Here is a 115,343-nt window from a genome sequence, read left to right as displayed (position 1 = left end):
AGCATCCCGCAAGGCGGTTGTCATCTGCACAAGGCAGGCATCCATCAACGGCTCAATATACTGAATCACCGCCTTCGCGGATTGATGCAGAACAAACTGGACCTTGTCACTGGGTGCCCGTAGTGACGCACGGTCCTGATGACGGTTGGCACCACATTGCTCCAGCATGGCGCTGACGGCTTCCGGGTTGGAGCGGGTAAAACTCACGCCCATGGCGCCCTCTATCCGCCGCCTGATATTTACATGAAGCTCATGGCGCTTACGGCCATCAGGGCTGCGAAAGCGTACCACCAGTTCCTCGGCACCCCGCGAGAGCACCTGATCCAGTTTTCTGGACGTTTCCCCGGAATAACGTACAAACAGGCCTTCCGCGCAAAAGTCGGCGATCTGGCACGGTAGATTGTCACCACTGCCAACATCCAGCTGAGCAGCGAGTTTAATCGGTTGGCGGGGACTAGAACGACGTTCTTTCGGATCCATGAACTACCTGATATCTGGTAAAGCCGAGTGACCCGATAGGGTAAACTGTTTCTGTCACCGGCCGGTATCCCTGAAAGGCAGCGGTAGCTACCTGCTACTTGGGGGAACATGGCTGTAATATAGCGTCTGGCAGCTATGCCAGCCAGCCACAAAATAACAGCCTGGACTATGAAACAGCTTAGTCAGATCTACTTCGTTATGCTACTGATAACGACACTTTCAGGGTGTACGACTTTAGGTTATTACAGCCAGGCGGTCAGTGGCCACCTGTCACTGATGATGTCCACGCAATCCGTGTCCGGACTGATCGACACACCATCAACACCGCCGGCGTTGAAGCAGAAACTCCTGGTGGCGAACGAAGCCCGTCAGTTTGCCGCGCATCGTCTGGCACTGCCGGTGGGAGACGCCTTTGCAAAGTACGCTGAGCTCGGGCGGCCCTGGGTGGTTGTCAATCTGGTGGCCGTTCCGGAGTTTTCCCTTCAGGCCCATCGGTGGTGCTATCCAGTGGTTGGCTGCCAGGCCTACCGGGGCTACTACGAGCTGGAGAACGCCCGGAACGAGCAGCAATTATTCATGGCGGACAACTACGACACGTTCATTGGTGGTGTCACCGCCTATTCAACCCTGGGCTGGTTCGACGACCCTCTACACACCGGCTTCACGTCGTTGCCAGACAACCGCATGGTAGCGCTGATGTTCCATGAACTGGCGCATCGCGTGGTCTATATAAGCGACGATACGGCCTTTAATGAGAGCTTCGCAACTGCCGTGGAGTTGGAGGGCCTCCGGCTGTGGCTAGAAACAGAGGGCGATGGTTCGGGGTTCCAGAGGGCGCTGGCGCGTCTACGTCAACGCAACCAGACCCTCGCCCTGGTCGAGGACGTATCACGGCAGCTTGAAGCACTCTACGCCCGACAGGGCACCCTGCCCAAGACGGAACTCCGACATCAGAAAGCGCAGCTGTTCCAGGCCCTCCAGGACGATTACCTGGCCCTGTCAGCAACCTGGGAGCAGCCAGGACCGTTTGGAGAAAATCCGACCGGACTGAACAACGCCAACCTCGCCCTGTTCAGCCAGTACAACCAGCATGTGCCCGCCTTCCGACAGTTACTCCGGGACCATGCTGGCGACTTCAGCGACTTCTATAAAGCGGTGGAGACCCTGGCAGATCAGTCCCAAGACATTCGACAGCGCCGGCTATCCGATCTAGGACAACGCTTTCACGAAGACCTTTGAGTTACGCTGGGTGTTGTAGGACGCCAGCTTCGGCCCCGGCAATTCACGCACCGTGGAAGGTTGGAACCCCCGTTCCCGGAACCAGTGTTCGGTCTGGGTGGTCAGCACGAACAACCGTTGGATGCCCTGGCCCCGGGCCAGCTTTTCAACCATCGCCAGGATGTCATCACCGCGACCGGCACGGCGATAGGCCTGGTCCACGGCGAAACATGAAAGCTCGCCCGCACCTTCATCGGGGTAATGGTAAAGCGCAGCGCATCCCACAATCGTGCCGTCCCGCTCAGCCACCACGAACCGACTGATTTCGGTTTCCAGCATTTCCCGGGAACGGCGCACCAGAATGCCCTGCTCTTCCAGCGGCTGGATCAAGCCGAGAATACCGCCAATGTCCTCCACCCGGGCCTGGCGGATCTGCTCGTAGTTGTCACCACTGACCAGCGTGCCCGCACCGTCACGGGTAAACAGCTCTTCCAGCAACGCGCCATCATCGACGTAACTGATAATATGAGCCCGACGCACACCTTTCACGCAGGCGTCACAGGCTGCCCGCAGCAGATCGCCATCATGCCCCTGCACCATACCTGCCGCCAGACGATCAGATGCCTGACGAGCGGACAGTTCACGGATCAGTCCGGCATTTTCATCCAGCAACCCCTGATTCTCGGCAAACATGATGAGCTTCTCAGCCTGTAGCGCAGCGGCCACCTGGCTACCCACATCTTCATAAGACAGGTTAAAGGCATCTCCGGTCGGCGAATACCCAAGCGGCGGCAGCAGTACGATATGGCCCAACTCCAGCAATTTCTCGATTCCGGCCACGTCTACCCGACGAACCTGCCCGGTATAGCCAAAATCGATGCCGTCCAGAACGCCTACCGGCCTCGCGGTGACATAGTTGCCGCTGCTTACCCTGATTCGTGCGTTATGCATGGGTGAGTTCACCAGTCCCATGGACAACTGGCTTTCCAGATACGCCCGCAGCCCACCAATGGCTTCCAGCACCGGCGTCAATTGTTGTTCCGGCGTTACCCGCAAGCCTCGGTGGAAAGTGGATTCTTCGTTTGCCGCGTCCAGACGCGACTGAATCTGGGGCCTTGCACCGAAGGCCACCACGAGCCGGATACCCAAACTGCTTAGCAAAGCAATGTCATGAATGATGTTGATCAGGTTGTCATGGGCAATCGCATCCCCCCCAATCGTCAACACCACAGTGCGACCACGGTGTGCATTGATATAGGGCGATGAGTGGCGGAATCCATGCAACCATTCGTTCGATTTCAAACTCTTCTCCTGCGAGTTTTCAGCTTATGGAGCGTTCCGGGTATTGGCGGGAGACTCTCCCAAAACACGCCCGTGAATACGTCCCTGTAGGGCTCGGTCGCGCCATCCCTGGCGCTCCACGGTTTTGGGAGAGTCTCCCGCCAATACCCTCGTTATACCTCTGAGCTGCCTTCCAAACGATCAAAGGCAGAACCTTGTGATCAATCCTTTGAGGATTTTTACCGCCGGGTCCAACTGCGACAACTCCAGGAATTCATCGGGTTGGTGTGCCTGGTCGATGTAGCCGGGGCCCATAACCAGGGTTTCCATACCCAATTTCTGCAACCACGGTGCTTCCGTGGCAAAGGCTACCGCTTCCGCAGTATGGCCTGTCAGTTTCTCACAGGCGCGGACCAGTTCGGCTTCGGCCGGGGTTTCAAATGGCGGCACACCATCGAACAACGGCTCAAATGTCAGCGACAACTCACGGCTTTTGGCGACCGGCTGCAGGGTGTCGAGTATCTCCTGGCGCAGTGCCTTCATGTCCATGCCGGGCAAGGGGCGCAGATCAAAATGCAACTCGCAGCGGGCGCAAATGCGATTAGGATTATCACCGCCGTGGATGCAACCCAGGTTCATGGTGGGTAACTGAACCTTGAAATTGGGGTTGCTGTATTTCGCCTGCCACCCCGACCGCAGCGCGAGCAGTTCACCCAGCGCTTCGTGCATGCCTTCCATCGCGTTGCGGCCAAGGGACGGGTCAGAGGAATGGCCGGACTGGCCCTCGAACACGAGGCGCTCCATCATGATGCCCTTGTGCATGCGCACAGGCTTCAAGCCGGTAGGCTCACCGATGACCGCATAGCGGGCCTTGGGACGACCGGCCTCGGCCAGCGCCCGGGCACCATCCATGGAGCTTTCCTCGTCGGCGGTGGCGAGAATGATCAGTGGCTGCTTCAGGTCCTGGTCCACAAAGGCTTTGGCCGCTTCAATGGCCAGCGGGAAAAAGCCTTTCATGTCGCAGGTGCCAAGGCCATACCAGCGGTCGTCCCGTTCGGTCAGGGTAAACGGGTCGCTTTGCCAGCGCTTGTCGTCAAACGGGACGGTATCGGTATGGCCCGAGAGCACCAGACCGCCAGGGCCGCTGCCCAGTGTCGCGATCAGGTTGTACTTTCCGGGCAATCCGGGCACTTCCAGTATCTCGACCTTGAACCCCATGGGCTCCAGCCATTCGGCCAGAGTACGCACCACCGGTTCGTTGCTGTGATCCCACTCGGCAGACGCACTGCTGATCGACGGCTGTGAAATCAGCCTGGTGAGCATCTCGCGAATGCCAGGCAGGTGTTGGATGGATCCGGACATAGAACACTCTCCGCCCCGGTGTGGGGCTAGCGGGCCTGGCCTTGGCGCCAGACCTCAAACGTTGCAATCAGTCTGATGGCGATCGGATACGCCACTTCCCCGCCATCGATCAGCCGTGCGACTTCCAGTCGTTCGTCACCCACGCTGACCAGGCGGCCTTCCACAACATTACCATTGTCCAGCGTAACTCTCACCGTGCGCCCGACCCAGGTTTCAGCATTCTCCGTGTCGGCCAGGTTCCAGCCATCGACGACCGGGGCACCCTCTCCCGGCACTACCGGTTCAAGCACTTCCTGAGGCACATCCGGCACCGCGGGTTCGACGCGCTCAAGATAGACATCGGGCACCACCGAACGGTTGTAGTGGACGGCCAGGCTGGCGTCTGCGGATTCATCGCTGCGAACAGGCACGCCCCATACCGGTGCCGAAGGATTCAATTCCAGGGTCAGTTCTCCGCCTTCTGTCAGCCACTGTCGGTAGAGGGCCAGCAACTGGTCACTGGCGCCAAAGCCACGAGCCGCCAGCGAGTCGCGAAACGCTGCCATGACGATACCGGCCCATTCCCCGGTTTCCACACCCGATTCCCTGGCACAGTAGGCCGCAACACGACGCATCAGGCCACCATCCCGCAATGTCACAGTAACCGGCGACTGCGTGGATTCCGGCAGGGCCGGCAATGACAGGGGATTCAGGCGAGCGCCGGGCCAGTCCAATTCCACGCTGCCGGCGTTGGCGGTCGTCAGCTCCGCGTAGAGACCATCGCCACTCTGAATGACCATAGCCTCCCCGGACACACCATCGACACCAAGACGCATCAGATCACCGCTACCCAACTGCTGGCGATGATCAGGACCGCAGACCGGTGAGAACAACGCCGGGGTTGCGTCGCCTGCTGCCGTCACCCAGTTACGGAACATGTTGGTGTCGAGACCCAGGCTCAGGTTCTCCGCCACCAATGACCAATGCGGGGGCAGGTCCGCAGGGTCCAGGAGCGCACGCACGAGGGCGACCGGAGAGCCTGCATTGAACATCAACCGGTCGAACGCCACCGGGCGGGTAAGCCGGAAATCCTGGTAGCTGCCATCACCCAGCACCAGTCGGCCGACGAGGTCCGAGCGAATATTACCCCGATCAATAACGCCCAGTTCCTCAATCGCCTGCTGGGCATCGGCCAGCCGCTGGTCAGCCAGCCACCAGACCGCCCCTTTGAACGACAGGTAGCCTATCAGGGCCAGGATAACCAGAAAGGTCAGCAGGCGCTTCATGATGTGGTCCTCTTGGGGCGTGACGCCAGGATGTTACCTCGCATTGCGAGGCAACAGGCGGCATTGGTCAGTTACGGGAGATCAGGGTGCCGACACCTTCATCCGTGAAGATTTCCAGCAGCGTTGCATGGGCTACGCGGCCATCAATGATGTGGGAGGTTCGAACACCATTCTCCACAGCGCTCAGGGCGCAGCGGATCTTGGGCAGCATACCGCCGTGGATGGTGCCATCGTCTATCAGCTCGTTGACCTGTTTTGCGGTCAATCCGGTCAGCACTTTGTCTTCCTTGCTCTTGAGGCCGGACACATTGGTTAGCAGGATCAGCTTTTCTGCCTTCATGGCTTCCGCCACCTTGCCCGCTACCAGATCGGCGTTGATGTTGTAGGACGCACCATCGGGACCAACACCAATCGGAGCGATCACCGGAATAACATTGCTACGGGTGAGCATGTCGATCACTTCCACGTTCACGCTGGCAACTTCGCCCACGTGACCGATATCAATGATTTCCGGACGCTGCAGCTCCGCGGAACGGTTCATGACTTCCAGCTTGCGGGCGCGGATCAGATTGGCGTCCTTTCCGGTCAGGCCAACTGCTGTACCGCCATGGGAGTTGATCAGCGAGACAATCTGCTTGTTAACCTGGCCGCCCAGCACCATTTCCACCACGTCCATGGTCTGGCTATCGGTAACGCGCATACCGTTCACAAAATTGGATTTGATGTTGAGGCGCTCGAGCAACTCACCGATCTGGGGGCCGCCACCGTGGACCACAATGGGGTTGATACCCACCAGCTTCATCAGAACGACATCACGGGCGAAGCTGCTTTTCAGCTCCTCATTTTCCATGGCGTTGCCGCCGTACTTGATCACTACCGTTTTTCCGGTAAACCGCTGGATATAGGGCAGCCCCTTACTCAGTACGGCCGCCACCTGCATTGCTGTTTCACGATCCAGAGCCATTCATCTTGCCTTGTTAGTCAGAAAAGTCGGTTCATTATTTCAGAGCTGTCAGAAATCCGCGACAAGGTCCGGAGCCGCCTTTTGAAGCTGCTCACGGAACACCGCCTTGATACGCTCGAGCGCCTCTTCGGTTTCAGCCTCGAAGCGGAGTACCAACACCGGTGTGGTGTTGGAAGCACGGCACAGGCCCCAGCCATCGGTAAATTCAACGCGGATACCGTCAATGGTGCTGATGTTTCCGTCACCGAAGTCCCCTTCGCGGCCCAGCTTTTCCATCAATGGGAACTTGGTCTCGTCGGAGACCTCCACGTTCAGCTCCGGGGTGCTGATATCTTCGGGGAAATCCTCAAAGACCTCATCGCAGTGCCGGTCTTCGATGCCAAGGATTTCCAGCAATCTGGCAGCGGAGTACAAGCCGTCATCAAAGCCCATCCAGCGTTCGCCGAAGAAAATATGCCCGCTCATTTCACCCGCCAGCAAGGCACCGGATTCCTTCATCTTGGCCTTCATCAACGAGTGACCGGTTTTCCACATGATTGGCCGGCCACCAGCCTCGGAGATCACACCCGCAAGGCGACGGCTGCACTTTACGTCGTACAGAACATCGGCACCGGGGTTGCGCGACACCACATCCCGGGCAAAAAGCATCAGCAGGCGGTCCGGCCAGATGATCTTCCCGGTGTTGGTCACAACGCCCAGGCGGTCGCCGTCGCCATCGAAAGCCAGGCCGATATCGGCGCCTTCGGCCTTCACGCGCTCGATAAGGTCCGCCAGATTTTCCGGCTTGCCAGGATCGGGGTGATGATTGGGGAAATTACCATCCACCTCACAGTAGAGCAGTATCACTTCGCAGCCCAACTCTTCGATCAGTAGCGGTGCAAGCTCTCCGGCGATGCCATTTCCAGCATCCAGCACCACCTTCAAGGGCGCCGCAACCGCAATGTCACCCACGATACGATCCAGATAAGCGCGGCGCACGTCCTCTGAAGACTGGGCACCATGGCCACTGGCAAAGTCACCCGTACGGATTCGCTGCAGCAGTTTCTGGATTGCCTCGCCGGACAGGGTTTCGCCACCCAGCATGATCTTCAGACCGTTATAGTTGGCCGGGTTGTGGCTGCCGGTCACCATAACACCGGAACCGTTATCCAGCTCGTGGGTCGCAAAGTAGAGTACCGGGGTGGGCACGGCCCCCACATGGATGACATTGCATCCAGTGGCCATGACGCCCCGCGCCAGCGCATCGGCCAGGTCGGGGCTGGAATGCCGGCCATCGTACCCGATGCACAGACTGTCCACTCCCCGCTCAATAGCCTCACTGCCGATGGCACGGCCGATGACGGTGACAATATCCGCCGTCAGGGTATCGCCAACAATGCCACGAATGTCGTAGGCCCGGAATATGGTGTCTGAGACCTCGGCCTCAGGCAGGCTGACCTCTTCGACGTCTGGCGTATCGTCAAGGCCATCGGACCCGCCGAAGCCCAGCACATCGTCATCGCCATCAAGCATATCAATGTCCAGTACATCCTTGTCCTGGAACAACGGCTCATCGGCGGTCGATGGGGATGGCTGCCGACTGCCCGGTTTCGGCCGCGCCGATTCACCGGCCTTGGCAACCCGTTTTTCCACCATCTGGGCGAGCCGGTGCAGCACTTCAGCCGTCGACGCCACCATGTCCCACTTCAACGTCGGTGGCTTCACCCGCTCACCACCAAAGACCTTATGGGCCCACTGGATAACAGCCGTTACGTCCTGTCGCAGCCCTTTCTGGGCATTGCCGAGCAAGACCCAGACAATGATTGCGGCGACCAGGGCCGGAACCAGCGCAAACACAATAGCCATCGTGCCACTGAAAAGCGGCGCGGGGGCAGTGGCAGGTTTGTATCGGAGCTTCCAGTCAGGGTTGACAAGATCCCGCTCGTACGTCGGGCCATTGCCACTACCGCGGCTGACAATGTTGCGGGTTGAACCATTTACCGACTGTACCAGGGAAAACTCTCCGCCCAATGCCGAGTTAACACCGGTCATCAGGGGTTGCAGCCGTGCAGCATCAAACACCACCAGGACACTGCCAGTGACGGCTCGACTCTGGGGGTTGCGAACCGGGGTCGACATCTGCAGATACCACTGGCCGTTGCGCGGAAACGCATCCGGGAAAAGCCTTTGCCCCGTCTCGGCGCGACGAGCAAGGTCCAGGCCGGAAAAACCCAGTGTGGGTTCGGAGGAGGTACGGGGGATGTCTCCGTAGGGGAAAAGGTAGACGGCCTCAATATCCGGCAACACCTTGGCAAGATTTGCTGCGGCGGCACTCAGAGAAGCCTCCCCTCTCAGGGCGGCGCGCACATAATCCTGATCGGCGACACCCTCAACCGTGGACTGCAGCAAGGCAAGCTGCTGATTGACGCGCACGGCCACGGCGTCTGCCTCCAGGGCAGCCTGACTGTCGTAACGACGGGACTCTGCCGGAACCGCCAACAGAAAATACAGCAATGCTGCCGAAGCCACGCCGGCAAGCACCACCACGACAGCCTGGGAAACGGCAACGGACGTCAGCCGTTTATGCCGTGGGCCGGTGGCTGATTTTTTCTCCTTGCTCTGTTTTTTTGTCTGCTTCCCGTCCGGTTTGGCATCGGGTGCAGCGTCCTCAGAGTTCTTCTTTTTACCAAGCTTCATAGTCCATCCTGCAGGTGTTATTCGCCCGAATTCTTCAATTATCAGGGAAGTATAGACCCTGAGCAGCGATCTGCGCCTGACGCCTCATCGCGTTCCCGTGGAACCAAAGCCGCCGTCACCTCGCACGCTGGCGTCAAAGGAAGACACCACTTCGAAGTCTGCCTGTACCACTGGCACCAGCACCAGCTGCGCAATACGCTCACCCACATCGATGGTGAACTCGCTTTGCCCCCGATTCCAGCAGGAAACCATTAACTCGCCCTGATAGTCGGAATCGATCAGGCCCACCAGATTGCCCAACACAATGCCATGTTTGTGGCCGAGACCGCTGCGGGGAAGAATCATCGCTGCCAACGAAGTATCCGCGATGTGAATCGAGAGTCCGGTCTTTATCAGTTCGGTCTGCCCCGGCTTCAGTGTGAGCGGTGCGTCCAGACAGGCGCGCAGGTCCAGCCCTGCAGAGCCATCCGTCGCATACTCGGGAAAAGGGACTGAACGACCGATCCGGTCATCCAGAATGCGTACCTGAAAGGTTTTGCGGGTCATTGAGTTTCCTTGTTACAGAGCGCCGGCTGCGCCAGCCTTTGATTTGAGGTGTTCGCCAATCAGTGCCATCAGTCGCTGAGCGATGGCCACCTTGGTGTCAGGCCCGATCGCCTCCTGGCCCTGGGCCCAGAAAGCAATCACTGCATTATTGTCACTGTTGAAACCCAGCCCTGGCGTAGACACGTCATTGGCCACAATCATATTCAGCTTTTTGCGTGTCAGTTTGTCGAGGGCATAGCGCTCAACGTCCCGGGTTTCTGCCGCGAAACCCACGGTAAAGGGCGCATCGGCACGCGCAGCTATGGCAGCAAGGGTATCGGGATTACGCACCAGCGACAGGCTCATGCCTTCATCCGTTTTCTTGATCTTGTCGCCAGCACAGCTGTCGGGGCGATAATCCGCCACCGCCGCCGTCGCAATAAACAGGTCGCAGCCTTCATCCACAGCGCCACTGGCACACTCCAGCATGTCCTGCGCGGTTGTCACACCGCGAACCTCAACACCCGCCGGCGCTTCGATGGACACCGGACCACTGACAAGGACGACGTCCGCACCGGCCATTCTTGCGGCTGAGGCCAACGCATACCCCATTTTGCCAGAGCTGTAATTGCTGATATAGCGCACCGGGTCAATCGGCTCCCGCGTAGGGCCCGCGGTTATAACCACACGCCGGCCCGCCAGCGGGCCTTTGGTGGCACCGGAAATCAGGTCAAACAACACAGTGGGCTCCAGCATTCGGCCCGGCCCGACATCACCGCAGGCCTGCGCGCCCTGGTCGGGCCCCAGGAGGGTCACCTGGGCATCCGCCGCCAGCAGCTCAATGTTTCTCTGGGTTCGGCGATTACCCCACATGGCTTGATTCATCGCCGGAGCCACTGCAATGGGGGCCTCTGTGGCACAACAAAGCGTGGTCAGAAGATCGTCAGCCATGCCCTGGGCCAGGCGGGCTATGAAATCCGCGGAGGCGGGCGCAATCACTACCTGATCGGCCCATTTTGCCAGTTCGATATGCCCCATTCCGGACTCTGCTTCCGGATCCAGCAAAGAGGTTCTGACCGGCTCACCGCTAAGCGCCTGAAACGTCAGTGGTGTCACGAAGGCCTCGGCACCACGGGTCATCACAACCCGTACCTCGTGACCGGATTTTTTTAGCAGGCGAACCAGTTCTGCGCTCTTGTAGGCAGCGATGCCACCGGTCACGCCCAGCAGAATTCGTTTAGCGGCCATCAACGGCTCCGTATTCATCACGAAATGAAAGGCTTATAAGATAGCATGCCAGAGCGCTGCCGGCAGCCTCACAGCCATGCTAGAATTCCAGCCGTCCACCGGGCGACCACCACCCCGGTATTCAAGGCGCAGGATGCGCGCAATAACGGTAGAAAGGACTCCACCATGTCACATTCAGACTGGCCCACCGACGAACGCCCGAGGGAACGCCTGCTGGCCCACGGCGCCAACAGCCTGTCGGACGCGGAACTGCTGGCCATTTTTTTGCGAACCGGCACTGCCGGCATGCCCGTGATGGCGCTCGCCCGCCATCTCACCGAAGCCTTCGGTGGCCTGCGAGGATTGATGACCGCTTCGCGCAGGCAATTCTGCGACGTCAAAGGGCTCGGTACTGCAAAGTACGCCCAGGTCCAGGCGGCTATGGAAATGGCCCGACGGGTCATGGACGAGCCACTTCGTCAGGGGGACCCATTGCGCTCGCCGGAGGATACCCGTCGTTTCCTGTGCAGCCGCCTTGGCACCTACCCCCACGAGGTTTTCTCAGGCCTGTTCCTGGATAACCGGCATCGGGTGATCCGCTATCAGGAGTTGTTCCGGGGGACCATTGACGGCGCAGCTGTCTACCCGAGGGAGGTGGTCCGGCAAGCCCTGGAGTTTAACGCAGCGGCGGTTATATTCGCCCATAACCACCCGTCAGGGGTCGCAGAGCCCAGCCAGTCGGACATTTCACTGACCCGGAGATTGAAAGAGGCACTGGGGTTGGTGGATATCAGGGTTCTTGACCATATGGTTGTCGGCCATGGTGAGGTAATATCACTTGCAGAACGGGGACTGATGTAAAGGGGCTGATGTAAACCTGTTGGCGCTTCATCGGAAAACTGGCCAAATTCCCAACAAATTTTTGCGTTGGGGAAGCAGTTCTGGTATAAAAGCGTCCCTTTCTGGCGGCGTCTGGCGAGCAGCGTGCATTTTTTGAGGCGCAGGTAGCAACCAGAGACCCGATTAAACGATTTAAATACGCATTTTCAGGACCAAAGCTCAGGTCGGAGGCAAGTATGTCCAGAGTCTGTCAGGTTACCGGTAAGCGACCGGTCACCGGTAACAACGTTTCTCACGCGATGAACCACTCACGTCGTCGTTTTCTGCCCAACCTGCAGAACCATCGCTTCTGGGTTGAATCAGAGAAGCGCTTCGTAAAGCTGCGCGTATCCACCAAGGGTATGCGTGTTATCGACAAAAAAGGCATTGACGCTGTGCTGGCCGATCTTCGTGCCCGCGGCGAGAAATTTTAAGGAGCCGCATCATGCGCGAGAAAATCAAGCTGGTTTCATCAGCAGGTACTGGTCACTTCTACACGACCAAGAAGAACAAGCGTAACACCCCGGAAAAAATCGAGATCAAAAAGTACGATCCGGTTGTCCGCAAGCATGTTGCGTACAAGGAAGCGAAGATCAAGTAAGATTTTCGTTACCCAAGAAACCCGGCCATGGCCGGGTTTTTTTGTGCCTGGCCTTAAAATGTTTCCAGATACCCTTTGGGCAACTTGATGTCCATGGCGATCGGCAAATGATCCGACACCGGATAGCTGACCACCTCTGACCGTCGTATCTCCAGGCTTGGGCTGACCAGTATGTGATCCAGCGCCCTCTCCGGTCGCCAACTCGGAAAACTGTGGGCCGTCTCGGGCAGCGGGACCAGGTTCGAATGCTTCAGCGGCGTATTGCTCAACAACTGCTCTGCGTGGTTATTCAGATCCCCCATGAGAACCACATGCTGATACTCGGAAATCAATTCCTGAATATACGCCAGTTGCCGCTGCTGAGCCGCTTTGCTGAGCGAGAGGTGCATCATCACCAACACAAGGGGGTCTTCCTCTGCCCCGTAACGGGCGATAATGGCACCCCGCCCCGGAATCAGTCCGGGCAACCGGTGCTCCTTCACATCCAGCGGACGATAACGACTCAGCAGGCCATTGCTGTGCTGAGCCAGCTGCCCAAGGTTCCGATTGAGCTGCTGGTACCAGTAAGGAATGCCTGAAGCCTCGGCCAGATACTGAACCTGATTGATGTAACCACTGCGCAGACTGCCACCATCACACTCCTGCAGGGCGACCACATCGTAGTTACTCAGCAGGGTGGCGATACGGTCCAGGTTCTGGATGCGGTTGCGGTGAGGCAGAAAGTGCTGCCAACTCCGGGTGAAGTAGTGGCGGTAGGAGGAGGTGTTGATGCCGACCTGGATATTGAAGGTCAGCAGCCGGATGTGACGATGCGCCTCAAACTCGGGAACGTGCTCATCGCCAGAACAAGCCCCGCGCGGGCCGTTCGTCGACCTGAGGATACCATTCAGCTGCTTGCGAATACGGTTGTACATGATGGCAGCTCAGACTCCTGACAAGGCCCGGTCACGGCCAGCGGACCGGGCCCATGCGTTTACTCGGCCTGACCAGCACGCTCCTGCTCAATCAGGTAATCGACAACCTCCAATGCCGCTTCATGGCTACCCGCCATGGAAGCCGTAACCCTGTACTTGCCATTCACAAGCATAGTCGGTGTGCCGGTAACACGCGCACCCCGAATCTTGGCCTGAGCCTGCTGCATTTTGGCATTAACACCAAAGCTGTTGTAATTCTTGAGGAATTCTTCGCCGTCGACACCGTGCCCGGCCACGAAATCAGCAAGAGCTTCACCCGAATTCAGCGGGCGGCGTTCTCCCGCAAGCGCATCGAACAGGGCGTCATGAACCTTGTCCAGTTCTCCCATGGCTTCCAGCGCGTAAAAGGCCTTGGCATGGGGTTCCCAGGAGCGGCCGAGGGCCGCAGGAATTTTCACGTAGTTGACGTCTTCAGGCAGATCCTCCGCCCAGCTTTCGACCAGCGGCTTGAAGGTGTAGCAGTGGGGGCAGCCATACCAGAAGACCTCAGCCACCTCGATACCACTCTCACTGGCGGTTCTCACCGGGGTATCCAGCACCTGATAGTGCGTCCCTTCTTCCCAGTTGGCGGCGCTGGCCTGCGCAATAAACGACATGGCCAGGATGGATAGTGCGGCGTTCCGGATTAATCGGATCATTCATGGTCTCCGGTTATCTGATTGGATGATGTGAAAGGATTATGACCCAGCAGGCACGAAAAGTTCCACCAGACATGGATTAAACAGAAGCAACCCATAAAAAACCCCGCATCAGCGGGGTTTTTTCAGTCGTAGCGCGTGTCAGAGGTTACTGAAGACCGGACACGTAGCTCGAAACGGCCTTGATCTCAGAGTCGGTCAACTTGGCGGCGACATCCATCATGATGGATGCGTTCTGGCCAGCATCACGCTCACCGTCTCGATACGCCTTGAGCTGCTTTTCGACGTATTCAGCGCTCTGACCACTGAGCCTGGGGTAGCCGGCAGGCCCATTCCCCATGCCTCGAGGGTTGTGGCATCCGGCACACGCCGGCACACCAGAAGCCATGTTGCCACCACGGTAGAGCATCTGACCCTCTTCAACCAGATCGGGGTTGGCCTGGGCCACGGTAATGTCCTGACTGTCGAAATAGGCCGCAAGATCCTGCAGATCCTGGTCAGACATGTCACTCAAAAGGCCCGTCATTTCGGCAATTTCACGCTTGCCTTCCTTGATCGCAACCAATTGCTGGTACAGATACTCTTCGCCAATGCCCGCCAGTTTCGGGTAAACCGCCATGACCGGCTTGGCACCGCCCTGGCCATGACACCCGGCGCACACCGCTGCATTTGCTTCGCCTGCTTCAGGATCTCCCGCCCCGTGAGCCATCGCTGTGAGGCCAACACCGAGAACAACTCCTGCGATCAGTTTTTTCATGCTCGCTCCGCTTCTCTCATCCAAAAGTATTCTTCGTTATGCAGCCGGCAGGCACTGGCCAAGAAGGCACAAACCGGGGCTGTTCAGCAGCAACGCTCAGCGTACTGCCCGGATTTGGTGTAGCATTATACATTAATCCCTGATAACTGAAATCCAATAGGAATACCAACACCCGTGTCATCAGACCTGACTCAAAAAAGCCTCTCGTTCAACAGCGCCCGGTTCCTGATCAGTGCCTCACGCCTGGAGGAATGCCCTCCGGACCACGGTTCCGAGGTGGCCTTCGCCGGCCGCTCGAACGCGGGCAAATCCAGCGCCATCAATTGCATCACCACCAACGGCAAGCTGGCCCGTACCAGTAAGACCCCCGGGCGCACCCGGCTGATCAATTTCTTCTCACTCAACCGGGAAAACTGCCGGATGGTCGATCTGCCCGGGTACGGTTACGCCAAAGTGTCCCGGGATATGAAAGACGACTGGCAGAAACATCTGGGCCACTACCTGAATGATCGCCGCTGCCTGCGGGGGCTGGTACTGGTCATGGATATACGCCACCCATTAACGGACTTCGACCAAATGATGGTGGAATGGTGCGAACATAACAACCTTCCACTGATGATTCTTGCCACCAAGGCCGACAAGCTGAAATTTGGCCAGGCCAAAACGGCCATGATGGGCATTGCCAAAAAGTTGGAAGAGTTCCAGTGCGTGGAGCACCTGATTATGTTCTCGGCAACGTCAAAACGGGGAGTCGAAGAGTGCCGGGAGGCACTGACCGCCTGGCTGGAAACCGAGGACTAACTAGAGCGTGCCTCCACGCTCTATCCGGTAGCCCAGATCGATACGCGGCTCGGTGATGCCGGCACCGCCCAGGCGGGTCAGCAGCTCCTGGGCCGCCCTCTGGCCCACGGCCTCTCGTGGTGTGATCACACTCGCCAGGGGAGGTACCATCACACGGCCAACGTCGTGACCATGGAAACCGGCGATCGCAATCCGCTCTGGCACCGGAATACCCCGGCGCTGACACTCGAAAAACGCACCAATCGCAACGTCATCGTTGGTGCAGAAGATGCCGTCAACGTCCGGATTCTCCTCCAGTATCCGCACCATCAGGGTGGCACCCACACTAAAAGACGAGCGTTGCTCGCTGCGCAGGGTGACTGGCGTCAGCCCCTGCTCTTCCATTGCCCGGCTGTACCCTTCCTGACGTTGCAAGGTACGGGCATCCAGCCGCACGGCGAGATAGACCACGCGCCTGCGTCCAAGCCGGATCATCTCCCGCACCATGTCATAAGCCGCGCTGACGTTATCAAACCCGACAGCCTGCTCGAACGGGGTCGAATGCGTGTCCATGATTTCCACGGTGGGCACCCCAGCGGTCTGAAGCATCCTCAGCGTGCGGCCCGTGTGCTGACTCTCGGAGAGAATCACGCCGTCCACGTTGTAGGACAGCAGCGATGACAGACTGCGCTCCTCAATCTCGGGGCTGTAGCCGTAGTGAGACAGCATCAGGTGGTAACCGGCGGGCTCGGTAACCGCTTCCACACCCTTGATCACATCCGCAAAGACCTGGTTGGTCAGGGACGGAAGCAACACACCAATGGCGTGGCTGGTGGACTTGGACAACAGGTCCGGCGCGCGATTGGGGATATACCCCAGTGCTTCGGCTTCGGCAAAGATCCGCTCCCGCATAGGCTTGGAGACATTGTCTGCACCACGAAGGCAACGGCTGACCGTCATCTTGGTGGCACCAACCCGGTCCGCAATGTCCTGCAATGTGGGACGTTTGTTCTTTACCATTTACGGCTCCAGCCAGAACGTTCAAAGAGGCCTATCATACCCGAGCCCGACAAGGCAGTGACGGATCACTTGCTCCGGCGTACCGGAGACATCGACGGCCACCGCGTTTTCACCCGGCCCCGGCTCCTCCAGCAAATGGAACTGGCTCTCCAGCATCGCGTGACCATTGAAGTAATGATCGGTTCGGCTGGAGTGGCGCGCCCAGATGGTTTCAAAATCCCCCTTGAGATAAACGAACCGGGTTTCCGGGCTGCCCCCCTGCAAACGCTCGCGGTAGACGCGCTTCAAGGCGGAACAGGCCAGCACCAGACCACCCTCCTCCCGCCGGATCAACTCGGCAAGGTCATCCAGCCAACCGAGACGATCCTCATCGGTCAGCGGAATACCGGCTGCCATTTTCTCCACGTTGGCACGGCTGTGGTAATCGTCCGCGTCGAAAAACGGAACGCCGAGTTCCTGTGCAAGCCTGGCCCCGGTGAGGCTTTTGCCACACCCGGACACGCCCATCACCACGATTTTTGGTGTCTTTGGTGTCATCCTTTCACTCATGTCACTGCCACCATAGCGCCAATTGAGGGAACACAATCAGCAGACCAAGGGCGACCACCTGAAGCGCGATAAACGGCAGCAGGGCACGGAAGATCTCCCCCAGGGAGATGTCTTTTGGCGTCACGGTCTTGAGATAGAAGGCCGCCGGGCCAAACGGCGGTGACAGGAAGGACACCTGCATGTTCATGCAGAACACCACCCCGAACCAGATCGGGCTATAGCCCAGTTCCGTCACAATCGGCACAAAGATCGGCATGGTGAGCAAGGCAACGCCGACCCAGTCCAGGAACATACCCAGGATGAGCAGGATCAGCATCATGAACAGGATCGTCGTCAGGCCATGGCCACCGCTGACGGCGAAAACCATGTCGCGGACGAAATCGATACCGCCCATGAGGTTGTAGACGCCCACCAGAGCGGTTGCGCCGATACCAATCCAGATAATCATGCCGCACACCCGCAGCGTGCTGATGGTGGCCTTGCGCACCATGGCAAGGGACAGCTCACCACGAATCCAGGTGCTGATGGCAATACCCATCACGCCCAGGGCCGAGGCTTCCGTGACCGACGCCACACCGCCATAGATGCTGCCCAATACCACAACCACTGTGAGCAGGGGAAACAGCAGCGCCTTGAAGAAGTTCGGCGCCGGCGTTTCGGGCGTGTCCTGGTCCGACGGCAGCGGCGCCATCTCCGGCTTCAGCCAAACCCGGATCAACACATACCCCATATAGAGCAGCGCCAGTATCAATGCGGGCAAGAAAGCCCCTTTGAACAGATCGCCGATGGACACGTTGGCGGTCAGCCCGTAGATAATCAGTACAATACTGGGAGGTAGCATGGTGCCGAGTGCGCCACCGGCACAGGTGGTGCCAATGGCGAGTTTGCGGTCGTACCCCAGGCGCAGCATTTGCGGCAGCGCCAGGATGCCCAGCAACACCGTCTCGCCACCGATCACACCGGACATGGAGGCGAGGATCACCGCCACCACCAGCGTCTGGATGGCCACACCACCTCGGAGTTTGCGACCCAGGCGGGCCATGGCATCGAACAGGTCCCGGGCAATGCCGGAATGATCCAGCAGCGAGGCCATCAACACGAACATCGGCACCGCCAGGAACACATAGTTGCCGATAAAGCTGTACAGACGGCTGCTGACAATGGGCAGGGCATCCGGGCCAAACCAACCGAGCGCGAACACAAGAGCGACCAGACCGGTGGCAAACGCCAACTGCATACCGGTCAGGAGCAATACAATCAGCATGACAAGCATCAACAGGCTGCCATAGCCGATACCAAGGGAGGCCAGTTCAAACATCATTTATCTCCCTTGCCACGAAGGTCACGCATAAGGTGCAACAGGAACTGAAGCGTCATGACCGCCACCGCAACCAGGATGACCACCTTCAGCAGCGCGGGAAACGGCGGGTTCCAGGCGGAGCCGGAGGTTTCCAGTCGCCAGCCACCCCAGGGCGCCAGTACGGCTTCGGTCGCCATCGACCAGCTGGCGAACAGCAGCATGCCGCAGAAGGCAAGTCCCAGCAGGTGGTGGACAACCCGCAACCAACGCTGGGCACGGTGAGAGACGGCGTCGTAGATCAATACAATACGCACGTGTCGATCGGTAGCCAGGGCATAAAGCCCGCCAATAACAAACAGTGTGGCACCGGCAAAGGTCACGGTTTCGTGCACCCAGAGCGTGGGGGAATCAAACACATAACGGCGGACAATCTCGTAGAACGACACCACTACAATGGCGGCAAAGACCAGGCTCAGCCTCTTGCCAAGCCAGACAATGGCCTTGTCCAGCCGGGTAAACCCGACGTCTTCATCCTTCATAATGAACTCCTCGCTCCGGGGCCATAGGGCGCCCGGAGGCTGATATCGAGGGAACCTGTTTTAGAGGAGGCCCTGGGACTCCAGGTACTCAGTCACCGACTGGTAGACCTTCTCGGCATTGGGCGACTGCTCTGCGTAGACCTGCCACTGGTCACGGGCGATGGTGCGGAACTTCCGACGCTCCTCAGCGGACCAGTCGTGGATGGTAATGTCCGGGTTGGCCCGGGCTTCGTTGACAGCTTCACGATCGGCCATCGCCAACTGGGTGCTGATATCCTGGGCAAAGTCGCGGGCGGATACCGTCATGATGGCCTGAATGTCCTCTGGCAGCTCGTTCCACTCCTTGAGGTCCATCGCGATTTCAATCAATGGCAGCGAATGGAAACCAGGGTTGACCGGGTGCGGCGCAATCTCGTTCAGACCGGCCTCATGGTTGGTGGAGAACACGGTGTAGTCCGCGGCATCAATCACACCCTTGCTCAACGCCGTGTAGACTTCAGACCCCGGCAGGTTCACGGGGGATGCGCCCGCGGCGGCAAAGACAGACTGCACCAGCCCTTCCGGTGCGCGCATCTTCAGCCCCTTGAGATCCTCGACGCCATCCAGCGGTTTCTTCGACACAAACGACTCCACGCCGGTACCGCCACCGCCGACAAATTTCACGCCATAGGGCTTGTAGAGCTCGTTCATCAACTCATAGCCGCCACCATGGTTGATGTAATCAATGAGCTGGTCCGGGCTGGACCAAGCGCCAACGGTGTTGCCGATCAGGCCGAATGCAGGATCCTTTCCCGAGAAATACCCCGTCACGGAAATATGGCCATCCAACACGCCCATTTTCATGGCGCCGAGGGTTTCGGTGTGGCTGACAACGCTACCCACCGGCAGCAGGTCAATCTCGATACGACCACCGGTCATCGCTTCTACCCGGTCGGCCCACGCCTGCTGGATCTCGAAGTTCTTGACGCCGGAAGGATCTGAAGACTGGAACTTGAAGTTGAAATCGGCGGCAAGGGCATTGCACGCCAGGGTGGCTGACAGAAGGCCAGCTGCGAGTCTTGTCGGGAACATATTGGTATCTCCTGATTGTTTTTGTGCCGGCATATGTTACCGGTAACATTTGCGAGTCTATTGGATTTAAAACGCTCTGACAAGGATGCAATGGAAGGTCGGTTTGGGGTTATGAGGGGAGGGCTGGCATAAAAAGCCGACCTGCCAGAAGACAGGCCGGTGAAACGTCAGGGTTTGCGACGTGCTAAAACCTGAGAACTCACTCAGGAGACACCGAGAATGTCCGAATCCCCGATGTCGTAACTATTGACACGCCAATTGATCAAAAGTTCCTCAATGATTCCAGATGGGTTCGCCCTGCCCTGAAACCGATGCGTCAGCCGCATCCGGCAAACGCGGACGATACTTCTCCCGCAACGTCATCACCTGCTCCCGGTAATCCGCCGTCAGATAGGGAATTTCCAGGGTCAGCACCTGATAGATGCCCTGCTTCAGCTCGGTCAGAGTCAGGCTCGCAGAGGCCTCAGAGGCGTGGGCGGTTTTCAGGAAAGCCATCCAGTTGGTAATGACCAACCATACGTTCAGGGACATCGCGGAACGCAGCTCTTCAGGCTGAGGCTCGATAATTCCCGCCTCCGCCAGCTTCTCGAATATCCGGCTGATCGCCGCCAGACAGCGGTTGGTGAACTCGCGGTAGTCCTGGCGCAGGCGTTGATCACTGTCGAGCAGGTATTCCAGGTCGCGGTGAAAAAACCGATAGCTCCAAAGGCCATCGAACACCGATTCGAGATAAAAGGTCAGGTCATCCAGAGTAATGGGCCGGTTCTCCGGGATATCCAGGTAAAAATCCACCAGCTTTTCATACTCGAGAAAGATCTCGTAAATGATGTCGGACTTGTTACGGAAGTGGTAATACAGGTTGCCCGGCGATATCGCGAGGTGGGCGGCGATATGGTTGGTGGTTACGTTGCGCTCTCCCCTTTCGTTGAACAGATCAAGGCTCGAAAGAAGAATCTTGTCTCGGGTTTTCATAGGCTCAGCAATGCGTGTTGTTGTGTGGGTGCCTGTGCTTTGGCGCTGCGATCCGTGGATGGCCCGATCAGCCATCAGGGCCAGCTTGACTACCTAGAGTATATACTCTAATAATAGCCCCAAGCGCAAACTGAATACTTTTTCACCACCGCATTCCGGAGCTGTCGCAGGCTCCACGAACAATAAGGGCGGCGACCCGGCAGGCCGGGGCCGCGAGGAGAGAGCGATATGGTAGCCACCGTTGTCCAGCTGACTGAAAGCAAGAAGCACATCCAGCACACCCACCGTGTGTTTGAGGACCAGAAGAAGGCGTTTCGCAACAACCCGATGCCGTCGCTAACCGAGCGTCAGGAGAATCTGAAGCGCCTCAAGCGCGTACTGCTGTCCAATCAGGATCGGTTACTGGACGCCATCGACCGGGACTTCAGCTGTCGTTCGAAGGACGAATCGCTGATTGCGGAAGTGATGCCGTCCATTCAGGGCATCAACTACACCCTGAAAAACCTGGAAGGCTGGATGAAGCCCTCCAAGCGGCATGTGTCCGTGTTGTTCCAGCCCGCCAGCAACCGCGTTCACTACCAGCCTAAGGGTGTTGTGGGCGTCATCGTGCCCTGGAACTACCCTCTGTATCTGGCCGTTGGGCCGCTGGTGGCCTCACTGGCTGCGGGTAACCGTACGATGATCAAGATGTCGGAGTTCACGCCGCACACCTCTGCTTTGTTCAAGGAGATTGTCGAATCTGCGTTTCCGGAGGACCTGGTCTGTGTGATTAACGGTGAAGCGGATGTCGCCGCAGACTTTTCCAGCCGGCCCTTCGATCACCTTCTGTTCACCGGCTCCACGTCGGTGGGCAAGCTGGTGATGCGGGCAGCCGCGGAAAATCTCACGCCGGTGACTCTGGAACTGGGCGGCAAGTCGCCTGCCGTCGTATCGCCGGATGTTCCGATGGAAGACGCCGCCCAGCGTATCGCTTTCGGCAAGGCGCTGAATGCGGGCCAGACCTGTGTGGCACCGGATTATGTGTTGTGCCCGGCAGACCGTGTGCAGGCGTTTGTGGATGAGTATCGCCATCAGTTTGCGGCGATGTATCCGAGCCTGCGGGATAACGAGGATTACACGGCGATTATCAATGAGCGCCAATATGACCGCCTGCAAGGCTATCTTGACGATGCGCGGGAAAAAGGGGCCGAGCTGATTGAGATCAATCCGGCCAATGAGAACCTGAAGGATGGCACCCGCAAGATGCCGATTACGCTGGCGCTGAAGACCACGCCGGATATGAAGATCATGCAGGATGAGATTTTCGGGCCGATTCTGCCGATCATCAGCTATGGCAACCTGGATGAGGCGATCCATTACATCAATGACCGTCCTCGCCCGCTGGCGCTGTATTTCTTCGGTTACGACAAGTCGATGCAGGAGCATGTGGTCAACCAGACCCATTCCGGTGGCATGTGCATCAACGATGCACTGATGCACGTTGCCCAGGATGACCTGCCATTTGGTGGTATCGGTGATTCGGGGATGGGGCATTACCACGGCAAGGAAGGTTTCCTGACGTTCTCTCATCAACGGGCAATTTTCAGTAAGCAGAAGTTCAACAGTGGCAAGTTTGTGTATGCGCCGCACGGAACGACGGCTCACAAGATGGTATACAAGTTGTTTATTCGGTGACTTGGGTGCTGGTAGTCGCCGGCCAACAAAAGACAATAAGAACAAGAGAGTCGTTATGCCTGAAAGCCTTTCTCGATCCGTGCAAACGGACCTTTCCGATACCGCGATGGACCGTCGGAGTTTTCTCCGGACCGGGCTTGGTGGAGCCATGTTCCTCGGCACGGTGAGTGTGACCGCTGGCCTGTCCGGCTGTGCAACCGCGCCCGCCGGGCGGGACTATCCGATGCCGGGGGCGATGGACCAGAGCTACGAGTTCCAGTTCCTGACCCGCGACGACATTGTGCTGTTTCAAGCTCTACTGCCGGCCATGGTGGGCCCCGGGCTGACTGAGGAGCCCGTGGTTCGCCGCCAGCAGATTCAGGCGACGATTGAGCGCATCGATGCCGGGATTCACCAGTTCGGACCCGCCAACCAGAAGGAGTTGCGGGGTCTGTTTGACCTGCTGAACTTCGGGCTGACACGGGTGACGGTTGCCCGGGTCTGGTCGAGTTGGGAGAACGCCAGCACGCAGTCCGTGGATGCCTTCCTTGAGCGCTGGCGCACCAGTGGTGTTGGGCTGTTCAACAACGGCTACATCGCCCTGACCAAGGTCAGTAACGTGGCGTTCTATGGCCACGAAGACCACTGGCACCTCTCCGGCTACCCCGGACCACCCGCCTGGGCCGTGGACGCCCTGCCCCAGTTCAAAGACAACGCCTGAGCCAACCGGAGCATTATTATGTCGTTAACGGATCGTATCGCCCGTGGGCTTGAGGCTGGCTGGAAGGTCACCGACGGCGCCACCCTGACACAGAACCAGACCCACGAAGCCGATGTGGTGATCATCGGCACCGGCGCCGGGGGCGGCACCACGGCGGAGATTCTGGCGAAAGCCGGGCTGTCGGTGATTCTGGTGGAAGAAGGCCGTCTGTATCACCAGAAAGACTTCAAAATGAACGAGCTGGACGCCTATGCCTCCCTCTACCAGGAAGGCATGAGCCGGGTCACCAAAGACGGAGCAATCGCCATTCTTCAGGGCCGGTGTGTGGGCGGCTCTACCACGGTGAACTGGACGTCCAGCTTCCGTACACCGGCACCGACGCTGAATCATTGGGCCAGCCGTTTCGGGCTCGACGACCTGACCCCGGCAGCCATGAAGCCCTGGTTCGACGGCCGCGAGCAACGACATAACATTGAGCCCTGGCTGGCCGAGCCTAATGTGAACAACGACATCCTGCGCCAGGGTTGCGAGGCGCTGGGCTGGTCCTGGGAGGTGATCCCACGCAACGTCAAAGGCTGCTGGAACCTGGGTTACTGCGGCGTGGGCTGCCCCACGAACGCCAAACAGGGGGCTCTGACCACCACTATTCCCGGCGCCCTGGACAACAATGCCCGACTGTTCCACGGCCTGCGGGCCGACAAACTGGTGATGGAGCAGGACAAAATCAGTCACCTTCAGGCCTCGGCCATGGCGGCGGACGGTGTCACCCCGTCTGGCGTCACCGTGGAACTGCGAGCCCGGCATTTCGTGGTGGCCGCCAGCGCCATCGGCTCACCTGGCCTGCTGCTGCGTTCAGACATTCCCGACCCCCACGACCGCATTGGCAAGCGCACCTTCCTGCACCCGGTCAATGCCACCATCGCGGAAATGCCTGACACCGTCGATCCTTATTACGGTGCCCCTCAGTCGATCTATTCCGACGAATTCAACTTCTCACAGGGCGTCGACGGTCCCGCCGGCTTCAAACTGGAAGTACCGCCCCTGCACCCGGCCATGTCCGCCGGCGTGGTTCCCGGCCACGGCGAACAACAGGTCCGCGACCTGTCGAAACTGCCCCGGCTGAACTCCGTCATCGCCCTGCTGAGAGACGGCTTCCACCCCGACAGTACCGGCGGCACCGTCAGCCTCCGCGACGACGGCAGCCCGATCCTGGACTACCCCGTCAGCGACTACCTCTGGAAGGGCCTGAAAGACGCTTTCTACAAAATGGCCGAGATCCAGTTCGCCGCCGGCGCCCAGAAAGTCCGCCTGATGCATCTGGACTCTCCCTGGTACTCTTCCTGGGCCGACGCCAAAGCCGGCATCGACAACCTCGCCATGGAACCCCACCGCGTCCGCCTGTTCACCGCCCACCAAATGGGCGGCTGCGGCATGGGCCGCAACCCGGAAGAATCCGTCGTCAACGGCTTCGGCGAACACCACCACGTGGCCAACCTCAGCGTCCACGACGCCTCGATCTTCCCAACAAGCATTGGCGCGAATCCGCAATTGTCGGTTTATGCACTGGCTGCAAGGAATAGCACCAGACTGGCCCAAAAACTTAGGAGTTGAAGAAAGGAGCACCACAGGAAATTTGAGGTCTTCTTAGACAGGTACGCAGTCCGAAGTGTCGCGTGAGGAGGGCTTCCCAGGATTGTGTAAAGCCAGGGACGGCTTTACTCAAGCGCACATGGATGTGCTCGTAGCGTATCCTGGGAAGCCCTCCTCATGCGGCACATGCACCAAAGCGAGCAATCCAAAGTCAGCAGCCCGCAGAAGTGAGGGATTAGGGAACATTTTGGTTCAAGACGAAGGCTGCTATCCTGTGCGCTTCCGGTGAAAAGGAGCTCCGAATGCCAAAAGTCATCTACCCGGGTACGTTTGACCCGATCACCAACGGCCATACCGACCTCATCGAGCGCGCAGGCCGGCTCTTCGACGAAGTCGTCGTCGCCATCGCCTACAACCCCAAGAAGTCCCCGCTACTGACATTGGAAGAACGCTGCGAGCTGGTGGAAAAAGCCACCTCCCACCTGCCCAACGTCAGCGTCACCGGCTTCAGCAACCTGCTCGCCGATTTCGTCCGGGAACAGAACGCCACCGTTATTATCCGCGGACTGCGAGCCGTCTCCGACTTCGAGTACGAATTCCAGCTAGCCGACATGAACCGCCGCCTGGCGCCGGAAGTGGAAAGCGTGTTCCTGACACCCTCCAACCACCTGTCGTACATCTCCTCCACCCTGATCCGCGAAATCGCCTCACTGGGCGGCGACGTCTCCGAATTTGTCGACCCGGCTGTGGAAGCCGCGCTCAAACAGAAGTTCGTCAAGGACTGACAGACGGGAAAGCGCTGCCCATCCCGGGCAGCACAGAACAACGGATCAGAATATGGGTGGCAGCGGGATCACGTTGCCATTGATGTCCAGGGCCAGATCTTCCAGTGTGCCCTGGATTCGCAGCCGGTCACCCTCCTGCACCACCATGCCCTGCTTAATCAACGGCGCAACCTGCATCCCCAGCTCCGGATGCTGTTCCACCAGAGCCAGCGGCATGCTGACATCCAGATTGCCGGTCAGCTGCTGCATCACCATCATCATCTGGTCTTTCTCGTCGTCAGACAGCGACGGGTGCTGCACCATGATCTCGCCATTGACCGGGCCATAAGGCGTGGCAAAGGACAGCTCCGGAAACCCGAACGAGAAACCGTTGGCCGCAAGGCCCAGCATGGCCTGATTGATGCGATTCATGGATTCCATCTGCTGCTGCATCATGGCACTCGAATCGCCGCCTGCGGTGTTCAGGGCAGCCGCCTGCATGTCCGTCATTGCCGTTGTCAGGTCACTCCAGCTTTGCACGTCCAGGCCACTTAACACCATTTCCATACGGTGAGGGCCGAAGCTCTCGTCGTCCGCCGTTACCTTTTCCAAAGTAACGACAGCCTCGGAATCAATGCTCTTGCCGTCATCGTCGGTGGTAGTCTCACCACTCATCGAAAAGTCATCAAAGCGAAGGGTCGGCTCGCCCCGGGCCGCCACTTCAAGTCGCGCCAGCGACATGTCCCCGTCACCCAGCCAGACGTCGCCTGTCAGGTGTTCCATGGTCTGTTCAAGGCGAAAATCCTCGATACTGATGCGCAGGTCTGGCCCCCGAATCACGGCGCCCGGCCAAAGCATGAGGATATCAGCCTGTGAACCGTTGCCACTGATTTCTGCTCGGCTAAAGCTTTCCGACATATCAAAGGACTCGCCGGTTTCCTCGTCGATCACACTCACAGCCGGCACGGAAAGCTCGGCGATCGCCGTTCCCCACAGGCGGGTTTCCAGGGTCAACCGGGGCTTTTCGTCGGGGAAGATCTTCTCAACTTCAGCGCCAAGCTCAGGAGGCGGGGTAAAATCAATCAGGCTGCCGGTAACCCCATGGCTTACCCGTGCCTGATAGTCGAATGAGTGCTCGTCACCGGTGTCCGGATCCTGGATCGTGATGGTGCCGGCGAACTCGGCTCCCATGTAGCCCCTGTCATAATCGCGGGTTTGCAGCTTGAACAGGGGCTGCGCCTGATTAACGTCCGCAGTGACCCTCTGCCACTGCTGTTCGGTTACATATCCAACGGCCCAGGGCGCAGCCACACCAACCGCCAGTACGGCTGCACCGGCAACCATCCATTGTTTTTTCAACTGCCTTTACTCCATTACAGCGCCCACATCGCCTCCACTGGGGCAGGCGCATGCGGGTTATCGTTATTTCCCGGTCAGGCGTTCAAGCAGGACCAGTTGCGACGCCAGGCGATCCTCGCCCTCGGCTGCCTGATTCTGAATGTAACTACCGTCCGGCTGCAAGACCCAGGACTGGCAATTGTCCGCCAGATAGGTGTCCAGGTCTTCGCGGACGCGGGCAATCAACGCCGGATCCTCAATCGGAAACGCCGTTTCCACGCGGCTCAGCAGGTTCCGTTCCATGCCGTCGGCGCTGGACCCATAGACTTCCGGCCGGCCGTTGTTGCCGAAATAGTAAACCCGGGTGTGCTCGAGGAAACGGCCAATGATGGAGCGCACCCGGATGTTGTCCGACAGCCCCGGCACTTCCGGCCTCAGGCAGCAGATACCGCGGATAATCAGATCGATTTTCACGCCTGCCTGAGACGCACGATACAACGCCTTGATCAACTCGCGCTCAGTGAGGGCGTTAAACTTGAAAATAATCCGGCCTTTGGGCCCCAGTTCCGCTTCACGGTCCACCAGGCCCAGAAGACGGGTATGGAGTGTGAAGGGTGAGTGAAACAGTTTCTTTATTTTCAAGGCCTTGCCCATGCCCGTCAGCTGTTGGAACAGCTTGTTGACGTCGTCACCGATGGATTCGTCGCTGGTCATGTAGCTGTAATCGGTGTAAAGGCGGGCGTTACCGGCATGGTAGTTCCCGGTACCCAGGTGTACGTAACGCCTCAGCTTTCCTTCCTCACGGCGCACGATCAGGATCATCTTGGCGTGGGTCTTGTAACCCACCACGCCGTAGACCACGATCACACCCGCTTCCTGCAGTCGGCTGGCCAGCTCCAGGTTTTCCGCCTCGCTGAACCGGGCCCGCAGTTCGATGATCGCAGTCACCTCCTTGCCACGCCGGGCTGCATCCATCAGCGCTTCGACAATTTCCGAGTCGGCACCGGTGCGATACAGGGTCTGACGGATAGCCAGGACCTGTGGGTCTTTTGCAGCCTGCCGCAGCAGGTCGGTCACGGGACTGAAGTTTTCATAGGGATGCAGCAACAGCAGCGGTCGCTTGCGGATGGCATCGAACATGGATTCCTTGGCACGGATCTGCCTGGGAATCGAGGGCGAAAAACCCGAATAGGTGAGGTCCTGGCGATCCACCAGCCCACCGACGGCCATCAAACGTGTCAGGTTGACCGGGCCGTGAACCTGATAAAGGTCACGATCCGTCAGTCCAAACTCGCGCAGCAGAAAATGCACCAGTTCTTCCGGGCAGTTGTCCGCCACTTCCAGCCGCACGCCGTCACCGAAGCGCCGGCTCAGCAACTCGCCGCGCAGGGCGGAGGCCAGATCTTCAAGGTCGTCTTCCAGTTCAAGGTCGGCGTTGCGGGTCAGGCGGAACTGATAGCAGCCTTTCACCTCCATGCCTGGGAAGAGCTCATCGGCATGGGCGTGAATCATGGAGGACAGGAACACCAGGTTGTCGCCACCGTTACAGACGTCATCCGGAAGCCTGACCAGACGCGGCAACGAACGTGGCGCAGGCACGATGGCCATCCCGGTTTCGCGACCGAAGGCATCCTTACCGTCCAGCTCAACAATGAAGTTCAGGCTTTTGTTGACCAGGCGCGGGAACGGGTGGGAAGGGTCCAGCCCGATGGGGCTGACCACCGGCAGGATTTCCTCTTCGAAGTAACGGCGCACCCAGTCGGCCTGAGCTTCCGTCCATTCACGACGCCGGACGAAGTGAATGTTTTCCTGCTCCATCTCAGGGATCAGCACGTTGTTCAGGATGTCGTACTGTTCCCGGATGTACTCGTGGGCCACCCGGCTGATTTCGCCCAACACCTGCTCCGGCATCATGCCGTCGGAGCCCAGGGTTTCACGGCCATACTTGATCTGCTGGCGCAGGCCCGCCACCCGGATCTCGAAGAACTCATCCATGTTGCTGCTGAAAATGCAGCAGAACATCAGCCGGTTAATCAACGGATGCGTGGTATCCAGAGCCTGTTTGAGCACCCGGTAGTTGAACTGAAGCTGGCTCAGTTCGCGGTTGAAATAGTTTTCCTGGGCGGCGACATCAACTTCCACGCCGGGGGATGGTGCTTCCACGGGAGCCGGCACGTCCGGAACATCGACAGCCTTTAGCTTGTTTGCAGATTCAGTAGTCATTGCTTACTGCTTCCATTTATCAGAGGCCTTAAGGCACCCTGCTGTTGACTGTAACCTGTCAGGTGCGGTTATCACGCATCAGCCGTGCAGCCCTGACGGCAAAATAGGTAAGGATGGCGTCTGCACCGGCACGGCGCATGGCCATCAGGCTCTCCATCATCACGGCGTCGCCATCCAGCCATCCGTTCTCGGCAGCGGCCATGTGCATGGCGTACTCGCCACTGACCTGATAGACGAACGTTGGCACCTGCAGTTCCTGTTTTACCCGGTGAACGATATCCAGATACGGCATGCCGGGTTTGATCATCACCATGTCGGCCCCCTCGGCGATGTCCATCGCCACTTCCTGGAGCGCCTCATCACTATTGGCCGGGTCCATCTGATAGGTGGCCTTGTTGCCCTTGCCCAGGTTGCCCGCTGAGCCGACCGCATCGCGGAACGGCCCGTAATAACTGGAAGCATACTTGGCAGAGTAGGCCAGAATACGCGTGTTCACATAGCCAGCGGACTCCAGGGCGTCGCGGATGGCAGCGACCCGGCCGTCCATCATGTCGGACGGCGCCACAATATCCGCACCCGCGTCGGCATGGGACAACGCCTGATTAACCAGCGCTTCCACGGTCACGTCGTTCAGCACATAGCCGTCGTTGTCGATAATGCCGTCCTGGCCATGGGTGGTGAATGGGTCCAGTGCCACATCGGTAATAACACCCAACTCAGGGTAGGCGTCCTTCAGCGCACGCACCGCACGCTGGGCCAGACCATCGGAATCCCACGCGCCAGATCCGGACAGGTTCTTGTGCTCCGCAGGCACCACGGGAAACAGCGCCACGGCCGGAATCCCAAGCGCCACCAGTTCCGCCGCCTGTTCCACCAGAAGATCAACGCTCAGGCGCTCGACGCCGGGCATGGAGGGTACCGCCTCCCGCTGACCCTCGCCTTCCAGTACGAACACCGGAAAGATCAGGTTGTCGGCACTGAGCTGATTCTCCCGAACCAGACGCCGGGAAAAACCGTCAACCCGGTTACGACGCAGACGAGTGGCTGGGAACATGCGATTGGCCGAAAAGCTCACGGAATACCTCCTGTGGAAAATGGGGCTACCGCCCCATCATACACGCCCATAAGCGGCGGTGGCAGGGCCTACAGCCGAGCCACACCATCAGGCTACTACGTTCAGATGAAAGGACTGTTACCGGATGGAATCCAGGGCCTCGGCACGCAGCTTTTCAGCGCCCTCGAAATAATCATCCCTGAGCGCGTCAATGGCGGCTTTGCGCTCCGGGCCAGCAAGCCCCATGTCGTCAAGCTCCGCCAGGTCCTGGCTATAGGCCTGCCACTTGGCTTCCCATACCTTTTGTTCGGCTTCCACCTTCTCCAGCTCACGGGCAGCCTCGGCACCAAAGCGTTCCTCCCTCCAGGCGCGCAAGGCGTCGGGATCATCTGCGAATTCCGACTGCGCACGCTGGTAGTCGGCGAATTTGCGGGTTTCCCGACGAGCCTGACGAAGCGGTTCCGGGAGTGCCTTCTCGGCTTCCGCCAGCGCCTGCTCCCGCTCTTTTTCAGACAGAGACTGATCGGTTCGGATACGCAGCTGCTCAACCTGGAACTGGTCTACGGCCTCGTCCATTGCAAAAAAGGCGTCGGCGGTTTGCGCATCCATCCAGGTGCGTCGCAGGGCGCGTATTTCTGCCATTCGCCGTTGCATGTCCTCTGCATTCGTCGTGGTGTCATGACCATAGGTGGCTTCCAGGTCGCCCAACGCCAGCTTGTAGTCCAGATAGTCCCCCAAAGTGTCGAGAGCTTCCGATCGGGCCGGCTCTTCAAGCCGGGCCAACGCCTGCTCTATCCGGGCAACCAGTTGGGGTAACGTCTCCTCGCCCAGAGCCGCCAGGTAATATTCAAACAACTGGCGCAACTGCGGCGTGGGGACCAGGGAGCCATTAGCATCGGTTTCGGCCCAGCCACCGGGCACGCTGGTTCCCGCCAACGACGCTGGCATTGTATCCGGCACCGCAACCGCGGTTTCGCCTACAAGTTTTGACGGCGCCCTACGTCCGGTCGTGGAATCCGACTTTGGCACAACGCCGCTTTCTGTGTCGGCGGTTGTATCAACTGTCTCCTGAGAGGGGGTCGGGGTATCACCAAAGAAAATGACCATGCCCGCCGCGATCAGCGCCATGACGACAAGCGCCGTGGTTGCAAAACGAAGGAATCCTCTCATGAACGCGGCCTGTTTAAGGGTCGAATGTGGGGTGAGTAACGGTCATGGTGCACGGAACACGCTATCCTGCAGAACGCAGCATAGAGGAATACGGGGTACTGCGGTGAGACCGGCGTCAAAACAACCGTAAACCACGAACGCAAACAGGCCGCAGCCTCAGAGGCTGCGGCCTCATGAATTCAGAGGGAGCGATTATTGAAACCGACATCCACCTTGCGGGAAGGGTCCGAACGGAATGCCGTATCCACTTCCTGAATTCTGCCGCCCTGGTTCAGAAACGATTCAATATCCTGCTGAAGCTGAGCGCGGATTCGCGCACGGCCGGCAATGGAATGTGTATCGTCGCTGTCATGTGTCCAGCTACCGGATTGCTCCAGATTGCTTTCGTCGAATTCACTCATGATTTTCTCCATCAACGAAAACAGTACAACGAGCGCGCCAAGCCTGTTATGGCACGGCCGCCCCATCTCGGCGGATGCGTCTTACTACCTGCCTTGGCGTCTTTATAATCCGCTTTCAGTTGCAACGCTATTTCCTGACAACGGTTTTTTTGTAAATTTTTGTAAGCAACTCCACGATATTGTTTTTAATGAATAATATGAACCAAGCTATACTGCTCTATTGATTGACACAAAGAATGAATAATGATTCACTACTTATAAGGAACCCGCATGGCATATCGGGAAACGGAAAAGATGCGCAATCGCAAGGCAGAGGCCCGCAAGCGCATTATCGAATGCACATACGGATGCGTTGCCGACGGCGGCTTCCGCAGCGCCCAGATAACGCGCATCGCAGCGTGCGCCGGCGTTGCTACGGGAACCATCTACCGACACTTTGAGTCCAAAGAAGACCTGTTTGCAGAGATCTTCAGGATTGCGACACAACGGGAAGTCGACAAAGTCGCTGAGGCACTGGCCGCCGAAGATAACGCCGTTTCCCGTCTGGAAGTGGCCCTTCGCCAGTTTGCGGAGAGAGCCCTGAGAGGTCCGGTGATGGCCTGGTCGCTGATCGCAGAGCCGGTAGACCCGAAAGTTGAGGAAGAGCGCCTCAAGTTCCGCCGCGCCTACGCTCAACTTTTCGAGCAGGCCATCCGGGACGGCATCAAGGAGGGCTGCCTCCCGGATCAGGATGCCAGGCAAAGCAGTACCTGCCTTGTAGGTGCCATTGCCGAAAGCCTTGTGGGGCCTCTGTCCCCGGCACAGGCTGATACCACGGAGCAGGCAGAGACCAACGACCACGATCCGCTGGTCAACTCCATTATTTGCTTTTGCATGCAGGGGTTGACTGGCACCAGGAGATAAACATGAAGGCCCGCCAGCCCCTGCAGCAGGAAACCGCAACCCCCTCCAGTGACGACCGCTACCTGGCGGTTACCCACGAGGTCTTCAATCAGCCACCTGCTCTGGAGGATTACAACCTCTTCGAACAGGACAAGGCCCTGCAGGAGGCGGTCGCCCGGGAGGGCGCCGCAGCAGCGACCAGCGACCTTAAGCAGTTTGGTGCTTTCGCCGGCGCGGCGGACACCATCGCGCTCGGCTTCCATGCCAACGAGAACAAACCGGCGTTCAATACCCATGATCGCTTTGGCCATCGCACGGATCAGGTGGACTTCCACCCCGCCTACCACCAGCTGATGTCCACAGCGATGGAAAACGGCCTCCACAGCAGCCCGTGGACCAATCCCGGCGCAGGCGCCCATGTCGCGAGAACGGCCAAGTACTACATGCACTCCCAAATTGAGGCCGCCCACTGCTGCCCCATTACCATGACCTTTGCCGCCGTTCCATCAATCCGCAAACAACCGGAACTGGCCGCGGTCTGGGAAAACAAAATCCTCGCCAATAGCTACGACCCCCGAAACCTGCCGGACAGCGAAAAACAATCCGTCACCATCGGCATGGCAATGACGGAAAAACAGGGTGGCAGCGACGTCCGGGCCAACACGACTCGTGCTTACGCCATCGGTGCAGAAGGCCCGGGGCAGGCCTATGAACTGGTCGGCCACAAATGGTTTGTATCTGCCCCCATGTGCGACGCCTTCCTGGTGCTTGCCCAGACCAGAAGCGGCCTGTCCTGCTTCCTGATGCCACGCTGGCGGCCGGACGGCAGCAAGAACCCCTGGCAGATCCAGCGCCTGAAGAACAAGATGGGCAACGTCGCCAACGCCTCCAGCGAAGCCGAACTGCGCGGCGCCCTGGCGTGGATGGTGGGCGAGGAAGGCAGAGGTGTACCGACGATCATTGAAATGGTCGCCATGACCCGCTTCGACTGCATGATCGGCAGCTCCGCCGGCATGCGCCAGGCACTGGCCCAGTCGTCCCACCATTGCCGCCACCGCAGCGCCTTCGGTGGGCGACTCAGCGAACAGCCGCTGATGCAGAACGTCCTCGCCGATCTTGCACTGGAAAGCGAAGCCGCCCTGGCCTACACCATGCGAATCGCAAAATCCCTGGACAGCCAACATCTGGAGCACGAGCGCCTGCTGGCACGACTGGCCACTCCGGTTGGCAAGTACTGGATCTGCAAACGCACCCCCAACCACGCCTACGAAGCCATGGAATGCATCGGCGGCAGCGGCGTGATGGAAGACTGCATCATGCCCCGACTGCTGCGGGAATCCCCGGTCAACGCCATCTGGGAAGGCAGCGGCAACGTCCAGTGCCTGGACACCCTGCGCGCACTGCAGAAAGAACCAGACACCCTCGACGCCTTCTTCAGCGAAGCCGCCGAAGCCCGCGGCGCCGACGCCCGCTTCGACCGCTTCCTGGCCCAGTTGCAGAACGACTTCGCCGACATCAGCGACTTCGAATACCGCGCCCGCAACCTGGTGGATCGCCTGGCCCTGTTGATGCAGTCGTCACTGCTGCTGAGAAACTCCGACCCTGCGGTCGCCGACGCCTTCTGCGCCTCCCGCCTGGAACACAACGGCGGCCTGAACTACGGCAACCTGCCCTCCGGCACCGACCCGGCGGCTATTATCAAACGGGCGACGCCTGTAGTAGGCTAATTTGGACGTTCATCAGTTTGTCGTGATGGTAGACTTAAGGGACTCCACCTGAATAGTTGGCGAACCGGTGGGGAAGGACTCTCCAAAACTGTGCGAAGCCATGGATGGCGGAGCTCAAGCGCCCCAAGGATGGGCCGAAGGAGCGTGTTTTGGAGAGTCCTTTCTCACCGGTTCCAGCACCAAAGCCGGAAGCAACCATGTCCGAAGCCCTGAAAAAGCTCCTGAACCAAAACAACCCCCAGCAACCAGTGATCACGCCCCACGTGGGCATCCTGACCCTGCACTTCCAGCTCTACGGCTGCGAAGACCTCAAAGCCAAACGCAAAGTCTTCACCGCCCTGAAAGCCGTCTGGGGCAAAGAACCCGACCTGGCCGTCGCCGAAACCGCCGACCAGGACGCCCTCGACTGCGCCACCTGGACCATCGCCGCCCTCGGAGGCTCATCGCAACAGATCGCCCAGCGCCTCGACCAGATCGAAAAAGCCATACAGGAACGCATCGACGCTGCCATACTGGACGTACACCGAGAGATACTTTGACCCTCCCGCCATGCAGGGCCCATGCTGTAGCGTATGGTTTCACGACACCGTATACTACGCCCCCTCAGGGAGAACGGAACGCCCGGGACAGGCTTTGCGAATGACCACTGATAGTGTGTGGCACCTATGACCGGAAAGAAAAAATCCGCCCAGGCCTCGGTAGAGGCCATGTATCGTGTATTCACCGTGCCCGAGGCACCTGAATCCACCTTGAGCAGGATTGACCAGAACATATCCCGCAACCTTGCCGGATTCCTCCAGGAACACATCGTTGCGGTCGAGCGGGATCTTTCCGAAGTCGAGAAAGACTTCTCGGACTACGCCATTCCGGAAAAGCCCATCTTCGTCTCCGAACAGGCCCAGTTCCTGCTCGACAAGCTGGTGGCCAACTCGGTACACACGGCGTCTCCCAGCTTTATCGGCCACATGACCTCGGCACTGCCCTATTTCATGCTGCCGCTGTCCAAGATCATGATTGCCCTCAACCAGAACCTGGTTAAAACCGAAACCTCCAAGGCCTTCACGCCCATGGAACGCCAGGTACTGGGCATGATCCACCGGCTGGTGTATGAGCAGGACGGTGCCTTCTACCGCAAGTGGATGCACGATCCCCGCTACGCCCTCGGTGCCATGTGCTCCGGCGGCACCGTGGCCAACCTGACCGCACTCTGGGTGGCACGCAACAACGCGTTCCCCGCCGAAGGCAGCTTCCGCGGTATCCATCAGGAAGGCCTGTTCCGGGCACTACGCTATTACGGCTGCGAGGGTGCCGCCATTCTGGTCTCCCGCCGCGGCCACTACTCACTGCGCAAAGCCGCCGATGTACTGGGTCTGGGCCGGGACTTCCTGGTGCCTGTCGACACCGATGACGACAACCGCATCAACACCGATGCACTGCGGGAGAAATGCCTGGAGTTGCACCGCCAGAAAATCCGGGTCATGGCCATCTGCGGCATTGCCGGCACCACCGAGACCGGCAACGTCGACCCGCTGGACGCCATGGCAGACATCGCCCGGGAGTTCAACGCCCATTTTCATGTGGACGCGGCCTGGGGTGGGCCGACACTGTTTTCCCGCACCCACAGGCACCTGCTCAGGGGCATCGAAAAGGCCGACTCGGTGACCTTCGACGCCCACAAGCAACTCTATGTTCCCATGGGGGCTGGGCTGGTGGTGTTCCGCGACCCGGGCCTGGCAAGCGCTGTCGAGCATCACGCCCAGTACATTATCCGTAAAGGCTCGCGGGATCTGGGTAGTACCACCCTGGAAGGTTCGCGGCCGGGCATGTCAATGCTGATCCAGTCGGGGTTGAGAATCCTGGCGCGGGAAGGCTATGAGATCCTCATCGACCAGGGCATCGACAAGGCACAAACCTTTGCGGAAATGATCAACGCAGAAACGGATTTCGAGCTCATCACCAAACCAGAGCTCAATATCCTGACTTATCGCTATTGCCCGGAGAAAGTGCAGCAGGCACTGGCAATCGCGGACTCGCTACAGGCCGAACGACTCAACACCTGCCTGAACCGCATCACCAAGTTCATTCAGAAAACCCAACGTGAACGGGGTAAAGCCTTCGTTTCCCGTACCCGGCTCGAACCGTCGCGTTATTATCACTTCCCCTGCATCGTGTTCCGGGTGGTATTGGCCAACCCGTTGACCACGAAAGAAATCCTCGCGGACATACTGAAGGAACAGCGGGATTTGTCATCGGACGAGGGCATCCAGGACGAAATCACCATCCTGGACCAGATGGCCGATGCCGTGTTGAAGCAGCATCAGCCCGGCGTTCGGCAGGCCTGACAAAGATCAGTAAAGCGCCTCTTCGTCATCCAGGACTTCGTCCAGGATATCGAGAAACATGTGATCCGCCCGACTCCAGCTCTCCGGAATACGGATCGTTGTGTTGGCGCTGATCTCACGGGCAATCAACTCATTGGCATTGGGCTGATTGCGATATTTGCGGGCAATTTCCACCGATTTCACCGCAATGGTCGGATCACTGAGGACCTTCTTGATAAACACCCTGAGCTCGTCAATGACCTTCGCCTGACGGCTTTCTTCTGCTGAACTCATGAATCAATCCCCGGACAGAGTGGCAACTTATTGGGAGGCAAACGCCTCCCGTATTGAAGAATAGTATGGGCCAAACAGGCACCTGACAACCAGCGCGACAATCCCTTACAGCATCAGCCCGCGCAGGGTGAAGAACAGAACGGCCGCCATGCAGGCCGACGCGGGCACCGTAATGATCCAGGCAGCAACGATACGAGTCAGGTGCGAACGCTTGACCATCTCCTCGCGGTAGATCTTTTTAAGGCGTTTGCGCTCCTTCTTGGAGAGCGGTACCTGTTTCTTTTTCTTGGCCTGTTGGAGCAGGTTTTCCATCTGCTCAACCGAGGCGTTACGGAAATCTTCCAGGAACGGGCGCAGACGCTCACGCTCCTCTTCCTCATGGCTGTCCATGATGTTGTGGAGCTGGGTGGCGTAGTTTGACTTCAGATACTCCCTCAGGAAACCAACACCAAACACACCACCGATGGCAATGTGGGTGGAACTGACCGGGAGCCCCAACTGGGAGGCGATGATGACGGTAAGCGCCGCCGACAGGGCGATACAGAACGCCCGGGTTTTATCCAGTTCAGTGATCTCAGTCCCCACGGTCTTGATCAGGCGTGGGCCGAACAGCATCAGACCAACGGCCAGACCAAGGGCACCAACCAGCATTACCCACAAAGGAATGGACGCTGCGGTGACCACTGCACCAGCCGACAGTGCATCGTTAATGGCCGCCAGCGGGCCGATGGCATTGGCCACATCGTTCGCCCCATGGGCGAAACTGAGTAATGCCGCGGCAAATATAAGCGGCCAGGTAAACAGGGTATTCACTCCGGCAGAGCTGTTTTCCATGGTTGCGGCACGGCGGCCGACCAGAACCCGCATCAGGAAGAAAATGACTGCGGCGAGCCCCAGACCAACCAGAGAGGCCCCCAGGAAGTCTACTTCAACGACCTTCTTGACCCCCTTCACCATCAAATAGGTGCCAAAGGCCCAGGCCATGATCGCCACCAGCCAGGGCACGAAGATTCTTGCCGCCGGCACCACGTTCTTGCGATACAGCACGGTCTTCTTGATGGCATACAGGAACAGCGCCGCCAGCACGCCACCCATTACGGGGGAAATCACCCAACTGGCGACAATTTTGGCCATGACGGCCCAGTCGGCAATGCCCCAGCCGCCGGCGGCAATTCCGGCCCCAAGAACGCCCCCGACAATGGAGTGGGTAGTGGACACCGGAGCACCCATCCAGGTGGCCAGGTTCAGCCACAGGGCGCCGGCAAGAAGTGCGGCTGTCATCAGCCACACGAAGGCGCTGACATCATCGAGCCTTTCAGCGGCAATAATGCCCCCTTTAATGGTCGAAACCACGTCACCACCGGCGATGATGGCACCGCCGGCCTCAAACACGGCGGCGATCAGAACCGCGCCACCCAGCGACAGCGCCCCGGACCCCACCGCCGGGCCGACGTTGTTGGCGACGTCATTCGCGCCGATATTGATGGCCATGTAGCCACCGATGACCGCAGCTGCCATCAGCAGCATGTTGTTGGGCATGCCGTCGCTGATCTGTCCCACGGCTATAAATATGCAGAGCAGGAACAGGAAGCTGAAGCCAACGCGATAACGCTCGGTCGATGGGCTGGTCAGGAGAGTATCGAGGAATCCGTTTTTGCCGGCCATAATACGTCAGGTCTCGCAACAGGGAGGATACGGGAAGCTACAGTTTCACAGTACTTACGGCGGCAACTATAAATTTTTTGCCATGAAATTGAAACATAACGGTCATAATGGTGATTGCTTGACCAAAGTCGCTGTACAGATTTCCCGCTTCGACTAATCTGATTCACTATCCCGGCTCACGCAGTCTGGACAAAGCACCAACAACAAATCGACAACAACAAAAAGTGTCATGACCAGACTCCCCGATACCAGCCAACAAGTAGCCGACGAAGGCGAGGAGGAACGCGTCTCCCGCCTGCTGACCGGTCTGTCAGCCATGGCCATCCTCTTCCTGCTGGGCATTGGCGCCAAGGCGTGGTTTGCAACCCACACTCACCACGCCTTCTCGCTCTGGTTCTTTGCGGGACTGGTGGCAATGAACATGCTGTCCTTTGCCCGTTCCCGCAACCGCCGCCATCAGAAGGCTGGCATGATCTCCATTGTCGGCCTGCTGTTCGGATACCTGATCATCACCGGTGGCGAGAGCAACACCGGCCCACTCTGGTTCTACGTGTTCCCGCCGCTGCTGTTTTACCTGACCGATCTGAAAACCGGCACAGCGGTATTGTTATTCTGCTGCCTGCTGGCGGTTGTGGTTTTCCAGTTCCCTGAACTACCGTTGGTGACCGCCGAATACAGCACAGACTTCAAGATCCGTTTTTTCGCCACGCTGACGTTCGAATCCATCTTCTGTTTCGTGCTGGAAGCCAGTCGCCTGAAGGCACGCAATGAGTTGATGGATATGGCCCGCACCCACCAACATGCGGCCCGTACTGACGAACTGACGGGCCTGTCCAACCGCAGGGACATGCAGCATCGGCTGAACGAGGAGTATTCAAGGTACCGGCGTTCCGGCCACCATTTCTCCATCGTTCTCATCGACCTGGATCTCTTCAAGCGTATCAACGACGACTACGGACACGACGCCGGTGACCACGTACTGCGGGCCTTCTCGGAATTGATGCAAACCGTTATCCGCCAAACGGATGTGGCCGCACGCTGGGGGGGAGAGGAGTTCCTGATCCTGTTGCCGGACACGTCACTGCTACAGGCTCTCACTCTCGCAGAACGACTACGTTCCGAGGTGGCCAGTGCCGAGTTCTCCTTTGCCGGCCAACGCATGCCCGTCACCATCAGCGCCGGCATCTGCTCCATCGCCAAAACCGGCTCAGTGGATGAATTACTGAAACAGGCTGACGTCCACCTATACAGCGCCAAGGAAGACGGGCGCAATCGCGTTGCTCCCAGAGTACGAACATCCCCCAGGGAAACCAGCCCTTCCGGAGCCGGATCTTGAGCGTTACCGCATCACCGGCTATGATCGGGCCCCAACGCAGACAGCCGTCAAGGGACGGTTGTCGTTACGAATCAACAGGACCATTCATGGCTTCAATCCGGATTCTGGTCGGCAGCGTTTATGGTGGCGCCCTGCTGACGGCACGTACCTTGAAGAAAACCCTGGAACCGGAAGGGCATCGGATCACGATCCTTGAGGAACCCGACCTGGAGGACATCACCGGGAACGACGAACCGCTTTTGGTGTGTACATCAACCACCGGCCAGGGAGAGCTACCCCCCAACCTGCTACCGTTTTATTTGCGGCTGCGCGAGCAACTGCCCCAACAACCGGCGCGTCCGTTTGGCGTAATTGTGCTTGGCGACAGCTCCTACGGTGACACCTTTTGTGGTGCCGGTGAGCTGATGGAAGAGGCTTTATACGAAACTTCAGCCCGGAAAGTGGGTGATACCTTGAGGATTGATGCCCTGGAAACCACCGAGCCGGAGATGGAAGCCGTTCCCTGGGTACGGGAGTGGCTTGAACAGCTGTAACACCTGACACAAGTGACGTTCGAAAACCGGCATTATCAGCCTTGAGCCCCCCGGCAGATAACGCCATACTGAGCCAGACAATCACAACAAGATCGGTACTACGTGCGCCATATTGCTCAGTTTTTCGCCCTGGCGGGCGCATTGATCATGATGGCTTTCGGAACCCAGGCAAACGCGGCTTCGCCCGGCTTTGCAGAACCGGATATGGACTATATTCGGGTGGCACCTTCGGAACAGATGGATCTCAGGGAAGCCCTTGCTTCCGACCGATGGCAGTCACTGGAAGGCGAAAGCCCCAACTTCGGCTACATTCGCGACACCGTGTGGCTCCGCGTTCCTGTATCCGCCATACCCAGTGACCGTAAGCTACTGGAGATACGCTACCCCCAGCTCGACGATATCACCTTCTACCTGATAGAGAATGGCGTCGTCAGGCAACGCGTCTCAACGGGCGACCACCTCCCCTTTGCGCAGCGCCAGATTCAACACCGCAACTTTCTGTTTTCCTTCGAAACCGATCCGCTAAGCGATTACCAGGTGTTTTTGCGTGTTCGGACTCAGGGCGCCATGCAGATCCCCATCAGACTGTGGGACCCTCGAACCTACTTCGAAGCCACGTCCATCGAAGACCAGATGCACGCGATCTATTACGGCATCCTGATCATGGTGATCTTTTTCAACCTGTTTATCTTCCTGGCACTGAGAGAGCGCATGTACCTGCTGTACGTGCTCTCCACCCTCAGCTATCTGATGTTTATTGGCAGCCTGAATGGCAGCACCTACCAATTGCTCTGGCCAGAGTCGCCCTGGCTGCACAACCAGACCATGGTTCTCACCGTGCCGGTGGCATTGATATTCACCCTGTTGTTCTCACGTGCCTTCCTCAACCTGCGCGTCACCAGCCCGCGCATGGACAAGCTGGTGTGGTATATGGTGTTGGTGAACGTCGTGGTGGCGGTGGCAACGTTCGTTACCGACTACAGCGTTGCCAGCCGGCTCACGGTTGCCCTGGCAATCCCCAGCTGCCTGCTGTTGACCGTTATGGGGCCGATACAATGGATTCGGGGCAACCCCCAGGCCGGCTACTACACCATAGCCTGGGGCCTGCTCACCCTGGGCAGCGCCATCACCGCAGCCAATAAATACGGCTTCGTGCCCAACAGCTTCGTGACGGCCTACGGCATCGAAATCGGCTCCGCGCTCGAAGCCGTCCTGTTGACCATCGCCCTAGCCGCCCGGCTCTACCAGGAACGAGAAGACAAGGTTCGCGCCCGCGAAGCAGAGATCACCGCCATGGCGGCACGGCGCTCGGCAGAGCTGCGACTGATCGAACAGGCCCTCCACAACCCGCTAACGGGATTGCCCAATCGCGCCTGCCTGGAAATGACCATCAACGAACTGATCAACCGAGAGCCGGAAAAGCGCCTCTCCATTGCGGTGATCCACCTAAGCAACCTTCCAGCTATTACCAAAACCCTGGGGCATCGCAACACCGACCGGCTGCTCGAGCTTGCCGCCCGGCGTTTCAACAGCATCGTCAGCGAACTGCCCGGCATCTGTGCGGTCGAGACCAATGATCGGAAGAGTTTCTACCTGGCCTCACTGGAGTCGGCCACCTTCGGGTTTATCGTGGAAGCAGATGTTATTTCGGAAACACCCCGTGCCATTGTTCGTGCCCTTGAGGAAATCCGTGCACCGCTGGACTATCTGGGCATGCAATTGCCGCTGGCCCCCCACACTGGCTCGGCGATCTACCCGGATCACGCCACCGACACCAATACCCTGATCCGGCGCGCCTTTATTGCGCAGGGCTCGGACGACGCCCGAGACCGTGGGCTGGCCTATTATCAGCCGTCGCGGGACTCCTACAGCGCGGACCGCCTTACCCTGGTGTCCGAGCTGCAACGTGCCCTTCAACACGGTGAACTTGCCCTATACCTGCAGCCAAAGCTGTCACTGAAAACCAGGGAGGTGGTCGGCCTTGAAGCGCTGATTCGCTGGCCCGGCCGGAAAAAGCCAATACCCGCCGACGAGCTGATTGCCCTGGCCGAGCAGTCCGGGCTGATCAAGCCATTGACACGCTGGGTACTGGAAGAGTCACTGGCGCTGAGAGGGCAATTGCTGGAGAACGGCTACCCGCTCAATATCTCGGTGAACATCTCCCCCAACAACCTGCGGGAACCGGACTTCCCGTTATACGTCCAGCGCCTGATGAGCAGCCATCACACGCATCGCGGAGCGATCATCCTGGAAGTTACTGAGACCTCAATGATGCAGGACCCGGTCAACTCACTGCGCGCCCTCAATTCCCTGCACACCACAGGTATCCCGCTGTCCATTGACGACTTCGGTTCCGGCTACTCTTCGCTGTCGTATATCAAGCGATTGCCCGCCAGCGAGATCAAGATCGACCGCTCACTGGTCACCGACCTGGCATCCCAGGCTGGAGACCGTGTCATCGTCCAGACCACGATCGAAATGTGCCACAGCCTGGGTTATGCCGTTGTGGCCGAGGGCGTGGAGAGCGCAGAGGCAATGGAACTGCTGGACAAGATGGGCTGTGACATGATCCAGGGCTACATCCTGACGCCGCCACTGCCGTTCGACGACATCATCGTTTGGCTGGCCGACTACAAACATCATGGGAGAAGCCACAAGCTTGGCTAACTATCTCCGCAAACCTATCCCCGTTGACGGATGAGGGCTTCCTGGGTGGTCGATGCTACCAGCCGGCCCTGGCGATCAAAAAAGTTGCCGCGATTGAAGCCGCGTCCGCCAGAGGCGCTGGGGCTGTCCTTGTCGTAGAGCAACCACTCGTCCATACGGAACTCACGATGAAACCAGATGGAATGATCCAGACTCGCAACCTGCATCTCCTTGTTCATAAATGACACGCCATGGGGGTTCAGCGACGTCCCCAGGAAAGAAAAGTCTGACGCGTAGGTCAGCAGGCAACGGTGCAACACCGGATCGTCTGGCAGGTGCCCCTGGGTACGGAACCAACTTTGCTTGTAGGGCGGCCGCGGTTCCGGCTTCAATGGATTGACCGGGTCTACGGGACGGATTTCGATGGGACGATCCCGGGTCAGGGTGTCGCGGAGATGTTCGGGAACATGGGGGGCCAGCAGTTCGCCGTACTCCTGCTCGGATTTAAGGCCTTCCGGATCCGGTGCCGAGGGCATGTCGAGCTGATGTTCGAAGCCTTCTTCGGCCACCTGGAATGACATGGAGCCGGTCAGGATCTCCTTGCCACCCTGACGTGCAATCACCCGTCGGACGGAGAAACTGCCACCGTCCCGAACCCGCTGGACCTCGTAGTCGATGGGCATGCTGTGATTGCCGGGGCGCAGGAAGTAGGCGTGCAGCGAGTGTGGCAGGCGACCTTCCACCGTACGGCTGGCGGCCATCAGCGCCTGCCCCAGAACCTGGCCGCCAAACACGTTGGGAAAGCCGAGATCTTCACTGTCCCCCTGGAAATGGTCGTCACCGATGGGGGAGAGATCCAGCAGATCCACCAGTTTTCTGGTTACTTCAAGCATGCCAGCTCCTGTCAATATCGTTAGCTCACGAATGAGTTTCTACCGCAAGCTGGGGATTTTCGCAATCCTGATACCACCCTCAGTTATGAATCGGCGGCACCTCCTTCGACAGGGCCTGCTTCTCCATCGCATAACCACCGGTTACCGCAAAGCCCAGAACCTCGCCAGACTCACTCTTGAACAGGGCACGGACATCCTGGCCGTCCGCATCCACTTCCCAGTTGCCCGACGCATTCGCCGGTGGCGGACACACCGCTGTTGGACAACAGGGGGTCTTGACCATGACCGGCATGGTGCCGTACTTCACTTCAGTGCGCTCACTCACCAGTGTTTTTGCCAACGCACGGGCGCACGCCATCAGCGGCAGCACATACAGCAACACATGACCGTCGACTTCAGCGCAGTCACCCAGTGCATAAACATCTGGCATTGAAGTCTCCAGGGCGCGGTTGACCACGATGCCACGCTGGGTCTCCAGGCCCGCTGCTGCAGCCAGCTCCGTGCGTGGTCGCAGCCCGACCGCGGAAATAACCAGGTCGGAGTCCAGTTCCTCGCCATTGGCCAGGGTCAGGCGGACACCTTCCCCGCTATTGGCAATGTGCTCCACAACCGTTTCCAGATGAAAACGGACGCCCAACCCTTCCAGTCCATCGCGCACCGCTGCCGCAGCAGCCGGTGGTAGAAGTCCCGGCATCAGGGCATCAGAAGGAGCAATCACATCCACGTCGACATCGCCGTTGCGAAGGTCGTTGGCAAACTCACAACCGATCAGGCCCGCGCCCATGATGGCCACCCGCTTCTTGCCCTTCAAAGCCTTGCGAAAGGCACGGTAGTCCATCAGGTCGTTGATGGAAAAGACACGCTCATGGCCGTCACCGGCAATAGACAGGCGAATCACATCGGCACCCCAGGCCAACACCAGTTTGCTGTATCCTAGCCGTTCGTCCCCCAGCACAAGTTCGTGGGCATCCGGATCAATGCCGGTCACGGTGGTGTAAGTACGCAGCTGAAGGTTCAGTTGCTCCACCATTGCCTCCGCCGACGCCTGCGCCAGTTCATCAGCCTCTTTGCCCTTGGTAAAGCCAGTGGAAAGCATGGGCTTGGAGTAACTATAGCCATCGTCCGCCGTTACCATGACGATTGGTGTGTCCTTGTCCTGCTTACGGATTTCCTTAGCCAGCGAATAGCCTGACAATCCGGTACCCACAATCACGATAGGGGCGTCTGCGTTCATTACTGCTCTCCAAACCTGTTCAGCGGTACCGGCGTATCAGCCGATTTCAATCATCTCGAAGTCTTCCTTACCCACGCCGCAGTCCGGGCATTCCCAATCTTCCGGTACGTCTTCCCAGGCGGTTCCGGGCTCAATACCGTCTTCCGGCCAGCCTTCCGCCTCATCGTAAATAAATCCACAGACAACGCACTGCCACTTCTTCATGTCATTCCTCCGAAACTCGTTGGGGCGCGATAATAATTGTCAGACAATTGTGCGCGCAAGTCTTTCATGCACCGAGTTGGCACCATTCACACTGGGAAACCATCATACCCACCGCTGCGGCATTGACCAATGCCGTCGCCGACGGCTATTCAACGGGTTTTCTGCCAATCCCCAGAATTTCCATCAGGCGAACCGGGAAACGCCCCTCCCTTCAGCGTGCCACCTCCGGTATAATCGGCCGTTTTACGATAGGACCCCAGTGCTATGACCGACACCGTCGCCGAACTGAATCAGGTAATGGCCGAAGCCGACTGCCTGGTGAGCGAACAGCAGGTACAGGCTGCCATCCAGTCTCTTGCAGAAGAGATCACCGGGCGCCTCAAGGACACCAACCCGCTGTTGTTCTGTGTGATGAATGGCGGCCTTATCCTCACCGGCCACCTACTGCCAAGGCTGACGTTTCCCGTGCAGGCGGAATACCTTCACGCCACTCGCTACCGCCAGGAAACCACCGGTGGCATCCTGGAGTGGAAACTGCAGCCGGAAGCCAATATGAATGGCCGCACGGTACTGATCGTTGACGACATCCTTGACGAGGGTACGACACTCTGCGCCATTGCAGATTACTGCCTCGCCCATGGCGCCAGCGAGGTTCTGACGGCCGTATTGGTCGACAAACAACACGATCGCAAGGCAAAGCCAAACCTGAAGGCAGACTTTACCGGCCTGGAAGTTGAGGACCGTTTCCTGTTTGGCTACGGCATGGATTACAAAGGTTACTGGCGCAACGCCCCGGGAATTTATGCCGTCAAGGGACTTTGACCGGTACGCACCCAGCATGTTTGAGGGTGAAAACGCCATCTCCACCCCCGCTACGGACTGGTACCGCTCTTTTTCAGCAGCCGCGCTGAAGAACCCGGCCATCCACGGGCCGCTCAGCCACTGGCTGACGCTGGAGGGCTCACTGACCCGGGCGCTTCAACTCCGATGTCGCGAGCACTTTCACGTGGATATCCTCCAGGAAGGTTTTGCCCGCCCCACTGTGGAGGAGGCCCATACCCTGGGTATTCCGGTGCGCCAGAATGCGTGGATCCGCGAGGTCTGCCTGAACGGCGACAACACCCCCTGGGTGCTCGCCCGTACGATCATTCCATTGGCAACCCTATCTGGGCGTGGACGCCGCCTGCGCAACCTGGGACGCCGCCCTCTCGGCGCCTATCTGTTCAGCAACCCACAGTGGCAACGGGGGCCGTTCGAGACCGGTCTTTGCCATCGGGCTAACCGCCATCAACCCATGGCGGCCCGCCGCTCCCGTTTTTTCAGCGGTCATCATAGCCTCTTGGTCGGCGAGTATTTCCTGCCCACGCTCTGCCCCTGACGCAGCGGCTCTTTTAACCGAACCTCACCGCTGGCTATAATCCCCGCTCAGCCTCAGCAACATCATCCCGGACGGACCAGACCTATGCTGCCCAATGCTGTGCCAGATCACATCCAGGCCCGCCTTGCAGACTACGCCCGACTGCTGCGAGTCGATCGCCCCATCGGCAGCCTGCTCCTGCTATGGCCAACCTACTGGGCACTTTGGCTGGCTGCAGACGGCTTCCCCAGCGTTGGCAACTTTATCGTCTTTACCCTCGGCGTATTCATGATGCGAGCTGCCGGTTGCGCCATCAACGATTTTGCCGACCGCAAGGTGGATCGACACGTCAAACGCACCAAAGACCGCCCACTGACCTCCGGTCGCATCGAAGCCTGGGAAGCTGTCGCCCTGTTCGCAGGCCTCTGCGTGACAGCCTTCCTGATGGTGGTGCTGTTCACCAACACGCTGACTCTCTATCTGTCGTTCGGGGGTGCAGTACTGGCGTTCATCTACCCGTTCATGAAGCGTTACACCCATCTGCCGCAACTGTTTCTTGGGGCTGCCTTTTCCTGGGCCATTCCCATGGCCTGGGCCGCCGAGGCCGGTGAGGTCACAAAACTGGCCTGGCTGCTGTTTACCGCCAACGTGCTCTGGACCGTTGCCTACGACACCCTGTACGCCATGGTGGATCGTGATGACGACATCCGGATTGGCATCAAATCCACGGCCATTCTGTTCGGAGACGCCGACCGGGCGGTTATCGCAATCCTGCAGGCCCTGGTGGTGCTGATTCTCATCCTCGTGGGACAGCAGGCCGAGCTCGGCGTTTTCTATTACCTCGGGCTCGTCGCCATGGCGTGCCTGTTTGTCTTCCAGCAGCACCTGGCCCGCTTCCGCGAACGCGACGGATGCTTCAAGGCCTTTCTCAACAATAACTGGGCGGGCTTTGCAGTTTTCACCGGTCTGTTGATTGACCGGATCATCAGTTAGTCGAACAAATCCAGTCACAGCCTGCTACTGTCATATACTTGTAACACTACCCGGTTGTAATGAGGCAGCAACAATACTCGGTATGACACAGGTTAATGCTCATGACTGGAAAAACTGTCCTGATCGTCGATGACGAGGCACCCATCCGCGAAATGATCGCTGTGGCCCTCGAAATGGCCGACTACGACTACCTTGAGGCAGCGGATGCCCGCGAAGCGCATGCCCTGATCGTTGACAAACAGCCCGACTTGATACTCCTGGACTGGATGCTGCCAGGCACCAGCGGCGTGGAACTGGCCAGGCGCCTGAAAAAAGAAGAGGCAACGGCGGAAATCCCCATCATCATGCTGACGGCCAAGGTCGAGGAAGACAATAAGATCCAGGGCCTGGAAGTGGGTGCGGATGACTACATCACCAAGCCCTTCTCGCCGAGGGAGCTGGTGGCCAGGCTGAAAGCCGTATTGCGCCGCACCACGCCGCCCGGCGTGGAAACTCCGATCGAAGTGGATGGCCTGACCCTGGACCCGGTCGGCCACCGGGTCACCACGGAAACCGGCGCCCTGAACATCGGCCCCACGGAATATCGGTTACTGCAGTTCTTCATGACACACCAGGAACGGGTTTATACTCGCTCCCAACTGCTTGATCAGGTGTGGGGTGGGAACGTCTATGTTGAAGAGCGAACCGTCGACGTTCACATACGCCGTTTGCGCAAAGCCCTTGGCGACCAATATGATCACCTGATCCAGACAGTGCGTGGCACCGGCTACCGGTTCTCAACCAGAGCAGCATAACCACAACCGGCGCCCTTTACCCCGAAAAGGGCCCGGAACTGATTCAGGGGCAGCTGTAATGCAACACAACTGGTCAAAGTACCTGCGATGGATTATCACGCTCCTGATAGCCTGCACGGCCGTCGGGCTTTTCTTTGGCGAGCCCCTCTACGGGCTGACGGCAGGGCTGCTGGCTTACCTGTGGTGGACTCTGGCCCAGGCCAAACGTCTGTACCATTGGCTCGGCAATCCCAGCGGCAGTGACGAAGCCCCTCAGAGTGTTGGTCTCTGGGGCGACATCTTCGACGGCCTACACAGGCTTCACCAGAACCACCTACGCACCCAGGACAAACTTCGCGCCCAGATCAACCGGGTCCAGGAGTCCACCAATGCCATGCGCGATGGTGTGATCATGACCGACTCGCGGGGCGCCATGGAGTGGTGGAACGGCTCAGCGGAGCATCTTCTGGGCTTTCGTCGCAGTTCGGACCGCGGGCAGTTTATTCACAACCTGATCCGCAACCCCGCGTTCAAGGCCTACTTCGACTCCCGCGACTACCGGGAACCATTGGAACTGAACTCACCCGCAAAACCGCACATTCACCTGCAAATCCAGATCAGCCTGTTTGGCGACGACGACCGCCTGATTGTGGCCAAGGACGTAACCCGCCTGTACCAGCTTGAACAGATGCGACGGGATTTCGTTGGCAACGTCTCCCATGAGATGAGAACACCCCTGACGGTGATCAGCGGCTACCTGGAAACCCTGGTGGACAACGCCGACGACCTGCCGCCCAAATGGCGGCGCGCCATCAACACCATGGCGCAGCAGTCCTCGCGCATGGAAGCGTTGATTACCGACCTGATATTGCTGTCCAGAATTGAAACCGGCGAGCAAACCATCAACGATGCGGTCACGGATTTACAGGCGATGATCCAGCAGATCTGCCACGACGCCAAGGCCCTCAGCGGCGAACAGGGCCACGAATTCAACGTCAGCATTGGCGATCGCCATCTGCTGAGGGGCGACGAAAGCCAACTGCGCAGCGCCTTCTCCAACCTGATTTTCAACGCCGTGAAGTACACACCTGCCGGTGGACTCATCACCATCATCTGGAAAACAGACCGCGACGGCGGGCATCTGTCAGTGAAAGATACCGGTATCGGTATAGACCCGGTTCATATCCCACGGCTTACCGAGCGGTTCTATCGCGCCGACCCCAGCCGACACAAGGAGACCGGTGGCACCGGCCTGGGGCTGGCGATCGTCAAGCATGTATTGCTCAACCATGACGGTAACCTGGAAATTCGAAGCCGGATTGGCGACGGCAGCGAATTCATCTGCCACTTCCCCCGGGAACGATTGGCGGAAAGGCTTCCTGAGACCGCGTCCTGATTGGGATAGCTTTCGTGGCTAACCGCCGCTGCGGAAACGGGCGATAAAACGGGACAGGTCTTCCAGCTTTTTCGGGTCTTCGTCCACAAATCGGATGGTCACGCCCACAAAATCCGTGTCCTGGCGTTTGTCCACCGCCTGCAACTGGTGGACGTAACCATTAAGCCGCGCTACCTGCCCTTCGGCCACTTCGATATCCACCACAGCCTGATCAAGGATGCCCGGAAACTGCTGGTCCCGCTTGGCGATCACCCGCACTTCCGTGAGGGTGATGTCCTTGACGACTGAGCGCAGAGTGCTGTCTGAAAAACGCACCGACGCCACGCTCATTGGCGGCCTGGCTGTCGACCCGGAGGCAGAGGACGTGGACGACTTGCTGGCACGGACTGGTGCCGGAGAAGCAGCTTCCCGCTTCTGGGTCAGCAGGCTGGCGGATTCGCGAAACGCTTCCGCCGGCCCGGCCATGGACTTCCCGCCGCGATCCATGGCGTCCTTGAGGCGGCGCCCCATCACCTTGATGATCTTATTGCTCAGGCCCTCAGGGCTGAAGGGTTTCCCCAGATACTCAGAGACTCCCCCCTTGACGGCTTCAACCACATGATCCTTGTCACCACGGCTGGTGATCATGATGAAGGGCGTTTTTTCATACTGTGGCTGTTGGCGCATCCACTGCAACAGCTCCAGACCCGACATCTCCGGCATTTCCCAGTCACAGAGGATGAGATCAAACGTTGTGCGCGACATCAGTGATTGCGCCCGGCGGCCGTTCTGGGCATCCGTGGTGTCAATCACTGGAAAACGCTGACGCACCGTTCGCTTGACCAGATCCCTCACAAAGCTGGCGTCATCCACCACCAGCGCCTTCAGCGTTGCCATTTTCGGACCTTTTGTCTTTCAGAAAGTTGTCGTATCGTTCTGCAAACTATAGAACAAGCCGATGGTGGGGAATAGCAGGACTACAAAAAGACGACACATCCGATGCGGTGTGGAACACCAGGTTAAAGAATTGTCACCGGAATCCGGTAACAACAGTGTTTCAGGGCCACAAAAACAGGCTACCATGAGCCAGAAACATCCACTCCAGACCGAGGTTTAGCGTGCCGAGCATATTCACAGGGACATCAAAGAGCCAACGGACGATTCGACACCTTTCACTCAGCGGATTGTTCGTCCTGAGCAGTGCGTCCGTGTCCGCGGCCGCTGACGCCGACCTGGAAAACCGTTTCCCCCAGTGCATCGAACACCTGGAAAGCCAGGCCATCGAGGCGGGTGTGTCATCACAAACGGCGGGCGAAGTGCTGGCAGGCGCAGAATACCTGGAGCGAGTGATAGAGCTCGACCGCCGCCAGCCCGAATTCACCACCACCTTTGCGGACTACCTTAACCGCAGGGTCAACTCCGACCGGGTAAGCCGCGGGCGGGAGTTGCTGGACCAACACGAAGCACTGCTTGAACGCGTCACCCGGAAAACCGGCGTGCCCGCCCCCTATCTCGTGGCGTTCTGGGGCCTGGAAACCAACTTCGGTTCCTACTTTGGCAAGATGTCGGTGCCCAGCTCCCTCGCCACCCTGGCGTGCGACGAACGGCGCAGCCAATTCTTTACCGAACAGTTGATTGCAGCCCTGAGAATCATTGACGAGGGCGCGATACCCGCCGAGCAGATGGAGGGCTCCTGGGCAGGCGCCATGGGGCATGTGCAGTTCATGCCAACCGTCTTCCTGCGCCATGCGGTGGATGGCGACGGCGATGGCAAGCGCGACCTGTGGAACAGCTTGCCGGACGCGATGATGTCAGCTGGCCACTTTCTACAGGATCTCGGCTGGGATGGCGACTACCGCTGGGGGCGGGAGGTTCTTCTGCCCCAGGGGTTCGATTACAGCATGGCGGACGGCCGCCGACTACCCCTGGAAAAATGGCGCACCCTGGGCGTAACCGACGCCTTCGGCAATAAACTGGCGAACGAGCCCATCGAAGCCGCGCTGGTGGTCCCGGCCGGGCACCGGGGGCCTGCATTCCTGGCCTACAAGAATTTTAATGTGATCATGGGCTGGAACCGCTCTGAATTCTACGCTATCGCGGTTGGACATCTGGCGGACCGCATCGCCGGTGCCGGTAAACTGCAGAACCCGCCACCGGAGGATATGCCAGCGTTGTCACGGAACAACATCCTTACCCTGCAAAAAGCGTTGAACGAGCAGGGATTTGATACCGGGAAACCGGACGGCATCCTTGGCCCCAACACGCGGTCGGCTATTCGCGGCTACCAGTCAGAAAATGGCCTCGTTGCCGACGGCTATCCCGGCGACACGGTTCTCAATGCCTTGGGGGTAGACCTGACGTCTGAAACGTCCGGGAGTGATACCTGACAGCCATCTGCCGACCATCTGGGGCGTGATCCGACAACCGATTCCGCGCATAATACCTGCCGGACTTAAATGACAAGGTGTTATCCCGATGGATTCGATTACCCAGGCGGCACTGGGCGCCTCGCTGGCCGGTGCCGTTGCCGGAAAAACCCTTGGCCGTTCAGCCCTGCTGGTCGGTGCCGTTCTCGGCACCCTTCCCGATCTGGACGTCATCATTGATTACGGCACGGCGGTCGCCAACTTTACCCAGCACCGCGGATTCAGCCACTCGCTGTTTGTCCTGCTGCCGCTGTCCGTATTGCTGGCTTTTGCACTCCATCGGTGGCGCCCCCGTCTCGGCTACGGGCGTTGGTTTGCGCTCACCGCGCTTGTGCTTATGACGCACCCTCTGCTCGATGCCTTTACCACCTACGGAACCCAGTTGTTCTGGCCTATAGGGCCACCTGTGGCCATCAGCAGCATTTTCATCATCGACCCGCTTTATACCCTGCCGTTACTGATCGGCATCACGGCGTTCCTCATCCGCGGGCCACAAACCAGCGCCATCATGGCCGGCCTGCTCCTTTCAACGCTTTATCTGGGGTGGAGCGCAACGGCGCAACAAATCATCCAGGAACGGGTTGGCCCCACGCTGGCCAAGGAAGGCCTGGAAGAGGCCCCACGGCTGGTTCAGCCGATGCCTTTCAATACCGTGCTGTGGCGAGTGACCGTTGTGGGTGAGGAAAAACGGGTGGAAATCGTGACCGGATTCCTGGATGGCGACGGCCCCGTTACGGTGGAACACTTTCCCCGCGAACCCCGCCTGGCAAAGGCCGCCACGTCATTACCAGAAGGCCAGCGACTGGACTGGTTTACGCGTGGTTTCCTGCACTACGACATGGACGGCGACCAGCTCACGGCCACCGATATCCGCCTGGGTATCCCCGGGGCGCATCCCTTCACCTTCATACTCGCCAAGTACCATGGCGACAGTCTTGAGCCAGAGCCCAGTTCACAGCTGGAGCGTCCGGCGATTGGCGGGGAACTCCTCGGCGTGCTCTGGTCGCGAATGACGGGTTCTGCGGAGGTACTGTGCCTTGCCAGCCTAACGCTGCCGCCGCCAGGAGAAGGGTGTACCTGAGCATGCGCCTGGATTATTTCATTGCCAACGCGACCACGCTGTCGCGCCGCGATGCGAAAAAAACCATCAGTTCAGGCCGAATCCGGGTGGACGGGCAGATCTGTCGCAAATCCGCTTCTCCGGTGGCCGCAGACACCCGGGTTTCCCTCGATGACCAGCCGCTGTCACTGCCAGGAGAGCGGTACCTGATGCTGCACAAGCCTGCCGGGGTCATCAGTGCCACCACCGACAGTCAGCAGCCCACGGCGCTGGACCTGCTGCCCGCAGATGTCCGCCACGGGCTCCACATCGCCGGGCGGCTGGACGCCGACACCACCGGGCTCCTGCTGCTGACCACCGATGGCCAATGGTCACACCGCATCACATCGCCCCGGGTGAAATGCCCCAAGACCTACCGGGTGACGCTCGCCGAACCCATTGATGACCTCGCCATCACGCAACTGCAACAGGGTGTATTACTGCACGGTGAGTCGCGGCCAACCAGACCTGCCGATGTCCATTTACTCAATGCCGGGGAAATTGACCTGACGTTGTCGGAAGGGCGTTACCACCAGGTCAAACGAATGCTGGCGGCGGTGGGTAACCATGTGACGGGATTGCACCGATGGCGTGTCGGCCCCCTCGTACTCGACAACTCACTGGCGCCGGGAGAATACCGGGAACTAACCACGGAGGAAGTGAACAGCCTGGGCTGATCAGGTGCGTTCGAAGCGCTGGGCCTTCAGGTTTTTGCGCACGGAACCTGCCTCGAACACCTCGCCGTTCATGGCGATATAAACCCCGTGAGGCAATAGCTGGACCGCCGCCCATGCATAGCCGATATTGAAAACCGCGTCACTCCGGCGCATACGTGCCGGCTGCATGGCGCCAAACAACACAATGGTTTTCCCTTTCACCGACAGCAGCTCTCTGGCGGTTTCCGGCATGGTATCGGTACCGTGGGTGATCAGTATGCGCTCGGCGTTACACTGACTGACGGCGGTTCTGATGACCTCCCGGTCGCCGTCCGTGATTTCCAGACTGTCCTTGCGCAGTAACCCGTGCAGGGTATAGCCGTCATGGATGTTGGACTCCGCCAACAGCTCCGCAATCAGACTATCGCCAATCTCAAACTCGCTGTTGGCATCGAAATACACCTTGTCGATGGTGCCACCGGTGGTGAATATCTCAATCATACGCTGCGTTCCCGATTCGCCAGAGGTCAGTTCACGCTCACGGATGCGCCATCCGAAGCGGCATAAGCTGCGTTCTTTTTCCGCTCATACGCACGCGCGGCCGCAGCAACACTGCCACCGGCGCCGGTGGTAAGCCATCGTTTGATCCGGCCCGCATCCCCCATCGGTGAACGGGTGCCCAGAGAATCAAGCAGCACCGTTACCAACGGCTTGCCATCCAGTTCAAACAGCATAACGAGGCAACGGCCAGCTTCGGACAGATAGCCCGTTTTACTGATCCCCACGCCCCAACTGTCACGATGAACCAGGACATTGGTATTCCCGAACGCCAGTCGATATCTGGGTTGGCGGAACTGGGCGGTGAAATAGCGGGTGGTGGAATACTCCCGTATCTGTGGGTATTGGCTGGCCGCCCTGACCAGGCGAACCAGATCCGCCGCGGTGGAACGATTGTCAACCGACAACCCAGTGGGATCCACGAAGGTTGTTTTCAGCATTCCCAACTCAACGGCCTTGGCATTCATCGCTTCGATAAAGGCGTCATACCCACCGGGATGGTGTCTTGCCAGGGTATGGGCCGCAAAATTCTCTGACGACATCAGTGCAATACGCAGTACGTCAGAGCGTCTGAGCTCGGAGCTCACACGAATACGGGTATAGGCATTCGCCGGAGCGGGAATATGGCGCTCCCGGAAGTCCAGCCATTCGGTCAGGGGCTCGCCGGACTCCATCACCACCAGCGCAGTCATCAATTTGGTGATGGACGCGATGGGCACCCGTCGATCCGCATTCTTGCCGTAAACCAGCCCCTCATCGTCGGCATAGGCCACAGCTGCGTTAACGGATGCCAATTGCAACTCGGACCTCTCGATCGCCATCGCCCGGGAAACGTTGAGCAAACACAGGACTGTCAGCGCCAGGACAATGGCCGTTCGGATCATTGGTCAAACCTTGTTATGTGTCGTTACGGTGTCAGCCTTTCACTATACCAGCCAAATTGGCGGCTGGCTCCGGGTAGGCCAGGGTAAAAGTATTAACGGGATCGGACACAGAATTCATTCAGGCGTTTAAAACATCAAATGCAAAACCGCATAAAATCGCGTAAAATTACATTGAAATCATATTTTTACACAATATTTCACAAGGTAACCATAGTGTAACAAGCCCTCCGGGAAACGAGCAGGACAACCAAGCGAATGGATTCAACCGGACCCGAAACGACGCAGAAAATCGCCAGTACGCCCCTGCCCTTTGATGCGAGCAATGGCTTCTACCGCTGGCTACCCCTGATCGTGTTGATCTTTGCCATTGCCTACGGATGGCTGCTTGCGTCGCTGACTCCCCAGGCACTGGGCAGCGTCCACTGGTTATCGAGCCTGGAAACGGGTTTGCCTCAGGACCTGATGGCGTTGGTACGGCAAGTATTTATCGGCGGGATTCTGGCGTTTGCACTGCTGTTCAACCTGGCAGTTGTGTTTATGCTACAGCGGCCCGGCCTCGCGTGGCTCAGTGTGTTCATGGCCGGTGTCCTGCACTGCCAATTGGTTCTGGAACAGTTTGGCCTTTGGTTTATCTGGCCCGACCAGCCGCAGTACAACGCATTGCTGCACATCAGTCTGCCGCTGTGCCTGATCGCACTGTGTGAATTCACGCCGCACTTCCTGCCGCTGGGCCGTCGTTCCCGGCGAATCATTCACGTCATCAGTCTGCTGGCTTTCCTGCATCTACTGGCGACGCCGGTGAACATTCCGGGTGTTGGCGAAGCGTCTTTCCTCGGCCTGGCCCTCGCTGGTGGCGCGTTTATCCTGCTGGTGGTTCTGAGCCAGATTCGTCAGCACGTCCTTGCACGCTATTATGGGCTTGCCTTCCTCGCCATACTGGTCGGGGCCGTGATCTCTTTTTTACATACAACGGGTTGGGCGCCGAGCACCAGCTTTGCGGAGTCCGCGTTCTTCCTTGGCGCTGCCGCAGGCTCGGTCATCCTGACAACCGGAGCCGCCAGCCTGCTCTCTTCCGCGGGGGCCGCATCAGCGAACGACAGCCGGGGACTCCCTGGGTACGACCCGGCCCTAACCGAGCGGCAAGACCAGCAACAACGGTTAATGCTGGAGGTGGAAAACGGACTCGCCCGCAACAGTATGTGGCTGGAATACCAGCCCAAAGTGCGCATTCGAGACGCCAAAGTTCGTTCGGTGGAAGCCCTGATACGCTGGCATCACCCGGAGTTCGGGTATGTACCACCAGACCAGTGGATTCCCCAGGCCGAACAGGTGGGGGTGATCTATCCTGTGACGCTTTGGGTCATTGAACGGGCCTGCAGCGAATACCCCCACCTGACAGCCCGCTACGGCGACGAGCTGGCCATCGCCGTCAACATTTCCGCCACGGACCTGACTCATGCTGGCTTCGAGGAGAAGGTAACCAACATCATCACCCGTCACAACATTCAGGCGAAAGACCTGATACTGGAGATTACGGAAACCGCGATGATGACCGATCCAGAGGCTTCCCGCCGTATGATTCACACCCTGAACCGAAAAGGGTTCCGAATTGCCATGGACGATTTCGGGACCGGCCATTCATCACTGGGCACACTGGCAAGCTTTGAACTGGATGAGCTCAAGATAGATCGCAGTTTCCTGAAAGACATTCTCGACCACCCTACGCGCCAGCGAATCTTCCGTGCGACCCTCGAGCTGGGTGAAGCACTGGACCTGGATGTGGTGGTTGAAGGTGTTGAAGATGAGGCCGTGGTGCGCTGGTTACAGCAATTCCCGGACCTCTACGGGCAGGGCTTTTTTTGGGGCAAGCCTGAACCGGCCTGCCCCTGACGCACTCAGGGCTTGTCCGTCACTGCGCCTTCCGAGGCGGAGCTTACGGTACGCGCGTACTTGGCCAGCACCCCGCGGGTAAACCTGGGAGCCGGTGCCGTCCATGCCTGTCGGCGGCGTTCCATTTCCTGCTCCGAAACATCCAGCTCAATACGGTTAGCCACCGCATCAATGGTGATGGTGTCACCATTTTCCACCAGCGCAATCGGGCCCCCTTCGGCGGCTTCCGGTGTAATATGACCAACCACGAAACCGTGGCTGCCACCGGAAAAACGCCCATCGGTAATCAACGCCACATCGCTGCCCAGGCCCTTGCCCATGATGGCCGAGGTAGGCGTCAGCATTTCCCGCATGCCCGGGCCGCCTTTGGGCCCCTCAAACCGGATCACCAACACATCCCCGGCCACAACAGTGCCGTCCATGATCCGCTCCTGGGCCTCTTCCTCAGACTGGAACACCCGTGCACGACCAGTGAAATGAGTGCCCTCCTTGCCGGTGATCTTGGCCACCGCACCAGTGGGCGCCAGGTTGCCGTAAAGGATACGCAGATGACTATCCGCCTTGATGGGATCATCAAAGGCATGAATGATGTCCTGGCTTGCCGGGTACGGAGCCACGTCTTTCAGGTTGTCCGCCAGTGTCTGGCCGGTGACCGTCATGCAGTCGCCATGGAGCATGCCACGGTCGAGCAACATCTTCATCAATGGCTGGATACCGCCAATGGCCACCAGTTCTGACATCATGTAGTGACCGCTGGGGCGCAGGTCCGCCAGCACAGGAACCCGCTTGCCGATTTCCACGAAGTCATCCAGCGACAAGTCAACGCCAACGGTACTGGCCATGGCAATAAGGTGCAGCACCGCGTTGGTGGAGCCACCCAGGGCAATCACCACGGTGATGGCATTCTCGAACGCCTCACGGGTCATGATGTCCGATGGCTTCAGGTCTTTCTCCAGCAGGTTGAGCACCGCCGCGCCCGCCGCCCTGCAGTCTGCCGCCTTGGTCTCGGAAATAGCGTTCTGGGCAGAACTGCCCGGCAGGCTCATGCCCATGGCTTCGATCGCCGAGGCCATGGTGTTGGCGGTGTACATCCCGCCGCAGGAGCCTGGGCCCGGAATCGCGGTTTCCTCGATCTGTTTGACCTCAATCAGGTCCAGATCACCTCGGGCATGGGCACCCACCGCCTCGAACACAGAGATGATGTCGGTGTGATTCTCGCCGGGCATGATGGTGCCGCCATAGACAAATACCGACGGCCGGTTCAGCCGCGCCAGACCCATCATGCAGCCGGGCATGTTCTTGTCGCAGCCGCCGATGGCAACCAGGCCATCAAAACCTTCACAACCAGCCACGGTTTCAATGGAGTCGGCAATGACTTCCCGCGACACCAGAGAGTACTTCATACCCTCGGTGCCGTTGGCGATGCCGTCCGATACCGTGATGGTGTTGAACGTCAGGCTCTTGCCCCCGGCCTCGTCGGCACCAGCAGCGGATTCCTCCGCCAGTTGGTTGATGTGCATATTGCAGGGCGTCAGGTTGCTCCAGGTCGAGGCAATACCGATCTGGGGTTTGCGAAAATCTTCATCGGTAAACCCCACGGCCCGCAACATGGCGCGGCTTGCCGACTTGCCCAGGCCGTCGACCACGGGCGCGGAATAACGGCGGCGTTTGTCTTCTGTCATTACTGTGCTCTCCTGAATGTCCGGTTAGCCCGGCCTTGTTTCTGTCATTAACAAAAGACTGTCAGAAACGCCCGGCGACAGCAATACAACGCCCCAGGCAATACCTTACGCCCTTCTGCTCAGAAGCATCAGTGAACCTTTGCCAGTCGCTCACGGTTATCGGAAATAGCGATTTGCCTTGTGCAGGGTCAGGGCTTACTATCACGCACCTTTTTGGTGCAAATGATTCAGGTTAACGAGAGAGCAATGGGACGCAGAAACGAACGACTGCGCTGGCAGTTAGCCAGTGGTCTGCTAAAGGTGTTTCATCTTGAACAGCTGACGAACCGATACAGCCGCCGAACTGTAATGGCGGGGTTTAGCCTGATCAACGGCACACTGAGTATAGCGCTTGTTTCCTTTATCGCACTGGTTACTCAGGAAGCCTTCATATTCCCGTCGCTGGGCGCCACGGCGTTTATACTGTTCCACGTTCCGCTCGCGGAACCGGCCTCTCCGCGCAATACCTTTTGCGGCCACCTCATCGGTGCTTTGATGGGGCTGTTCAGTCTTCATATTTTTGGTCTACAGGACCAGGCCTCCGCATTTTTACACGGAGTCGATCTGCCAAGGGTCGGCGCTTCGGCTTTATCCCTCGGCCTGACCGGCTGCCTGATGGTACTATTCCGTGTCGTGCATCCGCCGGCCGGAGCCACTGCGCTTATCGTATCACTCGGCCTGATGCCTGATCCGGCACAACTGCCCGTCCTGATGGCTGGCGTTTGCCTGCTTCTGGCACACGCTTATTGCATGAACAGGCTGTCGGGCATTCCCTATCCGGTTTGGTCTGCAACGAAATCCACCCCATCGACTGGAGCAGTATCGAGTCCATGAGAATCATCATCCGCTATTTTTTCCGTACCCTTCGGCTGATCCTGACCCCCTTCATGCTGATCAGCGAGAAGTTGAGCACACCCAAGGGCATCACGCGCACGCCTGACGCACAGGCAAAGGTGGACAGTGCCTGCGAAGACCTCGCGCTTTACCAGTTTACGGCTTGCCCGTTCTGCATCAAGGTCCGTAAGGAAATTGCGCGCCTGGGCCTCAATATCGAAACCCGTGACGCACAGCATGACGGCGAACGCCGCTCAGAGCTGGAAGCCGGCGGCGGTCACGTCAAGGTGCCCTGCCTGCGAATTCGGCAGGATGACGGCAAGGATCAGTGGCTGTACGAATCCGACGACATCAAACTGTGGTTGCAACGGCAGTTCGAACCCGCCGCCTGAATCATTCGGCAGCGGGTTTACAGATGCCGTCAACCGGGCGTTACCAGTGAACGGTTGCCCGGCCCCGGCAAGGTCTGCCGTGCAGCATTGCGACCACTGACAATCTCGTAGTTACGGTCTTTGACGGTGCTGACGAAGCGCCAGTCCGCCCTCGCCTCGTCGGGTGTAAATGTCACCAGCATATAGCCCCGCTGGTTCACGTTCAGGTAGTCGAGATCGTCCACCAGAAGCTCAATAGCCGCCTCGGCATCGGGTATGGTCGCTTCAGGCAACTGGAGATAGTCTTCAAGACCGGGGGAAGAAACCCCCGGCGTGGCGAACTCCACACCCACCTGGTCACCATTGCCGGTTTTCAGGTTGCTGGCCCAGGCGTTGTGGGTATCCCCGGCCAGTACCACGAGGTTCTTTTGTAGTTGCCTCGCCGTTTCCAGGATCACCTCTCGTTCCACGTAGTAGCCGTCCCAGGCGTCCAGGTTGTAGGGCAGCACGGTTTCAATCCGGGCAATTTCCTCGTCGGTCAACGAGGGATCTCCAGCCAGGTAGCGACCCTTGAGGCCAGCCAGCTCCGCGAACAGGGGCAGCAACACAGATGGGTCAGGGTTGATGATGCCGGCCAGCAGCTCCGCGGGCAGCGTCATCCGTCCCATCAACACCTGCTGCCCCAGCACCTGCCAGGTGGCGGTTGAAGTTGCCAGCGCATTCTCAAGCCAAAGCCGCTGCTCCGCACCCAGCATGGTACGGTTCGGGTCGCCTACATCTGCAGCAAACCGGGCCGCGTCAATGCCATCCTGGGTCAGGTAATCAGTGTAAGCCAGTTGCTCGTCGCGGCCGATGATCCGTGTATCCAGCATGTGCAGGTCCACCAGGTCGCCAAAGCGGAAGCTGCGGGAGATGGTTTCCTGGTCTCCGTCCGTGACCGGCCGGATCGGCATCCATTCAAAGTAGGCCCGCAGGGCATCGAGTTTACGGTCACTGAAATCACCCTCATCGGCGTTGTGGTTCTCAGCACCGTTCCTCCAGGTGTCGTTGGCTACTTCGTGGTCATCCCAGACAGTGATGAACGGCACCTTGCGGTGCAACTCCCTCAAATGATCATCGCCCCGGTAAATCGCGTAGCGATGGCGGTAATCCTCCAGGGTGATGAGCTCACGGTTATTCGACGCAGGGAACGTACGGCCCATGGCTTCTGCCTGCGCGGCGCCATAGCTATCCGGGTCGCTGTCGTACTCATAGAGATAATCCCCCAGATGCAGCACGGCATCCAGGTTATCCAGGCCCGCGATTTCCCGATACACGTTGAAGTAGCCGGCGGGGTAATTGGAGCAGGACACCACGGCAAACCTCACCTGGCTCACCGCACCCTCTGGAAGGGTCTGCGTCATGCCGGTCGGGGAGGTGCTTCTGGCGGTGCGGAAACGGTAGTAATAGCGCTGGCCGGGCATCAGACCCCGAACATCCACCTTGAATGTGTAATCGTGCTGAGCCGAGGCGCGCGAGCGGCCGGAATGAGTCATGCTCCGGAAGTCAGCGTCGGTAGAAACTTCCCAGGCGATGTCCACGTCCCGCCCGGAATCGTCGTCCGGTACGGCACGAGTCCAGAGGATCACGCCATCCTGCAGGGGGTCGCCACTGGCAACACCCTGGGAGAAGCGGATATCACGTTTGTCGCTGCTGTCGAGTATGCATCCGGCCAGCCCTGTGGATATGGCAACAGCGCCCATGCCCATAGCGGATGCTTTCAGGAAGTCCCTGCGGCTCAATCGTTTCATACCTTTCCCTGCCCTAGTTTAGTGGTCAGGTAAAAGGTAGCGCCAAAGTGTAACGACAGGATGACGGATGGCGACATCCTGAATAGCAAATCACGACAGGCCGGGCAAAGCCGCTACCCTTCGACGAAGACCGGCCCCAGGCCATAGTTCCAGAGGATGACGGAACCCACGCGGGTTGACACCAGAATGACCAGCGCCACGGTCAACAGGGCACCGGCGTACATCACCGCCTGGTCCTTGGGAATGCCCATGACAATCGGCAGGCCATCGTACATCAGCCAGGCGCCATAACAGGCCGCCGCCAGGAAGACCAGGGCATTGAACCAGGGCACCGGATAGAGCAACGCAAAACCGGCGAGGAACAGCGGCGTACAGGAATAAGCCGCCAACGCAATGCCATTGGAAGGAACGGTTTCTTCATGGGCGCCATATGTCCGAGCCATCCAGTTGATGGCGAACCCCAGGGCAAACACCCCCACCAGCATGGCCAGATAGGTCAGAACGCTTAGCTGTATCGCACTGACTTCCGTGAGCTTTATGACGCGCTCACCGCTCACCGTCCAACCGATGTGAGCCGTGGAAATGTAGGCACAGATCGGCGCTATCGCGCCAAGCAACAGCACATAGGCAACATAGAGCCGCCGGGGAGGTGCGTGTTCCTTGCGGATCTCGGCCCACTCGGCATCGGGATGGGTGAACAGACCAAATGCGTGATTCAGGAGCATGGCTTTACCCCCTTGAGGTAATTTTATTATTGGTTGAATGGATACGCCTCACGGGCCTGGAAAGATCAGGCCACGCTACCCTCAACTATAGCCTAGAAACGCAAGTGTTAAAGCCACCTTGTCTTTTATTGCCAATCACTTCCCGACAAAACCTTACGCTTTTCTCGGGTCAGTAGCGGCGACAAGCGGCTGATCACGATGCTGATCCCTGAACCCGAGCAGACTCTCAATGCCGGCAAAATCCACCAGGTCCCGGAACTCGATCCAGTCCACCAGACAATAGAGGCAGATGGCGGGGTAGTTCCATTGGGCGAATTGGCCATCGTCCACCATGGCCGCCAGGGTTCTGAACGTCATCATGATGCGTTCACGCTGGAGGTTGAAAAACATCAGGTCTTCGTTGGTATCGATGCCCGAACGGGCCGACAGCAGCAGGATCACCGCAGAATCGTTGGCAGCGTCAATCAGCGTCAGCTGGTTTTCCTGGTCCCAGGTCAACGGCACCATGCCCTGCTTTTCGCTGAGGTAGCGGGCAATTACCCGGGAATCGTACACCTCCTGATTGTCGTCGATCAGCATGGGAATCTTCAGCGCCGGGTTGTTGCGCCGGAGCTCATCCCTGCCCTGACCATAGATGTCGAGGTTCACGAATTCATAGTCACTATCATCCAGTAGCAGCCTGATACGGCGAACATAGGGGGAAGTGGTGGAACCGATCAGTTTCATGAAATCTCCTTGTTTGAATGACGTTGCTATCAGAGCAGGTTGTCAGGATCTGCAAATTCATAGCCGGTGGATTCCGCCACCTCGCGGAAAGTGACCTTGCCCTGGAACACGTTGAGGCCGTTGCGCAGATGGGGGTCGTCCTTCATCGCCCTTTCCGGTCCCTTGTTGGCCAGGGCGACGATAAACGGCAGTGTTACATTATTCAGCGCCAGAGTGGAGGTTCTTGCCACCGCGCCCGGCATATTGGCGACACAGTAGTGCACCACCCCATCCACAACGTAGGTAGGCGCATCGTGCGTGGTGGGTTTCGAAGTTTCAGTACAACCGCCCTGATCAATGGCTACATCCACGATAACACTGCCTTCGGGCATACGGCTGACCATATCACGGGTGACCAGCTTGGGTGCGGACGCTCCGGGAATCAGCACGCCGCCAATGACCAGATCCGACTCGATCACCGCTTCCTCCAGGGTCGCGGCGGTTGAGAACAACGTGCTGATGCGGTTGCCATAGAGATGGTCAAGATTTCTCAGTACGTCCATATTGCGGTCGAGGACCGTTACATGGGCCCCCAGGCCAATGGCCATAGCGACAGCGTTCTGACCCACCACACCACCGCCAATCACAGTTACCCGCGCAGGGCTCACACCCGGCACACCGCCCAGCAGCACACCTCGACCGCCGAGGGATTTTTCCAGGCAGTGGGCACCAGCCTGAATCGACATCCGCCCCGCCACTTCCGACATAGGGGCCAGTAGCGGCAGCCGCCCGTGGCTGTCGGTGACTGTTTCATAGGCAATACAGGTTGCCCCTGACGCTACCAGGTCATCGGTCTGGGCCTGATCCGGCGCAAGGTGCAGGTAGGTAAAGAGGGTCTGGCCGGACTTCAACAAGGCTCGCTCTTCCGCCTGGGGTTCCTTGACCTTGACGACCATGTCGGCTGCCTCGAACACCGCCGTTCCGTTTTCCAGAATCTCGGCCCCGGCCTTCACATAATCATCGTCCGTGAAGCCGATGGCAGCACCAGCATTCGTCTCAACGCAAACACTGTGGCCGTGGCCACACAGCTCATGGACCGCCGCCGGTGTCATTCCCACCCGGTACTCGTGATTCTTGATCTCCTTCGGTACGCCTATCTTCATGCCTGACCCCTTGAATCCGTCGGGTAAACGATGTCTCATCGGGTAAAGTGTAGTAAAAAGGTCTGACACCGGCAGTAGCAATTGAATGCATCGGTTTAATGGGCCTCGGCGTAAAACCCGAAGCAATCCACGCAATCGACCCAAACGGAGCAGGAACCAATGAACAGATACAGGCATGCCCTGGCGGCAGCGCCGCTCTCACTCGCAGTAGCCCTTACCCTGGCAAGTGGACAGGTGACAGCCGACATGCAGACAGAAACCGTGGAGTACACCGTAAACGGCAAAACGTTTACCGGCTACATGGCTTACGACGACGAAGCCGAAGGCAAGCGCCCAGGCGTTCTGGTGGTTCACGAATGGTGGGGGCACAATGAGTTTGCCCGTGAGCAGGCGGAAAAGCTGGCAGCCGCCGGCTACACGGCGTTTGCGCTGGATATGTATGGCTCCGGCAAACTCGCCGAACATCCCGAAGATGCGCAGGCCTTTATGAAGGAGGCGACCAAGGATATTGATCAGGTCAAGGCTCGCTTCATGGCCGCCAAGGAGTTGCTCGCGAAGCACGACAGTGTCGACGGCAGCAGGATTGCCGCCCAGGGTTATTGCTTTGGCGGTGCCGTGGTACTGAACATGGCACGCCTGGGTGTGGATCTGGATGCCGTAGTCAGCTATCACGGCGCGCTGGGCAGCCCCATCAAAGCCGAAGCCGGCAAGGTTCAGCCCAGGATTCACGTCTACACCGGTGGTGCGGACAAGATGGTGCCCTCGGATCAGGTGTCCGGTCTGGTGAAAGAAATGCAGGATGCCGGGGCCGATCTAACGCTGGTCAGTTTTCCCGGTGTCATGCACTCGTTCACCAATCCGGGAGCGGATAAGGTCGCCGAGGAATTCAATATGCCCATCGCCTACGACGAGCAGGCTGCAAAACGTTCCTGGGAGGGCACCCTGCGGCTCTACGAAGACGTTTTCGGCGACTGATCGTTGCCCTTCAGAGGGCACCTTCTATGGTGCCCTTCACTTCTTCCTGAACTTCCCTCACCTCACGTCCGGCGGTGGCTACCGGCGGATGAACAATAATCTCGATCAAACCTGGCGAGAATACCGCGGTTCCCTTGGGGAGTCGGTCATGGGAGCCTCGGATCGTCACCGGTAGAACGGGTAGTTCGCCGTCGCGGGCAATGACGAACCCGCCTTTCTTGAAGGGCAGCAGTTTGCCATCCCAGGATCGGGTGCCTTCGGGAAACATCAGGATGCTGGTGCCTTCGGGCAACTGGGCGACGCCGCGCTTGATACTTTCCAGCGCATCACTGCCTTTTGATCGGTCAATGAAAAGGTTACGCGAGGTCTCCAGCGCCAGGCCAAACAGTGGCACCTTACGCAGCTCTTTCTTGATCACCCAGCGGTATTGCAGCCCCAATGCCAACACCAGGGCCGGGGGATCAAAATAGGACGCATGGTTGCTGAGGATAACGTAGCGCTGGGCCGGGTCGATGTGCTCGCGTCCGCTGACTTCAAGGCGGATTCCGGTGAGTCTAAGCATGCACCAGGCGTATACCTGGGTGCCGTGAAAGGCGGCGTTGCCATTGCGGCCGGCAAGTGCGGCGATAACAATAGGCAGGAACAGGACCAGCGTGAGCAGTGCAGCCCAAAACAGGATCCAGACAGCTTTGAGGGTGTTCAACATAGCAGGCCCTGAGCAAACTAAGGTTGGGCGATCGCCCGACGGCAGGGGATAAAAGATGTCACATTCGGGTGGGAATCACAAAATCCACCCACAAAAAAAGGCAGCCGAGGCTGCCTTTCTGGCGGTGCCCTACTATCCGTTAGATAGCAGTAACGTTTTCCGCCTGAGGACCTTTCTGGCCCTGGGTAACGGTGAACTCAACCTGCTGGCCTTCTGCCAGGGTCTTGAAGCCGCTGCCCTGAATTGCGCTGTAGTGAACGAATACGTCCGGGCCGCCTTCACGAGTGATAAAGCCAAAGCCTTTTGCTTCGTTGAAGAACTTAACAGTGCCGGTAGTAGTAGACATACTTAAACTTCCTGAAATCAATCATTTTATCTTGCCGCCAGGCCATCGTCGTGATGCCTGATCAGCGTTTACGGAAATACAGAATTCGCGGAATCAAAAACAGGACGGTCACTACTAACTGCGGAGGTACGTCTTATTCATGAAAGCTTTACTGAATCTTTCCTACGCAAATAACTCTACTCTTTGTTTTTGGGATTGCCAAGCGTATTTTTAATTTATTCCGTACGTAGTGTTACCCATCATCCCCGGACCAGCCCGAAGGTGTAAATTCCCAGTGCTGTCATGAGGATAGAGCCAACAACATGGGCCAGAATTCCAGCCAGGGCCATGCTCCATTTGCCTTCCTGGATAGCGGAAAGCATTTCCAGGGAGAAGGTGGAGAAGGTGGTCAGGGCGCCGCAAAGGCCGGTAATGGCAAACAGGCGCCACTCCGGTGCCAACGAAGTGCCATGAACGAAATAGCCAATAAGCAGGCCAACAAGCCAGCCGCCGGAGAGGTTGGCGGCGAGGGTGCCGTAGGGAATGGCGTGGTAGCTGCTGTTGAGCCAAAGGCCCAGTGCCCATCTCAGGTTAGCACCGATGACGGCTCCGGCGCTTACGGCCAGGATTGATAGCCACATTCCCAAATTACCTCATGATTTGGTGTCTGCCGGATGTTGCCATCCGGCATCCTCAATCCAAACCCCTATACCCTCTGTCAGGCCGGGTTGTGGTCGATCAGCGTGTCCTTGTTACGGGCAAACTCGTCGAACGGGAAGTCGTCGACGGTCAGCATTTCCAGGACCACGGCTTCGTACTCGCGCATGAACTCGGCCTCTTCCTTGGTGAAGATGTCCGCTTCCAGTGCGGCTTCGAAGCGTTCTTCCGGATGCAGCGCGTCCATCGGCAACTGGCCCTTGGCATACGCCTTGGTGACTTTGCGATACAGCTGTTCGGCCTTGTCGTAATCCTTCAGCAAATAGTTGTACTGAGCAATGGGATTCTCAACCGCACCCTTGCCTTCGCCAGCCGTCGTCCAGGCGCCGGCCAACAGCTTCTCCCGCACGGGGCTGTCGGTGGAGATGGCTTTTGCCAGTTTGCGGGCCAGATCATCACGGGGCTGGTCCCAACGACGGCCGAGGGGCATGGTGATGGCACGCAAGGCCATAGCGACCGGGCGGTTAGGAAGGTTCTGGAGGAATTCTTCCATGGCGGTTTCCGCTCGGTTCAGCAACAGCGCCATGCTGTACTCCATCAGGTCGCGCTCACCGTCAACCGGCTGGGTTTCATGCCAGTTCTTGAGCACCATGGAGGCCAGGTAAAGATTGGCCAGCACATCACCAAGGCGGGCGGAAATCAGCTCACGCATTTTCAGTTCCGACCCCAGCGTGGTCATCGCGGCGTCGGCACACAGGCCGAAGGCGGCGCTAAAGCGGGCCACACCCTGAGCGTATTTGCGTGCATTGTGGTCAAACGGCACGTCGGGTTTGCCGATACCCAGAGCCTGGGTGAACGCACGAGCAGCGTTGCCGAAGATCAGGCCAGCGTGGCCGAAAAAGGCATCGTCGAACGCGTCGATGTCATCGTTGTCTTTGGCCGCCAGTTCCTTCAGTACATAGGGATGACAGCGTATTGCACCCTGACCGAAGATCATCAGGCTGCGGGTCATGATGTTGGCGCCTTCCACAGTGATGGAAACCGCCGCACCACTGAAGCCGATACCCAGGTAGTTGCGGGGGCCAAGGGTGACCGTCTTACCACCATGCACATCCATAGCGTCGGTCAGGACACCGCGCTGGAATTCGGTCAGGTGGTACTTGAGAATCGCCGACGGTACCGCCGGTTTTTCGCCTTTGTCGATCATGTTCGCGGTGTGGTTCACTGCCGACTGGGCGATGTAGGTCTTGGCAGCAATGCGGGCCAGAGGCTCCTGCACGCCTTCCATGTCTGCCACCGGGGTATTGAACTGGCGACGGATGCGAGTGAAGCCGCCAGCGGTGCCCACGGAGTAGGCAGCCGCTCCGGCCGCGCCGGATGGCAAGGTGATGCAGCGTCCGACGGACAGACACTCAACCAGCATGCGCCAGCCCTGCCCGGCCATTTCCTGGCCACCGATGATGTAATCCAGCGGAATGAACACGTCGGTGCCCTTGATGGGGCCGTTCATGAATGGCGTGCCGATGGGACAATGCCGGCGGCCGATTTCCATGCCCTTGGTATTGCGGGGAATCAGCGCACAGGTAATCCCATAGTCCTTGGTGTCACCGAGCAGCCCGTCGGGGTCGAACATGCGGAAGGCGAGACCAACCACAGTCGCAACCGGCGCCAGGGTAATCCAGCGCTTCTCGAAGTTGAGACGCAGGCCCAGCACTTCCTTGCCCTCGAACTCGCCCTTGCAGACCACACCAGTGTCCGGCAGCGAGGTGGCGTCGGAACCGGCGCGGGGGCCAGTCAAGCCGAAGCAGGGAATTTCGCGACCATCCGCCAACCGGGGCAGATAGTGGTTCTTCTGTTCGTCGGTGCCGTACTTGACCAGTAGCTCACCAGGGCCGAGGGAGTTGGGCACGCCCACGGTGACCATCAGCATTTCGTTGGCCGCCAGCTTCTGCAACACCGCTGTCTGGGCCTTGGCGGAGAAGTGCAGGCCGCCGTATTCCTCGGGAATGATCATGCCGAAGAATTTCTCTTTCTTGAGGAACTCCCACAAATCCGCCGGCAGATCAGCACGTTCAACGGCCAGGTCCCAGGCGTTACACATGGAAATGGCCTGGGTGCACTGGTTGTCCACAAAGGCCTGCTCTTTCTCAGACAGGCCCGTGTTGCGGTTGATCAGCAGGCTGTGCCAGTCGGGGCGCCCGGTAAACAGCTCGCCATCCCAACTGACGGTCCCCGCTTCCAGGGCCACTTTTTCGGTATCGGACACCTTGGGAGCCACTTTCTTGAACATGGCGAATACCCGCGGGGTCAGCCAGCTCCGGCGAAATCCCGGCAGACCTGCAGCGGCGGTAACGGCGGCGCCGATAAACAGTATGAACGCGAGCAATCCCGACGCCAGGAAAAGCGAAAGCACGCCTGTTACCACCATCACCCCGATAGCGGGTTTGGCACCGGATTCCTTGCGCATCACAACAAGAAGGCCGGTAACAGCAGCAAGAAACAGTATGAAAGTCATCATGGATACTCTCTGTCGTCCGTGGTTTTGAATGTCAAAAACTACATTCTGTTACGTTCAACCTACCTGATCAGATGAATCCTGACCAGCAACTGGTTCACCATCAGGCAGTTACAATCACGCGAATGCCTTCCAGGGACAGGCTGGCCTGCCCCAGTAACGTCTCCGCGGCGTGCAACTGTTTACGGAAGAAATCGATTTCGTCGTCACGAATGGTCGGATTGACCTTCTTCATCGCCTCAAGACGCTGGATTTCCGGGCCGAACACGTCTCTGACCTGGGCCAGGGCCGATGCTCTCAGGGGCTCCAGGTGCGGCTCGGAAAGGCGTTCGGCATGATCGACCATGGTTTCCACCTGCGGGCGAATCTGCGGCACGATGGCCTGAGCGGTGCGCCTGCGGATGTTCGAGCACATGTCGTTGAGCCGGTCATGAGGCAGGGTTGCCGACAAGTCACGCCCGTTCACATCCACCAGCAGCCTCAACGGCGAGACCGGCAGGTACCGGGACAACTGCAGCGATTCAGGCGCCGGGCAATGCACGGTATACAGGGCCTCCAGCAACAGAGTGCCGGGTGGCAGCGCCTTGACCGTCATACTGGCCAAAGCCGCCTTACCCAGCCCGGAACTGGTGACCGATTCCATGATGCCGGTCACCAGCGGATGCTCCCAACTCATGAAGGCCATGTCTTCGCGCTCAAGAGCCTGCTGACGACTCCAGGTAACGGTCAGGCCGTCTTCCGGCAGCTCGGTCACGTGTCCGGCCTGGTATTGCTCGCCCGGCCTCAGCACGTCGGCATGCTCGGAATGATCCTCGACCTCAACGCCGAGGATATCGCAGGCCTCGATCATATAGTCACGAACCTGGGCGGATTCTTCCTCGGATTCGATCTGGCTGATCAACGCCTCCGCCACGTCCGGACGGCAGGAGTTAAGCTCGATGAGCGCGTCGCGACCGTTGCGCAGCAACGTACGCAGGCGCTCGGCCTCGGCCCGCGAAGCATCCACCAGCGCCGGCAGGTCGTCCGTCGCACCATCAATGACGGCCTGCCACTGCACGGCCACATGATCGTGGACAGCGACACCCACAGAGCAACTTTCATTGAACGCGTTCACGCCGTCCTCAAACCAACGGTACTGGACCTCCTGGGCCGTTCCCTGCAGGTAGGGGATATGGATGTCGATGGTGTCGGTCTGGCCAATCCGGTCGAGCCGGCCGATGCGCTGTTCCAGCAAGTCCGGGTTGGCGGGCAGATCAAACAGGATCAGGTGATGGGCGAACTGGAAATTGCGCCCCTCACTGCCGATTTCCGAGCAGATCAGTGCCTGGGCGCCCTGTTCAGTATCAGCGAAGTAAGCTGCGGCGCGATCCCGCTCGATCAGGCTCAGATGTTCATGAAAAGCAGCGCTGCGGATACCGGCACGCAGTTGCAGGTAGTGCTCCAGAGCCATGGCAGTCGAGGCGTGGGCACAGATCACCACCACCTTGGCCGGCTTCAGGCCGGTCAGGGTCTTCTCCAGCCAGGCGACACGGGGATCTTCCGCCAGCCATTGTTCTTCGTCCACGGCCGTTTCGGGCGTTAACCCGGCTACCACCTGACAAACGTCTCCCTGCTGGTAGAGTTCCGGGCAGGGTAACGCAACCGGTAGCGGATGGCGCTCCGGGAACCCCTTGATGGCGGTGCGGGTGTTCCGGAACAGCACGCGACCGGTACCGTGACGGTCCAGCAATGCATCAACCACGGCCTGTGCCGGCTCCTGGGACGCCATCAAACCTTCCAGCTCATCACCCAGCCAGCCCTCGAGAGCTTTCCGATCCGTGTCGGAGACAGCGGTTATGCCTTGCTCTCGGATATGGGAAACCACCCCATTGATCACTTCGTACTGCTTTTCCTCTTCCCGGAAAGTCTCCAGATCGTGAAAGCGTGCCGGGTCCAGTAACCGCAAGCGAGCGAAGTGGCTGGCCACCCCCACCTGCTCCGGGGTTGCGGTCAACAGCAACAAGCCATTGCTGGCTTCTGAAAGCTGCTCAATCAGCCGATATTCAGGGCTCGCCACCTCCGGGCTCCAGGCCAGGTGATGGGCCTCATCCACCACCATCAGGTCCCAACCGGCGGCAATGGCATCCGCCTGGGCCTGTTCGCTGGTCATCAGGAAATCCAGGCTGCACAGTGCAAGCTGTTCACTCTCAAACGGGTTTTCATCGGCATCGGTCAGGTCGTCATCCTCTTCCGACAACCCCTCCAGATCCTCCATGGCCTCATACCGGCTGCGATCAATGATCGAGAATCGCAGGTTGAACCGCCGCAGCATTTCCACCAACCACTGATGCATCAATGAATCCGGCACCACGATAAGCACCCGACGGGCACGACTGGTGTGCAGCTGATAGTGAAGAATCAGGCCGGCCTCAATGGTTTTGCCCAACCCCACTTCGTCCGCCAGCAGAACCCGGGGGGCGTAACGTGTTGCCACTTCGTGGGCAATGTAAATCTGGTGTGGCAAGTGCTGCGTGCGCGCACCGATCAGGCCCTGAGCCGAGGATGCACGTAGCCGGTCAAGGTGTTGCGCGGTGGCCATCCGCAGGCGAAACGCACCATTGCGATCAAACTGGCCGGCAAACAGCCGTTGGTGAGGGGCGGAAAAGTCCACGGAACTGCTGAGTTTCACCTCGGAAACATGGATCAGGTTCTCTCCGCCGTCATCGGCGTGGTACATCAGCACACCGCCGATATCCTCCACGGCCCTCACGATGTAACGTTCGCCATCGAAGGTTTCGATAGCCTCGCCAATCTGGTAGATGATCCTCGACAGCGGAGCATTGTCGATGGCGTAGGTGCGCTCCTCATCGGCCGCAGGGAAACCCAGCGTTACACGGCGGCCTGAGATGTCCGTGACAATACCAAGGCCGAGCGCGGTATCGCTGTGGCTGACCCAGCGCTGACCAATTACAAATTCCGATGTATCCAAGAAACCTCCGACAGATTTAAATCACCGTAACTGCTTTATACGTCTGTGTTCGAGGGACCGTTCTCACGCACCCAATAGGCGGTGGCACCACAAACCGCGGCAGGCACCACCACCAGGTTCAGCACCGGCACCATGGCCGCCAATGCCACCGGCAGGCCAAACCCGAGGGCCGACAGGCGAGTGTCACCCAGTAGCCGCCGCAAGGCCGGGAAACTGACCCGATGGTTGTCCGCCGGGTAGTCCACGTACTGCAGCGACATCATCCAGCAATTGAAGACGAACCACAGCACGGCCGCCACCAGATTGACCACCGGGATAACACCGATGATGAAAAGGCCAATGGCCCTGGGCAGGTAGTAGAGGATTTTCTGCACCTCCCGCCAGAGAGAGCGGGGAATGTCCCGTATGATCTGGCTCCAGCCGTCATCGGTGCTCACCTCCTGACCGGTCAGGTGCTTTTCCGTCAGCTCCGCGAGGTAACCGTAGAAGGGCGAGCCGATGAGGTTCGCCAGGATCACGAACCCGTAAGCCAACATCAACAGGATGACGGCGCCGTAGAGAATCCAGAACAACCAGTCGAGGCTTTGTAGCCACGCCCAATCCGGTAACCAGCTCATGGCGGTGGCAATCATCGCTGCAAAGAGTTCAGCCAGAAAGTAGAACAGCAGGCCGAATAACAGAATGTTAATAACCAGGGGGATAACAACGAACAATCTCAGTCCAGGCTGTCGTATCAGCCGGAACCCTTCTCCAAGGTAACCCAGGCCGCGGAAAAAATTACCTTTCAACATACCTCGCAGCACCTCAGCTTCGATGACAGTGACGGGGCGCAAAGCATATCATGTTGCAAACTCCACCACAGCCCGACGGTGACCATGGCATTCCTGAGGCAACGCATTCTGATGCTGCTCGATCATCAGCCTTTTTGGCGGGCAATGCTGGTTCTTTCGGCCGCCGCCATCATTTACCTTGCAACCACCAGCCAACCCTACCCGATTCCCTCGGCAGCCAGTGACAAGGTCAATCACCTGCTGGCATTCTTGCAGTTGGCGGTGGTTACCCGGCTGGCCTGGCCGAACTTGGGGAAACCGTGGATTGTCATCGGCCTGCTGGCGTTCGGGATTGGCATTGAGCTTGTCCAGGCCCAGTTGCCCTACCGGACCTTTGCCATTGCCGATATTCTCGCCGACGCTGCAGGCATTGCTATCGGGTTACTGCCATGTCCCGGTTTTATAAGGCCACACAAGCAAGACAACCAGTCCATTGCTCACGCCAACAGCCGTCAATAAAACACCACGCACTGAAGTTGAGATATCAACCCGGATCTGTGTGAGATATATCCTACAAACTCGTAGGATCTTGCTGCGACATAGCGTAGGTTTCCCCGACAGGCACACCCGCCGACATTTCAATTAACTGATATTAAAGAACTTATAATAAGATCTCTGCTAGCATGGTGGTATTAGCGTGCACAGTTCACATGTTTGTAAAACTGCGATTGGTATAGTGATCACATCAAGGATGACAGGGAAATGGACGACGCACTGGATGCACCCCGGCAATTGGATGCAGGGAGAAGCAGGGACACAGGGACGGCTCGCTTAAGGGAGACCTATTCGGATCGCCGGCTCGGACGCCGGCACCAGGGACTGGCAAGGGAAACCGGCAACAGGGTAGTTGCCAACAGCGCAGGGACGCGACACCTGTTCCGAAAAAGGGTAACCGAAAGGTTGCCCTTTTTTTCGCCCGCTCTCAGGTCATCGAGCTCTGGCCTGCCAGGTACACCCGCACCCGATTAAACTCCTCAAACTCATTCAGGTCTGGCCAGGTGCGACCTTCGATCACTTCCCGCTGCCGGTAGTGGTCGTCACCCAGGTTCCGCAAGCGAGAATCCGCGAGTATCACCAAAGGCGCGGCTCGCCTGAACTCGGACAGCAGCGGGCGATTTTCCGGGTCATACAACACGTCCGCCGCGGTCACAACGTCCACATCGCTCGGCCGCGTTGCCCAGTCGGCGCTCAGGGTCACTGACACGCCATTTAATCTGGCGTTCGCCGCTGCCGCATCCAGTGCAGCCTGGTCAATATCGCAGGCGATGGCCTCCCTCGCCCCGGCCATTGCGGCAGCGATGGCCACCACCCCGGAACCGGATCCAAAATCCAACACCTTTTTGCCTTTCACCAGATGTGGATGTGCGAGGATATAGGCCGCCAATACCTGTCCACTGGCCCAACAAAACGACCAGTACGCCGGCTCAGCAACCACCGCCTGCGCCTCTTCGTGGCTTAGCGGGCCTTCCAGTACCCCTGGGTCGAACAGGTAGAGGAAGATGTCGGGGCAACCCGCAGGGGCTGTAACGGCAACCTGCCCCCGGCTGAGGGTTTTCCCAAGATGCTGATCTAGAATGTCGGGGGTCATGGTTACTCCGGAACACAGGCATGGCAAGGCACGCATTGTAGCGGCAGCGGCGCGGTGGCACACCCGCAGGCGAGCAAAAAACCAGCATGTTCGTTATACTGCTGCCTCATTTCCCGTACGAACCCAAAACCTGCCATGCCGTCCAGACCTGATACCAGTGACTATCTCTCCCTGTTCCTGAACGACGTTCCGCTCATGGACGTAAGGGCACCGATCGAGTTCAGTAAGGGCAGCTTCCCGAACGCTATCAATGCGCCCCTGATGAACGACGAGGAACGCCACAGGGTCGGTATCTGCTACAAGGAAAAAGGTCAGGACAAGGCCATTGAACTGGGCCACCAACTGGTTTCCGGGGACTTAAAAGCGCAACGCATCGAAGCCTGGAAGCGATTTACCGCCACAAACCCGGACGGCTACCTGTTCTGCTTTCGCGGTGGCCTGCGTTCGCGACTGACCCAGCAGTGGATCAAAGACTCTGGCATCGAGTTTCCACTCATTCAGGGTGGCTACAAAGCCATGCGTCGCTTCCTGATCGACAGCCTGGAAGCCCTCACAGCATCGTCCGAGTTCATTATTCTCAGCGGCCGCACCGGCACCGGCAAAACCCGCGTGCTGAATCAATTGCCCAATCCTGTTGACCTTGAAGGGCTGGCAAACCATCGTGGCTCCAGCTTCGGTCGTCAGGTAACGCCCCAACCGTCACAGATTGATTTCGAAAACCGACTGGCCGTTGCCATGCTCAAAGCCCATCATCACATCGGCGGGCCGGTGTACCTGGAAGATGAAAGCAGACTGGTGGGCCGATGCGCCCTGCCGGAAAGCCTCAGGAACCGAATGGCAGCAGCACCCCTGATGGTGCTGGATCAACCGATCGAGGAGCGAGTAAGAATCATCCGCGAAGACTATGTTGACCAGATGACGGCCGACTACGTGGAACGCGACGGCACAGAAGCAGGCTGGCTCAACTTTCGCGACTACCTTCTCAGCGCCCTCGACAGAATTCGAAAACGCCTCGGCGGTGAGCGCCATAGCCGGCTGCGGCAGATGATGGAGAATGCCCTCGACCACCAGCACCGAACCGGGGAGACCGGTACGCACCATGAATGGATCAAGGCACTGTTGCAGGACTACTACGACCCTATGTATGACTACCAGCTCAGTCAGAAGGAAGGGCGTGTTGTTGTAAAGGGTGGGCCAGAAACCATCATCGGGTGGGCCAGTCGTTGATTTACAACGTATAACGCTTCCACGCAATCCGGACACGCATGTTGTACGTTTGCCACAAACCTCTGCTATAACAAAACGCAGGCAAATTTCTATTGGACAGCCGTTGTCCCTGTCAGATTTCAAGCAATAAGCCACTACTACCGAACAAGGAGTCACTGAATGGAAGATCTTCTGGGAACCAACATCAATGCCTCAGAGCTATGGGACCAGGCACTCTCGTTGATCATGACCTACGCCCCGAAGGTCGTTCTGGCCATCATCACGCTGGTACTCGGCCTCTGGCTGATCAATCGTTTTATCAGCGTTCTCGATAAAAAACTGGGCGCGAAAGACCCGACACTCAACAAATTCCTGTGTGGCCTGATAAGCGCCATATTCAAGGTGATGCTGCTAATTTCCGTCGCGTCGATGATCGGCATCGCGACGACGTCCTTCATCGCTGTTATCGGTGCTGCTGGCCTGGCCATCGGCCTCGCGCTCCAGGGCAGCCTGGCCAACTTTGCCGGTGGCGTACTGATCCTGATCTTCAAGCCATTCAAGGTCGGTGACACCATCGAAGCCCAGGGCTACCTGGGCGCTGTCGCGGAGATTCAGATTCTTTACACAGTGGTGAACACCTTCGATAACCGCCGCATTGTCATCCCCAACGGTAGCCTTTCCAATGCCACCCTGGTGAACGTCAGCATCTATGACAAACGCCGCTGCGACATGACCTTCGGCATTCACTACGACGACGATATCGACAAGGCCAAGGCCATCCTCAAGCGCCTGTTTGACGAAGACGAACGCTCACTTCAGGACCCCGCACCGCGTATTTGCGTGGGCAGCCTTGGTGATAACTCTGTTAACCTGATGTTCCGGCCCTGGGTCGCCACCGACGACCTGTGGCCGTACTACTGGGACATGCACGAAAAAGTGAAGAAGGCCTTCGATGCCGAGGGCATCACCATTCCGTTCCCACAGCGGGATGTGCATGTCTACAAATCAGAGTGATTGGTATCTCATTAACACACACTGTTACTCGCATTCTGTACAGCCTCAACTAAGCTGACCAGTAATGGCGGTGCACTCGCATTAGCGACGTCACCGCCAGTCACCGGAACCGGGCCAGGAATATCACCGGTTCCCGTACCGCTGTCATTGCTGGTAGGAGGTTGTCACTATGCCGGTACAGCAGTTGAAGGAATACCTCGATCAGGCAGGCGTGGAGTACATGTGCCTGTCTCACCCCCCTGCGTTCACCGCCCAGCAACTCGCCCACCACGTCAAAATCGCCGGCGACCGGGTGGTGAAAACCGTCATTATTGAACTGGATGGCAAAATGGCCATGCTGGTCATGCCCGCTACCTGGCGTATCCGTTGGGACCGACTGACCCACATCCTCGATACCGATTTTGTCGATCTTGCGGACGAACAGGAGTTCCAGGACCGCTTCCCCGAGTGCGAAGTGGGCGCCATGCCACCATTCGGCAACCTGTTTGATATGTCCGTGTATTGCGCTGAGGCTCTGACCCGGCAACCGGAACTCGCCTTTGCCGCTGGCAGCCACACCGAATCCATCCACATGAAAACGTCTGATTTCCTGGAGCTGGTGCATCCGATGGTGCTGGAGCAGGGATTTGTGAAACCAGGCGCGCAAAAGCCAGCCTGGCTCAAGGGCCGCGCCCGCAGGGCTGAGTCCCTGACCGGCAGCCCCACCGCCAACCTGGCCGGTTACTGACACCAAAAACCGGCCCAGGCTTGATCCGGACGGCTTGTCTGGATGCGTCCATCGCGTAAACTGGGCGTACCAGACAGGAATCCGTTATGACTCAAGCCTTTGATATTGTGATTGTCGGTGCCGGCATGGTTGGTGCTGCCCTCGCGACCGGACTTGGCCGCAGTGGCTTCCGCGTGGCCCTGGTTGACCGTGGCTCCGCCCCCGAATTCGATCCCTCACTGCCTCCGGACATCCGCGTGTCAGCCCTGAGCGCCGGCAGTGAGCGCTACCTCAACGATCTTGACGTCTGGCCCAGCATGCTCGCCATGCGTGCCACACCCTACGCTCGCCTGGCGGTATGGGACGAGACCCGCCACCCACTCAGCAACCTGCTGCCCCGCAAGGTCGCCGATGTGGTGTTTGACGCCAGCAACCTGTCCGCCCGACACCTGGGGCATATCGTGGAGAATCGCATTACCCAGCAGGCGTTGTGGAACAGCGCCGCGGCTCTGAACTCGGTCTCCCTGTTTCCCGACAACGCCGTCAGCCACCTCGAAAACGGCAACAACCACGCTGCTGTGACCCTGGAGGACGGCACCGAACTCGAGTGCCAATTGGTGGTGGGCGCCGATGGCGCGGCCTCCGGCGTCCGGGAACTGGCGGGCATCGGCGTAACCCGGGACCAGTACCAGCAACAGGCAATGGTCATTTCGGTTCGCTACCAGGGCGCGGTTGAGGACATCACCTGGCAGAGCTTCTACCCTTCCGGCCCACGGGCTTTCCTCCCGCTGCATTCCGCGGGCAATGGCGAAAGCTGGGCGTCTCTGGTGTGGTACGACTCGCCGGAGCAACTAGCGCACCTGAAATCGCTGGACGACCGTGCATTGATGGCGGAAATACAGAACGCCTTCCCGCCGGAACTGCCTCTGCTGACGCACATTGAAGCCAAAGCCAGCTTCCCGATTGCCCGCCAGCACGCCAAAACCTATGTGAACAATCGTGTCGTGCTGGCAGGTGACGCTGCCCACACAATCAACCCGCTGGCTGGCCAGGGCGTCAACCTGGGCTTCCAGGACGCCCTCTGCCTGCAGACCGTCATCCGCGAGGCCAAACGCGCAGGCTGCGACCTGGCCGATCCGGCGTGGCTGACCAAATACGAGCAACAACGCCGCCCGGCCAACCGCCGTATGATGATGGCGATGGACGTGTTCTACCACCTGTTCAGCAACCGCACGCCGCCTCTGCACTTGTTGCGCAATCTGGGCCTGGGCGCCGCGAAAGCAATGCCATTTGCCAGAAACCGGGTGGCCAAATACGCTATGGGCATCGACGACGAACTACCCCCGCTGATCCGCCAACTGGCGGAGCGGCTGCCGGGGATGAAGCAACTGTAAAGCGTTTCACAAGCCTCAACTCATCAACAGGGAATCATCATGGCAGAAACCATTTTCACCAAGATCATGAACCGGGAAATCCCGGCGGACATCGTTTACGAAGACGACATCAGCCTGGCGTTCAAGGACATCAATCCACAGGCACCGGTACACCTACTGATTATCCCGAAACAGGAAATCGCAACGATCAACGACATCGAGGAAGGCGACCGGGAGTTGGTGGGCCACTTGTACTGGGTTGCGGCCAAACTGGCGAAGGAGATGGGTTTCGCCGACGATGGCTATCGGACCGTCATGAATTGCGGCGAAAATTCAGGCCAGACGGTATTCCACATCCACCTGCACCTGCTGGCCGGCAAGCCCCTCGGTTGGCCGCCGTATACCGATAAAATGAAGCAAGGCTGATCGCCTTGAGCCCCGGCGATATCTGAGATATTTACAAAGCCGGGCGGGAGGCACTGTTCAGGACCGTGGAGCGCCAGGGATGGCTCGACCGAGCCCTACATGGACGTATTCACGGGCGTGTCCTGAACAGTGCCTCCTGCCCTGCGGGAACACCCGCACCAGAAGGCTACGAACTCAGCGCCCGACGACCTTCTCAGCTTCCTCCACCGGCGTATGCCGAACATCCTCACCTTTGACCATGAAGATCACATTCTCGGCAATGTTGCAGGCATGATCCCCCACCCGCTCCAGGGCACGGAGAATCCACATCACCGACATACAGCGGGAAATGTTGCGGGTATCTTCCATCATGAACGTCAGCAACGTCCGCGTGGCCGCCTGGTATTCCTCGTCTACTCGCTTGTCTTCCTTCATGATCCGCAGCGCCTGCTCGGAATCGAGACGGGCAAAGGCGTCCAGGGCATCGTGCAACATGCTAAGAACATGATTGCCAATGTGGCGCACTTCCACGTACCCTCGAGGCGCCTGACCTTCCTCTGACAGCTTGATGGCAAACTTGGCGATTTTCTTGGCCTCGTCACCAACCCGCTCCAGGTCCGCCACCATCTTGATCACCGAAATCACCAACCGCAGATCACGCGCGGTGGGCTGGCGACGGGCGATAATCAGGGTTGCTTCCTCGTCGAGGTCGATTTCCATCTGATCGACTTTCTTGTCCGTGGCACGGACCTCGTCCGCCAGGTGGCCATCATTTTCCACCAGTGAGGTAATCGCACGGTCGACCTGGGACTCCACCAGGCCGCCCATCTCAAGAAACTCGCTCTTCAGGGCCATCAGTTCGTCATTGAACTTGTGCGAAATGTGATCGCCGTAAACATCGTCCTTTTTATCTGGCATGACTGTGTTCTCCAGTGTTCAACAATACCGGCGTTAACCGAAACGGCCGGTGATATAGGATTCGGTGAGTTCGTGCTCGGGCGACGTAAACACCTTGTTGGTTTCGTTTACTTCCACCAGATGCCCCAGGTGGAAATACGCCGTTCGATTCGATACACGGGCTGCCTGTTGCATCGAGTGGGTCACGATCACGATGGTGTAACTCTCCGACATTTCCGCCATCAGCTCTTCCACCCTCGCGGTTGCAATGGGGTCCAGTGCGGAGCAAGGCTCGTCCATCAGAATAACCTCCGGGCTCACCGCGATAGCGCGCGCAATGCACAGACGCTGCTGCTGGCCGCCCGACATTCCGGTGGCTGTCGCATCCAGACGGTCCTTGACCTCGCCCCACAGCCCCGCCTTGCGCAGGCTGTTCTCGACGATGTCATCAAGATCGGATTTTCGATTGGCCAGGCCATGAATCCGGGGGCCATAGGCCACATTGTCATAAATGGACTTGGGGAACGGGTTTGGCTTCTGGAAAACCATGCCCACCCGCGCACGCAATTCGACAACGTCGCGGCGACGGTCATAGATGTCCTGATCGTCCAACTGAAGTGACCCCGTCACCTTGCAGATTTCGATGCTGTCATTCATCCGGTTGAGACACCTCAGGAACGTGGACTTGCCGCACCCTGAAGGTCCAATAAAGGCAATGACCTCGTTCTTCGCCACATCCAGGCTGATGTTCTTGATCGCCCGGGTATCACCGTAGGAAACATTGACATCGCGAAGCTTGAATTTGGCATTGTCGGCAAAAGGCTCTCCCACCGTTTTGCCTTCCTCAATGATTGTTTCCTCGGGCTGCTCCCGCACCGGAGCAACCGCCTCAACCTCTTGATGATCGGCTTCTTTGGTAATCGTTGGGTTCATCGTATTCATCGCTTATCTCCTTACCACCGACGCTCAAGGCGCTTGCGAAGCCAAATGGCCAGTGCGTTCATGCTAACCAGGAATGCCAGCAATACCATGATGGCTGCTGACGCACGTTCTATAAAGGCGAGCTCCGGGCTGCCCGCCCACAGGAAGACCTGAACCGGGAGTACCGTCGCCGAATCGAAAAAGCCGTCCGGAACATCAACGATGAACGCCACCATCCCGATCAGCAACAGGGGGGCGGTCTCGCCCAGTGCCTGCGCCATGCCGATAATGGAACCGGTCAGCATTCCCGGCATGGCCAGCGGCAATACATGGTGTAACACCACCTGCATTTTGGAGGCACCAATACCTTCGGCAGCCTCCCGGATTGACGGCGGTACGCTTTTAATGGCCGCCCGGCTGGAAATGATGATGGTTGGCAGGGTCATCAGCGTCAGTACGAGACCGCCCACCACCGGCACCGATCTAGGCATACCGAACAGGTTGATGAACACCGCCAGGCCCAGCAAACCGAAGATAATCGACGGCACCGCAGCCAGGTTATTGATGTTCACTTCAATGAAATCCGTGAGCCTGTTCTGGGGTGCAAACTCTTCCAGGTAAATGGCAGCCGCAACCCCGATGGGGAACGAGAGCACCAGTGTCACCAGCATGGTCAGCAAAGACCCGACGATCGCCCCAAGAATACCGGCGCGGGACGGATCACGGGAATCGCCGCTGCTGAAGAACACATCGTTGAAGGACGTCTGCACAACCTCATTTTCCACCAACTGATCCACCCAGCGCTGTTGCCGGTCACTGAGCTTGATGGAATAGGCGTCGTCACCTGCATGCTTCACGTAGACATCCACGTCGGTGTGAGCCAGAACAGTCAGTGTTTGGGTGGTTCCAAGCCACTCGGGGTTCTGCTCGAGCATGTCACGCAGCTCATTGGACGCGTAGGGGTTAAGCAGATCACGGACGGCATCCCTGTTCTCTTCCGTTGCACCCGGCACCTGTTTGATCATCGCCTGCACCAATGGCTCCACAAAATCAGCCATCTTGATCTGCTTTTTGTCCGTGGCGTCGTCCAGGTACATCATTTCACCATCGAGCTCGACTTCCATGGTGATCGTGGTTTTGGTGAAGCCGGTGTAGCCTTTACCAATAATGTCGACGAACAGCACCACCAGGGCGGAAAGCGCAATCGCAATCGCCAGTATGCCGTAGGCCCGGAACCGGCGCTCCTTGCGGTAACGCCGTTTGAGTGACTGGCGGACGAGCTCCGCCTGTGAACGTTGATCAGTCATACTGTTCCCGATATTTGCGAACGATTTTCAGGGCCACCACATTCAGCAACAGGGTAGCGAGGAAGAGCATCGCGCCGAGGGCGAAGGCCGCCAGGGTCTTGGCGCTGTCGAATTCCTGGTCGCCGGTCAGCAGGGTGACAATCTGTACGGTAACCGTAGTGACGGTTTCCAGCGGATTGGCCGTCAGATTCGCTGCGAGGCCCGCGGCCATGACCACGATCATGGTTTCACCAATGGCTCGGGAGACTGCCAACAGCACCCCGCCCATAATGCCGGGCAGTGCCGCCGGGAAAATCACCTTCTTCATGGTTTCCGACTGGGTAGCGCCCAGAGCCAGGGAGCCGTCACGCAGGGTTTGCGGTACCGCGTTGATAACGTCGTCCGACAGCGAAGACACAAACGGAATGATCATGATGCCCATGACCCCGCCAGCGGCGAGCGCACTCTGGGACGACGCATCGATACCCAGAGAGGCCGCGAAGTTACTGATGAACGGCGCGACGGTAAGTGCTGCAAAGAAGCCGTAGACCACCGTCGGGATACCCGCCAGCATCTCAAGCAATGGCTTGACCACACCGCGTACTTTCTTGTTGGCGTACTCCGAGAGGTAAATCGCCGACAGCAATCCCACCGGCACCGCAACCAGCATCGCAATCGCCGAAATCAGCAGCGTGCCGGTGAACAGCGGGATCATGCCAAAGGCGCCCTGGGCTGCCACCTGATCTGCTCGTAATGCGGTTTGCGGGCTCCACTGGGAGCCGAAGATAAACTCGGTGAACGGAATCTTCTGAAAGAACCGGAAGGTTTCAAACGCCACGGAGAAAATAATCCCGATGGTGGTCAGAATCGCCAGCGCGGCACAGGCGAAAAACAGCCACTTCAGGATCGACTCCACTTGTGTCCGGGCGTTCAGTGCCGGGCGAACCCGGAGCCAGCCCAAAAATCCCGCCAGCACAGAGACGGACACCACCAGGGTGGTCATGAACATCCGGCTCTGTTCCCTCAGCGCCTTCAGTCGCTCTGCAGCTTCAACAATGGGTGCTTCCGCAAACCCCGGAGGCAGGCTACCACTGGCCACGTTGCTGATCTTGCTCAACAGAAGACTCGCCTCGCCCTCGGACGCCGGCAACATTTCCTGTGGCAGGGAGCCAACAACCAGGGTCTGGATAACTTTTCCCTGGAACGCTGCCCAGAGCCCAAGCACCAGCAGCGCGGGAATGCCGCACCACAAAGCCGCTCGTGCCCCGTAATAAAAGGGCAGGGACTTGAGATGACGAATGCCCCCCATCGGCATCGCCAGTGACCGCGATCGGGCATAGCCCAAGCCGTAGGCAACCATCGACAGCACGATGGTCAATAAAAGCAGATTGGCCGGTTGCATGAAAATTCCCGTAACAAGCTAAAAAGGACCACAAGTGTAATCATTCGGAAAACAGGACGCACATGCCGCTTTCCAGACGTGCAAAAGGGCGCGAGCCTTTCAAAGACCCGCACCCTTGTCAGTCAACACCTTGTCGACTGGCTTACATCAGTTCTTCCTTGGCCAGGTTAGGCATGTCAGATGCCTTGTCCTGCAGCTTCATCAGCGCGTCGCGCGGAGGAACGATCAGGCCAACGTCCTTCAGGTAGCCATTCTTGCCCATGGCGCTCGGGCTCGCAAAGAACTCGGCGTATTCCGCGATACCCGGAACCACACCAACGTGGGCTTTCTTGACGTAGAAGAACAGTGAACGGGCAACCGGGTATTCGTCTGCCGCAATGGCTTCAGCCGTCGGTACCTTGCCGTTCAGCGTTGCAGCCTGCAGACGGTCAGCGTTCTCTTCCAGGAAGCTGTAACCGAACACACCGTAAAGGCCTTTGTCGTCGATCAACTTCTGAACGATCAGGTTATCGTTCTCGCCGGCTTCGATGAACGCGCCATCTTCACGAACGCTCTGACACACGCCTTCCATGTCGTCTTCGCTCATGTCGGCAACCGCTGGCAGATCTTCACAGCCGCCCTGCAGGGCCAGCTCGTTGAAAGAATCACGGGTACCGGAGGTCGGAGGCGGTCCCATCACACGAATGGCAACGTTTGGCAGGCTGGAGTCAATGTCGCTCCACTTTTCGTAGGGGTTATCAACCAGCTTGGTCTCATCGTCCGGTGAAGGAACCTGCTTGCCCAGGGCCAGGAAAAGCTGCTCAAGGGTGATGTCCAGGTTATCGGCTTTCTGCGAGCTGGCAATCACGATGCCGTCAGAACCGATGCGGAATTCGGTGATGTCTTTTACACCGTTTTTCTGGCAAAGATCGTACTCAGACGTCTTCATGCGACGTGACGCATTGGTGATGTCCGGATGCTGGGTGCCGATACCGGCGCAGAACAACTTCAGGCCGCCACCAGAACCGGTTGACTCAAGCTTCGGAGTCGGGAAGTCAGTTGAAGAACCAAAGCGCTCAGCCACAACCGTCGCGAACGGATAAACAGTAGAGGAACCGACGATGCTGATGGTGTCGCGCGCCATGGCAGGAGTCGACACGGCGGCGATGCTACCGGCCAGTGCCACAGTTGAAAGGGCTGTTCTAAGTTTGATCACGTTGAGTCTCCATTTGTCACGTTGACTTTATTTACGGGTTTGCTTCACCGATGTGTGAACAATAAAGGCACTCTATGACAACTTTGTTACAGCCACTGAAATATAGAACAGGACGTTCAATTTTTCTTGCAGACGCGGCGCAGGCCGCTAACATGCGGGGTACTAAAACAATTCCGAACTGATAAGGTTGAATCCATGACGGCGCTTGATGACGACAAACCCACGCCCCGGGGCGAACTGGTAATCCAGGTAATCCCCCTTCCCTCAGACACCAACCCCAACGGCGATGTGTTCGCCGGCTGGCTGGTTAAACAGATGGACATTGCTGCGGCAACGCTCGCGGGGCGAATTTCACAGGGCCGCAACGCCACTGTGGCCATGGACAGGATGGAGTTTCTTTCGCCGTTGCGGGTGGGATCCCAGGTTGGCTGTTACGGTGAGTTGGTGGAAGTGGGGCGCAGCTCGATGAAAATCAACATTGAAGTCTGGACCCTGGACCGCACCGCCAAGGCCCCGCGCAAGGTAACCGAAGGTCTCTTCATTTATGTTGCCATCGACGAGCATGGCCGCATCCGGGAAGTTCCCGACCAGGCCACCTGATCAGGTGGCAGGAACTGGTCGCTTCTCCGGTAAGAACATCGAGAGTATCGCCGCTGCTGCCACCAGACCCGCGGATATCCACAAACAGGCTTGCAGCCCGTAGGCCTGATAAACCCAGCCGGACAGGATCGTTCCCAGCAAGCGGCCGGCGGCATTCGACATATAATAGAAACCCACATCCAGCGAGACACCATCCCCTCGCGCATAGCTGACAATCAGGTAACTGTGCAGCGACGAGTTGATGGCAAACAGTACCCCGAATAGCAGCAGGCCGCCGATCACCACGAACTGGGGCGACCAGCCCACCATAAGACCAACCGCAATACCGGCTGGAATTAACGCCAATGCCGCCGCCCAAATCATGGCGGGCTGCCGGCCTTCCATATTCCCGGTAATACGCGGCGCAAGGGTCTGGATAAAGCCGTAGCCAATCACCCAGGTGGCCATGAAGCCACCCACTTTCCAGAAATCCCAGCCAAACACGGTGTGCAGATAAACCGGCAGAGCCACCACAAACCAGACATCCCGGGCACCGAACAAGAACATACGGGCGGCAGACAACACGTTGATCGCCCGACTCTTGGACAGAATTTCGCGGAACTTCGGCTTTGCCTTGCTCTTGCCCAGGTCCTGCCCCAACAGGAAAAGGCTGACCAGCCACACCACACTCAGGGCCACCGCCATGATTACGACCGCGCCCTGGAACCCAGCAGCCATCAGCAACACACCGCCGAGGAAAAAGCCCACGCCCTTCAGAGTGTTCTTCGATCCGGTAAGGATGGCCACCCATTTGTACAGAGTGCCCTGCTGCTCATCTGGCACCAGAAGCTTAATGCCGCTCTTGGCGGACATCTTGTTCAGGTCTTTGGCGATACCGGAGATGGCCTGAGCCGCCATCACCCAAGGCACCGTCAGCATGGCCGCCGGCACCGCCAGCATGGCAAGAGCGGCAATCTGAAGGAACAGCCCGATATTCATGGTGCGGTTCAGCCCCATGCGAGCGCCCAAATAGCCACCCACCAGGTTGGTCACCACCCCGAAGAACTCGTAGAAAATGAACAGCAGGGCAATTTCCAGCGGTGAATAGCCGAGCTGATGGAAATGCAACACCACCAGCATCCGCAAGGCCCCGTCCGTCAGGGTGAAGGCCCAGTAATTACCGGTGATGACCAGGTACTGTCGGATGGCAGCAGTCATATCAGACGGAACCTACCCGGCGCGCCAGTTCTGCGGTGCGGTTGGCGTAGCCCCATTCGTTGTCGTACCAGGCGTAGATTTTCACCTGGGTACCATTCACCACCATGGTGGAGAGGGCATCAATAATGGAGGAGCGAGGGTCGGTTTGGTAATCGATGGACACCAGCGGGCGCTCTTCGTAGCCCAGAATGTTTTTCAGATCGCCCTCAGCAGCCTCTTTTAACAACTGATTTACGGTATCGCGATCCGTGGGTGTTTCCACCTCGAATACGCAATCGGTCAGCGAGGCATTCGTCAATGGCACCCGCACGGCATGGCCATCCAGACGGCCCTTCAGCTCCGGAAAAATTTCGATAATCGCGGTGGCGGAACCGGTGCTGGTCGGAATCAGTGAACTGCCACAGGCGCGGGCCCGCCGCAGGTCCTTATGGGGCGCATCGATGATGGTTTGAGTGTTGGTCAGGCTATGGATCGTCGTGATGGAACCATGCTTGATACCCAGCTTCTCGTGGATGACCTTCACCACCGGCGCCAGGCAGTTGGTGGTGCAGGAAGCAGCAGTGACAATGCGGTCATTGGCCGGATCAAAAATGCCGTCGTTCACGCCCACCACAATGTTTTTGGCCCCAGCCTCTTTCACCGGAGCGGTCACCACCACGCGCTTGACGCCCTGATCGAGATACGCCTGGAGCACGTCCACCTTTTTCATTTTGCCGCTGGCTTCAATCACCAGATCGCAGCCGGACCAGTCGGTCTCCCCAATGGTTTTATTGCGGGTGACGCGAACCGATTTACCCTCGATAACGATACTGTCGCCGTCCACACCCACTTCGTGGTCCCAGCGGCCATGAATACTGTCGAAGTTCAGCAGATGTGCCAGCGTCTCGGCATCGGCGCCCGGATCGTTGATCGCTACGAATTCCATCTCCGGCCACTGCCACGCTGCCCGCAGGGCCAGGCGACCGATTCGACCGAATCCATTTATTCCGACTTTGATCTTGCTCATGATGTGCTCCAGAAAGCGTTATCCATTAAATACACCGCACAACCGGCCTGTCTGGCATGACAGAAAGGCGCTCGAGTTCCTCAGTGATCAGGGCGGGATTGCTATCGGCAGTTTCATCCAGAACCCGCGACAGCCACTGGGGCATCCGGGGATTCAGCGAATAGTACATCCATTGCCCCTGACGCTCTGCATCCAGCAGGCCCGCCTCCCGCAGGGTGGCCAGGTGCCGGCTGGCCTTGGGCTGGGAAATATCGAGGGCGGCGGTGAGTTCACACACACACAGTTTCGTTTCCTGCCGAACCAGCATCAGCGCAGCCAGGCGAAGCTCGTCACCCAACGCCTTGAACACCGTTACCGGGTTAAAGCTCACCGGCTTCATACCGGTTTCTTTTCTGTGTACCAAAGTAAACAGGCCAATGCGCTCGCGGATTTCCTTGAGGGTCAGTGCGAAGGTGGCATGGCGCCCGCTTGGCACCGGGTCCGGGAAGTCCCAGGCGATTTGCTGGGCGGGCTGACAGACGTTGCCACACTCGTTGGCAGCTTTTTCACAAAGGGTAATCACATAATCCCAATGCTCACTTTCAACGCCTGCCAGCGATTTACTCTGCAAACCATCGACGGAAAAGCCCGACTCTGAGAGCACCTGCAGCGCCATCGGATGGGGTTTGTCAGGCTCGGTTCCGGCACTCGCCACTTCAAACTGGTCACCGGCCAGTTCCCTTAGCAAGGCTTCCGCCATCAATGACCGGGCACTATTGGCGGTACAGACGAACAAAACGCGGCGTTTCATATGCAAATTCCCATATATTCGTTTTCATGCATATCTATTTTATTGCATAATATCCGGAAGATTTTAACGAGTAAAGGACCCTTTCATTACAATGAGCACCCGTGACCTCCCCAATATCGACCCTGACCAGTTCCGCAAACCAACTGAGGAACAGGTTTTTGCAACTCCGCCTTCTTCACATCGTCCAAGGATACTGTTGCTGTACGGCTCACTGCGGGAGCGGTCATTCAGCCGGTTAGCTGTTGAGGAAGCTGCCCGGCTGCTGGAGGCCATGGGTTCGGAAACCCGCGTATTCGACCCCCGCGGTCTACCCCTTGCCGATGCTGAAGACGCCTCCCACCCAAAAGTTCAGGAATTGCGGGAACTGGCCCAGTGGTCGGAAGGCATGGTGTGGTGCTCGCCGGAACGCCACGGCGCTATGACTGGCATTATGAAAACCCAAATCGACTGGATTCCCCTATCCATCGGCGGCGTACGCCCTACCCAGGGCAAGACCCTGGCGGTGATGCAGGTGTGTGGTGGTTCCCAGTCGTTCAATGCGGTGAATCAGTTGCGGGTGTTGGGGCGCTGGATGCGGATGGTGACAATTCCCAACCAGTCGTCGGTACCCAAGGCGTTCATGGAATTTGACGACAATAACCGTATGAAGCCCTCGCCCTATTACAACCGCATCGTGGATGTCATGGAGGAGCTGGTGAAATTCACCCTGCTGATACGGGACCGCAGCGACTTTCTGACGGACCGCTATTCCGAGCGGGTGGAAAGCACCGATGAAGTCTCAACACGCGTCAATCAACGGTCCATGTAAGGGATAGGTAATGAGCGCCCATACAGAAGTTACTAACGAAGACACTAGCGGTGGCATGGATTTGTTCGGAAGATTCCTGTCCATCTGGGTCGCCTTGGCCATCATCGCTGGCATAGCCCTCGGCCAACTGGCGCCCTCGGTACCGGAAACTCTGGCTCGCTTCGAATACGCTCAGGTGTCGATCCCTATTGCCATTCTGATCTGGGCCATGATCTTCCCGATGATGGCCCAGATCGATTTCAGCGCAGTGGTGGGCGTGCGCAAGGAGCCAAAAGGTCTGGCCATCACCACCATTGTTAACTGGCTGATCAAGCCGTTCACCATGTTCGCTATTGCCTGGTTTTTCCTGATGGTGGTGTTCGAGCCGCTGATCGCCCCCGGATTGGCAAGTGAATATCTGGCCGGTGCTATCCTCCTGGGCGCGGCGCCCTGCACCGCCATGGTGTTTGTCTGGAGCTATCTCACCAAAGGCGATGCCGCCTATACCCTGGTGCAGGTGTCCCTGAACGACATCATCATGCTCTTCGCCTTCGCGCCCGTTGTGGTGTTCCTGCTGGGCATTTCCGACATTCAGGTACCCTGGAACACGGTTATCCTCTCCGTGGTGCTGTACATTGTCATTCCCCTGACCGCCGGCTACCTTACTCGCCGCGCCCTGATCGCAAAGCGCGGGCAAGGCTGGTACGACGGGGTGTTCATGAAACGCCTGGGGCCGGTCACCCCGGCAGCGCTGATCGTTACCCTGGTACTGCTGTTTGCGTTCCAGGGCGAAGTTATCCTGAACAACCCGCTGCATATCGTGCTGATTGCCGTGCCGCTGATTGTGCAGACTTTCCTGATTTTCTTCCTGGCTTACGGCTGGGCACGGCTCTGGAACGTCCGTCACTGCATCGCTGCGCCCGGGGCCATGATTGGCGCCAGCAACTTTTTCGAGTTGGCAGTCGCAGCAGCCATTGCACTGTTCGGTCTGCAATCGGGAGCGGCGCTGGCGACGGTGGTTGGCGTTCTGGTTGAGGTTCCGTTGATGCTGGTTCTCGTTCGAATTGCCAATCAAACCCGGGGGCGGTTTCCGGCCTAGTTAGGGACCGCTCAATAGGTCCACTTTTAAACAAAAGCGAACGTTCGCAACGCAGCTCCGAATCTGAAGCTGCCCGCCGTTTTAAAACAGGCTGTAGAAACGGGTAGAACCCAAGCGCGGCCCATCCTGAATGTTGCTCACGGCAAGCAACGAAAGATGCCTTGTGGTGATTTTTTGAAAACCGGGGCTATCGGAGAACCCCGCCTATCAGGTTAAAGCCGTTCAATAACATTTACGCCGACGTGAGCGACTCAACAACGCTGCTAAGCCAAAACCCAACAAACCCAGCGTGCCCGGCTCTGAAACCGGTCTCGGATCGGTTGGGCTCGACAATTCTGCGGTAAAACCAATGTTCTGGAAATCCACCTGGCGATTGGATCCTGTTAGAAACGCTGTCACGTATTGAACGTTTAATGGAGCCGCGAGAGCAATATCCTGGGCAGTTATGCCTGGAGCCGTGCCTAGATCTGGCAGAACATCCAGAATGCCCACCTGAGAGTTTGCGGAACTAAAGAACGTAAACGCAATGTTGTCTACATCAAAGTTTTCACTTGTGTAATTCCAGAAGTGCAGGGTGTTTAAATCGTACTCCTGTCCAAAATCAAATAAGAGCTCTAACCCCCCGCCGATCTCATCGGCTGTGTACCAAATATGTGTCGCTTGATTGTGGAACTCTTCAGAGGTCGCGCTTGGCGCGTCAATCACTTTGTTGATCGTTTGGCCGCCTGAGAAAGTGTTGTTAAACGAACCGGGCGACGTGCCCGAACCGACAGAAACCGATATATTTGCCTCGTTAAGGTAAATAGGCGCTGCCACAGCATTTACCGCGCCCCAGACAAAGAATGCCACTACACTGTTTAGGAATAGTCTTATTAGCATCTTGATGATCCTCTCCATTGGTGGGTCGGGATAGCATCGAGGCAAATTTGACGCCAGAAATGGGAAATCTCAATTATTCAATGATCTGTCTTTGACGTCGTCTTTACTCGTGTAAAGAAAGTTGACGACGCGAACGACAATCGACCTCATCGCCAGAAGAGTTCTTAAACAAAAGCGAACGTTCGCACTGCACGAAGATCTCGCTAAATTTCCCATACGAGGGTCGAGCATTTGCCTCTGCATCACACCTATGAAAAGCTCAGTCTATAAAGCGCCCAGCAAAGTGGTGCAAGATCACGCCGCTGCATTTTTGCGTTATATTTTTAAGGATGATGGATGATCAAAACTGTCGCGGAAATGCTCCAAGGATTCATTCAGGAGGAAACCAAAAAGCTTGATTCTTACGCTATCAAGCACGGGCCTACTATCGGCGACATGTATGAAGGTCTGTCTGCTGAGTTATTGAATAGATCAATCCCTGCACAGCTTGACCTCCGCATTGTTAGTGGTTTTGTGACGGATGGCGATAAACACGTTTCTGGCCAAATGGATTGTATGCTTGTTCAAGGCGATGGCGAGAAAATTCCCTATACGGATGCCTATAAATGGCATGTGCGTGACGTTCTTGCGGTGCTCGAAATAAAAAAGAGCCTGTACTCTAAGGATCTAGTAGATTCGTTTCTCAAACTACGTCAGGTGACGGAGAGCTACTCGAAATATCTATTCGAGGGAAAGCACGAAAATAATAGCCCTATCGATCTATCGTCCTCCTATCGAATATTCTCGCAGATCACCGGTATTGCTGCTCCAAACTATCACGATAGAAAAAAACTCAGTAAAGAGAATGAGTTGATCTACACAACCGTATTCATGGAGCAGTTGACGCCGCTTAGAATTGTTCTTGGCTACCACGGTTATTCAACAGAGCACGGTTTGAGAGAAGGGCTGGTAAAGTTTTTGGAAGAGCAAGGGAGTGGCCCAGGATTCGGGGTTAGTGAGTTTCCTCAGTTAATCGTTTGCGGAGGCAATTCTCTTGTAAAGGCAAATGGAAGGCCTTACTCAACTCCAATGCGCGATGGATACTGGGATTTCATGTGCTCAAGCAGAGCCAATCCGATTATCTTTATCCTAGAGATGATATGGACGAAGCTGGAGCTTGAGTTCAACATTCGGATGCCTTGGGGGGATGATATTGAGATTGAGGGATTAAACGAATTTTTGAGGGTCAAACCCGTTTTTGGTGAAGAAGAAAGTGGCTGGGAGATGCGGTACGAAGAAGTATCGCCCAAGACGCTTGAAGCCCGTGCAACATCATCTGACTGGGAGCCTTTGGAGGTGACGAGCTCCCAGTACGTCATTTTCTCAAGACTGACCAATGAAGACATCGATATTACCGAAACAGGTTTTGTGGAGTTTGCTGAGAAAGAAGGCAGTTCAGTTGAGGAATTTTTAAGGCCCCTAATTGCCTCCGGTCATGTTGCTCTTGATGGTTCTCTACTAAGGCTAACTACTGAAAGTCTTATTGCAGTGATCTCCCCTGACGGAAAATTCTTGGTTGCAGAGAACGCTACTGGGAGAATGGAAGCCTGGCTTCAGAAATCCCAGAGTAAAAAAAGATAACCATTGCAGGCCCGGTGGCGGCTTTCCATTGCGCCTTCATCTCCATTTAAGTGCCGCTTAGTTCTGGAGGCAACGTGAAAAAGCCTGATTTGGCAGTCGTTTTCGAAGAAGGGATTCCAGACGAACAGTTTGTCGAATTCAAAGATGCTGTTTCTGCCTCTGGCTTAGATGTTGTCGTCGAATCACGTCCCGCTGCGGGGCCTTACGCCGGAGTGGAGTGGTTCATCCCGACAGCCATAGTTTTCTTCGTTGCAAAATCTTACTTTGATGGGTTTCTGAAAGAGGCTGGCAAGGACCACTACCAACTTCTTAAGTCGAAGCTTTCGAAGACTGCGGCCAAGACCATGCAATCACCGCGGATTGAGCCGGTACTTTTGGGTACCAAGGGTAAGGTTCGTGAAGATAGCCCGTATTCTCTTGCTCTCTCCATCTATGCAGAAGCCAATGATGGGAATACGTTTAAGCTGCTATTGCCCAAGCCCAGCTATCAGCCCGACTACGAGCAGATCGTTTGCTCGTTTCTCAATTTCTTAAACGACTATCACGAGGGGGTGAAGGTGCTAGGAGATATCGGTTTTGACACCAGTATCCAGCCGCCCGGTCGAACAATCCTTGTACATATGAATGAAGGATCCAAACAAATTGAATGGGTTGATCACCGGCAATAGAGAACATAACCAGGCCATGCACCGGTGCCAAAACCTCCACTTCGCTGCGATTTTGCCACCGGTGATGGCAGGCGTTATGAGTGTACGGACCTCCTATGGAAAATGATCTCGTATTAGTGACGCTGGACGCAGAGCAGATCGCCAAAGCGAAAGAGGAAAATGGGAAGCGTAAGCGGATAACCCACGCGCTTGTAGTTGGAAACTACGGGGTTATGTTCGGCACTGAGAAGCAATGCATGAAGTATTACTCGGTCTGGAAGAATATCTTCAAGGACCTATTCGGAAAGTGCTACGAAACTGACCAGTACCATCTCGCCACCTACACCAGTTCCGATAATGTGGTGATGGATCTAATAGAAGAGTCCGATAGACGGAAACCCAAGATAGATTTCATCGAAGAAGCGGTGAAGCGTGAGAAAAAAGGCTTTTGGTCCAAATTGCTTGGCCGCTAAACTCATAATCAGTAGTTGCAGTTCGTTCCGGCCTTCGGCCTCACCTGACGCCCTGTACAGGGCGCCGCTTATCTTCGCGTTCTCCCCAAGTCTGAATGTTCGCTTTGCGACCAAGCCGAGCTCCCCAAGCTTTTAAACACAAGCGAATTTTATTGTAGCTGTTGAATGAGACACGAACCGGACATAAAACCGGACACTGACAACCATTTTTTGGCTCCTCATCTAGGGAAAATGATCGCAGTACGTTGATATTGCAGTTTTCTGACTTACCATTTAGATTCTAGGAACCGGCCATCGAACCGGACAGATCAATTGACGATGAGACGTTCTATGACATCCTGGATGAATGCCGCTCCTTTCGCGCCCACAGGAAGGGTAAAGGCCTACGGAGACCTTCCGGATAGAGTGAGTATTCTAAATCGCGAATCAGCGAAGCTGGCGGGGCATCTCAACCATGAGACAGCCCAGACCATCCGTCGCCACATGGCTGTAATTAACTCCTATTACTCCAATCTGATCGAAGGGAACCAAACGCTGCCACACCAAATCCGTGAGGCGCAGCGTGGTAACTATGACAGTGATCCCACAGCTCGAGATCACCAGTTGGAGTCAGTGGCGCACATTAAAGTTCAGGATTGGATTCGATCCGCTTCTCGGGACTTGGATGAAGTCTTGTCGCCAGAGTTCATCCGATCCATTCACCGCCATTTTTACGCAGATCTTCCCGAGAGACTAAAGGTCGTCAAGGACGAAGACGGAAACGAGCAGAGAGTGGTTGGTGGTGAATTCCGCACCAGTACGGTCTCCATCGGTAGACACATCCCGCCAGATCACCAATACTTGAAGACACTGGTGGATCAGTTCTGTTCTGAGTACAAGAGTCAGCGATACGTCGGTGAAATGCGGATTACCGCTCTAATGGCCGCACATCATCGATTGCTATGGATCCACCCCTTTCTTGATGGGAACGGGCGGGTTGTTCGTCTCTGGACAGATGCGGCGTTGCAGGCGGCTGGTGTTGAAGGGATTGGTGTATGGTGCCTTAGCCGCGGTTTAGCTCGGTCCTCGAGCAACTACAAGGCCAAGCTTGCACATGCTGATTATCCACTGCAGGGCACGGCCGATGGCCGAGGTCCACTGAGCGAAACAGGTTTAACGGATTTCACCCGATTCATGGTCGATACGGCAATTGATCAGGTGGATTACGTCGGAAGCCTGCTTGATCTGAAAGGAATGCAGCAACGCATCGAGAATTATGTCAACGCGCGACGGGACGGCCGTATTGTGGCTTGTCCCGATCCCCTAAAGCCTGAAGCATCGCTTATTTTGTTTCAGGCATTCATTCAGGGCTCTGTCGAGCGGGCTCATGCGTTGCGCCTGGCTGGCGGTCGTGACGGGAAAGACCGGACCGCTCGACGAGCACTTCATCAGTTAAAGGCTGATGGATTACTAAGCGAAAGGAACAACCGCTCCCCGTTAAAATGGGAAATTCCGGAACACGCTGAGCCATTCTATTTCCCAAATCTCTCGTCGTGATGGACGAGTTATTGAAATCTGGCTCCAAGGTTCGCTTTGCCAAACAACGCTGACTCCTGATCTCAGCATGCCTCCAACGGCGCGTAGGCCAACACCAGCCACTTAGCCCCCTCATCAAAGTTCACCTGCACCCGGGTATGGTGGCCAGAGCCCTCGGAGTTCATCACGATACCCTCGCCAAACTTTGGATGGCGTACCCGCTGGCCCAGGCTGAAACCCGTGCCAACGTCAGGTTCCTGGCTGAACAGGCCCTCATTGGGCCGGGCCATCATGGCCGGACGGCTCACCGTATTGCGCAACCGTACTTCCTGGATGCAGTCCCCGGGAATCTCGCGAACAAAGCGCGACAGCGCGTGGAATTTCTCCTGTCCGTACAAACGGCGGGATTCGGCGTAAGTAAGCACCAGCTTTTGCATGGCCCGGGTAATGCCCACATAGGCCAGGCGCCGCTCTTCTTCCATCCGCCCCGGTTCTTCCAACGACATACTGTGGGGAAACAGGCCTTCCTCCACACCGGCCAGGAATACCAGCGGAAACTCCAGGCCCTTGGCGGAATGAAGGGTCATAAGCTGCACGCAGTCCTCATTCGCTTCCGCCTGAGCCTCGCCGGCGTCCAGCGCTGCCTGGGCGATGAATTCCGACAGCGGATCAACGCCCTCTTCCACCTCATAATCCGACAGGGCATTCACCAGTTCTTCCAGGTTCTCCACCCGCGCCTGCCCCTTCTCACCCTTTTCACTGGCGTGGTAATCCTTGAGGCCGCTCAACTCCAGTGTTGTCTTCATCAGACCATGCAATGAGGCATCGTCCACCATCTCCGTCAGGCGTTCGATGATGCCCATGAAGGATTGCAGACCGGTTTTGGCGCGGCCCTTCACCTGCCCAGCCTCCAACAAACGCTCGGCAGACTCCCACAAGGAGATACTGCGCTCCGTGGCGAACGCGCGCATATCCGCCAGGCTCTTGGCGCCAATACCACGGGCGGGAATATTCACCACGCGCTCAAACGCCGCATCGTCCCGGCGATAGTGCACCAGACGCAGATAAGCGATGGCGTTGCGAATTTCCTGACGGTCGTAGAATCGCAGGCCGCCATAAACGCGGTAGGGAATGCCCTGGCGGATCAGGGATTCTTCCAGCACCCGGGACTGGGCGTTGGAGCGGTAAAGAATGGCCGACTCGCTGCGCAGGTTACCCTCGTTGACCCAGCTACCAATGGTGTCGGCGATGTAGTTGGCTTCGTCCTGCTCGTTGAAGGCCGCATACAAACTGATGGGCTCGCCATCCGGGCCATCGGTCCAGAGTTCCTTGCCCAACCGGCCCTGGTTGTTGGCAATCACCGCGTTGGCGGCTTTCAGGATCAGTTGCGTGGAGCGGTAATTCTGTTCCAATCGCACCATCCGGGCGTTGGGAAAGTCCCGCTGGTACTGCTGGATGTTTTCGATCTTCGCGCCCCGCCAGCCGTATATGGACTGGTCGTCGTCGCCCACCACCGTCAGCGGCACACGGTTCCCGGCCAGGATCTGCAGCCAGGCGTACTGGATGGTATTGGTGTCCTGGAACTCGTCCACCAGGATCTGCTGGAAGCGGCTCTGATAGTGGCTCAGTAACTCCGGGCGATGCAGCCACAGCTCGTGGGATCGCAACAACAGCTCCCCGAAATCCACCAGCCCACTCAGGTTGCAGAGCTTCTCGTATTGGCGATAAACCGTCAGCATGGTGCTCGTGAAATGATCGCCCGGATTTTCCTGGATGTGTTCCGCCCGCAGCCCTTCGTCTTTCTGACCGTTGATAAACCACTGCGCCTGTTTGGGCGGCCAGCGGCTCTCGTCGATCTGAAGCTCCCGCATCACGCGCTTGATCAGCCGCAGCTGGTCGTCGCTATCCAGCACCTGGAAGTTCTCCGGCAGGCCAGCGTCCTGGTAATGGGCCCTGAGCAGCCGGTGCGCAATGCCGTGAAACGTGCCGAACCAGAGGCCCCGAGCCGGAATCTGCATCATCTGCTCGATGCGGTAGCGCATCTCCTTCGCCGCTTTGTTGGTGAAGGTCACCGCCAGGATGCCGGTGGGCGGCACCTTGTCCATCTGCATCAACCAGGCGATCCGGTGCACCAGCACCCGCGTCTTGCCACTGCCTGCGCCGGCCAGCACCAGCAAGTGGTCATTCTGGGCCGTCACCGCCTCACGTTGGGCGTCGTTCAGGGCGTCGATAATGTGGGAGACATCCATAGAGATCCGGTCGCTACTGGTTAAATGAACAGGTGCGGAATTATAACAGGAGAAAGGAGGGTTTGCCGGATGTGGGTGTGTTGGGATTACCCGCACACATGTAAGGTACCGATACAGAAAATGTGAACGCTTTTTATGAAACTGGCGTCAACTTGGGTATACTCACCGCCGCGGGTTGCCCGGAAGAACCTTCTGTTCCTCCGCTGGCCACCGTTTTCCCGCACCAGACAATTTGCAGGGGCAAGACATAAGTCCCCTGAAGCCAGGAAGGCGCCCGCATCTTGCGACCAGACATCAAAGGAGATGATGTACGATGTACTCCGTATACCGAAGCACTACCCGCGTTACCTTTACTTCCCTTGCACTGACCGCCACCCTGTCGTTTCCCACCATGGCCGATGACAGCCAGCGAATTGACCAGCTGGAACAACGGCTGGATTCCATGCAGAAGCAGATGACCGAATCGAGCCTGGAAAAGGTTCGCCTTAACGGTTTTTTCAGCACTGGCTATACCCGCGCCAATAATGACGCCGGCTACGGCGAGGCAACGGAACAATCCGACCTCGAAACCCTCAGCCTGTTTGGCCTGCAGAGCACCTTTTCACTGAGCCGAAACACCGACGCGGTATTGCAACTGGTGTCCCGTGGTAGCGAAGACTGGGACACGGAACTGGAATGGGGCTACCTGCGACACCAATTCAGCAATGGCTCCGAACTGCGGGCCGGTAAAATGCGCCTGCCGCTGTTTATGGAATCCGAGACCCTGGAGATTGGCTATGGCCAGCCCTGGGCGCGACCACCCGAAGCAGTCTACGACCCGGTGCCGGTTCGCAGCTATCTGGGCGCCGATGCGGCCTATACCATCAACCTCTCTGGCTCATCCATTCAGACACGCGCCTTTGCAGGACACCTTGACGATGATGCCGCCTCCCTTGGCCAGACCGTCAATGTGGAACTACGCAACATAACCGGCCTGACCGCCAACTGGACCAATTACCTCTGGACCTTCCGTGGCGTGTACGCCCATGCAGAAGCCACCATCGGCGGAACACCACCGCTTGGTGACGAAGAAAAAACCGAGTTCATGGGATTGGGCCTGTCCTACGACGATGGCAGCTGGCTGCTGATGTCGGAACTGACACGGGTTGAGGTGGACGGATTTTACCAGGACACCGACTCCGCCTACATCACGCTTGGCTACCGGGTAAAGGAAGTTACGCCCTATGTAACGGCTTCCTGGGTCGAAAGCCAGGACAACTACGAGCGCGACGGCACGCCACTGGAGGTGCTGGACGTACGTCGCCAGGCCTACAGTCTGGGCTTCCGCTGGGACATGACCACCTCGGTTGCCATGAAGGTGGACTGGACCCACGCCCGGGGCTTTGGCAAAACCACTGGGGGCCTGATTGGCAATCAACTAGATGCCCTGGCCGGCAATCCCGGCGGTCGATTCGACAGCACCGACGTATACACCGTCCGGCTTGATGCCGCATTTTGATCAGGAGGGACACCATGGCGATTCGACGCGTATCCGTGCCTGCATTGCTCATTGCGTTGTGCCTGTTGAGCAGTGTCTCGCGGGCGGAATTGGTGATCATCGGCCACCACGGTGGCCCGGATTCCATCACCGTGCAACAGGTGAAGGACATCTACCTGAACCGCAGCTCACGAATGCCTGACGGCCAGCGCGTGGTCGCGTTCCAGCTTCCAGCGGGCAACAGCATGCGGGATGAGTTCAATGACCTGATCACCGAGCGCAATGACGCCTGGCTGAAGTCGTTCTGGTCGCGGCAGGTTCTGACCGGAAAGGGCCATCCGCCGAGGGAGGTATCCTCGGCGAACAGCATGAAGAGTGTGGTGTCATCCACCCTGGGCAGTATCGGTTACCTCGATTCCACCCTGGTGGATGATTCCGTTAAGGTCCTGTTGACGCCGGAACCTTAAAACCCGCGCGGAACGGTCTGGGCCTCGACGAATTCGAACAGGCCTTCCAGGCCGCCTTCGCGACCAGTGCCGGACGCCTTCATGCCCCCGAACGGCGCTTCCGGCGTGGGACCGGTACCGGTGTTCCAGCCGCAATGACCAAAACGCAGCCCGGCGGCCACCCGCTGGGCGCGCTCCGCGTCGGCCGTGAACACGTATGACGCCAGGCCAAATTCGGTGTCGTTACCGGCATCGATAACCTCGTCCTCAGTGCGGAAGGTGGCCATGGGCACCAGCGGCCCGAAGGTTTCCTCGCGGGAGCAGCACATGTCCCGGGTCACCCCGGAAATGACCGTCGGCGGGAAGAACAGGTGGCCATCCCCAAGGTCTGCCGGCATTTTGCCTGCCACCAGTTCACCACCCCGCTCAAGGGCGTCTTCCACGTGGCGCTTCACCTTATCAAACCCGGCTTTGTTAATCAGCGGGCCGAGGTCAACGTCTTCCGTCAAACCATTACCCACGGTCATGCGATTGACCCGGTCGGCAAGTTTCTGACCGAATTCATCCACCACTTTCTCGTGAACGAAAATCCGGTTGGCGCAGACACAGGTCTGGCCGCCGCCCCGGAACTTGTTGGCGATCAGGTTATCAGCAGCGGCATCCAGGTCTGCATCTTCAAAGACAATAAACGGTGCGTTGCCACCCAATTCCAGGGCCAGTTTCTTCACCTGATCTGCCGTATCCAGTATCAGCTTGCGGCCCACTTCGGTAGAGCCGGTGAAGCTGAGCATGGGCACGTCAGGGCTTTCGCACAGCACCTTGCCGATCACACTGGCTTTGCCCATAACCAGGTTGACCATGCCGTCTGGCAGGTCGACGTGTTTGTCCATCAGCGCGAACAGCGCAATCATCGTCAGCGGCGTCTCACTGGCCGGCTTGATCACCGACGGGCACCCGGCCGCCAGGGCGGCAGACAACTTCTTGGCGATCATACCAATGGGAAAGTTCCAGGGCGTGATCAGGCCGGTAACACCAACCGGGCGGTAGTGCACTGTCCAGGTACAGTCTTTCGGCTTTTCGGGAATGGTATGGGCGTCCAGCGCCTGAATGTGTTTGGAGCAGTAATCGAAGAACCCGGCGGCGTAATCGACCTCACCCTGAGCTTCCTTCAACGGCTTGCCGTGCTCCATGCACAGAATGCGGCCCACTTCCTCTTTATTGGCCCTGAGTGCATCACGAATATCTTCCAGCCACTTGCGACGGGTTTCGATGGAATAGGGACTGGTTAAACGAAGCGCAGACTTGCCCGCTTCAACGGCCTTGTACACTTCACTTTCGGACATCGATGCCACACTGGCAACCACCTCACCCGTGGCCGGGTTATAGACATCGAAGGTGTTACCGTCCGGCGATTCAGACCAGCGACCGCCGATGTAGCCAGTCAGCTTGGGAAGCAGTGGTGACTCGATCATCTCGGCTCCTTTTCACAATGTTCTCGGATTGTATAAATTGGGGTTTGCGTCAGTGTGATATGTCTCTCATAGTGGATGCAGAAACCGCCACTGTAAAGTCAGACCATGGTGTTTTGACCAGCGCCGGCGGGGGCCTATACTCGAACCATGTCATTATCAGGAGGCAGGAACATGAAGGCGTTTTTTCATCCCGCGCAGGACCAACATCTTCCCAAGACCTACTTCACCCGCGGCCAGATGCGTCAGCCCCAGGAAGTTCCTGATCGCACCGCTCAGATGCTGGAAGGCCTGAAGGCCATGGGCATTCCGGTGTTGCAGCCGGCAGACCAGGGTGCCGGTGCAATTTCAAAGGTCCACGATCTGGGCTATCTGCGCTTTTTGGAGTCTGCCCACCGGCGCTGGGCAAAGATGGAAGACTGGGGTGACGAAGTGATTTCCAACATCTTCGTCCGATCACCAAATGCCCTCAAAGGCATCCTGGCGGAAGCTGCACGCTACCAGGCCGATGGCAGCTGCCCCATCGGAGCCAACACCTGGGATGCCGCCTACTGGTCGGCCCAGACAGCGCTCGGCGCCGCTGACGCCCTGGTTGCCGGTGAGCGCCATGCCTATGCGGTGTGTCGCCCACCGGGCCACCACGCCCGAAAGGACGCCGCCGGCGGCTTCTGCTACCTCAACAATGCCGCGATTGCCGCAGAACATTTGAAACCCCGTTATCCCAGGATAGCCATACTGGACACCGACATGCACCACGGCCAGGGCATCCAGGAAATCTTCTATGACCGCAGCGATGTTCTCTATGTCTCGATTCATGGCGACCCCACCAATTTCTACCCGGTGGTCAGTGGCTATGAGGATGAGCGCGGTGAAGGCGAGGGACTTGGCTACAACATCAACCTACCGATGCCCCACGGCTCCTCGGAGGAAGATTTCTTCGCCAAACTGGATGAGGCACTGGCCGCCATTCGACTGTTCCAGCCAGACGTGCTGATACTTACCCTGGGATTTGACATCTACCACAACGACCCCCAGGCCAAGGTATCAGTGTCTTCGGAGGGCTTCTGTCGCCTCGGTTCCGACATCCGTCGCACCGGCCTTCCCACACTGGTTGTGCAGGAAGGCGGCTATGACCTGGAAGCCCTGAGTGCCAACGTGCAGCAGTTCTTCAAGGGGCTGGAAGGGTAACCATCTCAGTTCGCCGGGGCATACACCTTGATATTGGTGTGGCCCTCGGCTTTCAGGTGGCAGGCATGCATGCGGCTCATGGTGCCGCGGTCACAGTACAGCAGGTACTGCTTGTCGTCCGGCATCGACTGGATTCGCTCATTCAGTTCGTAGAACGGTATCTCCACCACCTGATTGCTGGTGAGCTGCAGGGGTGACTGCTCTCCTTCCGACGGGTGGCGCACGTCAATAATCACATCGTTCACAGCCGGTGTATGTACAAGCTCAACCTCTTCTGGCGTCCGGGTGGTTTCCAGAAGGCGGTTGACCGGCGTGTCCTGACGGCTGGCGATGGCCTGCTCCAAAACCCGGGTGTCCATAGCGGCTTCATCTTCCTCCACCCGATGCAGCTTGGCGCGGGTGGCCGGTTTACGGGAAATCACACCGCAGTACTCCGGCATGGTTCGAGCAAACGGCTCAGTACCTATGTCCCGGGCGATGTTGATAATGGTTTCCTTGTCCATGGAAATCAGCGGCCGCAGTACCACCTCGTTACTGGCCCGGTCCACCACGTTGAGGTTTGACAGGGTCTGACTGGACACCTGCGCCACGGCATCACCGGTCACCAGCCCCGCGGCATTATTGGCGGCCGCAATGTCAGAGGCGGCTTTCAGCATCTGGCGCTTGAGCACCACCCCCCAATGGCGCTGGTTGACTGAACGCATGATTTCAGCGACCACGCCTTCGAAAGGTACGGAAATGAACTTGGCACCATGGGAGGCGCCGTAACGATCCCACAGGTAATGCACCACCTGGCGCACGCCAATTTCATGGGCGGGACCGCCCAGGCTGAAAAACAGGAAGTGGGAGCGAAGCCCCCGACGCATCATCAGGTAGGCCGCCACCGAGGAGTCATAACCACCGGACACCAATGTCATCACCGTTTCCACCGCGCCCAATGGGTAGCCGCCGGCACCACGATGTTTGCGGTGCGCAATGTGATAGTGATCCTCATGGACCTCAATGCGCACTTCAATATCCGGATTGCGAAGGTTTACGCCCTCGGGCTCGGAAGCCTCAAAAAGGGCGGCGCCGACAAAGCGCTCCAAATCAATCGAGCGAAACCCGTGATTACCGTGGCGGCGAACCCGAACCGCAAAGGTTTTGCCGCGGATACGGTCTGCGTAGGCTGCTACTGCCTGCTCCGCCACGTCGTCCATACTTATCCAGGGAAATACACCTATCTCCTGGATGGTCGAAATACCCGGAATACGGCCCAACTCATCAATCACCGGGCCCGCAAGGCCGCGCCCATCCGGGATGGCCACATCAACCCTGTCCCAGGAACCCTCAACGTGGATATCGTCGTCCAGGCGTGCCAGCAGTTTGCGAATATTCTGCCGCAGGTGCCGCATCTGTTGCCGGCGAACGGGTTTGCTCTTGATGGCCACTTCGGCGGCGGGGCGTATAAGGAGTTTCATAAATCGGACGTCTGTCGGGTAGCGTAATTACAGTAAAGCGCTTAGTGTAACGGTTTCGCCGTTTGCCTCAAAATCAGGCATTCCCGATACTCGCTATACTCATATAAAAAGGCATCGCCCTGACGCCAGGGGCCCGCAGAACATTCAGGAGCTTTTGCGTTCATGACCGAATCCACCATCAATGCCCTGGTATCTCCAGAAGGCAGCCTGGAAATCCTCTCCAACTTTGAAGTCAACCGGCTCAAGGACCGAAGCGAAGGGGGGCTGTATCGGCTGTTCCGGCAATGCGCCCTGGCCGTGCTCAATACCGGTGTTGAAACCGACGACTGTAAAACCCTGATGGAAGCCCATGCGGATTTTGACGTTCGCCTGGTGCCACAGCCACGGGGTCTGAAACTGGAGCTGGTCAATGCACCCGCCCACGCCTTCGTGGACGGGCAAATGCTGCGCGCCATCCGCGAACACCTGTTTTCGGTATTGCGGGATATTATCTATTCCTACTCAATCCCCCAGTCCGCGGTCGGTCTTCGCCGGGACGACCCGGAAGGCATCACCAACCTGATTTTTCACATCCTCCGTAACGCCCGTGTACTACAGGCAGGGCGTCATCCGGACCTGGTGGTGTGCTGGGGTGGCCACTCCATCAACGAGCGCGAATATCAGTACAGCAAGGAAGTGGGCCACCAGCTTGGTTTGCGGGGATTGAGCATTTGCACCGGTTGCGGCCCCGGCGCCATGAAAGGCCCGATGAAAGGCGCCACCATTGGCCATGCCAAACAGCGGGTGAAAAACGGCCGTTACATTGGCCTGACGGAACCGGGCATCATCGGTGCCGAAGCGCCAAACCCGATCGTCAACGAGCTGGTGATCATGCCGGATATCGAGAAACGCCTCGAAGCCTTCGTTCGGACGGGCCACGGTGTGATTGTGTTCCCCGGTGGTGTGGGTACCGCAGAGGAAATCCTCTATCTGCTCGGCATCCTGCTGCACCCGGACAACGCCGACCTGCCCTTCCCGGTGGTCTTTACCGGCCAGCAGGAAAACGCGGAATACTTCGAGATGATCGACCAGTTCATTCGCAACGCGCTGGGCGATGAAGCCGCCAGCAAGTACGAAATCATCATCGACGACCCGGACAAAGTTGCCCGCACCATGAAACAGGGCATGAAGGACGTGGAAACCTTCCGCCGGGCCATGCAGGACGCCTACTATTTCAACTGGATGCTGAAGATCGACCCGGTATTCCAGATGCCGTTCGAGCCCACCCATAAAAGCATGCGGGCGCTGGCGCTACACCGTGACCAGCCGGTTCACCTGATTGCCGCGAATCTGCGCAAGGCGTTCAGTGGAATCGTCGCCGGCAACGTCAAGGAAAGCGGCATTCGCCACGTGCAAGCCAAGGGGCCATTTGAAATTTCCGGCGATCCGGAGCTACTGGCACCCCTGGAAGCGATGCTGAAAGAGTTCGTCGCCCAGGACCGGATGAAACTGCCCGGTTCCGGTGCTTACGAACCCAGTTACCGGATTATCAGCGAAGCAACGCCCGCCACACCCTGACGATGATGGGGATTACTCCCCACCATCCGCCGGAAGGCTGGCGTAATAAGCGGCCAGGTTGGCAATGTCCTCATCGCTGAGGCCCGCCGCCTGGCCCTGCATGATGGCGGCCTGGCCACCGTTGCGCTGCTTGTTCTTGTACGCCTTGAGCGAAGACACGAGGTATTGTTCGTTCTGTCCTGCCAGGTTGGGGTAACCCGGAATGGCCGCGATGCCATTCTTGCCATGGCAGGCTGCGCACACGGCGGCCTTGGCTTTACCGGCCTCAGCATCACCAGCGGCGATGGTAACGGCGGGAGCGGCAGCCCCCAACACGAACACGGCGGCCAGGGTGTGGTATTTCAGTCTCATTGGTTTTACCCTCTCATCGTTTTATAGCCCGACAGGATCCTGCCGGTGCGCAAGTTGCACGAATTTATAGCACAGCAAGAACAAAGCTCAAATGTGATGGATCAATAATCACCCCATTCGATGCGGAGAAGTCGACATGCCCATTCAGGTTCAGGAAATCGCGTGCAGGGAAGGCAACATCGGCCTGATCACCCTGAATTCACCGGCCACTCTGAACGCCCTGTCCGCGTCGATGATCCACGAAACCCAGGCCGTACTGGATCAGTGGGCCGACGCTGACCACATCAGCCTGGTTATTTTCCGCGGCGCTGGTGAACGTGCGTTCTGCGCGGGCGGTAATATCCGCGAACTTTATGGCGCCCTGTCCGGCGACGAAGATCCGGACGCACCGGCCGAGTTCTTTGCCAGCGAGTATCGCCTGGACTATACCATTCACTGCTTCCCCAAACCGGTGATCGCCATTGGCCACGGCGTGGTGATGGGCGGGGGGCTTGGCATTTTCTCCGCTTGCCGCTACCGCTTGGTAACGCCCGATGTCACATTGGCCATGCCGGAGATCACCATCGGCCTGTTTCCCGATGTTGGTGCAAGCTGGTTCCTCAATCGGCTGCCAGGCCGCATCGGTCTGTTCATGGGGCTGACCGGAGCCCGGCTGAACGTCTCTGACGCGTTGAGGGTTGGCCTGGCCGATATGGCCATCCTGCCAGATCAGGTGGAATCATTGATCGAGCGGTTGCAGGAGGAGCGCTGGACCGGTGAATCAGCGGCTGATGACAACCGCCTGTTCCGGCTCGTCAAGCAACTTGAGCATCCGGACTACCGGGCACTGCCAGCCAGTGAACTGGCGCGCCATGAGCAGGACATCGCCAGGCTCAGCGCAGGCGATGAACTCCCGGCCATTGTTGAAAATCTCATGGCGGCGGAGATCGACAGCGACTGGTGGCAAGGCTGTGTGAAAAACCTGCGCGGCGGCTGCCCGGTTACCGCCTGGCTGGTCTGGACCCAGCTAAAGAAGGCACAGCAAATGTCACTGAAGGACGTCTTCCGGATGGAATACACCATGGCCGCCCGCTGCACCCAGCGGCCAGATTTGCGGGAGGGTATCAGAGCCAGGCTGATCGACAAGGATCACAAGCCCACCTGGTCATTCCCGAGCGTCAGCGACGTGCCCGACACAGTGGTTGAAGAACACTTCGAGCCGGAACTGGACGACAGCAACGACCCCATGGCACTGAGCTGAACGGGCCGCAAGCCCGCATCATAGCTCGGCGCCGGCCTGGATCAGCAACATCTCGATATCCCGGTTGTTGCTGGCACGCGCCAGATCCAGAGCCGTTCGCCCATCGCTACCGCGATAGTTGACGTCTGCACCCGCCGCCAGCAGCATCTCGGCGGTCAGTAAATCCCCGCCTTCGACAATGTGCATCAGCAGCGAGTGGCCACCCTGATTCACATTGACGTTCGCCCCGGCGGCCAACAGTACTTTCACCACGGAAAGATGACCGTTACGGGCTGCGCGGATCACCGGCGTTGTACCCTCGCCGTCCGATGCATTTACGCTGGCGCCGGCCGACAACAACAGTTGCACGATCCGACGATGGCCATCCCCTGAGGCGATCATCAGTGGCGTGACACCACTTGCCGTGGCCAGGTCCGGCGCTGCACCTTCGCTGAGCAGGAACCAGACAATTCGGTCCTCGCCTGCCCTGACCGCCGCCGAGAGCGGCGTGCCGGCCTCAGTCAGTGTGTTCAAAGACATGCCAGAGGCTGCAAGCGACTTGGTTCGTTCAAGGTTTCCGTTGCTGACCGCCGCCATCAAGGGCGTATCCGCCACCGACGCACGACGCTGCTCAAGGTTGGATGGATCTGTGCTCGTCGCACACGCTGTCATCAGCGCGCTTGCGACCAGGACGGCCAGAAATCTCACGAGGATGGTGCCGGTTCCCTGGGCCATGGTGATTCAGTCTCTGTTGATTTATTTTTGCGGATATTCTGGTCAGTCGTCGGCGGCAATGAAAGCGAGCGGTTCACAAGTCCGGCCGGTTCTGCAAAATATCGCCCACCAGAGAGCGCAATTCCGCTTCGCCTGCCTCCCGGCCCACGCATTCACCGTTCGCCTGCAACTCGGGCCACGACCAACCCTGTAGCACCGCCCTGGCCCAGAGGGAGCGCGAACGTTCGTCAGCCATCCCGTTGACAACGCCTGCTTGCAATGACAGCCGTCTCAGTACCGGCAAGGCCAGATCGAAGCCCCGATAGCCATGGGCAAAACTGTGCAGGTCCCTGAAATCATTCTCATTGAGCGGTCTGTCAGCGGGAAGGCCGCAGGTTATCCGCAGAATCAGCTCCGGCTCTGCGTCTATCCAGTTGCGCGGCACGAGGGTGAGCCAGTGCTCCGTCAACCTGCCACGCAAATGATCTGTCAGCGCCTTACCTTGCGCAGACACCCCGGCAAGCAACTGCAGGGGATACTCGCCGCTGCTGGCTTCGCGCTTCAGCCCGAGCCGAACCGGCTCCAACCCGCACCGCTGCCAGAACGACAACAACCCGGCGTTACCGCCGAAACTGGTACCGATACCGTCCAGCCCCTGCTTGCACGCATAATCATTTGCAGCCGCCACCAGTGTCTGCCCCAGCCCCTCACCGCGAACCTCGGCACTCACGGCAATCCGCACGATGCGCAACAGACTCTGGCAGGCTGCTTTGGCAAATCCACTGTGGGTCGCCAGGGACTGGGGCAAGAGATGCCCCCGCAAGCGGCGCTTGCCCAACATGACCTGCTCTGCAAGCTCGCTGTCCAGCCCCCCTTCCACCGTCGCCCATAGCACGCCGACCAGAACACCACCCCGGGTCAGACGCCAACTCACCGCGGCCGGATCGTCCATCCACTGGCGCAAGTCACCGGGTGAGGTCCGGTAGTGGGCATCCACCAGCAAACCGAAGGCCTCCTCCAATTCATTGTCTTCTGCGGTACCCGGGTTCCAGCGTTCAACGGCGATATTCACTTCGTCATCACTGACGGGTGGTGCCTGGGCATCCAGCAAAAACATCCGACGCGTCAACGGCTCCAGGGGGTCAGAGGCAGACCATCGTATGGGCGCCGTAAGCGATGTGTTGCGCCAGTGAGGCGTTTCGGCATCCAGCACCGAGCGAAAACGGATGGCAAAGCCTCTACCGGAACCTTCATAACCGTGCACCGTGGAAGCGTAAATCACCCTGGGCCAACCCAGCAGTATCCGCTTGAGCAGGTCTGCCGGTACGGCGGCGGCTTCATCCACCATGATCACTTCCGCCTCCGGCTTTTCAGCAAGCAGCCGGTCCAGGGGCCAGAACTCCAGCCGCCCCTGATCGCCCACCGCAACATCGCCCGTGCCCATGTCAGGATCAGAGGCCTGCCCGCTGGCCAGGCGGGCGTGGTGAAACAATGTTTTCACCGCATCCGGCCCGGGCGCCGTCACAACCACGCGCCGCCGCCCTTCATTCAGAAGACGAACCGCCGACAGGCCCAGTGCCGCAGACTTACCCCGCCCCCGATCCGCCGTCGCCACCAGCGGTCGCCGCCGCCGCCCAAGCCCCGTTCGAACAACCTCTTCCACAAGCGCACGCTGGTCATCGGTGGCGCCTACCCGGAAGGCATCGCGGGGTGGTTCAACCGTTGGCAGTGGCGGCTGAGGGTCAACAGACGGGGTGATACGAATACTATCGGGATCACCGGCAACAACCCCGGCCAGACGAGCCGCAAACGAATACTGACCGGCTCCGTCCAACCCGGTACGCCGGTAATCCGGATCGTCGAAATCGCCCCATTCTTCCAGCTTAGGCATCAGCCAGAAAAACAGACCACCGGCCGCAAGGGTTCCCGACAACGCCGCAAAACCGTCTGGTGGATTCCCCCGCCAGCCATCCCAGACCACGCAAGCCAGTTCCTGCCCCAGCCAGCGACGTCCCTCGACCGGTTTGATCGAAGTCAGCGAGGATTCGGGCTGATCCTCAACCGGCCCGGTCCAGACGCCTGGCGCTATCGACAATACTGGAAGAAGTTCACGCAGCCACGTAAGAGCAGCTGCCCGCTCACCTTCCAGAACCACCAACCGCCGATGTCCGGCAGCCCGCAACCCGGCTTGCAGCTCCTGCCACCCGGCCAGATCAGGCCCGATTTGATCCGCCATCCACTCAGCTCAAATCCACGGAGTGACGTTTAAGATCTTCCAGCTTTGAATACTTCAACGCTGAACGATGCGTCGCACGCAACTTCACACGCGGCGCACTATCGGCCTCAAACGCCTCCTGCCAGCGGGATGCACACAGGCACCAGGAATCCCCTTCTTTCAAACCGGGGAAACCAAATTCAGGTCTTGGTGTACTCAGATCGTTACCCTGAGCACTTGAATATTCCAGAAAATCATCTGTGACGACTGCACAGACAACGTGGGCCCCCAGGTCATCCGGGCCAGTGTTGCAACACCCATCCCGATAAAACCCGGTTTCCGGATCTGTACCACAAATTTCCAACTTCTCACCCAGCACGTTCACCGGTTCTGCAGTTGTAGCCATAACATCATTCTCCAAATTCAGAGGGAGGGTTTGGGGGTTCTCTTCCAAAACTGTGCGGAGCCATGGATGGCGGAGCCCAAGCGCCACATGGATGTGCTTGAGCGTGTTATGGAAGAGAACCCCCAAACCCTCCTGCACCCAATATGCGGTCAATCCCGACGAGCAGAAAAGCAAAAGTTATCAGGATTATGCGGCACCAGTATCAGCACTACCAGTCGCCGGGTACAATACACAGCATGTCGCCCCCACCCCAAATACCTGAAACCTCCAATCTGCCCGATTACCTCACTGATGAGCAAAGGGCCATCATCACCGCAGGTTTTGAACATGCGGTAATCACCGCCGTGGCGGGCAGTGGAAAAACGTCCACTCTGGCCTGGCGCATCCGCTATCTGCTGGAACAGGGGCATGATCCGAACCGTATGCTGGTGTTGATGTTCAACCGCGCTGCGCGGGTGGACTTCGAACACAAACTTCAGGACGTAACACGTAATCTGGGCCTGGCGACACCTGAAATTCGCACCTACCACGCCATGGGGTTACGGCTTTACAAACGGTTCGTGCGGGAGGGTTTCCTGCCCGGGTTTTCCGACAAGATCCTCACCGACCAGGAAATCAGCTATCAGGCCTGGCAGCTTACGCGGCGATTGGCGCCCGAGGACCTGGCCGACGAGATCCGCCGCAACAAGAAAGACTTTGTCGAAACCGCCGTTAACTTCATCGACCTGGTGAAAACCACCCTGTCCCCGGTGGACATCGTCTTTGAGGAACTGGGCTATTCCGACAAGCACCGCTACCTGATCGACCTGTTCCACAGTTTCGAACAGTGGCGCAAATCCCAGAGCCGCATCAGCTACGCCGACATGCTCTACGAACCGGTGATGGCCATTCACCAGAACCCGCCCTTACAGCGCCTGGTCGGCAACAAAATGGACCTGGTACTGGTGGATGAGTATCAGGACACCAACGAAATCCAGCATCTACTGCTCAGATACGTGGCCGGTGACCGGGCACGGGTGACTGTCGTGGGCGATCCGGATCAGACGATTTACGAGTTCCGGGGCGCCAGACCCGATTTCATACTCAGGCGTTTCAGCGAAGAGTTTGAAAGCCCACTGGAGCAGACCCTGAGCTATACCTTTCGGTACGGCCATCAGGTGGCTCTGCTGGCCAATCACCTGATCTGTCACAACACCGGTCGCAAGGATGTGCTCTGCCATTCCCATCCAACCACACCTGAGACCGGCATCACCCTGCACCAGCAGGAAAACGACAGTGATCTCGTCCTGAAACTACTGCAACCCATGGACGACGAAGCGCTCGCCAACACGGCGATCCTGTTCAGGGTGTGGAGCCAGAGTGTTCCTATCGAATTGAAATTGCTCGCGCGACAAGTGCCCTACCGCATCGACGCCGGGAAGGGAGCCCTGTTCAGTCGCGAGGTTCAGGCCATCACCAGCCTGTTGATGGTGGTGTCGGGCCGGATTCGCAATCTGCCTGATGAAGACCGGCTTGATATTGCCCGGCAATTGCTGCGCTTCCCCCATGTGGGCCTCAAGGAGCCCGAGCTCGAACAGCTGGCACGCTTTCTGGCTGGGTTCGGCGAGGGCTGGCACGAGCGGCTGCTGGCCATGGACTTTGACGCACTGGCCCCCATGGCGGCCAAAAAGCTCCGCAAGCTGGGGGAAACACTGGCACAGCTGGAGCGCTTCAAAGGCTCAGTGGCAGACCTGATATCCCGCTACGCGGAGGAAACCGAACTCTACGAGGGCATTCGCAGCCTGGCACTGACCCATGAAACCGCGGACGAACGCATCGAGACCATCCGGGGCTTCCGGCTGTACCTCTCGGGACTCGATGTCAGCATTGACGGCGCGCTGGAACACCTCAAGGCTCTGAAGAAACAGGCGGGTGAAAATCGCCATGGCGGCGCCTTGCTCTCCACCATCCACCGCACCAAGGGCCTGGAATGGTCGACCGTTATACTGCCGGGACTGCAGGAGAAGTACCTGCCCTACAGCCCCCGAGCCCAGGACGACCCCAAGGCCTTCCTGGAAAGTGAACGCCGCCTGCTCTATGTGGCCATGACCCGAACCCGGGAGCAACTACACCTGATCACCCGGCCATTCGGAGAAAAAAGACACCTTGACGGCGACCAGGGCCCAAGCCGGTTTGTCGATGAGTTGTGCTTTCCACTGTCCCAAGAGTTTGGCCAGTGGCTGGACGGGCGTTCCTGCGACAGCGCTGACGCACTGACAGCCACCGTACCACTGACGTCGACCGGTCTTCGCTATGCGCACCTTCAAGGCGTCACATTGCAGACAAGTACGGAAGCAACGGCCGAGGAGACGACACCGCTCTGGGCAAGAAACCGTCTCAGCCATGCCATCTTCGGGCCGGGCTCAGTGACGGGGGAGGACGAACGGTCCTTCGAAGTCGCTTTCGACAACGGTGACACCCTGAATTTCAGCAAGAAAAGTGCCCACCTGTATTTTACCGCCATGTCATCAAGGGCCTGAGTACAATTGCGGACGTAACACTGGCCCTCTTTTTTTGTTTTTTTGAATCCCCTGACTTAAATTTCACGTAAGTACGCTGCAGCAATGCTTTATGCGAAAGTACGACATGAGTACTTTTTACAACGATAATTGAACAGGAGGTTCTGCATGAATATCATGCGCCCACTGGCCATTGCGGCCCTGACGACATCCCTTGCGACCCCCGCACTCGCCGAACGCGAGCAAACCATTTACCTGAACCCGTTTGCCGGCTTCCAGCTGTTTGACGACAAGCGCGACCTCAGTGAAACCGGCACCCTGGGCATTGGCGCGGAATTTCGCTTCCACCCCAACTGGGCCGTGGAAGGCGTCTATTCCAAGGCGGATGCCGATCGGAAGTACGTCAATGGCAGTAGCGACTTTGAAGAATATCGACTGGACGGCCTCTATTACTTTGCCGGCCAGGATGAAGCCTGGAATCCGTATGTCTCGGCCGGTGCCGGCCACGCGGACTTCGGCGACGATGTGCTGAGCTACCAGACAGCAGGTTCCAATCACGACGAAACCCGCGTCAACGTCGGGGCGGGCTTCCGTTACAACGTCAGTGACAGCGTTTCCATTCGCGCGGACCTGCGCGAGTTCCATGGCATTGACGAAAGCACCTTCGATACCCAGGCAACCCTTGGCCTGAGCTTTGCCTTCTCTCGCACCGTCGCGGACTCAAAGCCCTCACCACGCAAAGCCGCAGACAGCGACAACGATGGCGTGCCGGACAACCGCGATCAGTGCGCCGGAACACCTGCAGGTGTGAACGTTGACAGCAATGGCTGTGAGCGTGACAACGACGGTGACGGTGTCGCCAACAGCATGGACCAGTGCCCCAACACACCGGCGGGCGCCAGCGTCAACAGCCGTGGTTGTGAACTGGACAGCGACAACGATGGCGTGGTGAACAGCGCGGACCAGTGCCCCGGTACGACTGCAGGCGCAGACGTGGATGCCATGGGTTGTGAAGGCGTGACAGAAACCGTCGAAACCATCGAGCTGAACGTACAGTTCCCGACCAACAGTTCGGTGATCGGCAATGCCTTCGACAATGAAATTCGCCGCGTCGCCAATTTCATGCTCGAGTATCCGGAAACCAACGTGGAAATCGCCGGTCACAGTGACAGCATTGGCGAGGCGGAATACAACCGCTTCCTGTCCCAGCGCCGTGCCGAGGCAGTTGCCACCCGGCTGACCGATGCCCTGGGCATCAGTGAGGACCGTGTGAATGCCGTTGGTTACGGTGAGTCCGAGCCGGTTGCCAGTAACGAGACCGCTGCTGGCCGCGCGGAGAACCGTCGGGTTGAGGCTCGCATTCAGGTTCGCCGTTAAGCGTCGACGTTGATCCTGTACAGACATACTGTGCAGATCAGCTCAACGAAAAGGCGCCTTCGGGCGCCTCAGATTGCTGACAAACCCT

The 115,343-nt window shown here is 58.2% G+C and carries 106 protein-coding genes (1 of these 106 running past the window's edge); 48 read left to right on the top strand and 58 right to left on the bottom strand.

Annotated elements, in window-relative coordinates; translation table 11 throughout:
- Positions 1-480, bottom strand: the start of a protein-coding gene (locus B2590_RS13780; protein WP_036210884.1) for a DUF1631 family protein. The gene continues 3,270 nt to the left of window position 1, outside the view; 480 of the gene's 3,750 nt are visible here — the first part of the coding sequence; its start codon is at positions 478-480; its stop codon lies off the left edge, out of view.
- A gap of 168 nt (positions 481-648) precedes the next feature.
- Here B2590_RS13780 and B2590_RS13775 point away from each other — a divergent pair, with 168 nt between their 5' ends.
- The gene (locus B2590_RS13775) at positions 649-1,719 is read left to right on the top strand and encodes an aminopeptidase (RefSeq protein ID WP_036210881.1); all 1,071 of its coding nucleotides are present in this window, start codon (positions 649-651) and stop codon (positions 1,717-1,719) included.
- On the opposite strand, the gene argA is transcribed toward B2590_RS13775, so the two are convergent.
- The 7 genes from argA to coaBC form a co-directional block, all read right to left on the bottom strand.
- Complete coding sequence (gene argA / locus B2590_RS13770; protein WP_036210878.1) at positions 1,690-3,000, bottom strand: amino-acid N-acetyltransferase; 1,311 nt, start codon at positions 2,998-3,000, stop codon at positions 1,690-1,692. The genes B2590_RS13775 and argA overlap by 30 nt on opposite strands.
- Positions 3,001-3,180: 180 nt before the next feature.
- Complete coding sequence (gene argE, locus B2590_RS13765) at positions 3,181-4,341, bottom strand: acetylornithine deacetylase (protein WP_036210875.1); 1,161 nt, start codon at positions 4,339-4,341, stop codon at positions 3,181-3,183.
- 26 nt (positions 4,342-4,367) lie between these two features.
- Positions 4,368-5,606, bottom strand: a complete 1,239-nt coding sequence (locus tag B2590_RS13760) for an acetylornithine deacetylase (RefSeq protein WP_036210872.1) — start codon at positions 5,604-5,606, stop codon at positions 4,368-4,370.
- A gap of 67 nt (positions 5,607-5,673) precedes the next feature.
- Entirely contained in the window at positions 5,674-6,570 is an 897-nt protein-coding gene (gene argB / locus B2590_RS13755) for an acetylglutamate kinase (protein ID WP_007153745.1), read from the bottom strand.
- Between the two features lie 48 nt (positions 6,571-6,618).
- Positions 6,619-9,246: a phosphomannomutase/phosphoglucomutase gene (locus B2590_RS13750; RefSeq protein ID WP_127401914.1), complete on the bottom strand. Its 2,628-nt coding sequence runs from the start codon at positions 9,244-9,246 to the stop codon at positions 6,619-6,621.
- An 84-nt stretch (positions 9,247-9,330) separates the two neighbouring features.
- Entirely contained in the window at positions 9,331-9,792 is a 462-nt protein-coding gene (dut, locus tag B2590_RS13745) for a dUTP diphosphatase (protein ID WP_007153743.1), read from the bottom strand.
- 12 nt (positions 9,793-9,804) lie between these two features.
- Complete coding sequence (coaBC, locus tag B2590_RS13740) at positions 9,805-11,019, bottom strand: bifunctional phosphopantothenoylcysteine decarboxylase/phosphopantothenate--cysteine ligase CoaBC (protein ID WP_036210869.1); 1,215 nt, start codon at positions 11,017-11,019, stop codon at positions 9,805-9,807.
- A gap of 165 nt (positions 11,020-11,184) precedes the next feature.
- Between coaBC and radC the strand changes: the two genes are divergently transcribed.
- From radC to rpmG, 3 genes are all read left to right on the top strand, one after another.
- Complete coding sequence (radC, locus tag B2590_RS13735) at positions 11,185-11,859, top strand: RadC family protein (protein WP_127401915.1); 675 nt, start codon at positions 11,185-11,187, stop codon at positions 11,857-11,859.
- 215 nt (positions 11,860-12,074) lie between these two features.
- Positions 12,075-12,311 carry a 50S ribosomal protein L28 gene (rpmB, locus tag B2590_RS13730; protein ID WP_027829915.1) on the top strand — a complete coding sequence of 79 codons (237 nt, stop codon included), beginning with the start codon at positions 12,075-12,077 and terminating at the stop codon, positions 12,309-12,311.
- Between the two features lie 11 nt (positions 12,312-12,322).
- A complete protein-coding gene (gene rpmG, locus B2590_RS13725; protein ID WP_008173465.1) occupies positions 12,323-12,478 on the top strand; it encodes a 50S ribosomal protein L33 in 156 nt (51 codons plus the stop codon).
- Between the two features lie 53 nt (positions 12,479-12,531).
- Here the strand turns inward: rpmG and B2590_RS13720 are convergent, their stop codons facing one another.
- From B2590_RS13720 to B2590_RS13710, 3 genes are all read right to left on the bottom strand, one after another.
- The gene (locus tag B2590_RS13720) at positions 12,532-13,392 is read right to left on the bottom strand and encodes an endonuclease/exonuclease/phosphatase family protein (protein ID WP_036210862.1); all 861 of its coding nucleotides are present in this window, start codon (positions 13,390-13,392) and stop codon (positions 12,532-12,534) included.
- Positions 13,393-13,451: 59 nt separating this feature from the next.
- Complete coding sequence (locus B2590_RS13715; protein ID WP_036210859.1) at positions 13,452-14,090, bottom strand: thiol:disulfide interchange protein DsbA/DsbL; 639 nt, start codon at positions 14,088-14,090, stop codon at positions 13,452-13,454.
- Between the two features lie 148 nt (positions 14,091-14,238).
- Positions 14,239-14,847: a c-type cytochrome gene (locus B2590_RS13710; protein ID WP_036210856.1), complete on the bottom strand. Its 609-nt coding sequence runs from the start codon at positions 14,845-14,847 to the stop codon at positions 14,239-14,241.
- A 174-nt stretch (positions 14,848-15,021) separates the two neighbouring features.
- On the opposite strand from B2590_RS13710, the gene yihA reads away from it, so the two are divergent.
- On the top strand, positions 15,022-15,648 hold the full coding sequence (yihA, locus tag B2590_RS13705) for a ribosome biogenesis GTP-binding protein YihA/YsxC (RefSeq protein ID WP_036210853.1): 627 nt from the start codon (positions 15,022-15,024) through the stop codon (positions 15,646-15,648).
- On the opposite strand, the gene B2590_RS13700 is transcribed toward yihA, so the two are convergent.
- The 6 genes from B2590_RS13700 to B2590_RS13675 all read right to left on the bottom strand — a co-directional run bounded on the left by B2590_RS13700 (position 15,649) and on the right by B2590_RS13675 (position 21,078).
- The gene (locus B2590_RS13700; RefSeq protein WP_127401916.1) at positions 15,649-16,647 is read right to left on the bottom strand and encodes a substrate-binding domain-containing protein; all 999 of its coding nucleotides are present in this window, start codon (positions 16,645-16,647) and stop codon (positions 15,649-15,651) included.
- Between the two features lie 21 nt (positions 16,648-16,668).
- The gene (locus B2590_RS13695) at positions 16,669-17,196 is read right to left on the bottom strand and encodes a gluconokinase (RefSeq protein ID WP_228712264.1); all 528 of its coding nucleotides are present in this window, start codon (positions 17,194-17,196) and stop codon (positions 16,669-16,671) included.
- Position 17,197: 1 nt separating this feature from the next.
- Complete coding sequence (locus tag B2590_RS13690) at positions 17,198-18,514, bottom strand: TRAP transporter large permease (protein ID WP_127402427.1); 1,317 nt, start codon at positions 18,512-18,514, stop codon at positions 17,198-17,200.
- The gene (locus B2590_RS13685) at positions 18,514-19,035 is read right to left on the bottom strand and encodes a TRAP transporter small permease subunit (protein ID WP_127401917.1); all 522 of its coding nucleotides are present in this window, start codon (positions 19,033-19,035) and stop codon (positions 18,514-18,516) included. The genes B2590_RS13690 and B2590_RS13685 overlap by 1 nt, the downstream gene beginning before the upstream one ends.
- Before the next feature lie 60 nt (positions 19,036-19,095).
- Entirely contained in the window at positions 19,096-20,106 is a 1,011-nt protein-coding gene (locus tag B2590_RS13680) for a TRAP transporter substrate-binding protein (protein ID WP_127401918.1), read from the bottom strand.
- 273 nt (positions 20,107-20,379) lie between these two features.
- Positions 20,380-21,078 carry a TetR/AcrR family transcriptional regulator gene (locus B2590_RS13675; protein WP_075194209.1) on the bottom strand — a complete coding sequence of 233 codons (699 nt, stop codon included), beginning with the start codon at positions 21,076-21,078 and terminating at the stop codon, positions 20,380-20,382.
- Between the two features lie 228 nt (positions 21,079-21,306).
- On the opposite strand from B2590_RS13675, the gene B2590_RS13670 reads away from it, so the two are divergent.
- The 4 genes from B2590_RS13670 to coaD all read left to right on the top strand — a co-directional run bounded on the left by B2590_RS13670 (position 21,307) and on the right by coaD (position 25,827).
- Entirely contained in the window at positions 21,307-22,752 is a 1,446-nt protein-coding gene (locus B2590_RS13670) for a coniferyl aldehyde dehydrogenase (RefSeq protein WP_036210839.1), read from the top strand.
- 55 nt (positions 22,753-22,807) lie between these two features.
- The gene (locus B2590_RS13665) at positions 22,808-23,452 is read left to right on the top strand and encodes a hypothetical protein (protein ID WP_228210045.1); all 645 of its coding nucleotides are present in this window, start codon (positions 22,808-22,810) and stop codon (positions 23,450-23,452) included.
- 18 nt (positions 23,453-23,470) lie between these two features.
- The gene (locus B2590_RS13660; RefSeq protein ID WP_286811380.1) at positions 23,471-25,063 is read left to right on the top strand and encodes a GMC family oxidoreductase; all 1,593 of its coding nucleotides are present in this window, start codon (positions 23,471-23,473) and stop codon (positions 25,061-25,063) included.
- A 281-nt stretch (positions 25,064-25,344) separates the two neighbouring features.
- A complete protein-coding gene (gene coaD / locus B2590_RS13655; RefSeq protein WP_036210834.1) occupies positions 25,345-25,827 on the top strand; it encodes a pantetheine-phosphate adenylyltransferase in 483 nt (160 codons plus the stop codon).
- Between the two features lie 45 nt (positions 25,828-25,872).
- Here the strand turns inward: coaD and B2590_RS13650 are convergent, their stop codons facing one another.
- From B2590_RS13650 to B2590_RS13630, 5 genes are all read right to left on the bottom strand, one after another.
- Entirely contained in the window at positions 25,873-27,165 is a 1,293-nt protein-coding gene (locus B2590_RS13650) for a DUF945 family protein (protein WP_278367994.1), read from the bottom strand.
- A gap of 63 nt (positions 27,166-27,228) precedes the next feature.
- Positions 27,229-29,367, bottom strand: coding sequence for a polyphosphate kinase 1 (gene ppk1 / locus B2590_RS13645; protein WP_036210827.1), 2,139 nt, complete (start codon positions 29,365-29,367; stop codon positions 27,229-27,231).
- A gap of 58 nt (positions 29,368-29,425) precedes the next feature.
- Complete coding sequence (gene hemB, locus B2590_RS13640) at positions 29,426-30,421, bottom strand: porphobilinogen synthase (protein ID WP_036211905.1); 996 nt, start codon at positions 30,419-30,421, stop codon at positions 29,426-29,428.
- 138 nt (positions 30,422-30,559) lie between these two features.
- Positions 30,560-31,591 carry a lipase secretion chaperone gene (locus tag B2590_RS13635; protein WP_278367992.1) on the bottom strand — a complete coding sequence of 344 codons (1,032 nt, stop codon included), beginning with the start codon at positions 31,589-31,591 and terminating at the stop codon, positions 30,560-30,562.
- 179 nt (positions 31,592-31,770) lie between these two features.
- On the bottom strand, positions 31,771-31,992 hold the full coding sequence (locus B2590_RS13630; RefSeq protein ID WP_036210821.1) for a hypothetical protein: 222 nt from the start codon (positions 31,990-31,992) through the stop codon (positions 31,771-31,773).
- 270 nt (positions 31,993-32,262) lie between these two features.
- Here B2590_RS13630 and B2590_RS13625 point away from each other — a divergent pair, with 270 nt between their 5' ends.
- The 4 genes from B2590_RS13625 to panP all read left to right on the top strand — a co-directional run bounded on the left by B2590_RS13625 (position 32,263) and on the right by panP (position 36,943).
- Positions 32,263-32,895, top strand: coding sequence for a TetR/AcrR family transcriptional regulator (locus B2590_RS13625; RefSeq protein ID WP_041332505.1), 633 nt, complete (start codon positions 32,263-32,265; stop codon positions 32,893-32,895).
- Between the two features lie 2 nt (positions 32,896-32,897).
- Positions 32,898-34,601, top strand: a complete 1,704-nt coding sequence (locus tag B2590_RS13620; protein WP_136634027.1) for an acyl-CoA dehydrogenase family protein — start codon at positions 32,898-32,900, stop codon at positions 34,599-34,601.
- Between the two features lie 197 nt (positions 34,602-34,798).
- Entirely contained in the window at positions 34,799-35,140 is a 342-nt protein-coding gene (locus B2590_RS13615) for a DUF503 domain-containing protein (protein WP_036211902.1), read from the top strand.
- Positions 35,141-35,266: 126 nt separating this feature from the next.
- Positions 35,267-36,943, top strand: a complete 1,677-nt coding sequence (gene panP / locus B2590_RS13610) for a pyridoxal-dependent aspartate 1-decarboxylase PanP (RefSeq protein ID WP_036210812.1) — start codon at positions 35,267-35,269, stop codon at positions 36,941-36,943.
- A 6-nt stretch (positions 36,944-36,949) separates the two neighbouring features.
- Here panP and B2590_RS13605 read toward each other — a convergent pair whose 3' ends face one another.
- Positions 36,950-37,216: a hypothetical protein gene (locus B2590_RS13605; RefSeq protein WP_007154996.1), complete on the bottom strand. Its 267-nt coding sequence runs from the start codon at positions 37,214-37,216 to the stop codon at positions 36,950-36,952.
- A 105-nt stretch (positions 37,217-37,321) separates the two neighbouring features.
- Positions 37,322-38,881, bottom strand: coding sequence for an inorganic phosphate transporter (locus B2590_RS13600; RefSeq protein WP_075194201.1), 1,560 nt, complete (start codon positions 38,879-38,881; stop codon positions 37,322-37,324).
- Positions 38,882-39,110: 229 nt separating this feature from the next.
- Here B2590_RS13600 and B2590_RS13595 point away from each other — a divergent pair, with 229 nt between their 5' ends.
- From B2590_RS13595 to B2590_RS13585, 3 genes are all read left to right on the top strand, one after another.
- Entirely contained in the window at positions 39,111-40,217 is a 1,107-nt protein-coding gene (locus tag B2590_RS13595) for a GGDEF domain-containing protein (RefSeq protein WP_041332501.1), read from the top strand.
- An 86-nt stretch (positions 40,218-40,303) separates the two neighbouring features.
- On the top strand, positions 40,304-40,750 hold the full coding sequence (locus tag B2590_RS13590) for a flavodoxin (RefSeq protein ID WP_075194199.1): 447 nt from the start codon (positions 40,304-40,306) through the stop codon (positions 40,748-40,750).
- Between the two features lie 102 nt (positions 40,751-40,852).
- Positions 40,853-43,417: an EAL domain-containing protein gene (locus B2590_RS13585; RefSeq protein WP_278367984.1), complete on the top strand. Its 2,565-nt coding sequence runs from the start codon at positions 40,853-40,855 to the stop codon at positions 43,415-43,417.
- Between the two features lie 14 nt (positions 43,418-43,431).
- On the opposite strand, the gene tesB is transcribed toward B2590_RS13585, so the two are convergent.
- The 3 genes from tesB to B2590_RS13570 form a co-directional block, all read right to left on the bottom strand.
- Positions 43,432-44,289 (bottom strand): acyl-CoA thioesterase II, encoded by an 858-nt coding sequence (gene tesB, locus B2590_RS13580; protein ID WP_085678694.1) that lies wholly within the window; start codon positions 44,287-44,289, stop codon positions 43,432-43,434.
- 79 nt (positions 44,290-44,368) lie between these two features.
- The gene (locus B2590_RS13575) at positions 44,369-45,523 is read right to left on the bottom strand and encodes an NAD(P)/FAD-dependent oxidoreductase (protein WP_085678691.1); all 1,155 of its coding nucleotides are present in this window, start codon (positions 45,521-45,523) and stop codon (positions 44,369-44,371) included.
- A 36-nt stretch (positions 45,524-45,559) separates the two neighbouring features.
- Positions 45,560-45,727: a rubredoxin gene (locus B2590_RS13570; protein ID WP_007154989.1), complete on the bottom strand. Its 168-nt coding sequence runs from the start codon at positions 45,725-45,727 to the stop codon at positions 45,560-45,562.
- A gap of 264 nt (positions 45,728-45,991) precedes the next feature.
- On the opposite strand from B2590_RS13570, the gene B2590_RS13565 reads away from it, so the two are divergent.
- From B2590_RS13565 to phoR, 5 genes are all read left to right on the top strand, one after another.
- Entirely contained in the window at positions 45,992-46,549 is a 558-nt protein-coding gene (locus B2590_RS13565) for a hypoxanthine-guanine phosphoribosyltransferase (RefSeq protein WP_036210787.1), read from the top strand.
- A 16-nt stretch (positions 46,550-46,565) separates the two neighbouring features.
- Positions 46,566-47,105, top strand: a complete 540-nt coding sequence (locus B2590_RS13560; RefSeq protein WP_036210785.1) for a chorismate--pyruvate lyase family protein — start codon at positions 46,566-46,568, stop codon at positions 47,103-47,105.
- A gap of 84 nt (positions 47,106-47,189) precedes the next feature.
- A complete protein-coding gene (gene ubiA, locus B2590_RS13555; RefSeq protein WP_085678688.1) occupies positions 47,190-48,077 on the top strand; it encodes a 4-hydroxybenzoate octaprenyltransferase in 888 nt (295 codons plus the stop codon).
- Between the two features lie 101 nt (positions 48,078-48,178).
- A complete protein-coding gene (phoB, locus tag B2590_RS13550) occupies positions 48,179-48,871 on the top strand; it encodes a phosphate regulon transcriptional regulator PhoB (protein ID WP_007154985.1) in 693 nt (230 codons plus the stop codon).
- 58 nt (positions 48,872-48,929) lie between these two features.
- The gene (gene phoR, locus B2590_RS13545; protein ID WP_036210779.1) at positions 48,930-50,246 is read left to right on the top strand and encodes a phosphate regulon sensor histidine kinase PhoR; all 1,317 of its coding nucleotides are present in this window, start codon (positions 48,930-48,932) and stop codon (positions 50,244-50,246) included.
- 18 nt (positions 50,247-50,264) lie between these two features.
- Here phoR and B2590_RS13540 read toward each other — a convergent pair whose 3' ends face one another.
- On the bottom strand, positions 50,265-51,122 hold the full coding sequence (locus B2590_RS13540) for a response regulator (protein WP_036210776.1): 858 nt from the start codon (positions 51,120-51,122) through the stop codon (positions 50,265-50,267).
- 287 nt (positions 51,123-51,409) lie between these two features.
- Between B2590_RS13540 and B2590_RS13535 the strand changes: the two genes are divergently transcribed.
- The 3 genes from B2590_RS13535 to B2590_RS13525 all read left to right on the top strand — a co-directional run bounded on the left by B2590_RS13535 (position 51,410) and on the right by B2590_RS13525 (position 54,427).
- The gene (locus B2590_RS13535; RefSeq protein WP_227664841.1) at positions 51,410-52,612 is read left to right on the top strand and encodes a lytic murein transglycosylase; all 1,203 of its coding nucleotides are present in this window, start codon (positions 51,410-51,412) and stop codon (positions 52,610-52,612) included.
- An 88-nt stretch (positions 52,613-52,700) separates the two neighbouring features.
- A complete protein-coding gene (locus tag B2590_RS13530) occupies positions 52,701-53,732 on the top strand; it encodes a metal-dependent hydrolase (protein ID WP_278367981.1) in 1,032 nt (343 codons plus the stop codon).
- A 2-nt stretch (positions 53,733-53,734) separates the two neighbouring features.
- Positions 53,735-54,427: a pseudouridine synthase gene (locus tag B2590_RS13525; RefSeq protein ID WP_075194192.1), complete on the top strand. Its 693-nt coding sequence runs from the start codon at positions 53,735-53,737 to the stop codon at positions 54,425-54,427.
- Here the strand turns inward: B2590_RS13525 and B2590_RS13520 are convergent, their stop codons facing one another.
- Both B2590_RS13520 and pbpG read right to left on the bottom strand, forming a co-directional pair.
- A complete protein-coding gene (locus B2590_RS13520; RefSeq protein ID WP_036210766.1) occupies positions 54,428-54,907 on the bottom strand; it encodes an asparaginase domain-containing protein in 480 nt (159 codons plus the stop codon). It lies immediately after the preceding gene.
- Positions 54,908-54,933: 26 nt separating this feature from the next.
- Entirely contained in the window at positions 54,934-55,848 is a 915-nt protein-coding gene (gene pbpG, locus B2590_RS13515) for a D-alanyl-D-alanine endopeptidase (RefSeq protein ID WP_126811353.1), read from the bottom strand.
- A gap of 255 nt (positions 55,849-56,103) precedes the next feature.
- Between pbpG and B2590_RS13510 the strand changes: the two genes are divergently transcribed.
- Positions 56,104-57,738: an EAL domain-containing protein gene (locus B2590_RS13510; protein ID WP_085678673.1), complete on the top strand. Its 1,635-nt coding sequence runs from the start codon at positions 56,104-56,106 to the stop codon at positions 57,736-57,738.
- A gap of 5 nt (positions 57,739-57,743) precedes the next feature.
- Here B2590_RS13510 and ilvD read toward each other — a convergent pair whose 3' ends face one another.
- On the bottom strand, positions 57,744-59,420 hold the full coding sequence (ilvD, locus tag B2590_RS13505) for a dihydroxy-acid dehydratase (RefSeq protein WP_041332496.1): 1,677 nt from the start codon (positions 59,418-59,420) through the stop codon (positions 57,744-57,746).
- Between the two features lie 246 nt (positions 59,421-59,666).
- Here ilvD and B2590_RS13500 point away from each other — a divergent pair, with 246 nt between their 5' ends.
- Both B2590_RS13500 and B2590_RS13495 read left to right on the top strand, forming a co-directional pair.
- A complete protein-coding gene (locus tag B2590_RS13500; protein WP_007154975.1) occupies positions 59,667-60,293 on the top strand; it encodes an HPP family protein in 627 nt (208 codons plus the stop codon).
- Positions 60,290-60,685 (top strand): glutaredoxin family protein, encoded by a 396-nt coding sequence (locus B2590_RS13495; protein ID WP_036210756.1) that lies wholly within the window; start codon positions 60,290-60,292, stop codon positions 60,683-60,685. Before B2590_RS13500 ends, B2590_RS13495 begins: the two co-directional genes overlap by 4 nt.
- A 29-nt stretch (positions 60,686-60,714) precedes the next feature.
- Here B2590_RS13495 and B2590_RS13490 read toward each other — a convergent pair whose 3' ends face one another.
- The 4 genes from B2590_RS13490 to ald all read right to left on the bottom strand — a co-directional run bounded on the left by B2590_RS13490 (position 60,715) and on the right by ald (position 65,047).
- Entirely contained in the window at positions 60,715-62,454 is a 1,740-nt protein-coding gene (locus tag B2590_RS13490) for an alkaline phosphatase D family protein (RefSeq protein WP_041332495.1), read from the bottom strand.
- A 113-nt stretch (positions 62,455-62,567) separates the two neighbouring features.
- Positions 62,568-63,179 carry a Yip1 family protein gene (locus B2590_RS13485; protein ID WP_036210751.1) on the bottom strand — a complete coding sequence of 204 codons (612 nt, stop codon included), beginning with the start codon at positions 63,177-63,179 and terminating at the stop codon, positions 62,568-62,570.
- A 153-nt stretch (positions 63,180-63,332) separates the two neighbouring features.
- Positions 63,333-63,905 carry a glutathione S-transferase family protein gene (locus tag B2590_RS13480; protein WP_036210748.1) on the bottom strand — a complete coding sequence of 191 codons (573 nt, stop codon included), beginning with the start codon at positions 63,903-63,905 and terminating at the stop codon, positions 63,333-63,335.
- 29 nt (positions 63,906-63,934) lie between these two features.
- Entirely contained in the window at positions 63,935-65,047 is a 1,113-nt protein-coding gene (ald, locus tag B2590_RS13475; RefSeq protein ID WP_041332494.1) for an alanine dehydrogenase, read from the bottom strand.
- A gap of 159 nt (positions 65,048-65,206) precedes the next feature.
- Between ald and B2590_RS13470 the strand changes: the two genes are divergently transcribed.
- Complete coding sequence (locus tag B2590_RS13470; RefSeq protein WP_085678667.1) at positions 65,207-66,022, top strand: dienelactone hydrolase family protein; 816 nt, start codon at positions 65,207-65,209, stop codon at positions 66,020-66,022.
- A 10-nt stretch (positions 66,023-66,032) separates the two neighbouring features.
- On the opposite strand, the gene B2590_RS13465 is transcribed toward B2590_RS13470, so the two are convergent.
- The 6 genes from B2590_RS13465 to cysZ form a co-directional block, all read right to left on the bottom strand.
- Positions 66,033-66,728 (bottom strand): lysophospholipid acyltransferase family protein, encoded by a 696-nt coding sequence (locus B2590_RS13465; RefSeq protein ID WP_127401923.1) that lies wholly within the window; start codon positions 66,726-66,728, stop codon positions 66,033-66,035.
- 139 nt (positions 66,729-66,867) lie between these two features.
- On the bottom strand, positions 66,868-67,074 hold the full coding sequence (locus B2590_RS13460; RefSeq protein WP_007154967.1) for a cold-shock protein: 207 nt from the start codon (positions 67,072-67,074) through the stop codon (positions 66,868-66,870).
- Positions 67,075-67,313: 239 nt separating this feature from the next.
- Positions 67,314-67,694 carry a fluoride efflux transporter CrcB gene (crcB, locus tag B2590_RS13455; RefSeq protein ID WP_036210736.1) on the bottom strand — a complete coding sequence of 127 codons (381 nt, stop codon included), beginning with the start codon at positions 67,692-67,694 and terminating at the stop codon, positions 67,314-67,316.
- A 77-nt stretch (positions 67,695-67,771) separates the two neighbouring features.
- A complete protein-coding gene (locus B2590_RS13450) occupies positions 67,772-70,225 on the bottom strand; it encodes an acyl-CoA dehydrogenase (protein ID WP_278368020.1) in 2,454 nt (817 codons plus the stop codon).
- 103 nt (positions 70,226-70,328) lie between these two features.
- On the bottom strand, positions 70,329-73,193 hold the full coding sequence (gene rapA, locus B2590_RS13445) for an RNA polymerase-associated protein RapA (RefSeq protein ID WP_278367967.1): 2,865 nt from the start codon (positions 73,191-73,193) through the stop codon (positions 70,329-70,331).
- A gap of 35 nt (positions 73,194-73,228) precedes the next feature.
- On the bottom strand, positions 73,229-73,984 hold the full coding sequence (cysZ, locus tag B2590_RS13440; protein WP_036211891.1) for a sulfate transporter CysZ: 756 nt from the start codon (positions 73,982-73,984) through the stop codon (positions 73,229-73,231).
- 84 nt (positions 73,985-74,068) lie between these two features.
- Here cysZ and B2590_RS13435 point away from each other — a divergent pair, with 84 nt between their 5' ends.
- Positions 74,069-74,482: a VanZ family protein gene (locus B2590_RS13435; protein ID WP_199447965.1), complete on the top strand. Its 414-nt coding sequence runs from the start codon at positions 74,069-74,071 to the stop codon at positions 74,480-74,482.
- A gap of 463 nt (positions 74,483-74,945) precedes the next feature.
- On the opposite strand, the gene B2590_RS13430 is transcribed toward B2590_RS13435, so the two are convergent.
- A complete protein-coding gene (locus B2590_RS13430) occupies positions 74,946-75,611 on the bottom strand; it encodes a class I SAM-dependent methyltransferase (protein ID WP_199447964.1) in 666 nt (221 codons plus the stop codon).
- A 135-nt stretch (positions 75,612-75,746) separates the two neighbouring features.
- Here B2590_RS13430 and mnmH point away from each other — a divergent pair, with 135 nt between their 5' ends.
- The 5 genes from mnmH (at position 75,747) to B2590_RS13405 (ending at position 80,336) form a co-directional block, all read left to right on the top strand.
- On the top strand, positions 75,747-76,838 hold the full coding sequence (gene mnmH / locus B2590_RS13425) for a tRNA 2-selenouridine(34) synthase MnmH (RefSeq protein WP_199447963.1): 1,092 nt from the start codon (positions 75,747-75,749) through the stop codon (positions 76,836-76,838).
- Positions 76,839-76,997: 159 nt separating this feature from the next.
- Complete coding sequence (locus B2590_RS13420; protein WP_199447962.1) at positions 76,998-77,831, top strand: mechanosensitive ion channel family protein; 834 nt, start codon at positions 76,998-77,000, stop codon at positions 77,829-77,831.
- A 169-nt stretch (positions 77,832-78,000) separates the two neighbouring features.
- Positions 78,001-78,558, top strand: a complete 558-nt coding sequence (locus tag B2590_RS13415) for an aminoacyl-tRNA deacylase (protein WP_036210719.1) — start codon at positions 78,001-78,003, stop codon at positions 78,556-78,558.
- A gap of 86 nt (positions 78,559-78,644) precedes the next feature.
- A complete protein-coding gene (locus B2590_RS13410) occupies positions 78,645-79,931 on the top strand; it encodes an FAD-dependent monooxygenase (protein ID WP_286811385.1) in 1,287 nt (428 codons plus the stop codon).
- Between the two features lie 39 nt (positions 79,932-79,970).
- Complete coding sequence (locus B2590_RS13405; protein WP_278367964.1) at positions 79,971-80,336, top strand: histidine triad nucleotide-binding protein; 366 nt, start codon at positions 79,971-79,973, stop codon at positions 80,334-80,336.
- Positions 80,337-80,510: 174 nt separating this feature from the next.
- Here the strand turns inward: B2590_RS13405 and phoU are convergent, their stop codons facing one another.
- The 5 genes from phoU to B2590_RS13380 form a co-directional block, all read right to left on the bottom strand.
- On the bottom strand, positions 80,511-81,233 hold the full coding sequence (phoU, locus tag B2590_RS13400; RefSeq protein ID WP_075194180.1) for a phosphate signaling complex protein PhoU: 723 nt from the start codon (positions 81,231-81,233) through the stop codon (positions 80,511-80,513).
- 33 nt (positions 81,234-81,266) lie between these two features.
- On the bottom strand, positions 81,267-82,154 hold the full coding sequence (gene pstB, locus B2590_RS13395) for a phosphate ABC transporter ATP-binding protein PstB (RefSeq protein WP_036210707.1): 888 nt from the start codon (positions 82,152-82,154) through the stop codon (positions 81,267-81,269).
- An 11-nt stretch (positions 82,155-82,165) separates the two neighbouring features.
- Positions 82,166-83,440: a phosphate ABC transporter permease PstA gene (gene pstA / locus B2590_RS13390; RefSeq protein ID WP_036210703.1), complete on the bottom strand. Its 1,275-nt coding sequence runs from the start codon at positions 83,438-83,440 to the stop codon at positions 82,166-82,168.
- A complete protein-coding gene (gene pstC / locus B2590_RS13385) occupies positions 83,433-84,821 on the bottom strand; it encodes a phosphate ABC transporter permease subunit PstC (RefSeq protein WP_041332490.1) in 1,389 nt (462 codons plus the stop codon). The genes pstA and pstC overlap by 8 nt, the downstream gene beginning before the upstream one ends.
- A gap of 142 nt (positions 84,822-84,963) precedes the next feature.
- Positions 84,964-86,016, bottom strand: a complete 1,053-nt coding sequence (locus tag B2590_RS13380; protein ID WP_036210697.1) for a substrate-binding domain-containing protein — start codon at positions 86,014-86,016, stop codon at positions 84,964-84,966.
- A gap of 195 nt (positions 86,017-86,211) precedes the next feature.
- Between B2590_RS13380 and B2590_RS13375 the strand changes: the two genes are divergently transcribed.
- Positions 86,212-86,616: an acyl-CoA thioesterase gene (locus B2590_RS13375; protein ID WP_036210694.1), complete on the top strand. Its 405-nt coding sequence runs from the start codon at positions 86,212-86,214 to the stop codon at positions 86,614-86,616.
- Here the strand turns inward: B2590_RS13375 and arsJ are convergent, their stop codons facing one another.
- Genes arsJ through B2590_RS13360 form a run of 3 tightly spaced genes read right to left on the bottom strand, consistent with a single transcriptional unit; the run spans position 86,617 to position 89,609 of the window.
- Positions 86,617-87,813: an organoarsenical effux MFS transporter ArsJ gene (gene arsJ, locus B2590_RS13370; protein WP_278367959.1), complete on the bottom strand. Its 1,197-nt coding sequence runs from the start codon at positions 87,811-87,813 to the stop codon at positions 86,617-86,619. It lies immediately after the preceding gene.
- Position 87,814: 1 nt separating this feature from the next.
- Positions 87,815-88,819, bottom strand: a complete 1,005-nt coding sequence (locus tag B2590_RS13365) for an ArsJ-associated glyceraldehyde-3-phosphate dehydrogenase (protein ID WP_036210688.1) — start codon at positions 88,817-88,819, stop codon at positions 87,815-87,817.
- A gap of 25 nt (positions 88,820-88,844) precedes the next feature.
- A complete protein-coding gene (locus tag B2590_RS13360) occupies positions 88,845-89,609 on the bottom strand; it encodes a metalloregulator ArsR/SmtB family transcription factor (RefSeq protein ID WP_036210685.1) in 765 nt (254 codons plus the stop codon).
- A gap of 91 nt (positions 89,610-89,700) precedes the next feature.
- Here B2590_RS13360 and arsH point away from each other — a divergent pair, with 91 nt between their 5' ends.
- On the top strand, positions 89,701-90,417 hold the full coding sequence (gene arsH / locus B2590_RS13355; RefSeq protein WP_278367957.1) for an arsenical resistance protein ArsH: 717 nt from the start codon (positions 89,701-89,703) through the stop codon (positions 90,415-90,417).
- 10 nt (positions 90,418-90,427) lie between these two features.
- Positions 90,428-91,495, top strand: a complete 1,068-nt coding sequence (arsB, locus tag B2590_RS13350; RefSeq protein ID WP_278367955.1) for an ACR3 family arsenite efflux transporter — start codon at positions 90,428-90,430, stop codon at positions 91,493-91,495.
- 222 nt (positions 91,496-91,717) lie between these two features.
- Here arsB and B2590_RS13345 read toward each other — a convergent pair whose 3' ends face one another.
- On the bottom strand, positions 91,718-92,374 hold the full coding sequence (locus B2590_RS13345) for a PEP-CTERM sorting domain-containing protein (RefSeq protein ID WP_278367953.1): 657 nt from the start codon (positions 92,372-92,374) through the stop codon (positions 91,718-91,720).
- A gap of 336 nt (positions 92,375-92,710) precedes the next feature.
- On the opposite strand from B2590_RS13345, the gene B2590_RS13340 reads away from it, so the two are divergent.
- From B2590_RS13340 to B2590_RS13325, 4 genes are all read left to right on the top strand, one after another.
- Positions 92,711-93,994: a DUF6602 domain-containing protein gene (locus tag B2590_RS13340; protein ID WP_278367951.1), complete on the top strand. Its 1,284-nt coding sequence runs from the start codon at positions 92,711-92,713 to the stop codon at positions 93,992-93,994.
- Positions 93,995-94,068: 74 nt separating this feature from the next.
- Positions 94,069-94,662, top strand: a complete 594-nt coding sequence (locus B2590_RS13335) for a hypothetical protein (protein WP_286811389.1) — start codon at positions 94,069-94,071, stop codon at positions 94,660-94,662.
- Positions 94,663-94,757: 95 nt separating this feature from the next.
- Positions 94,758-95,114, top strand: a complete 357-nt coding sequence (locus tag B2590_RS13330; protein ID WP_278367680.1) for a hypothetical protein — start codon at positions 94,758-94,760, stop codon at positions 95,112-95,114.
- Positions 95,115-95,444: 330 nt separating this feature from the next.
- Entirely contained in the window at positions 95,445-96,650 is a 1,206-nt protein-coding gene (locus B2590_RS13325; protein WP_041332487.1) for a Fic family protein, read from the top strand.
- Positions 96,651-96,712: 62 nt separating this feature from the next.
- Here B2590_RS13325 and uvrD read toward each other — a convergent pair whose 3' ends face one another.
- Positions 96,713-98,878, bottom strand: a complete 2,166-nt coding sequence (uvrD, locus tag B2590_RS13320) for a DNA helicase II (protein WP_041332486.1) — start codon at positions 98,876-98,878, stop codon at positions 96,713-96,715.
- A gap of 313 nt (positions 98,879-99,191) precedes the next feature.
- On the opposite strand from uvrD, the gene B2590_RS13315 reads away from it, so the two are divergent.
- Both B2590_RS13315 and B2590_RS13310 read left to right on the top strand, forming a co-directional pair.
- Positions 99,192-100,376 (top strand): hypothetical protein, encoded by a 1,185-nt coding sequence (locus B2590_RS13315; RefSeq protein ID WP_278368398.1) that lies wholly within the window; start codon positions 99,192-99,194, stop codon positions 100,374-100,376.
- Positions 100,377-100,390: 14 nt separating this feature from the next.
- Complete coding sequence (locus tag B2590_RS13310) at positions 100,391-100,822, top strand: phosphate ABC transporter substrate-binding protein (RefSeq protein ID WP_081899327.1); 432 nt, start codon at positions 100,391-100,393, stop codon at positions 100,820-100,822.
- Here B2590_RS13310 and B2590_RS13305 read toward each other — a convergent pair.
- The gene (locus tag B2590_RS13305; protein ID WP_041332485.1) at positions 100,819-102,273 is read right to left on the bottom strand and encodes an NAD-dependent succinate-semialdehyde dehydrogenase; all 1,455 of its coding nucleotides are present in this window, start codon (positions 102,271-102,273) and stop codon (positions 100,819-100,821) included. The genes B2590_RS13310 and B2590_RS13305 overlap by 4 nt on opposite strands.
- Before the next feature lie 171 nt (positions 102,274-102,444).
- On the opposite strand from B2590_RS13305, the gene B2590_RS13300 reads away from it, so the two are divergent.
- Positions 102,445-103,458, top strand: a complete 1,014-nt coding sequence (locus tag B2590_RS13300) for a histone deacetylase family protein (RefSeq protein WP_036211081.1) — start codon at positions 102,445-102,447, stop codon at positions 103,456-103,458.
- Between the two features lie 5 nt (positions 103,459-103,463).
- On the opposite strand, the gene thiI is transcribed toward B2590_RS13300, so the two are convergent.
- A complete protein-coding gene (gene thiI / locus B2590_RS13295; protein WP_036211084.1) occupies positions 103,464-104,918 on the bottom strand; it encodes a tRNA uracil 4-sulfurtransferase ThiI in 1,455 nt (484 codons plus the stop codon).
- Positions 104,919-105,080: 162 nt separating this feature from the next.
- On the opposite strand from thiI, the gene ppnN reads away from it, so the two are divergent.
- Positions 105,081-106,475, top strand: a complete 1,395-nt coding sequence (gene ppnN, locus B2590_RS13290) for a nucleotide 5'-monophosphate nucleosidase PpnN (protein ID WP_091644206.1) — start codon at positions 105,081-105,083, stop codon at positions 106,473-106,475.
- 12 nt (positions 106,476-106,487) lie between these two features.
- Here the strand turns inward: ppnN and B2590_RS13285 are convergent, their stop codons facing one another.
- Complete coding sequence (locus B2590_RS13285; protein WP_036211090.1) at positions 106,488-106,826, bottom strand: c-type cytochrome; 339 nt, start codon at positions 106,824-106,826, stop codon at positions 106,488-106,490.
- A gap of 136 nt (positions 106,827-106,962) precedes the next feature.
- Here B2590_RS13285 and B2590_RS13280 point away from each other — a divergent pair, with 136 nt between their 5' ends.
- Positions 106,963-108,066, top strand: coding sequence for an enoyl-CoA hydratase/isomerase family protein (locus B2590_RS13280; protein WP_041332484.1), 1,104 nt, complete (start codon positions 106,963-106,965; stop codon positions 108,064-108,066).
- Positions 108,067-108,084: 18 nt separating this feature from the next.
- On the opposite strand, the gene B2590_RS13275 is transcribed toward B2590_RS13280, so the two are convergent.
- The 3 genes from B2590_RS13275 to B2590_RS13265 form a co-directional block, all read right to left on the bottom strand.
- Positions 108,085-108,780 (bottom strand): ankyrin repeat domain-containing protein, encoded by a 696-nt coding sequence (locus tag B2590_RS13275; RefSeq protein WP_041332483.1) that lies wholly within the window; start codon positions 108,778-108,780, stop codon positions 108,085-108,087.
- Positions 108,781-108,853: 73 nt separating this feature from the next.
- A complete protein-coding gene (locus B2590_RS13270) occupies positions 108,854-110,995 on the bottom strand; it encodes a tRNA(Met) cytidine acetyltransferase TmcA (RefSeq protein ID WP_041332482.1) in 2,142 nt (713 codons plus the stop codon).
- Between the two features lie 4 nt (positions 110,996-110,999).
- The gene (locus B2590_RS13265) at positions 111,000-111,380 is read right to left on the bottom strand and encodes a DUF2237 family protein (protein ID WP_041336370.1); all 381 of its coding nucleotides are present in this window, start codon (positions 111,378-111,380) and stop codon (positions 111,000-111,002) included.
- A 188-nt stretch (positions 111,381-111,568) separates the two neighbouring features.
- Between B2590_RS13265 and B2590_RS13260 the strand changes: the two genes are divergently transcribed.
- Both B2590_RS13260 and B2590_RS13255 read left to right on the top strand, forming a co-directional pair.
- Complete coding sequence (locus tag B2590_RS13260; protein ID WP_036211103.1) at positions 111,569-113,899, top strand: ATP-dependent helicase; 2,331 nt, start codon at positions 111,569-111,571, stop codon at positions 113,897-113,899.
- A 147-nt stretch (positions 113,900-114,046) separates the two neighbouring features.
- On the top strand, positions 114,047-115,255 hold the full coding sequence (locus B2590_RS13255; RefSeq protein WP_041332481.1) for an OmpA family protein: 1,209 nt from the start codon (positions 114,047-114,049) through the stop codon (positions 115,253-115,255).
- Positions 115,256-115,343: the final 88 nt, after the last annotated feature.

The sequence above is a fragment of the Marinobacter sp. UBA3604 genome (assembly GCF_002375325.1).
In the GTDB taxonomy this organism is placed as follows: domain Bacteria; phylum Pseudomonadota; class Gammaproteobacteria; order Pseudomonadales; family Oleiphilaceae; genus Marinobacter; species Marinobacter salarius.
The sequence above is the reverse complement of the archived record's forward strand: the minus strand, read 5'-3'. Positions and strand labels throughout refer to the sequence as shown.

Excerpts from the sequence above, each read along its gene's own strand:
- ald (WP_041332494.1), bottom strand. The coding sequence starts at position 65,047 with ATGAAGATAGGCGTACCGAAGGAGATCAAGAATCACGAGTACCGGGTG.
- B2590_RS13450 (WP_278368020.1), bottom strand. The coding sequence starts at position 70,225 with ATGACTTTCATACTGTTTCTTGCTGCTGTTACCGGCCTTCTTGTTGTG.
- ppk1 (WP_036210827.1), bottom strand. The coding sequence starts at position 29,367 with ATGACTACTGAATCTGCAAACAAGCTAAAGGCTGTCGATGTTCCGGAC.
- B2590_RS13360 (WP_036210685.1), bottom strand. The coding sequence starts at position 89,609 with ATGAAACGCCGCGTTTTGTTCGTCTGTACCGCCAATAGTGCCCGGTCA.
- B2590_RS13620 (WP_136634027.1), top strand. The coding sequence starts at position 32,898 with ATGAAGGCCCGCCAGCCCCTGCAGCAGGAAACCGCAACCCCCTCCAGT.
- B2590_RS13510 (WP_085678673.1), top strand. The coding sequence starts at position 56,104 with ATGGATTCAACCGGACCCGAAACGACGCAGAAAATCGCCAGTACGCCC.
- phoB (WP_007154985.1), top strand. The coding sequence starts at position 48,179 with ATGACTGGAAAAACTGTCCTGATCGTCGATGACGAGGCACCCATCCGC.
- B2590_RS13260 (WP_036211103.1), top strand. The coding sequence starts at position 111,569 with ATGCGGCACCAGTATCAGCACTACCAGTCGCCGGGTACAATACACAGC.
- cysZ (WP_036211891.1), bottom strand. The coding sequence starts at position 73,984 with ATGTTGAAAGGTAATTTTTTCCGCGGCCTGGGTTACCTTGGAGAAGGG.
- hemB (WP_036211905.1), bottom strand. The coding sequence starts at position 30,421 with ATGTTCCCAGCCACTCGTCTGCGTCGTAACCGGGTTGACGGTTTTTCC.
- B2590_RS13595 (WP_041332501.1), top strand. The coding sequence starts at position 39,111 with ATGACCAGACTCCCCGATACCAGCCAACAAGTAGCCGACGAAGGCGAG.
- phoR (WP_036210779.1), top strand. The coding sequence starts at position 48,930 with ATGCAACACAACTGGTCAAAGTACCTGCGATGGATTATCACGCTCCTG.
- B2590_RS13275 (WP_041332483.1), bottom strand. The coding sequence starts at position 108,780 with ATGGCCCAGGGAACCGGCACCATCCTCGTGAGATTTCTGGCCGTCCTG.
- coaBC (WP_036210869.1), bottom strand. The coding sequence starts at position 11,019 with ATGGCCGCTAAACGAATTCTGCTGGGCGTGACCGGTGGCATCGCTGCC.
- B2590_RS13310 (WP_081899327.1), top strand. The coding sequence starts at position 100,391 with ATGGCGATTCGACGCGTATCCGTGCCTGCATTGCTCATTGCGTTGTGC.
- B2590_RS13590 (WP_075194199.1), top strand. The coding sequence starts at position 40,304 with ATGGCTTCAATCCGGATTCTGGTCGGCAGCGTTTATGGTGGCGCCCTG.
- panP (WP_036210812.1), top strand. The coding sequence starts at position 35,267 with ATGACCGGAAAGAAAAAATCCGCCCAGGCCTCGGTAGAGGCCATGTAT.
- B2590_RS13345 (WP_278367953.1), bottom strand. The coding sequence starts at position 92,374 with ATGCTAATAAGACTATTCCTAAACAGTGTAGTGGCATTCTTTGTCTGG.
- B2590_RS13775 (WP_036210881.1), top strand. The coding sequence starts at position 649 with ATGAAACAGCTTAGTCAGATCTACTTCGTTATGCTACTGATAACGACA.
- B2590_RS13330 (WP_278367680.1), top strand. The coding sequence starts at position 94,758 with ATGGAAAATGATCTCGTATTAGTGACGCTGGACGCAGAGCAGATCGCC.
- B2590_RS13525 (WP_075194192.1), top strand. The coding sequence starts at position 53,735 with ATGCGCCTGGATTATTTCATTGCCAACGCGACCACGCTGTCGCGCCGC.
- B2590_RS13410 (WP_286811385.1), top strand. The coding sequence starts at position 78,645 with ATGACTCAAGCCTTTGATATTGTGATTGTCGGTGCCGGCATGGTTGGT.
- B2590_RS13570 (WP_007154989.1), bottom strand. The coding sequence starts at position 45,727 with ATGAAGAAGTGGCAGTGCGTTGTCTGTGGATTTATTTACGATGAGGCG.
- B2590_RS13300 (WP_036211081.1), top strand. The coding sequence starts at position 102,445 with ATGAAGGCGTTTTTTCATCCCGCGCAGGACCAACATCTTCCCAAGACC.
- B2590_RS13695 (WP_228712264.1), bottom strand. The coding sequence starts at position 17,196 with ATGAGTGAAAGGATGACACCAAAGACACCAAAAATCGTGGTGATGGGC.
- B2590_RS13315 (WP_278368398.1), top strand. The coding sequence starts at position 99,192 with ATGTACTCCGTATACCGAAGCACTACCCGCGTTACCTTTACTTCCCTT.
- mnmH (WP_199447963.1), top strand. The coding sequence starts at position 75,747 with ATGCCGTCCAGACCTGATACCAGTGACTATCTCTCCCTGTTCCTGAAC.
- B2590_RS13530 (WP_278367981.1), top strand. The coding sequence starts at position 52,701 with ATGGATTCGATTACCCAGGCGGCACTGGGCGCCTCGCTGGCCGGTGCC.
- B2590_RS13560 (WP_036210785.1), top strand. The coding sequence starts at position 46,566 with ATGTTTGAGGGTGAAAACGCCATCTCCACCCCCGCTACGGACTGGTAC.
- B2590_RS13680 (WP_127401918.1), bottom strand. The coding sequence starts at position 20,106 with ATGTTCCCGACAAGACTCGCAGCTGGCCTTCTGTCAGCCACCCTGGCG.
- B2590_RS13675 (WP_075194209.1), bottom strand. The coding sequence starts at position 21,078 with ATGAAAACCCGAGACAAGATTCTTCTTTCGAGCCTTGATCTGTTCAAC.
- rpmG (WP_008173465.1), top strand. The coding sequence starts at position 12,323 with ATGCGCGAGAAAATCAAGCTGGTTTCATCAGCAGGTACTGGTCACTTC.
- B2590_RS13430 (WP_199447964.1), bottom strand. The coding sequence starts at position 75,611 with ATGACCCCCGACATTCTAGATCAGCATCTTGGGAAAACCCTCAGCCGG.
- B2590_RS13665 (WP_228210045.1), top strand. The coding sequence starts at position 22,808 with ATGCCTGAAAGCCTTTCTCGATCCGTGCAAACGGACCTTTCCGATACC.
- B2590_RS13270 (WP_041332482.1), bottom strand. The coding sequence starts at position 110,995 with ATGGCGGATCAAATCGGGCCTGATCTGGCCGGGTGGCAGGAGCTGCAA.
- B2590_RS13500 (WP_007154975.1), top strand. The coding sequence starts at position 59,667 with ATGGGACGCAGAAACGAACGACTGCGCTGGCAGTTAGCCAGTGGTCTG.
- pbpG (WP_126811353.1), bottom strand. The coding sequence starts at position 55,848 with ATGATCCGAACGGCCATTGTCCTGGCGCTGACAGTCCTGTGTTTGCTC.
- B2590_RS13520 (WP_036210766.1), bottom strand. The coding sequence starts at position 54,907 with ATGATTGAGATATTCACCACCGGTGGCACCATCGACAAGGTGTATTTC.
- B2590_RS13760 (WP_036210872.1), bottom strand. The coding sequence starts at position 5,606 with ATGAAGCGCCTGCTGACCTTTCTGGTTATCCTGGCCCTGATAGGCTAC.
- uvrD (WP_041332486.1), bottom strand. The coding sequence starts at position 98,878 with ATGGATGTCTCCCACATTATCGACGCCCTGAACGACGCCCAACGTGAG.
- B2590_RS13420 (WP_199447962.1), top strand. The coding sequence starts at position 76,998 with ATGGAAGATCTTCTGGGAACCAACATCAATGCCTCAGAGCTATGGGAC.
- B2590_RS13750 (WP_127401914.1), bottom strand. The coding sequence starts at position 9,246 with ATGAAGCTTGGTAAAAAGAAGAACTCTGAGGACGCTGCACCCGATGCC.
- B2590_RS13565 (WP_036210787.1), top strand. The coding sequence starts at position 45,992 with ATGACCGACACCGTCGCCGAACTGAATCAGGTAATGGCCGAAGCCGAC.
- B2590_RS13375 (WP_036210694.1), top strand. The coding sequence starts at position 86,212 with ATGACGGCGCTTGATGACGACAAACCCACGCCCCGGGGCGAACTGGTA.
- B2590_RS13285 (WP_036211090.1), bottom strand. The coding sequence starts at position 106,826 with ATGAGACTGAAATACCACACCCTGGCCGCCGTGTTCGTGTTGGGGGCT.
- B2590_RS13460 (WP_007154967.1), bottom strand. The coding sequence starts at position 67,074 with ATGTCTACTACTACCGGCACTGTTAAGTTCTTCAACGAAGCAAAAGGC.
- B2590_RS13305 (WP_041332485.1), bottom strand. The coding sequence starts at position 102,273 with ATGATCGAGTCACCACTGCTTCCCAAGCTGACTGGCTACATCGGCGGT.
- tesB (WP_085678694.1), bottom strand. The coding sequence starts at position 44,289 with ATGCTTGAAGTAACCAGAAAACTGGTGGATCTGCTGGATCTCTCCCCC.
- arsB (WP_278367955.1), top strand. The coding sequence starts at position 90,428 with ATGAGCGCCCATACAGAAGTTACTAACGAAGACACTAGCGGTGGCATG.
- B2590_RS13685 (WP_127401917.1), bottom strand. The coding sequence starts at position 19,035 with ATGAAGGATGAAGACGTCGGGTTTACCCGGCTGGACAAGGCCATTGTC.
- B2590_RS13490 (WP_041332495.1), bottom strand. The coding sequence starts at position 62,454 with ATGAAACGATTGAGCCGCAGGGACTTCCTGAAAGCATCCGCTATGGGC.
- pstB (WP_036210707.1), bottom strand. The coding sequence starts at position 82,154 with ATGAATACGATGAACCCAACGATTACCAAAGAAGCCGATCATCAAGAG.
- B2590_RS13670 (WP_036210839.1), top strand. The coding sequence starts at position 21,307 with ATGGTAGCCACCGTTGTCCAGCTGACTGAAAGCAAGAAGCACATCCAG.
- rpmB (WP_027829915.1), top strand. The coding sequence starts at position 12,075 with ATGTCCAGAGTCTGTCAGGTTACCGGTAAGCGACCGGTCACCGGTAAC.
- ubiA (WP_085678688.1), top strand. The coding sequence starts at position 47,190 with ATGCTGCCCAATGCTGTGCCAGATCACATCCAGGCCCGCCTTGCAGAC.
- B2590_RS13710 (WP_036210856.1), bottom strand. The coding sequence starts at position 14,847 with ATGAAAAAACTGATCGCAGGAGTTGTTCTCGGTGTTGGCCTCACAGCG.
- B2590_RS13265 (WP_041336370.1), bottom strand. The coding sequence starts at position 111,380 with ATGGCTACAACTGCAGAACCGGTGAACGTGCTGGGTGAGAAGTTGGAA.
- B2590_RS13470 (WP_085678667.1), top strand. The coding sequence starts at position 65,207 with ATGAACAGATACAGGCATGCCCTGGCGGCAGCGCCGCTCTCACTCGCA.
- B2590_RS13575 (WP_085678691.1), bottom strand. The coding sequence starts at position 45,523 with ATGAACGCAGACGCCCCTATCGTGATTGTGGGTACCGGATTGTCAGGC.
- B2590_RS13405 (WP_278367964.1), top strand. The coding sequence starts at position 79,971 with ATGGCAGAAACCATTTTCACCAAGATCATGAACCGGGAAATCCCGGCG.
- dut (WP_007153743.1), bottom strand. The coding sequence starts at position 9,792 with ATGACCCGCAAAACCTTTCAGGTACGCATTCTGGATGACCGGATCGGT.
- B2590_RS13720 (WP_036210862.1), bottom strand. The coding sequence starts at position 13,392 with ATGTACAACCGTATTCGCAAGCAGCTGAATGGTATCCTCAGGTCGACG.
- B2590_RS13715 (WP_036210859.1), bottom strand. The coding sequence starts at position 14,090 with ATGATCCGATTAATCCGGAACGCCGCACTATCCATCCTGGCCATGTCG.
- argE (WP_036210875.1), bottom strand. The coding sequence starts at position 4,341 with ATGTCCGGATCCATCCAACACCTGCCTGGCATTCGCGAGATGCTCACC.
- radC (WP_127401915.1), top strand. The coding sequence starts at position 11,185 with ATGTCACATTCAGACTGGCCCACCGACGAACGCCCGAGGGAACGCCTG.
- crcB (WP_036210736.1), bottom strand. The coding sequence starts at position 67,694 with ATGTGGCTATCAATCCTGGCCGTAAGCGCCGGAGCCGTCATCGGTGCT.
- B2590_RS13660 (WP_286811380.1), top strand. The coding sequence starts at position 23,471 with ATGTCGTTAACGGATCGTATCGCCCGTGGGCTTGAGGCTGGCTGGAAG.
- B2590_RS13630 (WP_036210821.1), bottom strand. The coding sequence starts at position 31,992 with ATGAGTGAATTCGACGAAAGCAATCTGGAGCAATCCGGTAGCTGGACA.
- argB (WP_007153745.1), bottom strand. The coding sequence starts at position 6,570 with ATGGCTCTGGATCGTGAAACAGCAATGCAGGTGGCGGCCGTACTGAGT.
- ilvD (WP_041332496.1), bottom strand. The coding sequence starts at position 59,420 with ATGACAGAAGACAAACGCCGCCGTTATTCCGCGCCCGTGGTCGACGGC.
- B2590_RS13600 (WP_075194201.1), bottom strand. The coding sequence starts at position 38,881 with ATGGCCGGCAAAAACGGATTCCTCGATACTCTCCTGACCAGCCCATCG.
- pstC (WP_041332490.1), bottom strand. The coding sequence starts at position 84,821 with ATGCAACCGGCCAATCTGCTTTTATTGACCATCGTGCTGTCGATGGTT.
- ppnN (WP_091644206.1), top strand. The coding sequence starts at position 105,081 with ATGACCGAATCCACCATCAATGCCCTGGTATCTCCAGAAGGCAGCCTG.
- B2590_RS13465 (WP_127401923.1), bottom strand. The coding sequence starts at position 66,728 with ATGTTGAACACCCTCAAAGCTGTCTGGATCCTGTTTTGGGCTGCACTG.
- B2590_RS13435 (WP_199447965.1), top strand. The coding sequence starts at position 74,069 with ATGGCATTCCTGAGGCAACGCATTCTGATGCTGCTCGATCATCAGCCT.
- B2590_RS13340 (WP_278367951.1), top strand. The coding sequence starts at position 92,711 with ATGATCAAAACTGTCGCGGAAATGCTCCAAGGATTCATTCAGGAGGAA.
- pstA (WP_036210703.1), bottom strand. The coding sequence starts at position 83,440 with ATGACTGATCAACGTTCACAGGCGGAGCTCGTCCGCCAGTCACTCAAA.
- B2590_RS13690 (WP_127402427.1), bottom strand. The coding sequence starts at position 18,514 with ATGTTTGAACTGGCCTCCCTTGGTATCGGCTATGGCAGCCTGTTGATG.
- arsH (WP_278367957.1), top strand. The coding sequence starts at position 89,701 with ATGAGCACCCGTGACCTCCCCAATATCGACCCTGACCAGTTCCGCAAA.
- phoU (WP_075194180.1), bottom strand. The coding sequence starts at position 81,233 with ATGCCAGATAAAAAGGACGATGTTTACGGCGATCACATTTCGCACAAG.
- coaD (WP_036210834.1), top strand. The coding sequence starts at position 25,345 with ATGCCAAAAGTCATCTACCCGGGTACGTTTGACCCGATCACCAACGGC.
- B2590_RS13700 (WP_127401916.1), bottom strand. The coding sequence starts at position 16,647 with ATGGTAAAGAACAAACGTCCCACATTGCAGGACATTGCGGACCGGGTT.
- B2590_RS13615 (WP_036211902.1), top strand. The coding sequence starts at position 34,799 with ATGTCCGAAGCCCTGAAAAAGCTCCTGAACCAAAACAACCCCCAGCAA.
- thiI (WP_036211084.1), bottom strand. The coding sequence starts at position 104,918 with ATGAAACTCCTTATACGCCCCGCCGCCGAAGTGGCCATCAAGAGCAAA.
- B2590_RS13540 (WP_036210776.1), bottom strand. The coding sequence starts at position 51,122 with ATGGCAACGCTGAAGGCGCTGGTGGTGGATGACGCCAGCTTTGTGAGG.
- arsJ (WP_278367959.1), bottom strand. The coding sequence starts at position 87,813 with ATGACTGCTGCCATCCGACAGTACCTGGTCATCACCGGTAATTACTGG.
- B2590_RS13480 (WP_036210748.1), bottom strand. The coding sequence starts at position 63,905 with ATGAAACTGATCGGTTCCACCACTTCCCCCTATGTTCGCCGTATCAGG.
- B2590_RS13280 (WP_041332484.1), top strand. The coding sequence starts at position 106,963 with ATGCCCATTCAGGTTCAGGAAATCGCGTGCAGGGAAGGCAACATCGGC.
- B2590_RS13635 (WP_278367992.1), bottom strand. The coding sequence starts at position 31,591 with ATGAGAGGATTCCTTCGTTTTGCAACCACGGCGCTTGTCGTCATGGCG.
- B2590_RS13415 (WP_036210719.1), top strand. The coding sequence starts at position 78,001 with ATGCCGGTACAGCAGTTGAAGGAATACCTCGATCAGGCAGGCGTGGAG.
- B2590_RS13365 (WP_036210688.1), bottom strand. The coding sequence starts at position 88,819 with ATGAGCAAGATCAAAGTCGGAATAAATGGATTCGGTCGAATCGGTCGC.
- B2590_RS13495 (WP_036210756.1), top strand. The coding sequence starts at position 60,290 with ATGAGAATCATCATCCGCTATTTTTTCCGTACCCTTCGGCTGATCCTG.
- B2590_RS13625 (WP_041332505.1), top strand. The coding sequence starts at position 32,263 with ATGGCATATCGGGAAACGGAAAAGATGCGCAATCGCAAGGCAGAGGCC.
- B2590_RS13485 (WP_036210751.1), bottom strand. The coding sequence starts at position 63,179 with ATGCTCCTGAATCACGCATTTGGTCTGTTCACCCATCCCGATGCCGAG.
- B2590_RS13605 (WP_007154996.1), bottom strand. The coding sequence starts at position 37,216 with ATGAGTTCAGCAGAAGAAAGCCGTCAGGCGAAGGTCATTGACGAGCTC.
- B2590_RS13255 (WP_041332481.1), top strand. The coding sequence starts at position 114,047 with ATGAATATCATGCGCCCACTGGCCATTGCGGCCCTGACGACATCCCTT.
- B2590_RS13325 (WP_041332487.1), top strand. The coding sequence starts at position 95,445 with ATGACATCCTGGATGAATGCCGCTCCTTTCGCGCCCACAGGAAGGGTA.